This window comes from Streptomyces brasiliensis, assembly GCF_014647875.1.
Classification (GTDB): Bacteria; Actinomycetota; Actinomycetes; order Streptomycetales; family Streptomycetaceae; genus Streptomyces; species Streptomyces brasiliensis.
The window spans coordinates 1-112,473 of the sequence record NZ_BMQA01000020.1; the positions used below are offsets into that span (position 1 = coordinate 1).

108 protein-coding genes, 1 tRNA gene and 1 pseudogene (1 of these 110 only partly in view) are annotated in these 112,473 nt (G+C 70.0%); 36 read left to right on the plus strand and 74 right to left on the minus strand.

The window, feature by feature from the left end:
• The 4 genes from IEZ19_RS26600 to glgB all read left to right on the plus strand — a co-directional run.
• Window positions 1-1,231, plus strand: a 1,231-nt coding sequence (locus IEZ19_RS26600) for an alpha-amylase family protein (protein ID WP_506005004.1), incomplete at its 5' end; no start/stop codon positions are given.
• On the plus strand, window positions 1,228-2,928 hold the full coding sequence (gene treS / locus IEZ19_RS26605) for a maltose alpha-D-glucosyltransferase (RefSeq protein ID WP_189313829.1): 1,701 nt from the start codon (window positions 1,228-1,230) through the stop codon (window positions 2,926-2,928). The genes IEZ19_RS26600 and treS, both read left to right, overlap by 4 nt.
• A gap of 92 nt (window positions 2,929-3,020) precedes the next feature.
• Window positions 3,021-4,460 (plus strand): maltokinase N-terminal cap-like domain-containing protein, encoded by a 1,440-nt coding sequence (locus IEZ19_RS26610; RefSeq protein ID WP_189313830.1) that lies wholly within the window; start codon window positions 3,021-3,023, stop codon window positions 4,458-4,460.
• Window positions 4,457-7,024 (plus strand): 1,4-alpha-glucan branching enzyme, encoded by a 2,568-nt coding sequence (glgB, locus tag IEZ19_RS26615; RefSeq protein WP_189313831.1) that lies wholly within the window; start codon window positions 4,457-4,459, stop codon window positions 7,022-7,024. The genes IEZ19_RS26610 and glgB overlap by 4 nt, the downstream gene beginning before the upstream one ends.
• Here glgB and IEZ19_RS26620 read toward each other — a convergent pair.
• From IEZ19_RS26620 to IEZ19_RS26645, 6 genes are all read right to left on the minus strand, one after another.
• Window positions 6,999-9,239, minus strand: coding sequence for a HelD family protein (locus IEZ19_RS26620; RefSeq protein WP_189313832.1), 2,241 nt, complete (start codon window positions 9,237-9,239; stop codon window positions 6,999-7,001). The genes glgB and IEZ19_RS26620 overlap by 26 nt on opposite strands.
• 168 nt (window positions 9,240-9,407) lie before the next feature.
• Window positions 9,408-9,740: a thioredoxin family protein gene (locus tag IEZ19_RS26625; protein ID WP_308429010.1), complete on the minus strand. Its 333-nt coding sequence runs from the start codon at window positions 9,738-9,740 to the stop codon at window positions 9,408-9,410.
• Window positions 9,737-10,165: a MerR family transcriptional regulator gene (locus tag IEZ19_RS26630; protein WP_189313833.1), complete on the minus strand. Its 429-nt coding sequence runs from the start codon at window positions 10,163-10,165 to the stop codon at window positions 9,737-9,739. Before IEZ19_RS26630 ends, IEZ19_RS26625 begins: the two co-directional genes overlap by 4 nt.
• A gap of 163 nt (window positions 10,166-10,328) precedes the next feature.
• On the minus strand, window positions 10,329-11,093 hold the full coding sequence (locus IEZ19_RS26635; RefSeq protein WP_189313834.1) for a DUF2127 domain-containing protein: 765 nt from the start codon (window positions 11,091-11,093) through the stop codon (window positions 10,329-10,331).
• A gap of 104 nt (window positions 11,094-11,197) precedes the next feature.
• On the minus strand, window positions 11,198-11,371 hold the full coding sequence (locus tag IEZ19_RS26640; protein ID WP_189313835.1) for a hypothetical protein: 174 nt from the start codon (window positions 11,369-11,371) through the stop codon (window positions 11,198-11,200).
• A gap of 291 nt (window positions 11,372-11,662) precedes the next feature.
• Complete coding sequence (locus tag IEZ19_RS26645) at window positions 11,663-13,063, minus strand: cation:dicarboxylate symporter family transporter (RefSeq protein ID WP_189313943.1); 1,401 nt, start codon at window positions 13,061-13,063, stop codon at window positions 11,663-11,665.
• 121 nt (window positions 13,064-13,184) lie between these two features.
• Here IEZ19_RS26645 and IEZ19_RS26650 point away from each other — a divergent pair, with 121 nt between their 5' ends.
• Both IEZ19_RS26650 and IEZ19_RS26655 read left to right on the plus strand, forming a co-directional pair.
• Window positions 13,185-14,849, plus strand: a complete 1,665-nt coding sequence (locus IEZ19_RS26650; protein WP_189313836.1) for a sensor histidine kinase — start codon at window positions 13,185-13,187, stop codon at window positions 14,847-14,849.
• Window positions 14,846-15,538, plus strand: a complete 693-nt coding sequence (locus tag IEZ19_RS26655; protein WP_189313837.1) for a response regulator — start codon at window positions 14,846-14,848, stop codon at window positions 15,536-15,538. Before IEZ19_RS26650 ends, IEZ19_RS26655 begins: the two co-directional genes overlap by 4 nt.
• Before the next feature lie 13 nt (window positions 15,539-15,551).
• On the opposite strand, the gene IEZ19_RS26660 is transcribed toward IEZ19_RS26655, so the two are convergent.
• Window positions 15,552-16,118, minus strand: coding sequence for a hypothetical protein (locus tag IEZ19_RS26660; RefSeq protein ID WP_189313838.1), 567 nt, complete (start codon window positions 16,116-16,118; stop codon window positions 15,552-15,554).
• A 143-nt stretch (window positions 16,119-16,261) separates the two neighbouring features.
• Between IEZ19_RS26660 and IEZ19_RS26665 the strand changes: the two genes are divergently transcribed.
• From IEZ19_RS26665 to IEZ19_RS26675, 3 genes are read left to right on the plus strand one after another with little or no spacing between them, the layout of a single operon-like run.
• Window positions 16,262-17,635, plus strand: a complete 1,374-nt coding sequence (locus IEZ19_RS26665) for an extracellular solute-binding protein (RefSeq protein ID WP_189313839.1) — start codon at window positions 16,262-16,264, stop codon at window positions 17,633-17,635.
• 16 nt (window positions 17,636-17,651) lie between these two features.
• On the plus strand, window positions 17,652-18,602 hold the full coding sequence (locus tag IEZ19_RS26670) for a carbohydrate ABC transporter permease (RefSeq protein ID WP_189313840.1): 951 nt from the start codon (window positions 17,652-17,654) through the stop codon (window positions 18,600-18,602).
• A gap of 4 nt (window positions 18,603-18,606) precedes the next feature.
• The gene (locus IEZ19_RS26675; RefSeq protein ID WP_189313841.1) at window positions 18,607-19,446 is read left to right on the plus strand and encodes a carbohydrate ABC transporter permease; all 840 of its coding nucleotides are present in this window, start codon (window positions 18,607-18,609) and stop codon (window positions 19,444-19,446) included.
• 347 nt (window positions 19,447-19,793) lie between these two features.
• Here the strand turns inward: IEZ19_RS26675 and IEZ19_RS26680 are convergent, their stop codons facing one another.
• Window positions 19,794-20,819 (minus strand): ATP-dependent 6-phosphofructokinase, encoded by a 1,026-nt coding sequence (locus IEZ19_RS26680; RefSeq protein ID WP_189313842.1) that lies wholly within the window; start codon window positions 20,817-20,819, stop codon window positions 19,794-19,796.
• Window positions 20,820-21,075: 256 nt separating this feature from the next.
• Between IEZ19_RS26680 and pta the strand changes: the two genes are divergently transcribed.
• The 3 genes from pta to pyk all read left to right on the plus strand — a co-directional run bounded on the left by pta (window position 21,076) and on the right by pyk (window position 25,875).
• Window positions 21,076-23,166 carry a phosphate acetyltransferase gene (gene pta, locus IEZ19_RS26685; protein WP_189313843.1) on the plus strand — a complete coding sequence of 697 codons (2,091 nt, stop codon included), beginning with the start codon at window positions 21,076-21,078 and terminating at the stop codon, window positions 23,164-23,166.
• Window positions 23,163-24,371, plus strand: a complete 1,209-nt coding sequence (locus IEZ19_RS26690) for an acetate kinase (RefSeq protein ID WP_189313844.1) — start codon at window positions 23,163-23,165, stop codon at window positions 24,369-24,371. Before pta ends, IEZ19_RS26690 begins: the two co-directional genes overlap by 4 nt.
• Before the next feature lie 73 nt (window positions 24,372-24,444).
• On the plus strand, window positions 24,445-25,875 hold the full coding sequence (pyk, locus tag IEZ19_RS26695; RefSeq protein WP_189313845.1) for a pyruvate kinase: 1,431 nt from the start codon (window positions 24,445-24,447) through the stop codon (window positions 25,873-25,875).
• Window positions 25,876-25,976: 101 nt separating this feature from the next.
• Here pyk and IEZ19_RS26700 read toward each other — a convergent pair whose 3' ends face one another.
• The 4 genes from IEZ19_RS26700 to IEZ19_RS26715 form a co-directional block, all read right to left on the minus strand.
• On the minus strand, window positions 25,977-27,284 hold the full coding sequence (locus tag IEZ19_RS26700; protein WP_189313846.1) for a hypothetical protein: 1,308 nt from the start codon (window positions 27,282-27,284) through the stop codon (window positions 25,977-25,979).
• The gene (locus IEZ19_RS26705; protein ID WP_189313847.1) at window positions 27,274-27,798 is read right to left on the minus strand and encodes a DUF6114 domain-containing protein; all 525 of its coding nucleotides are present in this window, start codon (window positions 27,796-27,798) and stop codon (window positions 27,274-27,276) included. Before IEZ19_RS26705 ends, IEZ19_RS26700 begins: the two co-directional genes overlap by 11 nt.
• Window positions 27,799-27,913: 115 nt before the next feature.
• Window positions 27,914-28,555 carry a DUF6230 family protein gene (locus tag IEZ19_RS26710; protein ID WP_189313848.1) on the minus strand — a complete coding sequence of 214 codons (642 nt, stop codon included), beginning with the start codon at window positions 28,553-28,555 and terminating at the stop codon, window positions 27,914-27,916.
• A 656-nt stretch (window positions 28,556-29,211) separates the two neighbouring features.
• A complete protein-coding gene (locus IEZ19_RS26715) occupies window positions 29,212-30,183 on the minus strand; it encodes a tetratricopeptide repeat protein (protein ID WP_189313849.1) in 972 nt (323 codons plus the stop codon).
• Window positions 30,184-30,421: 238 nt separating this feature from the next.
• Between IEZ19_RS26715 and IEZ19_RS26720 the strand changes: the two genes are divergently transcribed.
• Together IEZ19_RS26720 and IEZ19_RS26725 are read left to right on the plus strand one after the other, a co-directional pair.
• Window positions 30,422-31,042, plus strand: a complete 621-nt coding sequence (locus IEZ19_RS26720) for a TetR/AcrR family transcriptional regulator (RefSeq protein ID WP_189313850.1) — start codon at window positions 30,422-30,424, stop codon at window positions 31,040-31,042.
• Window positions 31,043-31,270: 228 nt separating this feature from the next.
• Window positions 31,271-32,449: a DUF3103 family protein gene (locus tag IEZ19_RS26725; RefSeq protein ID WP_189313851.1), complete on the plus strand. Its 1,179-nt coding sequence runs from the start codon at window positions 31,271-31,273 to the stop codon at window positions 32,447-32,449.
• Between the two features lie 82 nt (window positions 32,450-32,531).
• Here IEZ19_RS26725 and icmA read toward each other — a convergent pair whose 3' ends face one another.
• From icmA to IEZ19_RS53585, 4 genes are all read right to left on the minus strand, one after another.
• Entirely contained in the window at window positions 32,532-34,268 is a 1,737-nt protein-coding gene (gene icmA, locus IEZ19_RS26730; protein ID WP_189313852.1) for a coenzyme B12-dependent isobutyryl-CoA mutase large subunit, read from the minus strand.
• Window positions 34,269-34,343: 75 nt separating this feature from the next.
• Window positions 34,344-34,682, minus strand: coding sequence for a DUF3817 domain-containing protein (locus tag IEZ19_RS26735; RefSeq protein WP_189313853.1), 339 nt, complete (start codon window positions 34,680-34,682; stop codon window positions 34,344-34,346).
• Between the two features lie 65 nt (window positions 34,683-34,747).
• Entirely contained in the window at window positions 34,748-35,257 is a 510-nt protein-coding gene (locus tag IEZ19_RS26740; RefSeq protein ID WP_189313854.1) for a MarR family winged helix-turn-helix transcriptional regulator, read from the minus strand.
• A 21-nt stretch (window positions 35,258-35,278) separates the two neighbouring features.
• Window positions 35,279-35,638, minus strand: a complete 360-nt coding sequence (locus IEZ19_RS53585) for a hypothetical protein (protein ID WP_373297052.1) — start codon at window positions 35,636-35,638, stop codon at window positions 35,279-35,281.
• A 105-nt stretch (window positions 35,639-35,743) separates the two neighbouring features.
• Between IEZ19_RS53585 and IEZ19_RS53590 the strand changes: the two genes are divergently transcribed.
• Window positions 35,744-35,935, plus strand: a complete 192-nt coding sequence (locus tag IEZ19_RS53590) for a hypothetical protein (RefSeq protein WP_373297054.1) — start codon at window positions 35,744-35,746, stop codon at window positions 35,933-35,935.
• Between the two features lie 5 nt (window positions 35,936-35,940).
• Here IEZ19_RS53590 and IEZ19_RS26750 read toward each other — a convergent pair whose 3' ends face one another.
• Window positions 35,941-36,234: an MTH1187 family thiamine-binding protein gene (locus IEZ19_RS26750; RefSeq protein ID WP_189313855.1), complete on the minus strand. Its 294-nt coding sequence runs from the start codon at window positions 36,232-36,234 to the stop codon at window positions 35,941-35,943.
• Window positions 36,231-36,575: a DUF3817 domain-containing protein gene (locus IEZ19_RS26755; protein ID WP_189313856.1), complete on the minus strand. Its 345-nt coding sequence runs from the start codon at window positions 36,573-36,575 to the stop codon at window positions 36,231-36,233. The genes IEZ19_RS26750 and IEZ19_RS26755 overlap by 4 nt, the downstream gene beginning before the upstream one ends.
• A 149-nt stretch (window positions 36,576-36,724) precedes the next feature.
• Here IEZ19_RS26755 and IEZ19_RS26760 point away from each other — a divergent pair, with 149 nt between their 5' ends.
• From IEZ19_RS26760 to IEZ19_RS26775, 4 genes are all read left to right on the plus strand, one after another.
• Window positions 36,725-37,357 (plus strand): AIM24 family protein, encoded by a 633-nt coding sequence (locus IEZ19_RS26760; protein ID WP_189313944.1) that lies wholly within the window; start codon window positions 36,725-36,727, stop codon window positions 37,355-37,357.
• Complete coding sequence (locus tag IEZ19_RS26765; RefSeq protein WP_189313857.1) at window positions 37,357-38,007, plus strand: AIM24 family protein; 651 nt, start codon at window positions 37,357-37,359, stop codon at window positions 38,005-38,007. The genes IEZ19_RS26760 and IEZ19_RS26765 overlap by 1 nt, the downstream gene beginning before the upstream one ends.
• Window positions 38,004-38,807 (plus strand): AIM24 family protein, encoded by an 804-nt coding sequence (locus IEZ19_RS26770; protein ID WP_189313858.1) that lies wholly within the window; start codon window positions 38,004-38,006, stop codon window positions 38,805-38,807. Before IEZ19_RS26765 ends, IEZ19_RS26770 begins: the two co-directional genes overlap by 4 nt.
• 92 nt (window positions 38,808-38,899) lie before the next feature.
• On the plus strand, window positions 38,900-39,376 hold the full coding sequence (locus tag IEZ19_RS26775) for a MarR family winged helix-turn-helix transcriptional regulator (protein ID WP_189313859.1): 477 nt from the start codon (window positions 38,900-38,902) through the stop codon (window positions 39,374-39,376).
• A gap of 30 nt (window positions 39,377-39,406) precedes the next feature.
• Here the strand turns inward: IEZ19_RS26775 and IEZ19_RS26780 are convergent, their stop codons facing one another.
• The 4 genes from IEZ19_RS26780 to IEZ19_RS26795 all read right to left on the minus strand — a co-directional run bounded on the left by IEZ19_RS26780 (window position 39,407) and on the right by IEZ19_RS26795 (window position 42,422).
• Complete coding sequence (locus IEZ19_RS26780; RefSeq protein ID WP_189313860.1) at window positions 39,407-39,832, minus strand: MFS transporter; 426 nt, start codon at window positions 39,830-39,832, stop codon at window positions 39,407-39,409.
• Window positions 39,784-40,149 carry a hypothetical protein gene (locus IEZ19_RS26785; protein WP_189313861.1) on the minus strand — a complete coding sequence of 122 codons (366 nt, stop codon included), beginning with the start codon at window positions 40,147-40,149 and terminating at the stop codon, window positions 39,784-39,786. The genes IEZ19_RS26780 and IEZ19_RS26785 overlap by 49 nt, the downstream gene beginning before the upstream one ends.
• A gap of 82 nt (window positions 40,150-40,231) precedes the next feature.
• On the minus strand, window positions 40,232-41,188 hold the full coding sequence (gene meaB, locus IEZ19_RS26790; protein WP_189313862.1) for a methylmalonyl Co-A mutase-associated GTPase MeaB: 957 nt from the start codon (window positions 41,186-41,188) through the stop codon (window positions 40,232-40,234).
• 31 nt (window positions 41,189-41,219) lie between these two features.
• Complete coding sequence (locus IEZ19_RS26795; protein ID WP_189313863.1) at window positions 41,220-42,422, minus strand: acetyl-CoA C-acetyltransferase; 1,203 nt, start codon at window positions 42,420-42,422, stop codon at window positions 41,220-41,222.
• 149 nt (window positions 42,423-42,571) lie between these two features.
• On the opposite strand from IEZ19_RS26795, the gene mce reads away from it, so the two are divergent.
• From mce to IEZ19_RS26830, 7 genes are all read left to right on the plus strand, one after another.
• On the plus strand, window positions 42,572-43,012 hold the full coding sequence (mce, locus tag IEZ19_RS26800; RefSeq protein ID WP_189313864.1) for a methylmalonyl-CoA epimerase: 441 nt from the start codon (window positions 42,572-42,574) through the stop codon (window positions 43,010-43,012).
• Window positions 43,013-43,244: 232 nt separating this feature from the next.
• Window positions 43,245-47,093: a polarized growth protein Scy gene (gene scy / locus IEZ19_RS26805; RefSeq protein WP_189313865.1), complete on the plus strand. Its 3,849-nt coding sequence runs from the start codon at window positions 43,245-43,247 to the stop codon at window positions 47,091-47,093.
• Between the two features lie 183 nt (window positions 47,094-47,276).
• Window positions 47,277-48,212, plus strand: a complete 936-nt coding sequence (locus IEZ19_RS26810; protein WP_189313866.1) for a coiled-coil domain-containing protein — start codon at window positions 47,277-47,279, stop codon at window positions 48,210-48,212.
• A gap of 84 nt (window positions 48,213-48,296) precedes the next feature.
• On the plus strand, window positions 48,297-49,250 hold the full coding sequence (locus tag IEZ19_RS26815; protein ID WP_189313867.1) for an ATP-binding cassette domain-containing protein: 954 nt from the start codon (window positions 48,297-48,299) through the stop codon (window positions 49,248-49,250).
• A gap of 3 nt (window positions 49,251-49,253) precedes the next feature.
• A complete protein-coding gene (locus IEZ19_RS26820; protein WP_189313868.1) occupies window positions 49,254-50,024 on the plus strand; it encodes an ABC transporter permease in 771 nt (256 codons plus the stop codon).
• A gap of 112 nt (window positions 50,025-50,136) precedes the next feature.
• Window positions 50,137-51,600 (plus strand): ABC transporter ATP-binding protein, encoded by a 1,464-nt coding sequence (locus IEZ19_RS26825; RefSeq protein ID WP_189313869.1) that lies wholly within the window; start codon window positions 50,137-50,139, stop codon window positions 51,598-51,600.
• The gene (locus tag IEZ19_RS26830; protein WP_189313870.1) at window positions 51,597-52,478 is read left to right on the plus strand and encodes an ABC transporter permease; all 882 of its coding nucleotides are present in this window, start codon (window positions 51,597-51,599) and stop codon (window positions 52,476-52,478) included. The genes IEZ19_RS26825 and IEZ19_RS26830 overlap by 4 nt, the downstream gene beginning before the upstream one ends.
• Before the next feature lie 4 nt (window positions 52,479-52,482).
• Here the strand turns inward: IEZ19_RS26830 and IEZ19_RS26835 are convergent, their stop codons facing one another.
• Window positions 52,483-52,824 carry an Rv1322 family protein gene (locus IEZ19_RS26835; RefSeq protein ID WP_189313871.1) on the minus strand — a complete coding sequence of 114 codons (342 nt, stop codon included), beginning with the start codon at window positions 52,822-52,824 and terminating at the stop codon, window positions 52,483-52,485.
• A 222-nt stretch (window positions 52,825-53,046) separates the two neighbouring features.
• Here IEZ19_RS26835 and IEZ19_RS26840 point away from each other — a divergent pair, with 222 nt between their 5' ends.
• Window positions 53,047-54,075 (plus strand): LLM class flavin-dependent oxidoreductase, encoded by a 1,029-nt coding sequence (locus IEZ19_RS26840; RefSeq protein WP_189313872.1) that lies wholly within the window; start codon window positions 53,047-53,049, stop codon window positions 54,073-54,075.
• A gap of 93 nt (window positions 54,076-54,168) precedes the next feature.
• Here the strand turns inward: IEZ19_RS26840 and IEZ19_RS26845 are convergent, their stop codons facing one another.
• The gene (locus tag IEZ19_RS26845) at window positions 54,169-54,561 is read right to left on the minus strand and encodes an SCO5389 family protein (RefSeq protein ID WP_093499046.1); all 393 of its coding nucleotides are present in this window, start codon (window positions 54,559-54,561) and stop codon (window positions 54,169-54,171) included.
• Window positions 54,562-54,815: 254 nt separating this feature from the next.
• Here IEZ19_RS26845 and nucS point away from each other — a divergent pair, with 254 nt between their 5' ends.
• Window positions 54,816-55,487: an endonuclease NucS gene (nucS, locus tag IEZ19_RS26850; RefSeq protein ID WP_189313873.1), complete on the plus strand. Its 672-nt coding sequence runs from the start codon at window positions 54,816-54,818 to the stop codon at window positions 55,485-55,487.
• Window positions 55,488-55,554: 67 nt separating this feature from the next.
• Here the strand turns inward: nucS and IEZ19_RS26855 are convergent, their stop codons facing one another.
• The 5 genes from IEZ19_RS26855 to IEZ19_RS26875 all read right to left on the minus strand — a co-directional run bounded on the left by IEZ19_RS26855 (window position 55,555) and on the right by IEZ19_RS26875 (window position 61,329).
• A complete protein-coding gene (locus tag IEZ19_RS26855) occupies window positions 55,555-58,044 on the minus strand; it encodes an ATP-binding protein (RefSeq protein ID WP_189313874.1) in 2,490 nt (829 codons plus the stop codon).
• A gap of 269 nt (window positions 58,045-58,313) precedes the next feature.
• Window positions 58,314-58,637 (minus strand): STAS domain-containing protein, encoded by a 324-nt coding sequence (locus IEZ19_RS26860; RefSeq protein ID WP_189313875.1) that lies wholly within the window; start codon window positions 58,635-58,637, stop codon window positions 58,314-58,316.
• 193 nt (window positions 58,638-58,830) lie between these two features.
• Window positions 58,831-59,679, minus strand: a complete 849-nt coding sequence (locus IEZ19_RS26865) for a 3-hydroxyacyl-CoA dehydrogenase family protein (RefSeq protein ID WP_189313876.1) — start codon at window positions 59,677-59,679, stop codon at window positions 58,831-58,833.
• Between the two features lie 182 nt (window positions 59,680-59,861).
• A complete protein-coding gene (locus IEZ19_RS26870; protein WP_189313877.1) occupies window positions 59,862-60,299 on the minus strand; it encodes a hypothetical protein in 438 nt (145 codons plus the stop codon).
• Between the two features lie 169 nt (window positions 60,300-60,468).
• Window positions 60,469-61,329, minus strand: a complete 861-nt coding sequence (locus IEZ19_RS26875; RefSeq protein ID WP_189313878.1) for a DUF6612 family protein — start codon at window positions 61,327-61,329, stop codon at window positions 60,469-60,471.
• A 191-nt stretch (window positions 61,330-61,520) separates the two neighbouring features.
• On the opposite strand from IEZ19_RS26875, the gene IEZ19_RS26880 reads away from it, so the two are divergent.
• The gene (locus IEZ19_RS26880; protein WP_189313879.1) at window positions 61,521-62,093 is read left to right on the plus strand and encodes a cob(I)yrinic acid a,c-diamide adenosyltransferase; all 573 of its coding nucleotides are present in this window, start codon (window positions 61,521-61,523) and stop codon (window positions 62,091-62,093) included.
• A gap of 126 nt (window positions 62,094-62,219) precedes the next feature.
• On the opposite strand, the gene IEZ19_RS26885 is transcribed toward IEZ19_RS26880, so the two are convergent.
• Entirely contained in the window at window positions 62,220-62,777 is a 558-nt protein-coding gene (locus tag IEZ19_RS26885; RefSeq protein ID WP_189313880.1) for a hypothetical protein, read from the minus strand.
• Between the two features lie 151 nt (window positions 62,778-62,928).
• Here IEZ19_RS26885 and IEZ19_RS26890 point away from each other — a divergent pair, with 151 nt between their 5' ends.
• From IEZ19_RS26890 to IEZ19_RS26900, 3 genes are all read left to right on the plus strand, one after another.
• On the plus strand, window positions 62,929-64,101 hold the full coding sequence (locus IEZ19_RS26890) for a sensor histidine kinase (RefSeq protein WP_189313881.1): 1,173 nt from the start codon (window positions 62,929-62,931) through the stop codon (window positions 64,099-64,101).
• Window positions 64,098-64,739: a response regulator gene (locus IEZ19_RS26895; protein WP_189313882.1), complete on the plus strand. Its 642-nt coding sequence runs from the start codon at window positions 64,098-64,100 to the stop codon at window positions 64,737-64,739. Before IEZ19_RS26890 ends, IEZ19_RS26895 begins: the two co-directional genes overlap by 4 nt.
• Before the next feature lie 124 nt (window positions 64,740-64,863).
• A complete protein-coding gene (locus IEZ19_RS26900) occupies window positions 64,864-66,690 on the plus strand; it encodes a glycoside hydrolase family 18 chitinase (RefSeq protein ID WP_189313883.1) in 1,827 nt (608 codons plus the stop codon).
• Window positions 66,691-66,706: 16 nt separating this feature from the next.
• On the opposite strand, the gene IEZ19_RS26905 is transcribed toward IEZ19_RS26900, so the two are convergent.
• From IEZ19_RS26905 to IEZ19_RS27030, 26 genes and pseudogenes are all read right to left on the minus strand, one after another.
• Window positions 66,707-67,153 (minus strand): DUF2550 domain-containing protein, encoded by a 447-nt coding sequence (locus IEZ19_RS26905; RefSeq protein WP_189313884.1) that lies wholly within the window; start codon window positions 67,151-67,153, stop codon window positions 66,707-66,709.
• A 160-nt stretch (window positions 67,154-67,313) separates the two neighbouring features.
• A complete protein-coding gene (locus IEZ19_RS26910) occupies window positions 67,314-67,688 on the minus strand; it encodes a F0F1 ATP synthase subunit epsilon (RefSeq protein ID WP_189313885.1) in 375 nt (124 codons plus the stop codon).
• 111 nt (window positions 67,689-67,799) lie between these two features.
• A complete protein-coding gene (gene atpD / locus IEZ19_RS26915) occupies window positions 67,800-69,236 on the minus strand; it encodes a F0F1 ATP synthase subunit beta (RefSeq protein WP_189313886.1) in 1,437 nt (478 codons plus the stop codon).
• Entirely contained in the window at window positions 69,237-70,151 is a 915-nt protein-coding gene (locus tag IEZ19_RS26920) for a F0F1 ATP synthase subunit gamma (protein ID WP_189313887.1), read from the minus strand. It lies immediately after the preceding gene.
• Window positions 70,152-70,172: 21 nt separating this feature from the next.
• Window positions 70,173-71,765 carry a F0F1 ATP synthase subunit alpha gene (gene atpA / locus IEZ19_RS26925; RefSeq protein WP_189313888.1) on the minus strand — a complete coding sequence of 531 codons (1,593 nt, stop codon included), beginning with the start codon at window positions 71,763-71,765 and terminating at the stop codon, window positions 70,173-70,175.
• 143 nt (window positions 71,766-71,908) lie between these two features.
• Entirely contained in the window at window positions 71,909-72,724 is an 816-nt protein-coding gene (locus IEZ19_RS26930) for a F0F1 ATP synthase subunit delta (RefSeq protein WP_189313889.1), read from the minus strand.
• A complete protein-coding gene (locus IEZ19_RS26935) occupies window positions 72,721-73,266 on the minus strand; it encodes a F0F1 ATP synthase subunit B (protein WP_189313890.1) in 546 nt (181 codons plus the stop codon). The genes IEZ19_RS26930 and IEZ19_RS26935 overlap by 4 nt, the downstream gene beginning before the upstream one ends.
• Window positions 73,267-73,307: 41 nt before the next feature.
• Window positions 73,308-73,538, minus strand: coding sequence for an ATP synthase F0 subunit C (atpE, locus tag IEZ19_RS26940; RefSeq protein WP_028804225.1), 231 nt, complete (start codon window positions 73,536-73,538; stop codon window positions 73,308-73,310).
• Between the two features lie 71 nt (window positions 73,539-73,609).
• Window positions 73,610-74,431: a F0F1 ATP synthase subunit A gene (gene atpB, locus IEZ19_RS26945; RefSeq protein ID WP_189313891.1), complete on the minus strand. Its 822-nt coding sequence runs from the start codon at window positions 74,429-74,431 to the stop codon at window positions 73,610-73,612.
• Between the two features lie 225 nt (window positions 74,432-74,656).
• On the minus strand, window positions 74,657-75,103 hold the full coding sequence (locus IEZ19_RS26950; RefSeq protein WP_189313892.1) for a Cg1360 family ATP-synthase-associated protein: 447 nt from the start codon (window positions 75,101-75,103) through the stop codon (window positions 74,657-74,659).
• Between the two features lie 287 nt (window positions 75,104-75,390).
• The gene (locus IEZ19_RS26955) at window positions 75,391-76,737 is read right to left on the minus strand and encodes an MraY family glycosyltransferase (RefSeq protein ID WP_189313893.1); all 1,347 of its coding nucleotides are present in this window, start codon (window positions 76,735-76,737) and stop codon (window positions 75,391-75,393) included.
• A gap of 138 nt (window positions 76,738-76,875) precedes the next feature.
• Entirely contained in the window at window positions 76,876-78,114 is a 1,239-nt protein-coding gene (gene glyA, locus IEZ19_RS26960; protein WP_189313894.1) for a serine hydroxymethyltransferase, read from the minus strand.
• Between the two features lie 142 nt (window positions 78,115-78,256).
• A complete protein-coding gene (locus IEZ19_RS26965; RefSeq protein WP_189313895.1) occupies window positions 78,257-78,937 on the minus strand; it encodes an arsenate reductase/protein-tyrosine-phosphatase family protein in 681 nt (226 codons plus the stop codon).
• On the minus strand, window positions 78,934-79,581 hold the full coding sequence (locus tag IEZ19_RS26970; protein WP_189313896.1) for an L-threonylcarbamoyladenylate synthase: 648 nt from the start codon (window positions 79,579-79,581) through the stop codon (window positions 78,934-78,936). The genes IEZ19_RS26965 and IEZ19_RS26970 overlap by 4 nt, the downstream gene beginning before the upstream one ends.
• A 52-nt stretch (window positions 79,582-79,633) precedes the next feature.
• Window positions 79,634-80,479: a peptide chain release factor N(5)-glutamine methyltransferase gene (prmC, locus tag IEZ19_RS26975; RefSeq protein WP_189313897.1), complete on the minus strand. Its 846-nt coding sequence runs from the start codon at window positions 80,477-80,479 to the stop codon at window positions 79,634-79,636.
• 36 nt (window positions 80,480-80,515) lie between these two features.
• On the minus strand, window positions 80,516-81,589 hold the full coding sequence (gene prfA, locus IEZ19_RS26980; RefSeq protein ID WP_189313898.1) for a peptide chain release factor 1: 1,074 nt from the start codon (window positions 81,587-81,589) through the stop codon (window positions 80,516-80,518).
• Window positions 81,590-81,694: 105 nt separating this feature from the next.
• The gene (gene rpmE / locus IEZ19_RS26985) at window positions 81,695-81,919 is read right to left on the minus strand and encodes a 50S ribosomal protein L31 (protein WP_014675000.1); all 225 of its coding nucleotides are present in this window, start codon (window positions 81,917-81,919) and stop codon (window positions 81,695-81,697) included.
• 250 nt (window positions 81,920-82,169) lie between these two features.
• On the minus strand, window positions 82,170-83,288 hold the full coding sequence (locus IEZ19_RS26990; protein ID WP_189313899.1) for an LCP family protein: 1,119 nt from the start codon (window positions 83,286-83,288) through the stop codon (window positions 82,170-82,172).
• A 196-nt stretch (window positions 83,289-83,484) separates the two neighbouring features.
• Window positions 83,485-85,215: a trypsin-like serine protease gene (locus IEZ19_RS26995; protein WP_189313945.1), complete on the minus strand. Its 1,731-nt coding sequence runs from the start codon at window positions 85,213-85,215 to the stop codon at window positions 83,485-83,487.
• A gap of 316 nt (window positions 85,216-85,531) precedes the next feature.
• Window positions 85,532-87,532 carry a transcription termination factor Rho gene (gene rho, locus IEZ19_RS27000; RefSeq protein WP_189313900.1) on the minus strand — a complete coding sequence of 667 codons (2,001 nt, stop codon included), beginning with the start codon at window positions 87,530-87,532 and terminating at the stop codon, window positions 85,532-85,534.
• A 403-nt stretch (window positions 87,533-87,935) separates the two neighbouring features.
• Window positions 87,936-88,853: a homoserine kinase gene (gene thrB, locus IEZ19_RS27005; protein ID WP_189313901.1), complete on the minus strand. Its 918-nt coding sequence runs from the start codon at window positions 88,851-88,853 to the stop codon at window positions 87,936-87,938.
• 298 nt (window positions 88,854-89,151) lie between these two features.
• Window positions 89,152-90,210 carry a threonine synthase gene (gene thrC, locus IEZ19_RS27010; protein ID WP_189313902.1) on the minus strand — a complete coding sequence of 353 codons (1,059 nt, stop codon included), beginning with the start codon at window positions 90,208-90,210 and terminating at the stop codon, window positions 89,152-89,154.
• A 6-nt stretch (window positions 90,211-90,216) separates the two neighbouring features.
• Window positions 90,217-91,515, minus strand: a complete 1,299-nt coding sequence (locus IEZ19_RS27015; RefSeq protein WP_189313946.1) for a homoserine dehydrogenase — start codon at window positions 91,513-91,515, stop codon at window positions 90,217-90,219.
• A 176-nt stretch (window positions 91,516-91,691) separates the two neighbouring features.
• Entirely contained in the window at window positions 91,692-93,083 is a 1,392-nt protein-coding gene (lysA, locus tag IEZ19_RS27020) for a diaminopimelate decarboxylase (RefSeq protein ID WP_189313903.1), read from the minus strand.
• A 70-nt stretch (window positions 93,084-93,153) separates the two neighbouring features.
• Complete coding sequence (gene nrtL / locus IEZ19_RS27025; RefSeq protein ID WP_189313904.1) at window positions 93,154-94,419, minus strand: ArgS-related anticodon-binding protein NrtL; 1,266 nt, start codon at window positions 94,417-94,419, stop codon at window positions 93,154-93,156.
• 449 nt (window positions 94,420-94,868) lie between these two features.
• Window positions 94,869-95,381: pseudogene (locus tag IEZ19_RS27030) on the minus strand (response regulator); the annotation flags it as partial.
• Between the two features lie 116 nt (window positions 95,382-95,497).
• Between IEZ19_RS27030 and IEZ19_RS27035 the strand changes: the two are divergent.
• Window positions 95,498-95,569 (plus strand) — tRNA-Arg (locus IEZ19_RS27035).
• 317 nt (window positions 95,570-95,886) lie between these two features.
• Here IEZ19_RS27035 and IEZ19_RS27040 read toward each other — a convergent pair.
• Window positions 95,887-96,642 (minus strand): SDR family NAD(P)-dependent oxidoreductase, encoded by a 756-nt coding sequence (locus IEZ19_RS27040; RefSeq protein ID WP_189313905.1) that lies wholly within the window; start codon window positions 96,640-96,642, stop codon window positions 95,887-95,889.
• Between the two features lie 127 nt (window positions 96,643-96,769).
• On the opposite strand from IEZ19_RS27040, the gene IEZ19_RS27045 reads away from it, so the two are divergent.
• The gene (locus IEZ19_RS27045) at window positions 96,770-97,204 is read left to right on the plus strand and encodes an Rrf2 family transcriptional regulator (RefSeq protein ID WP_189313906.1); all 435 of its coding nucleotides are present in this window, start codon (window positions 96,770-96,772) and stop codon (window positions 97,202-97,204) included.
• Between the two features lie 536 nt (window positions 97,205-97,740).
• On the plus strand, window positions 97,741-98,265 hold the full coding sequence (locus IEZ19_RS27050) for a hypothetical protein (RefSeq protein WP_189313907.1): 525 nt from the start codon (window positions 97,741-97,743) through the stop codon (window positions 98,263-98,265).
• A gap of 75 nt (window positions 98,266-98,340) precedes the next feature.
• Here the strand turns inward: IEZ19_RS27050 and IEZ19_RS27055 are convergent, their stop codons facing one another.
• The 16 genes from IEZ19_RS27055 to IEZ19_RS27130 form a co-directional block, all read right to left on the minus strand.
• Window positions 98,341-99,810, minus strand: coding sequence for a tyrosine-type recombinase/integrase (locus IEZ19_RS27055; protein ID WP_229840830.1), 1,470 nt, complete (start codon window positions 99,808-99,810; stop codon window positions 98,341-98,343).
• Window positions 99,807-99,977, minus strand: coding sequence for a helix-turn-helix transcriptional regulator (locus IEZ19_RS27060; RefSeq protein WP_037740571.1), 171 nt, complete (start codon window positions 99,975-99,977; stop codon window positions 99,807-99,809). The genes IEZ19_RS27055 and IEZ19_RS27060 overlap by 4 nt, the downstream gene beginning before the upstream one ends.
• A 4-nt stretch (window positions 99,978-99,981) precedes the next feature.
• A complete protein-coding gene (locus IEZ19_RS27065; RefSeq protein ID WP_189313908.1) occupies window positions 99,982-101,199 on the minus strand; it encodes an AAA family ATPase in 1,218 nt (405 codons plus the stop codon).
• Window positions 101,196-102,095: a bifunctional DNA primase/polymerase gene (locus IEZ19_RS27070; RefSeq protein WP_189313909.1), complete on the minus strand. Its 900-nt coding sequence runs from the start codon at window positions 102,093-102,095 to the stop codon at window positions 101,196-101,198. Before IEZ19_RS27070 ends, IEZ19_RS27065 begins: the two co-directional genes overlap by 4 nt.
• An 86-nt stretch (window positions 102,096-102,181) precedes the next feature.
• Window positions 102,182-102,661, minus strand: a complete 480-nt coding sequence (ssb, locus tag IEZ19_RS27075) for a single-stranded DNA-binding protein (RefSeq protein ID WP_141313238.1) — start codon at window positions 102,659-102,661, stop codon at window positions 102,182-102,184.
• Between the two features lie 27 nt (window positions 102,662-102,688).
• Window positions 102,689-103,483, minus strand: a complete 795-nt coding sequence (locus IEZ19_RS27080) for a deazapurine DNA modification protein DpdA family protein (RefSeq protein WP_189313910.1) — start codon at window positions 103,481-103,483, stop codon at window positions 102,689-102,691.
• Complete coding sequence (locus IEZ19_RS27085) at window positions 103,480-104,082, minus strand: hypothetical protein (RefSeq protein ID WP_189313911.1); 603 nt, start codon at window positions 104,080-104,082, stop codon at window positions 103,480-103,482. The genes IEZ19_RS27080 and IEZ19_RS27085 overlap by 4 nt, the downstream gene beginning before the upstream one ends.
• A gap of 11 nt (window positions 104,083-104,093) precedes the next feature.
• The gene (locus tag IEZ19_RS27090; RefSeq protein WP_189313912.1) at window positions 104,094-104,282 is read right to left on the minus strand and encodes a hypothetical protein; all 189 of its coding nucleotides are present in this window, start codon (window positions 104,280-104,282) and stop codon (window positions 104,094-104,096) included.
• 19 nt (window positions 104,283-104,301) lie between these two features.
• Entirely contained in the window at window positions 104,302-104,553 is a 252-nt protein-coding gene (locus IEZ19_RS27095) for a hypothetical protein (protein WP_189313913.1), read from the minus strand.
• 141 nt (window positions 104,554-104,694) lie between these two features.
• On the minus strand, window positions 104,695-106,914 hold the full coding sequence (locus IEZ19_RS27100; protein ID WP_189313914.1) for a P-loop NTPase family protein: 2,220 nt from the start codon (window positions 106,912-106,914) through the stop codon (window positions 104,695-104,697).
• Between the two features lie 73 nt (window positions 106,915-106,987).
• Complete coding sequence (locus tag IEZ19_RS27105) at window positions 106,988-107,323, minus strand: hypothetical protein (RefSeq protein WP_189313915.1); 336 nt, start codon at window positions 107,321-107,323, stop codon at window positions 106,988-106,990.
• Entirely contained in the window at window positions 107,320-107,970 is a 651-nt protein-coding gene (locus IEZ19_RS27110; RefSeq protein WP_189313916.1) for a GGDEF domain-containing protein, read from the minus strand. Before IEZ19_RS27110 ends, IEZ19_RS27105 begins: the two co-directional genes overlap by 4 nt.
• Window positions 107,967-108,983: a DUF2637 domain-containing protein gene (locus IEZ19_RS27115; protein ID WP_229840833.1), complete on the minus strand. Its 1,017-nt coding sequence runs from the start codon at window positions 108,981-108,983 to the stop codon at window positions 107,967-107,969. Before IEZ19_RS27115 ends, IEZ19_RS27110 begins: the two co-directional genes overlap by 4 nt.
• Window positions 108,980-109,306, minus strand: a complete 327-nt coding sequence (locus IEZ19_RS27120) for a DUF6303 family protein (RefSeq protein ID WP_189313917.1) — start codon at window positions 109,304-109,306, stop codon at window positions 108,980-108,982. The genes IEZ19_RS27115 and IEZ19_RS27120 overlap by 4 nt, the downstream gene beginning before the upstream one ends.
• The gene (locus tag IEZ19_RS27125) at window positions 109,303-109,497 is read right to left on the minus strand and encodes a hypothetical protein (protein ID WP_189313918.1); all 195 of its coding nucleotides are present in this window, start codon (window positions 109,495-109,497) and stop codon (window positions 109,303-109,305) included. The genes IEZ19_RS27120 and IEZ19_RS27125 overlap by 4 nt, the downstream gene beginning before the upstream one ends.
• Complete coding sequence (locus IEZ19_RS27130; RefSeq protein ID WP_189313919.1) at window positions 109,494-109,787, minus strand: hypothetical protein; 294 nt, start codon at window positions 109,785-109,787, stop codon at window positions 109,494-109,496. Before IEZ19_RS27130 ends, IEZ19_RS27125 begins: the two co-directional genes overlap by 4 nt.
• A 629-nt stretch (window positions 109,788-110,416) precedes the next feature.
• On the opposite strand from IEZ19_RS27130, the gene IEZ19_RS27135 reads away from it, so the two are divergent.
• A complete protein-coding gene (locus IEZ19_RS27135) occupies window positions 110,417-111,799 on the plus strand; it encodes an NsdA family TPR-like regulatory protein (protein WP_189313920.1) in 1,383 nt (460 codons plus the stop codon).
• On the opposite strand, the gene IEZ19_RS27140 is transcribed toward IEZ19_RS27135, so the two are convergent.
• Window positions 111,796-112,473, minus strand: partial view of a phosphotransferase enzyme family protein gene (locus IEZ19_RS27140; protein ID WP_189313921.1) — the 3' portion only. It continues 225 nt past the right edge of the window; 678 of the gene's 903 nt are visible here — the last part of the coding sequence; the start codon falls outside the window, past its right edge — the gene reads right to left on this strand; the stop codon is at window positions 111,796-111,798. The two genes, IEZ19_RS27135 and IEZ19_RS27140, sit on opposite strands and share 4 nt — an antisense overlap.

Genomic DNA, 112,473 nt, shown 5'->3' on the forward strand with positions numbered 1-112,473 from the left:
CAACAACACCCTGGACCCCCGCCCCGACGACGTCGGCGTCCCCTGGGCCATCGGCTCCCCCGAAGGCGGCCACGACACCATCCACCCCGCCCTCGGCACCCTCGACGACTTCGACCACTTCGTGGGCCGGGCACGGGAATCGGGCCTGGAGGTGGCCCTCGACCTCGCCCTGCAGTGCTCCCCGGACCACCCCTGGGTGCACAAGCACCCCGAGTGGTTCCACCACCGCCCCGACGGCACCATCGCCTACGCCGAGAACCCGCCGAAGAAGTACCAGGACATCTACCCCATCGCCTTCGACGCCGACATGGACGGCCTCATCACCGAGACGGTGCGGGTGCTGCGGCACTGGATGGCCCACGGCGTGCGGATCTTCCGCGTCGACAACCCCCACACCAAACCGGTCGTCTTCTGGGAACGGGTGATCGGCGAGATCAACCACACCGACCCCGACGTGATCTTCCTCGCCGAGGCGTTCACCCGGCCGGCGATGATGCACACCCTGGCCCAGATCGGCTTCCAGCAGTCGTACACGTACTTCACCTGGCGCACCACCAAGCAGGAACTCACCGATTACCTGACCGAGCTGTCCGGCGACGCGGCCGCCTACATGCGGCCCAACTTCTTCGCCAACACCCCCGACATCCTGCACGCCTACCTCCAGCACGGCGGCCGCCCGGCCTTCGAGGTGCGTGCCGTGCTGGCCGCCACCCTCTCGCCGGCCTGGGGCATCTACAGCGGCTACGAGCTGTGCGAGAACACCCCGCTGAAGGAGGGCAGCGAGGAGTACCTGGACTCGGAGAAGTACCAGCTCAAACCCCGCGACTGGGACGCCGCCGCCCGCGACGGACACACCATCGCCCCCCTCATCACCCGCCTCAACACCATCCGACGGGGCAGCCCGGCCCTCCGGCAGCTGCGCGATCTCCACTTCCACCACGCCGACAAGGAAGAGGTGATCGTCTACAGCAAGCGGAGTGGATCGAACACGGTTCTGGTGGTCGCCAACCTCGACCCTCACCACACCCAGGAGGCCACGGTCTCGTTGGACATGCCGCAACTCGGCCTGAGCTGGCACGAGTCGGTGCCGGTGCGCGACGAGCTCACCGGCGAGACCTATCACTGGGGCAGGGCCAACTATGTGCGACTCGAACCGGGGCACCGCCCTGCGCACATCCTCACCGTCCTGCGACCGTCCACCCCGCAGATCGGAGGGTCACCCATACAATGATCGTCAACGAGCCCGTCCCAGACACCTTCGAGGACACTCCCGCCAAGGACCGCGACCCGGAGTGGTTCAAACGCGCCGTCTTCTACGAGGTCCTGGTCCGCTCCTTCCAGGACAGCAACGGTGACGGCATCGGCGACCTCAAGGGTCTGACCGCCAAGCTGGACTATCTCCAGTGGCTCGGCGTCGACTGCCTCTGGCTGCCACCGTTCTTCAAGTCGCCCCTTCGGGACGGCGGTTACGACGTCTCCGATTACACCGCCGTGCTGCCCGACTTCGGCGACCTGGCCGACTTCGTCGAGTTCGTCGACGCCGCCCACCAGCGGGGCATGCGCGTCATCATCGACTTCGTCATGAACCACACCAGCGACCAGCACCCGTGGTTCCAGGAATCGCGCCGTGACCCCGAGGGGCCGTACGGCGACTACTACGTCTGGGCCGACGACGACAAGCAGTTCCAGGACGCCCGGATCATCTTCGTGGACACCGAGGCGTCGAACTGGACGTACGACCCGGTCCGCAAGCAGTACTACTGGCACCGCTTCTTCTCGCACCAGCCGGACCTCAACTACGAGAACCCGGCCGTTCAGGAGGAGATGATCTCCGCGCTGCGGTTCTGGCTCGACCTGGGCATCGACGGCTTCCGCCTCGACGCGGTGCCGTACCTGTACCAGCAGGAGGGCACCAACTGCGAGAACCTGCCCGCGACCCACGAGTTCCTGAAGCGGGTGCGGAAGGAGATCGACGCGCAGTACCCGGACACCGTGCTGCTCGCCGAGGCGAACCAGTGGCCGGAGGACGTCGTCGACTACTTCGGCGACTACCGGTCCGGCGGCGACGAATGCCACATGGCGTTCCACTTCCCCGTCATGCCGCGCATCTTCATGGCCGTACGACGGGAGTCCCGCTACCCGGTCTCCGAGATCCTCGCCAAGACCCCCGCCATCCCCACCAACTGCCAGTGGGGCATCTTCCTGCGCAACCACGACGAGCTGACCCTCGAGATGGTCACCGACGAGGAACGCGACTACATGTGGGCCGAATACGCCAAGGACCCGCGTATGCGCGCCAACATCGGCATCCGCCGCCGGCTCGCACCCCTCCTCGACAACGACCGCAACCAGATCGAACTGTTCACCGCCCTCCTGCTGTCCCTGCCCGGCTCGCCGATCCTCTACTACGGCGACGAGATCGGCATGGGCGACAACATCTGGCTCGGCGACCGCGACGCCGTCCGCACCCCCATGCAGTGGACACCCGACCGCAACGCGGGCTTCTCGTCCTGTGACCCCGGACGCCTCTACCTGCCGACCATCATGGACCCGGTCTACGGCTACCAGGTCACCAACGTCGAAGCCTCCATGTCCTCCCCGTCCTCCCTGCTCCACTGGACCCGCCGCATGATCGAGATCCGCAAGCAGAACCCTGCCTTCGGACTGGGGTCCTACGACGAGCTGCAGTCCTCGAACCCGGCGGTGATCGCCTTCCTGCGCGAGTACCAGGACGACCTGGTGCTGTGCGTCCACAACTTCTCCCGGTTCGCACAGCCGACGGAGCTGGACCTGCGGTCGTTCCACGGCCGGCACCCGGTGGAGCTGTTCGGCGGGGTGCGCTTCCCGGCGATCGGCGAGCTGCCGTACCTGCTGACGCTGGCCGGCCACGGCTTCTACTGGTTCAGGCTCCGCAAGGAAGTCGCCTAGCAGTACCCCGAGTCCCGGGGGGGCGGTTTCCCCCGCCCCACCCGGGGCACCCATCAGTCACACCCCGAGGACCGGGGAAAGGACGTGGCGCCATGGCGGAAACGGTCACACCTTCCGGCACGACTACTCCCGGCTCCCTCCTCGCCTCCCTCGATCCGCTGCTGCGCGAGTGGCTGCCGAGGCAGCGCTGGTTCGCCGGCAAGGGGCGTCCGGTGACCGGGTTCTCGCCGGTCGCGGCCACCGAGCTGCTGCCCTCCGACGGCAAACTGGGCCTGCACCATCTGCTGGTCCGCGCCCATCAGCCGCCCGTCCTGGGCGCACCGGCCCAGCCGGGCGACTGCTACCAGCTCCTCATAGGCGTGCGTGAGGCGCTGCCGCCCCGGCTCGCGCCCGCGCTGATCGGCCATGTGACCGGTGGCCCGCTCGCCGGACACACCGTCTACGACGCCCTGTACGACCCCCGGCCCGCCGAGGTGATCCTGGAGGCGCTGCGCGCCCGGGCCCGCATCGGCGGGCTGCGCTTCGAACGGGACCCCGGCCAGGAGATCGGGGACGGTCTCGTCGCCCGCCTGCTGACCGCCGAGCAGTCCAACTCCTCGGTCGTCTACGGAGATACATTCATCCTGAAGCTGCTCCGCCGGGTCGTGCCCGGCGTCAATCCCGACCTGGAGCTTCCGCTGGCCCTGGCCCGCGAGGGCTGCGCCCGGGTGCCGGCGCCGACGGCCTGGCTGCGGGCCGACGTCGCCGGTGACGCCTATGTGCTGGCCGTCCTGCAACCCTTCGTGCAGGGCGCGTCGGACGGCTGGGAGCTGGCGCTGCGGGAGCTGGCCAAGGGCGAGGACTTCGCCGCCGAGGCACGGGCGCTGGGCCGGGCCACGGCCGAGGTCCATCTGGCCCTCGCCCGCGCGCTGCCCACGGTCACCCTGGGCCACGGCCCGCTGCGGAACCTGGTCGACGGCATGGTCGAGCGGCTGACGGCGGCGGCGCAGGCGGTGCCCGCGCTGCGCCCGTACGAGGCCGGGCTGCGCTCCGCCTACCGGGCACTGGACGAGCTGGCCGCCGAGGGCCGCACCTGGACCGCGCAGCGCGTCCACGGCGATCTGCACCTCGGCCAGTGCCTGCGCTCGCCGTCCGGGGGTACCGCCCACGCGTCCAGCAGTGGAGGAGCCTGGTCGTTGATCGACTTCGAGGGCGAACCGGCACGTCCGCTGTCCGAGCGGCGCATGCCGCAGCCACCGGTCCGGGACATCGCCGGAATGCTGCGCTCCTTCGACTACGCCGCGCACTCGGTGACGCCGCCGGCGCCGGGCTGGGCGGCCGCGTGCCGGGACGCGTACTGCTCCGGGTACGCCGAGGCCGCCGGGAGCGATCCGCGGACCGACCCCGTGCTGCTGCGGGCCTACGAGACCGACAAGGCGGTCTACGAGGTCGTCTACGAGGCCCGCCACCGCCCCGACTGGCTCCCGGTCCCCCTGTCCGCCGTACGCCGTCTCGCCACCACCTCACCCTCGCCGAGGAGGCCCCGCCCGTGACCCCCCGCCCCCCGTCCCACGGTCCGGATCCGAAGCAGCCGGAAACGGAAGTGGAGAACAGCGCCACCGAGAAGAGCGCCACCGAGAAGAGCGAGAAGAAGGCTCCGGCGAAGAAGAAGGCCGCGAAGAAGGCGACTGCCGTGCCGAAGCAGGCCGCAGCGAAGAAGACGGCGGCCAAGAAGGCGGCCGTGCCGAAGCAGGCCGCCACCTCACGGAAGTCCGCGGCGAAGAAGACCACGGCCAGGAAGACCGCCGCGAAGACGACGACACCGAGGACCACCGCCTCCAGGACCGCGACGCCGAAGGTCGCCGCTCCACGGAAGTCCGCGGCGAAGAAGGCATCCCCGGTGAAGGCCGCGGCCCCCCTGGAGGTCGCCGTCTCCCCCGCCCTGGATGCCGGTGACCGTGAGCGGTTCCTCGGCGGTACGCATCACGATCCGCACGCGGTGCTGGGCGCGCACCTGGTGCCCGGCGGCGTCGCCTTCCGGACCTTCCGGCCGTACGCGCGGTCGGTCACCGTGGTGTCGGGCGCCCTGCGCGCCGAACTGCACGACGACGGCGACGGTTTCTTCTCCGGGCTGCTGCCGCTGCGCGAGGTCCCCGGGTACCGGCTGCTGGTGGCGTACGACGAGACGGTCCTGGAGACCGAGGACGCGTACCGCTTCCTGCCCACGCTCGGCGAGCTCGACCTGCATCTGATCGGCGAGGGCCGGCACGAGCAGCTGTGGGAGGCGCTCGGCGCGCATCCCACGACGCACCAGGGTGTGACCGGCACCCGCTTCGCCGTGTGGGCGCCGAACGCGCGGGGCGTGCGGCTCGCCGGCGGCTTCAACTTCTGGGACGGCACGGGCCATCCGCTGCGCTCGCTCGGCTCGTCCGGTGTCTGGGAGCTGTTCGTGCCCGGACTCGGCGAGGGCGAGCTGTACAAGTTCGAGATCACCCGCCCGGACGGCTCCCGCACGCTGCGTGCCGACCCGCTGGCCCGCCGTACGGAGGTCCCGCCGAACACGTCCTCGATCGTGACCGCGTCGCACTACGAGTGGGGCGACGCGGAGTGGCTGGCGCACCGCGCGGACACGCCGGTGCACGAGGCGCCGTTCTCGGTGTACGAGGTCCATCTCCCCTCCTGGCGCAATGGGCTGACGTACCATCGGCTGGCGGAGCAGCTTCCCGCGTACGTCAAGGACCTCGGCTTCACGCACGTCGAGCTGATGCCGGTCGCCGAGCACCCGTTCGGCGGCTCCTGGGGCTACCAGGTCACCGGCTTCTACGCGCCGACGGCCCGCCTCGGCACCCCGGACGACTTCAGGTACCTGGTCGATGCCCTGCACCGGGCCGGGATCGGTGTGCTGATGGACTGGGTGCCGGCCCATTTCCCGCGTGACGACTGGGCGTTGGCCGAGTTCGACGGGCGCCCGCTGTACGAGCACGAGGACCCGCTGCGGGCGGCGCACCCCGACTGGGGCACCCTCGAGTTCGACTTCGGGCGGCGCGAGGTGCGCAACTTCCTCGTGGCGAACGCCGTGTACTGGTGCGAGGAGTTCCACATCGACGGCCTGCGGGTCGACGCGGTCGCCTCCATGCTCTACCTCGACTACTCGCGCGAACCGGGCCAGTGGACCCCGAACGAGCACGGCGGGCGGGCGAACCTGGACGCGGTGGCCTTCCTCCAGGAGATGAACGCGACGGTCTACCGGCGGGCACCGGGCGTGGTGACCATCGCCGAGGAGTCGACCGCCTGGGACGGTGTCACACGCCCGACGCACCACCGGGGCCCGAGCGGCTTCGGCGGCCTCGGCTTCGGGCTGAAGTGGAACATGGGCTGGATGCACGACTCGCTGGAGTACATGCAGCACGAGCCGGTGCACCGCAAGTACCACCACCACGAGATGACGTTCTCGATGGTGTACGCGTACAGCGAGAACTACGTCCTGCCGATCTCGCACGACGAGGTCGTGCACGGCAAGCGGTCGCTGGTGTCCAAGATGCCCGGCGACTGGTGGCAGCGGCGCGCGAACCACCGTGCCTACCTGGGCTTCATGTGGGCGCACCCGGGCAAGCAGCTCCTTTTCATGGGCCAGGAGTTCGCCCAGGGCGCGGAGTGGTCGGAGGTGCACGGCCCCGACTGGTGGCTGCTCGACCCGGCGTACGGTGCCGAGGCCGACCACCGGGGCGTGCGCGACCTGGTCCGCGACCTGAACGCGGTGTACCGCGCCGCCCCGGCGCTCTGGCAGCGCGACACCGACCCGTCGGGCTTCCAGTGGATCGTGGGCGACGCGGCCGACGACAACGTCCTCGCGTTCCTGCGCTTCGACGCCGAGGGCAACCCGCTGCTCGCGGTCTCCCACTTCTCCCCGGTGGTCCGTCACGACTACCGCCTGGGCGTCCCCGACGACATTCCGGCCTGGCACGAGACCCTGAACACGGACGCGTCCCGCTACGGAGGCAGCGACGTCACGAACCCCGACCCGATCAAACCGGAACCGGCGGCATGGCACGGCCGCCCGGCGAGCATCAGGCTGACGCTGCCACCGCTGGCTACGGTGTGGCTGCGGCCCGCTTGAGTCCCTCGGGCAGCTCACCCGTGTACAGCACCCCGAGCCGCTGCGTGGCCCGGGTCAGGGCGACGTACAGGTCGCTGGTGCCGTAGGCGCCCGGTTCCACCACCAGCACCGAGTCGAATTCGAGCCCCTTGGCCTGCCGTGGATCGAGCAGGACCACGGTCCGCGTCAGGTCGGGTTCGGCACCCGCCGTCACCCCGTCGAGCCGCGCGGCCAGCGCCCGGTGCAGGTCGCGTGGGGCGATCACCGCGAGCCGGCCCTCGGCGGGGGTGAGTTCGGCGACGGCCTTGCCGACCGCGCCGGGCAGGTCGTCGGCCGCCTGCCGCACCCAGGGCCGTACCCCTGTCGAACGGACCGAACTCGGCGGTTCGAAGCCGGGGTTCTCGGCGCGGACCACGGCCGCGGCGAGGTCCATGATCTCGGACGGGGTGCGGTAGTTGACGCCGAGGCGGGTGTGCTCCCAGCGGTCCTCGACGTACGGCTCGAGGATGCCGGACCAGGAGCCGACGCCGGCCGCCTCCGCCGTCTGCGCGGGGTCGCCGACCAGGGTCATGGACCGGGTGGGGCTGCGCCGCATGAGCAGCCGCCAGGCCATCGGCGACAACTCCTGCGCCTCGTCGACGATGATGTGCCCGAACGCCCAGGTCCGGTCGGCCGCCGCGCGCTCGGCGGCGCTGCGGAAGTCCTCCTCCTCGTGCCGCTCGGCGAACCGCTCGGCGTCGATGATGTGGTGCGCGGACAGCACCTCGGAGGCCTCCGGGTCGTCTTCCTCCTTGTCGTCGAACTCGAAGGTCCGGGAGGCGTACGACACGTCGAGGACGCCCTGTGCGTAGGCGATCTGTGTCTCCCGCTCGCGATCCGCGCGCGCCCGCGCCACCCGTTCGTCCACGCCGAGCAGTTCGGCCGCCTCGTCGAGGAGCGGCACGTCCGCCACGGTCCACCGGCGGGTCACCGGGCGCCGGATCGCGGCCGCGTCCTCGTCGCTGACGTACCCCTCGGGGTCGGCGAGGAAGTCCGCGACCAGCCGCTGCGGGGTCAGCCGCGGCCACAACTCGTCGATCGCCGACCAGACTTCGTGGTTCTCGGCGAGTTCGTCGCGGATCTGTGTGATGTCACTGGCGTCGAGCAGGTTGGAGCCGTCGTAGGGGTCGGTGCCGATGCGTTCGGCGACCATGTCGGTGAGCGTGTTGAGGATGTGGCCCTCGAAGTGCTCGCGGGCCACGTTGTGCGGCAGCTGTGCCGCGCGGGTGCGCTCGCGGGCGACGTTCACCAGGTCGTCGTCGAGCATCAGGACCTCGCGGTCGTGCTCGATGGCGATGACGGGGTCGGGCAGCGACTGCCGGTCGCGTACGACCTCGGCGAGCACGTCGGCCATGTCGGCGCGGCCCTTGACGGCGGACGCCTCGCGGGTGTCGGCCGCGGTGGCCTTCACGCCGGGGAACAGTTCCCCGACCGTCGCCAGGAGCACGCCCGTCTCGCCGAGCGAGGGCAGCACCTCGCCGATGTAGCCGAGGAAGGCGGGGTTGGGGCCGACGATGAGGACGGCGCGCTTGGCGAGCAGTTCACGGTGTTCGTAGAGGAGGTAGGCGGCCCGGTGCAGGGCGACCGCCGTCTTGCCGGTGCCGGGGCCGCCCTCGACCACCAGCACGCCGCGGTACGGGGCCCGGATGATCTCGTCCTGCTCGGCCTGGATGGTCTGCACGATGTCGCTCATGCGACCGGTGCGCGCGGTGTTGAGGGCGGCGAGCAGCACGGCGTCCCCGGAGGGGTCCTCGTGGCCGGTGCGGGTGGCGTCGCCGAGGTCGAGGATCTCGTCGTGCAGGGAGGTGACCCGACGTCCCTCGGTGGCGATGTGCCGCCGGCGTCTGAGCCCCATCGGGGTGTGGCCGGTGGCCAGATAGAAGGGGCGGGCGACGTCGGCGCGCCAGTCGATGAGGACCGGGGTGCGCTCGGCGTCGTCGCCGCGCAGCCCGATGCGGCCGATGTGGTGCCTGTTTCCGGACGCCAGGTCGATGCGGCCGAAGCAGAGCGAGCCGTCCACGGTGTTCAGCGCGGCAAGCAGACCCGAGCGCTCGGCGACCAGGATGTCGCGTTCGAGGCGGGCCTGCATGGGCTTGTCACCCTGCGCGAGCGCGTCCGCCACGGACGTCTCGGTGTCGCCGCGCAGCGCGTCAACGCGCGCATACAGCCCGTCGATGAATTCCTGTTCGTGGTGCAATTCATCGTCTGGAAAGGGGTGGTTTGACAATTCCGCTCCCGCCCGGATATACTCTGCTCATTGAACTTCTTCGTGACCACGTCGACTTGAAGTCGCGAAACAACAAATATACGCAAAGAAATCCCCCGGGCGCAATTGCCCGGGGGATTTCTTTCGTAGCGGCGGGGATTACAGCACGTCGGAGAGTTCCTCCAGCAGCCGCCGCTTGGGCCGCGCCCCGACCATCGCCTTCACCGGCTCACCCGCGCGGAACACCATGAACGTCGGCATCGACAGCACCTTGTACGCATTGGTGGTCAGTGGATTGGTGTCCACGTCCAGCTGTACGACCTTCAGCCGGTCGCCCTCCTCCGCGGCGAGGGCGCTGAGCACCGGTCCCATCTGCCGGCACGGCGGGCACCAGTCGGCGGTGAACTCCACCAGGACGGGCAGAGCGGAGTCGATCACCTCCGTCGCGAAGTCCCCGTCGGTCACCTCGGTCACTCCGGCCGCCTTGATCATCGTTCGTGCCCTCCCAGTTCGCACGTGGGCTCCGGGCCCCCCGGAACCTGCGCCTCGGCGGCCAGCTCGTCCCGGGCCCGCTCGGCCCGCTCCAGCTGACCGGCGACCTTGGCGCGCACGTCCCGCAGCTCGCCGATCAGCGCGTCGAGCTCGTCGAGCTTGCGCCTGTAGACCGCGAGCGAGGCGGGGCACGCGTCGCCCTCCGGGTGCCCGGCGCGCAGGCACTCCACGAAGGGCCGCGTCTCCTCCAGGTCGAACCCGAAGTCCTGCAGCGTCCTGATCTGCCGCAGCAGCTTCAGGTCCCGCTCGTCGTACGCACGGTGCCCGTGCGTGTCCCGCCGTGCGGGCAGCAGTCCCCGCGTCTCGTAGTAGCGCAGCGTGCGCGTCGTGGTCCCGGCCCGTGCGGCCAGCTCGCCGATTCGCATGGACACGACGGTAGGCGTTGACGTCGGCGTCAAGGCAAGGCGCGTCAGCGGGCCGGGCAGGCCGGGGTTGTGGGTTCCATGGTCCGTAACGGCCTCGGCGCCCCCGGCATCCGCCACACCCTCCACGCGGCCGAACCTCGCCCGGAGACCCCGGGCGAGTCGATCAGACCTTCACTCCGGCCGACTCCTCGACTTCCAGCAACGAGGCGCTGTGGCGCTCCTCGTCGAAGGCCCTCCGTCCGCCGCGCAGGCCGAACAGGCGCTTGGCGAGGGCGATGTAGAGGACGGCGAGGATGTTGAGGACGAGCGTGGCGATCTTCAGCCAGCTGACGTGCTCGGTGAGTTCGTAGATCTCCAGCGGCAGGAAGGCGGCGGTGGCGACCACCGTCAGATACTCGGCCCAGCGCTTGGCGTACCAGAGGCCCACCGCCTCGACCAGTTCGACCAGCGCGTACGCCAGCAGCACGGCCGCCACCAGCAGCAGCGTGGAGTGCTTGTAGCCGAAGGCCTTCTGGATGGAGCCGACGACCGGCGAGTGGTCGAGGTCGTAGTGGAAGTGGCGGAAGACCGGGCGGAAGACGTCCAGGTTCTCGTTGAAGAGGCGGCGCACCGCGTCCTGGCTGTTGCTGAACTTCCACACCGCCACCGCGACCAGCACGATGAACACCCCGCGCACGGCCCGCTCGATCGCCAGGAACCGCAGGATGAACAGGTCCCGCAGCACCTTTCCGCGCGGCACCAGCGGCGCGTCGGCGGCCGGCCCCGAGCCGTGCGGCTCGCCGAGCACGAAGTCGCCGCAGCGCAGACACCGCCAGACCTCCCCCAGCGCGGTCTCGGCGTGCAGCCGCACCCGCAGCCGCGGGTCGTCGGGCGCGTACGTCACATGACCCTTGCGCGCGCAGGTGCGCCGGTCCCAGTCGATCTTCATCCCCCGTGCCTCCACGCAAGAACAGACGACACACACGAACGTGCCGTTCCGGTCGGTCCGGCACGGGCACGCTAGTGGATGCGGGTGAGAGTCCGTCGAGAAGGTCAGCGCACCCCGCCGGCCACGGGCTCCTTCTCCTCGGCCGGCTTCTCCGCGGCGGCGGCCTCGCGACGCGGCAGCAGCAGCGCCACCAGGGCCACGGCGCCGGAGAGGGCGGAGCCGACCGCGTCGGCCGTCTGCCGGGCCCCGGAGGCGAGCCGACCGGCCTGCTCCGTCAACCGCGCTGCCCGCTGCGGATCGCTCGCCTGCGCCGCCTGCCCCGCGACCGTCCTGCCCTTGTCGCCGATGCCCTGCGCAGCAGCGAGCCGAGGAGGCGGGCGTACCCGTCCCCCCAGGCCACCGAGCTGGAGGCGAAACTCGGCAACCGAACCGGCCGTCCGTCCCCGGTTCAGGCGGGACGGACGGCCGGTTCCATTGCGAGGGTTGAGGAGGCGCAGCCCCCTCAGGGGCGGGCGGCTGTGTCGATATGCGGCTCCACGGCCGCCGGACGACACAGCTCCCCACTGTGACTAGGCCTTGGCCAACTCCCCGCGCTGCTCGGGAACCTCGGCCCCGGCACCCTCGTCGAGCAACGTGGTCTCGTCGAACGGCATTTCACCCGCGAGCACCTGCTTGACCCGCTCGGAGTCAATTTCCTTGGTCCACGTCCCGATCAGCACCGTGGCAACGGCGTTACCCGCGAAGTTGGTCAGAGCGCGCGCCTCACTCATGAACCGGTCGATACCCACGATCAGCCCGACGCCGTCGACCAGCGCCGGCTTGTGCGACTGGAGACCGCCGGCCAGGGTGGCGAGACCCGCCCCGCTGACACCCGCCGCACCCTTCGACGCCAGCAGCAGGAACAGCAGCAGCGGAATCTGCTCACCGATCGACATCGGCGTACCCAGCGCGTCCGCGATGTACAGCGACGCCATGGTCATGTAGATCATCGTGCCGTCGAGGTTGAAGGAGTACCCCGTCGGCACCGTGATGCCGACCACCGGCTTGCTGACACCCAGGTGCTCCATCTTCGCGATGAGCCGCGGCAGCGCGGACTCGGAGGAGGAGGTGGACAGGATCAGCAGGAACTCCCGCGCCAGGTACTTGAACAGCGAGAACACGTTGACACCGGAGATCACCCGCAGCAGCGCGCCCAGCACGATGAAGACGAACAGCACACAGGTGATGTAGAAGCCGAGCATCAGCACGGCGAGGCTCTTGAGCGCGTCCAGGCCGGCCGAACCGACCACCGCGGCGATGGCGCCGAACGCACCGATCGGTGCCGCCCACATCACCATGCTCAGGATGCGGAAGACGAGCCGCTGGATGTGCTCGATGCCGCGCAGCACCGGCTGACCGGCGGAACCCATCGCCTGCAGCGCGAACCCGGCAAGCAGCGCGATCAGCAGCGTCTGCAGGACCTGGCCCTCGGTGAAGGCGGAGACAAAGGTCACAGGGATGATCGAGAGCACGAACTCGACCGGCGGCAGCGCGTCGCTGGACACCTGGGCGTGTCCGGTCTCCTTGAGCGCGTCGGTGAGGTGAAGGCCGTCACCGGGGTGCAGGACGTTGCCGACGACCAGGCCGATGGCGAGCGCGACGAGGGACATCACCAGGAAGTAGCCGAGGGCGATACCGCCGACGGCGCCGACCTTGGCGGCCTTCCGCACCGAGCCGATGCCGAGGACGATCGTGCAGAAGATGATCGGCGAGATCATCATCTTGATCAGGTTCACGAAACCCGTGCCGAGCGGCTTGAGCTCGACTCCCGCGTCGGGCCAGATGAGGCCCACGGCGATGCCGAGCGCGACCGCGGCGATGACCGCAATGTAGAGATAGTGGGTGCGGTCCCGCTTCACAGCGGGTGCGGCAGGTGCCGTATCGGGGGAACTGGCGGCCACGGCTGCCCTCCTTGACGTCTTTGTCGGCATCACCGGCGTGCGGCTCACGTCCGGGGGTTATGAGGAATGCCGTGACTATCTCCCTAACCGTGACAGCGGTCACCCTTCCGTTCATTTAGTTCACGCGCGAAGGGAGAGGCACACTGACGGGATGCGCCTCCCCTCTCTCCCCCGGCCCCGCAGCCTGGCCGGGCAGCTGTTCGCCATGCAGGCCGTGCTGATAGCGGTCGTCGTGGCGGGGTACGCGCTGTTCACGATTCTCAGCGACCGCAACCAGGCCGAGGACGCGGCGGTCCGCCAGGCCACGGCGGTGGCGCGCTCGGTCGCGGACGCGCCCTCCGTGCGGGAGGCGATCGGCACCCCGGACCCGACGGCCCGGCTGGAGGCGTACGCCCTCCAGGTCCAGCGGGACACCGGCGTCGACTTCATCACGATCATGAGTCCGCAGGGCATCCGATGGACGCACCCGGACCGCGCCCAGATCGGCAAACGCTTCCTCGGCCACATCGGCCCCGCCCAGCAGGGCCACACCTTCACCGAGACGTACACCGGCACGCTCGGCGCCTCCGTCCGCGCGGTCACGCCGGTGTGGAACGGCAACCGGGTCATCGGCCTGGTGAGCGCCGGCATCCGGGTCGAAGCCATCAGCCAGCGGGCGCAGGAGCAGGTCACCGCCCTGATCGGCGTCGCCGGCGGCGCTCTGCTGCTGGGCGCGGTCGGCACGTACGTCGTCAACGCCCGGCTGCGCCGCCACACCCACAACATGAACGCGGCCGAGCTGAGCCGAATGCACGACTACCACCAGGCCGCCCTGCACGCGGTGCGCGAGGGCCTGCTGATGCTGGACGGCCGGTATCGCGTGGCCCTCATCAACGACGGCGGCCGTGAGCTGCTCGGCGTCGGCGCGGAGGCGGACGTGGTCGGGAGGTCGGTGGCGGACCTCGGTCTGCCGGCCCCGCTGACCGGGGCACTGCTGGCGTCGGAGCTCCGGGTGGACGAGGTGCATCTGACGGCCGACCGCGTGCTGGTGGTCAACACGTCCCCGGTGTCGGGCGGTGAGCGCCGCGGCACCGTCGTCACGCTCCGGGACGTCACCGAACTCCAGTCCCTGATGGGCGAACTGGACTCCGAGCGCGGCTTCACCCAGGCGCTGCGCTCGCAGGCCCACGAGGCGGCGAGCCGGCTGCACACGGTCGTCTCGCTGATCGAACTGGGCCGCGCCGGGGAGGCCGTGGACTTCGCGACGGCCGAACTGGAGCTGGCCCAGGCCCTCACCGACCAGGTGGTGGCAGCCGTCAGCGAACCGGTGCTCGCGGCCCTGCTGCTGGGCAAGACGGCCCAGGCCAACGAGCGGGGCGTGGAACTCGTCGTGTCCCAGGACGGCCGCCTGGACGACGGGGTGCTGCCGCCGAGTCTGCCGGCCCGGGACCTGGTGACCATCCTCGGCAACCTGATCGACAACGCGGTGGACGCGGCCCAGGGCAGTGCGGGCGCGCGCGTGACGGTGACGGCCTTCTCCGACGGTGCCGCCGGCGCCGAGCTGGTGATGCGGGTCGCGGACACGGGCACGGGGGTGGATCCCGCCCATGCCGAGCTGGTATTCCAGCGGGGGTTCTCGACGAAGCCGGCCGGGCCCACGGGACGCGGGCTCGGACTGGCACTGGTGCGACAGGCGGTCACCCGGCACGAGGGCACATTGACCGTGACGGAGGGTGAGGAGGGCGGAGCCGTGTTCGAGGTGCGGCTGCCGTTGGGGACGGCGGGTACGGCCAGAGAGACGAGGCACGCGGCCGCGGTGGCCAGGAGCGACGCATGACGAGCCGAGGCAGGGACGCCATCCGGGTCCTCGTCGTGGAGGACGACCCGGTCGCCGCGGACGCGCATGTGCTGTACGTCGGCCGGGTGCCGGGCTTCGTCGCGGTCGGGAAGGCGCACAGCGGGGCGGAGGCCCGGCGCCTCATGGACCGTACGCCGGTGGACCTGCTGCTCCTGGACCTGCATCTGCCGGACGTGCACGGGCTGCAGTTCGCCCGCTCCCTGCGCGCGGCCGGGCACCACGCGGACGTCATAGCGGTGACGTCGGCGCGGGACCTCACGGTCGTGCGCGAAGGGGTGTCGCTGGGGGTCGTGCAGTACGTCCTGAAGCCGTTCACCTTCGCGACGCTGCGGGACCGGCTGCTGCGCTACGCCGAGTTCCACGCGGCGGCGGGCGAGGCGAGCGGGCAGGACGAGGTCGACCGCGCGCTCGCCACGCTGCGCGCCCCGAGCCCGGCGGCCCTGCCGAAGGGTCTGAGCGCACCCACCCTGGAGCGGGTCACGGTCGCTCTCCGGGACTGCGCCGAGGGCCTCACCGCCACGGGCGTCGCGGAGGCGGCCGGCATCTCCCGCATCACGGCCCGCCGCTATCTGGAACACCTGGTGGACGCCGGCCGCGCGGCCCGCAGCCCGCAGTACGGGACGGTCGGGCGGCCGGAGTTGCAGTACCGGTGGGTCACGGGGCCCTGAGCCGGTACGAGGGTCACCCGGAGCCGCCCGGGGCCGGGCCGCCGGCGCCCCCGAAGTACCCGGCGTACGCCACGATCTGCACCCCGAGCCCGGTCACCGCGAGCGCCTCCGCCACCGACACGGCGAGGAGCCCGCTCACGACCTCGCCGGCGACCCAGTAGACGAGGAGCGCCGCGAGGGGGACGAGGCAGAAGGCGAGCAGGTCGATGAAGCACTGGACTGCCTTGCGGAAGCGGCGGCGGGCGTCGGTGCGGTGGGCGGTCTCCCAGTCGAAGACCTTGTCCGTCCCGGCGAGTCGGGCCAGCCGGGGTCCGAGGTCGTCCCGTATGTAGGTGCCGATCGCGGAGATCTTGTGGTCGTTGACGAGATAGGTCCAGCCGAGGACCACGCACACCGGCGGCAGGGCGAGCAGCATCGCGGGCTGCTTGGCCTGGGCCGCCGCGGCGATGACGGCGGCGACGACGGTGAGGGTGACGTAGAGCAGGTTGTCGCGGAAGCCGATCCGGGTCTTCTGTTCGTCCTTGACGGTCTGGTACTCGGTCAGCAGCAACTGCCCGATGCTGACGTCTCGTTCCGGCACTCTGGTCCCCTTCCCCGGCCAACCACCCAGTACTGCCAGGCATATTGCCATCCTGCGCACACTCATTGACCTGACTAGACCACTCGACTTACCTTCACACGGGCAACCACCCAGGCCACAGCGACGTGTGCCCGTAGGAGGTCATGCCCGTGCGCCCCAACGCCTTCTCTCTCCCCCTCGTTGCCCTCGCCCTCGCCGCGACCACGCTCACCGCCTGCGGCGGCGGATCCGGCAGCAGCCCCGACACCGTCAAGATCTCCTTCAAGCAGTCGACGGACAACTCCATCAAGGTGATGGACACCTATCTCGCCGGCATCAAGAAGGACTTCGAGAAGAAGTACCCGGGCAAGAAGGTCCAGCTCGTCCCCATCAAGGCCCCGGACTCGGAGTACTACACCAAGCTCCAGCAGATGCTCCGCTCCCCCAAGACCGCCCCGGACCTGGTCTACGAGGACACCTTCCTCATCAACTCGGACATCACCAGCGGGTACTTGAAGCCCCTCGATCCCTACCTCGCCGAGTGGCCGGACTGGAACCAGTTCATCGACACCGCGAAGTCCGCCGCCAGAGGCGAGGACGGGAAGACGTACGGCGTTCCGGACGGCACCGACACCCGGGGACTCTGGTTCGACAAGGGGGTGTTCAAGAAGGCGGGGCTCCCGGAGGACTGGCAGCCGAAGAACTGGGACGACATCCTCACCGCCGCCCGCACCATCAAGGAGAAGGTGCCCGGCGTCACCCCGATGAACGTCTACACCGGGAAGCCGGCCGGTGAGGCCGCCACCATGCAGGGCTTCGAGATGCTCCTCTACGGGACGAACGACGGAACCTCGGACCCCCTGTACGACAGCACCTCCAAGAAGTGGATCACGGCGGGACAGGGCTTCAAGGACGCCCTCTCGTTCGTCGAGACCGTCTACAAGGAGAAGCTCGGGCCCGATGTCTCCGACGCGCTCGACCCCAACTTCAGTACCCGCGTGCGCGGTGAGCTGCTTCCCGGGGGCAAGCTCGGCATCAACCTCGACGGCTCCTGGCTCCCGCAGGACTGGCTGACCGGGAGCGGTCACGAGTGGCCCGAGTGGTCGCAGAAGCTCGGTCTCGCCTACATGCCGACCCAGCACGGCCAGGCCCCCGGCAAGGTGAGCATGTCCGGCGGCTGGACCTGGGCGATCCCGGCCAAGGCGGGCAACCCCGATCTCGCCTTCGACTTCATCAAGACGATGCAGACGAAGGCGAACGCGCAGAAGTGGTACATCGCCAACTCCGGCATCGCCGTCCGCAAGGACGTCGCCGCCGACCCGGCGTACGTACAGGCCCAGCCCGGCATCAAGTTCTTCACCGACCTGGTCGCCAGCACCCACTACCGGCCCGCCTATCCGGCGTACCCGAAGGTCTCGACCGCGATCCAGGAGGCGATGGAGGGCGTGACGACCGGGGACACGTCGGTGGACAAAGCGGCGAGCGGGTACGACGACGAGCTGAAGTCCGCGACCGACAACCAGGTCATCGAGAAGTGACCGGCGGCGAACGGACATGACCACCGCACCGCACGCGGACCCGGGCGTCGTGAAGACGGCGCCGGGCCCCGCGCCCCACGCCCCCGCACTCCGACCGGGCCACCATCCGGTGCTCCGCGCCCTCGCCCGGGCCCTGCCCGTCTCTCCCGCTCTGGTCCTGTTGCTGCTGTTCCTGGCGGGACCGATCGCCTACTGCGCCTACATCGCCTTCACCGACCTCCAGCTCACCGGCCAGGCGCACTCGTCGTTCGTCGGACTCGACAACTTCCGTACCGCCTTCAAGGACGAGAAGTTCCTCAACGCCGTATGGCTGACACTGGTGTTCACCGTGCTGTCGTCACTGGTCGGCCAGAACACCCTGGGGCTCGCGCTCGCGTCGCTGATGCAGCGGGCCTCGAAGCCGGTCCGCACGCTGACCGGTGCCGTGGTGATCACGGCATGGGTGCTGCCCGAGGTCGTGGCCGGCTTCCTGCTGTACGCCTTCTTCCGCCGCGAGGGCACCCTGAACGCCATCCTGGACTGGCTCCATCTCCCGGCCCAGAACTGGCTGTTCACCCTGCCGATCCTCGCCGTGTCCTTCGCGAACGTGTGGCGCGGCACCGCCTTCTCGATGCTCGTCTACTCCGCCGCCCTGAACGAGATCCCGAAGGAGATCACGGAGGCGGCCGAGGTCGACGGCGCGGGCGGCTGGCGCCGTATGTGGCACATCACGCTCCCGATGATCCGCCGCTCCATCGGCACGAACCTGATGCTCAACACCCTGCAGACGCTCTCGGTGTTCGGGCTGATCTGGGTGATGACCCGGGGCGGACCGGGTGACAGGAGCCAGACGCTCCCCCTGTTCATGTACGAACAGGCCTTCCAGAACAGCATGATCGGCTACGGCACCGCGGTGGCCCTGCTGCTGCTCCTGGTGGGCTCGCTGTTCTCCCTCGTGTACCTGCGCCTGCTGCGGACGGAGGTCTGACACCGTGGCCCTCACCCTCGCCTCCCGCCGGACGACCCGAAAGCTGGCCGCCGACGTGGGACTCCTCGTGGTGGCCGTCGCGTTCGCGCTGCCGCTCGCCTGGGTCGTCCTGTCCTCCCTCGACCCGCACGCGGACCTCAGGGTGAAGGCCCCCGACGGCCTCACCCTGGACAACTTCGACGCCATCATGAACTCCGACGTGACCTTCACGCCGCTGCTCAACAGCCTGATCCTGTGCGGGGGCGCGACCCTGCTGACGGTGGTGTGCGCGGCGCTCGCCGCCTACCCGCTGTCCCGGTTCCGGTCCCGGCTGAACCGCCCGTTCCTGCTGACGATCCTCTTCGCGACCAGTTTGCCCATCACCGCGATCATGGTCCCGGTGTACGCGCTGTTCGTGCAGGTCGACCTCATCGACACCGTGCAGGGCACGATCCTGTTCTTCGCCGCGTCCCAACTCCCCTTCGCCATCTGGCTGATGAAGAACTTCATGGACGGCGTGCCGAAGGAGCTGGAGGAGGCCGCGTGGACGGACGGCGCCTCGTCGCTGCAGTCGCTGGTCCGCGTCGTACTGCCGCTGATGGGTCCCGGCGTCGCCGTGGTGACCGTCTTCTCGTTCGTGATGATGTGGGGCAACTTCTTCGTCCCGTTCATGCTCCTGCTCACCCCGGACCAGATGCCGGCCTCGGTCAGCATCAACGAGTTCTTCGGCAACCGCGGCACGGTGGTGTACGGGCAGCTCGCCGCGTTCTCGGTGATCTACTCGACGCCGGTGATCCTGCTGTACGTGCTGGTCGCGCGGCGGCTGGGGGGCGGGTTCGCGCTGGGCGGGGCGGTGAAGGGGTGAGGCCGCCCCGGTGCGCCGGTACGTTCCTGCGATCCGTGGTTGCGGCGGAACAGACCGTGGTCGCCGGGGTCCCGCGCCCCCACGGTGTGGTGCGTACGCCGACCCCGGTTCCAGCCGGGTGAACCCATCGCCCGGCCGCGGACGCCGTGCGAGCACCGCCTCCCCCGGGGTCTCGCGGCCGAGGGCGTCGCCCTGCGGGGCGGGCTCGAACTCCGGACGTGTCTGCGCAGGGAGGAGACCGGGGACCGGCAGGGCGCCGAGCGGCAGGCAGCCGTCCTCGCCGGGCCGCCTCCAGGAGTATCAGGGGGTCCGGTCCGAGGACGGCGGGTCCCCGGACCGGATCCGGCCTAGAAGACCGACTCGGCCTCGTCCATGCGGTCCTTGGGCACCGTCTTCAGCTCGGTCACGGCCTCAGCGAGCGGCACCATGACGATGTCGGTGCCGCGCAGCGCGGTCATCCGGCCGAACTCGCCTTGGTGCGCAGCCTCCACCGCGTGCCAGCCGAAGCGGGTGGCGAGCACCCGGTCGTAGGCGGTCGGAGTGCCGCCGCGCTGGACGTGGCCGAGGATGACCGGCTTGGCCTCCTTGCCGAGGCGCCGCTCCAGCTCGTACGCCAGGGCCGTGCCGATGCCCTGGAAGCGCTCGTGGCCGTACTGGTCGATCTCGCCGTGGCCGTAGTCCATGGTGCCCTCGGCGGGGTGGGCCCCCTCGGCGACGCAGATGACGGCGAACTTCTTGCCGCGGTCGAAGCGCTCCTCGACCATCTTGACCAGATGGGCGGGGTCGAAGGGACGCTCGGGCAGGCAGATGCCGTGGGCGCCGCCGGCCATGCCGGACTCCAGGGCGATCCAGCCGGCGTGCCGGCCCATGACCTCGACGACCATCACACGCTGGTGGGACTCGGCGGTGGTCTTGAGGCGGTCCATGGCCTCGGTGGCCACGCCGACGGCGGTGTCGAAGCCGAAGGTGCGGTCGGTGGAGGAGATGTCGTTGTCGATGGTCTTCGGGACGCCGACCACCGGCAGGCCCGCGTCGGACAGCATGCGCGCGGCCGTCAGCGTGCCCTCGCCGCCGATCGGGATGAGCGCGTCGATGCCGAAGGAGCGCATGATGTCGGCGCCGCTGTCGCAGGCCTCGCGCAGCCGGTCGCGCTCGAGGCGGGAGGACCCCAGGATGGTGCCGCCGCGGGCCAGGATGCCGCTCACCGCGTCGAGGTCGAGGGTGCGGTAGTGGCCGTCGAGCAGTCCGCGGTAGCCGTCCTCGAAGCCGATCACCTCGTCGCCGTACGTGGTGACCGCCCGGTGCACGACCGACCGGATCACTGCGTTCAGGCCGGGGCAGTCGCCGCCTGCGGTGAGAACTCCGATACGCATCGTGCTGTGTCTCCTGCTCGCTTTGATACCGGTGAGCCAGTCCGATTGTTTCATGCCGCGGAGGCTGTTGCGGCTGCCCTCTTGACGGGCGCCTTAACCGCGTACGGGGGTATTGTCAAGAGGGTTCTGCTCACCTCGGTGGGCGATTTTTATGCACGCATGACGAATCCGACCCGCCTCGGACCCGGACGAAAACGGCCGAGGACGCAAACGGCCCAGGTCGGAAACGACGTCGAAGACGAAACGGAGAGCACGCGTGACGCGCAGCGTGTACGTGACCGGGATCGACCGCGGCGACGGCCGCCAGGTCGTCGAGCTGGGAGTCATGGAGCTCCTGACCCGGCAGGTCGACCGGGTCGGGGTGTTCCGTCCGCTCGTCCATCACAAGCCCGACCGCCTCTTCGAGCTGCTGCGGGGCCGCTACCGGCTCTCCCAGGACCCGGCGACCGTGTACGGGACGGACTACCACGAGGCGTCCGCGCTCCAGGCCGAGCGGGGCACCGACGAGCTGGTGTCCACGCTCGTCGACCGTTTCCACCTGATCGCCCGTGACTACGACGTGGTCCTGGTCCTCGGTACCGACTTCGCCGACACCCAGCTGCCGGACGAACTGTCCCTCAACGCACGCCTCGCCAACGAGTTCGGCGCCTCGGTGATCCCGGTCGTGGGCGGCCGCAAGCAGGACGCCGAGTCGGTGCGCGCGGAGATCCGCAACGCCTACCGGGCCTACGACGGCCTGGGCTGCGACGTGCTCGCGATGATCGCCAACCGGGTGGCCCGCGAGGACCGCGACGAGATCGCCGAGCGGCTCGCGGGCCGGCTGCCGGTGCCCTGCTACGTGGTGCCCGACGAACCCGCCCTGTCCGCACCGACAGTGGCACAGATCAGCCAGACCCTCGACGCCAAGGTGCTGCTCGGCGACGACTCGGGGCTGGCCAGGGACGCGCTCGACTTCGTCTTCGGTGGCGCCATGCTGCCCAACCTGCTCGCCGCGCTGACCCCGGGCTGCCTGGTCGTGACCCCGGGCGACCGCGCCGACCTGGTCGTCGGCTCGCTCGCCGCGCACAGCGCCGGCACCCCGCCGATAGCCGGTGTGCTGCTCACCCTGGACGAGGTGCCGAGCGACGAGATCCTCACCCTCGCCGCCCGTCTGGCCCCCGGCACCCCGGTCCTGTCCGTGCCGGGCAACAGCTTCCCGACCGCGGAGCGGCTGTTCTCGCTGGAGGGCAAGCTGAACGCGGCCACCCCGCGCAAGGCGGAGACCGCGCTCGGCCTGTTCGAGCGGTACGTCGAGACCGGTGACCTGCTCAAGCGGGTGAGCGCGCCGAGCACCGACCGGGTCACCCCGATGATGTTCGAGCACAAGCTGCTGGAGCAGGCCCGCGCGGACCGGCGCCGGGTCGTGCTGCCGGAGGGCACCGAGGAGCGCGTGCTGCGCGCGGCGGAGGTGCTGCTGCGCCGGGACGTGTGCGACCTGACCCTGCTCGGCCCGGTCGACCAGGTCCGCAAGAAGGCCGCCGACCTCGGCATCGACCTCGGCGACACCCAGGTGATCGACCCGGCCGCCTCCGAGCTGCGCGACTCCTTCGCCCAGATCTACGCCCGGCTGCGCGCCCACAGGGGGGCGACGGTGGAGCTGGCGTACGACGTCGTCTCGGACGTCAACTACTTCGGCACCCTGATGGTCCAGGAGGGCCTGGCCGACGGCATGGTGTCTGGCTCGGTGCACTCCACGGCCGCCACCATCCGGCCCGCGTTCGAGATCATCAAGACGAAACCCGACTCGTCGATCGTCTCGTCGGTCTTCTTCATGTGCCTCGCCGACAAGGTGCTCGTCTACGGCGACTGCGCGGTCAACCCGGACCCGGACGCCGAGCAGCTGGCGGACATCGCGATCCAGTCCGCGGGCACGGCCGCGGCGTTCGGCGTGGAGCCGCGGATCGCGATGCTCTCGTACTCCACCGGTACGTCCGGTTCGGGCGCCGACGTCGACAAGGTACGCACGGCCACCGAGCTGGCGCGCTCGCGGCGGCCCGACCTGAAGATCGAGGGGCCGATCCAGTACGACGCCGCGGTGGAGCCCTCGGTCGCGGCGACCAAGCTGCCGGGCTCCGAGGTGGCGGGGCAGGCAACGGTTCTGATCTTCCCGGACCTCAATACGGGCAACAACACGTACAAGGCCGTGCAGCGCTCGGCCGGCGCGATCGCCGTCGGCCCGGTCCTGCAGGGTCTGCGCAAACCCGTCAACGACCTGTCCCGGGGCGCGCTCGTCCAGGACATCGTCAACACGGTCGCCATCACGGCGATCCAGGCCCAGATCCCCGACCAGAAGGCGACCGAGCAGTGAGCCGCACCCGCGTCCTCGTCCTCAACTCCGGTTCGTCGTCGCTGAAGTACCAGCTGCTGGACATGCGCGACAGCCGCCGCCTCGCGGTGGGCCTGGTGGAGCGGATCGGCGAGCAGACCCCCCGGCTGAAGCACACGTGCGTGACGTCGGGCGACACCCGTGAGCAGAACGGCCCGATCGCCGACCACGACGCCGCCCTCAAGGCGGTCGCCGAGGAGCTGGCCAGGGACGGCGTCGGCCTGGACTCGCCGAAGCTGGCCGCGATCGGGCACCGCGTGGTGCACGGCGGCCTGTTCTTCACCGAGCCGACGGTCGTCGACGACGACGTGCTCACCGAGATCGAGCGGCTGGTCCCGGTCGCGCCGCTGCACAACCCGGCCAACCTCACGGGGATCCGTACGGCCATGGCGCTGCGCCCGGACCTGCCCCAGGTCGCCGTCTTCGACACGGCGTTCCACACGACGATGCCGGAGTCGGCGGCCCGTTACGCGATCGACCCGAAGCTCGCGGATCGTTTCCGCATCCGCCGCTACGGCTTCCACGGCACGTCGCACGCGTACGTCTCCCGGGAGACGGCGAAGCTGCTCGGCAGGACGCCGGAGGACGTGAACGTGATCGTGCTGCACCTGGGCAACGGGGCGTCGGCCTCGGCGGTGCGGGGCGGGAAGTGCGTGGACACGTCCATGGGGCTCACGCCGCTCGAGGGGCTCGTGATGGGGACGCGCTCCGGTGATCTGGATCCGGCCGTCATCTTCCATTTGCAGCGGGTTGGCGGAATGTCCATGGACGAGATCGACACTCTTCTCAACAAGGGAAGCGGACTGTTCGGTCTGTGCGGCGACAATGACATGCGCGAGATCCGGCGCCGGATCGACGAGGGCGACGCGCAGGCCGAGCTCGCCTTCGACATCTACATTCACCGCCTGAAGAAGTACATCGGTGCCTATTACGCGGTACTCGGGTGGGTGGACGCGGTCGTCTTCACAGCGGGAGTCGGGGAAAACGCGAGTGCCGTGCGGGAGGCTGCGGTCGCGGGCCTGGAGGGACTGGGCCTGGCCGTGGACGGCGAGCTGAACGCCGTGCGCTGCGATCGGCCGCGGCTGGTGTCACCGGCCGACGCGCGGGTGGCCGTCGCCGTGGTGCCGACCGACGAGGAACTGGAGATCGCGACACAGACTTACGCACTGGTGGGAAAGAACGGCTGAGCATAAAGACGCTCACTTGTATCTTCCGCCAGACGGAATATTCCGTAGCGAAACAAACCGATAGGATCGCCCCATGCGCCGTTCGAAAATCGTCTGTACTCTCGGCCCCGCGGTCGACTCCCACGAGATGCTCGTCTCCATGATCGAGGCGGGCATGAATGTGGCCCGGTTCAATTTCAGCCACGGCACCCACGCCGAGCACCAGGTGCGGTACGACCGCGTCCGTGCCGCGGCCAAGGAGACCGGCCGTGCCATCGGCGTCCTCGCCGACCTCCAGGGCCCGAAGATCCGTCTGGAGACCTTCGCCGAGGGTCCGGTCGAGCTGGAGCGGGGTGACGAGTTCGTCATCACGACGGAAGACGTCCCGGGCGACAAGCACATCTGCGGCACGACGTACAAGGGCCTGCCCGGCGACGTCTCGCGCGGCGACCAGATCCTGATCAACGACGGCAACGTCGAGTTGAAGGTCCTGGACGTCGAGGGTCCGCGGGTGAAGTCGATCGTCATCGAGGGCGGCGTCGTCTCCGACCACAAGGGCATCAACCTGCCCGGCGCGGCCGTCAACGTGCCCGCGCTGAGCGAGAAGGACGTCGAGGACCTGCGCTTCGCGCTGCGCATGGGCTGCGACATGGTCGCCCTGTCGTTCGTCCGGGACGCCAAGGACATCCAGGACGTCCACCGGGTGATGGACGAGGAGGGCCGCCGCGTCCCGGTCGTCGCCAAGGTGGAGAAGCCGCAGGCGGTCGACAACATGGAGGACGTCGTGATGGCGTTCGACAGCGTGATGGTCGCGCGTGGCGACCTCGCCGTCGAGTACCCGCTGGAGCGGGTCCCCATGGTGCAGAAGCGTCTGATCGAGCTGTGCCGGCGCAACGCCAAGCCGGTGATCGTGGCGACCCAGATGATGGAGTCGATGATCACCAACTCCCGCCCGACCCGCGCCGAGGCCTCCGATGTCGCCAACGCGATCCTGGACGGCGCCGACGCGGTCATGCTGTCGGCCGAGTCGAGCGTGGGCGCGTACCCGGTGGAGACCGTCAAGACGATGTCGAAGATCGTCCAGGCGGCCGAGCAGGAGCTGCTCTCCAAGGGCCTGCAGCCCCTCGTCCCCGGCAAGAAGCCGCGCACACAGGGCGGTTCGGTCGCCCGCGCCGCCTGTGAGATCGCGGACTTCCTCGGCGGCAAGGGGCTGATCGCCTTCACCAAGTCCGGTGACACCGCCCGCCGGCTGTCCCGCTACCGCGCGATCCAGCCGATCATCGCCTTCACCACCGACGAGTCGACCCGTAACCAGCTGACGCTCAGCTGGGGCGTGGAGTCGCACGTCGTGCCGTTCGTGAACAGCACCGACGAGATGGTCGACCTGGTGGACCAGGAGGTCACCAAGCTCAACCGCTTCAACGCGGGCGACACCATGATCATCACGGCCGGCTCGCCCCCCGGCGTCCCCGGCACCACCAACATGGTCCGCGTCCACCACCTGGGCGGCGGCGAGGCCGGCTGACGCCCCGCTGAAGCCTCCGGAACGCCGCTGAGGGCGCCCCCTGCGACAGGGGGCGCCCTCACACAGTGTGCTGCGGCTCCCGAACGGCCTCGTGCGGACGCTCAGTCGGTCGTGTACACGTGCATGCCGGGCACGTGCAGCGAACCGCCGAACTGGGCGGCCTGAGTCACCTTCACGTCGGTGAAGTAGATCAGCGGGATGTTCAGCGGCGGCGGGCTGTCGGGGCTGAACGTGATGGGGACCAGACCGAACAGGTTGCCCGAGATGCTCTCGGTGTACATCACGGTGTCGCCGTCGCGGATCGTCGACGTCGAGCCCTTGGACGCCTGCACGTGGTAGGTCTTGCCGGACTGCTTGTCGTCGACCGTCTGGTGCAGGTCGCCGATGTCGGTGCCCTCGGAGATGACGTACTTCAGCACCTTCTTGGTGGTGCCGTTGGCCGTCTTCACCTCGACGACGCCCTGGTAGTCGGCGCCCTTGAGCAGCAGCGAACTGGCGTTCAGGTACCACGGGTCGTCCGCCACCGGCACCTCGTTGTCGACGCCGCCGGTCTCGTCCGTGGCCACCGGGCAGTCGTCGGCGTTCGTGCCGCTCGCCGACGGGGAGGGCAGCGCGGAGGCGACCGAATCGGTCGTCTTCTGCAGCTCCTCGGTGGTGTCCTGGACGGTCTTCGTGGTGTCCTCGACCGCCTTGGACGCCGTGTCGGTGGTGTCCTTCACGGTGTCCCCGACCGTCTTGGTGGTCTTGTCGACCGTGTCCTTGACGGTGTCGGTGAGGCTGCCGGAGCCCGCCGAAGCGGACGCCGACGGAGAGGGGCTCGCGCTCGCGGTGGAGCCCGAGTCGCCGCCCCCGAGAATGCCGCCCAGCGTGTCCCCGACGGCGCCGAGCAGGCCGCCGCCGGTGGACGCGGACGGTGCCGGGGTGGCGGTGCCGCCGGAACCCGACGTGCCCGAACCCGTCGACGTCGACTTGGACGGGGACGGCGTCGCCTTCTCGTCGGAACCTGAATCCGAGGAGGAGCCGTCCGCCGAGTCCTTGGCACCGGAGGTCGCCGTGGGGGACGGCGTCGCCGTGTCCGCGGACTTGCTCGCGCTCGCCGAGGCGGAGGGCGACGGCGAGGCCGACGCGTCCTTCGAGCCGTCCAGCGCGGTGACGCAGTCCTTGTACTCGTCGGCCGTCAGGCTCTTCGACGCCGACGGCGAAGAGTCGTTGCCGGCGGCGAGTGCGAGCGTGGACGTGAAGCCCATGCCCACGATGACCGCGGTCGGCATCGCGATCGAGGCGATCGTCTTGCCGGCAGGCATGTGGAACCTGGTGAACAGCGGCTTCTTGGGTGCCGCGTGGCGCGGCCCGGTTCTCACACGGGACTCGTCCACATCAGTCCCGTGGGTCACCTCGTCAGCCGGCACTGTGCCTCCCGTTCGCCCCGTTCGCCGGGTTCGTTCCTGACAGGTCGTTCGCTCCGTCGGCGCCGTCCGGGTCCGCGAAGTGACCAGCCTCGCCGGAGGTGTCCTTCCCGGCCGCGGAATCACCCGGCGCCCAGGCCACGGCCATCGCTCCGCCGATCAGTGCCATCAGGAAGCCCACGAGGAAGCCACCGAAGTTGGACACCGGAAGGGACACCAGCGCCAGCAGGATCGCAGCGACTCCCGCGAAGGTCCGTACGTGCTGCTGAAACCAGAGACTGATGCCCAGGACGACGAGCAACACACCGATGATCAGGGATCCGGCGCCTGCGGTGGTCGCCATCGCCAGCGTGAGATGGCCGACCTGGAGGTGCGCGTACGGGAAGTACATGATCGGGAAACCACTGAGCAAGACAAACAGACCGGCCCAGAACGGACGGGTTCCCCGCCAGTCACGGAACCGCAGCCTCCGGCGGGTGAACGTGCCGGGTGCGGCGGCAGGGGTCTCGGCGCTCATCGAAAACAGCTCCCTGGTGCGGTGTTGCCGTGGTGGTGATGTGTACCGCGCGTGAAGTACGCCCGGAGTGTGGACGGGCGGGGGTCCGAGAGGCCCCCGCCCGTTCATCGAGCGCTCAGTAGCACTCGTGCGTTCCGGTCGACACCGACATGTGCAGACCGCTGAGCTTGAAGGTTCCGGCAGTGGTGGCCCACGCCGTCTGCTTCACACCGGTCAGCGTGACCGAGTCGGCCTGCTGGGCGAAGCCGTACGGGTTGGTCTGCTTGTTGGCCACCTCGTCCGACTTGATGCCCGGACCCTTGTTGGCGTCCTTGGCGGCCACACCGATGTCGAGACCCCGGAAGGTCGCGTCGGCGCTCAGGTCCTCGACGTCGATGTAGAGGTTCGACGCCTCGACCGGCTTGTCCGCGCCGGCCTTCAGCGTGAGGCTGACCGAGCCCAGCACCGGGATGTTCGGCGTGACGACGGACTGGCACATGTTCTTGATCTTCGCGGTGTTGAACGCGGAGACCGCGACAGGGTGAAGTGCCTTCTCACCACTGAGCGTGTAACCCGAGTCCATGGCTCCGTACTGCTCGAAGCCCTTGCCGTCCAGCTGGTCGGCAGTCACCTTGAAGGACTGGCCGGACACGCTGAACGACGCCGCGAGAGCGCCCTGCGCGAGGGCGACACCTATACACGCCGTGGCGGCGACGCTGGGCACCATGACCACAGCGAACCGCTTCCATCTGGTCCCGCCACGCACCTGGGACTCCATATTTCCTCCTTCTCGGACGTACATCTCCTGACCGGACCGGCCATCGGCGGCTCAGCCGGGCAGAGATGGGAGAAGTGCTACGTCCTCGGGAAGGAGAGCGCCCGTATCCGGAGGCGCTGTCCGCGCACCGATCACTGGCGATCACCCCCGAGCGACAACCACTGGTCGCGCCTGACACGCATCACGCACAACCCTGCCGGACAGGCTTCGCCTGGTCGGGCGAAGACCCCCCTGTCCTAGAGCCGGCGCCACTGCCGCCGGCTCTGCTCGGTGGGGACCCAGATGGACCCGCCACCCGACCGGCTGCCGGGAGTACGGGAATGGACCGAGCGTCGCCGATCGTGGTGCATTCTCGCCGCCCGCACAAGGGGGTTCGTTACTGGCTAGTAACGGCCGGATAACCGCGCGCCGACCCGCTGGTCCCGGAACGCAACACTGGGTGGCATTCAGGGGCAGAGCAAAGTGGTGGAGATCCGGACGGAATCGGGCAGACCAAGGGCCCTGACTTACTGCCAGTAACAGCGGCCGCGATTACCAAGATTTGGTAAAGCGCGGCCGCCCTGACGACTCGTCGGCAGAACTTTCACTCGGGCAACACATGCCCTTGCGTTTAGCAACTGGTCAGAACGAGGCCTCTGCCCGGTTCGTGCACTTGCTCAGAACAACGCGCGCGCAAGAGCGCGGCGCGCCCCGATCACCCGCGGGTCCTCGGCCCCGACGACCTCGAACAGCTCCAGCAACCGGCGCCGTACGGCCTCCCGGTCGTCCCCCGCCGTGCGCTGCACCGTCTCGATGAGCCGCCCGAAGGCGTCCTCGACGTGCCCGCCGACCAGGTCCAGGTCCGCCGCGGCGATCTGCGCCTGCACATCACCCGGCTTCTCGGCCGCGTCCCGGCGCACCTGCTGCGGGTCCAGACCCTGTACCCGCTGGAGCAACTCGGCCTGCACCAGGCCGAGTTTGGCCTCGGGGTTGCCCGGGTCTTCGCTCAGCACGTTCTTGTACGCCTGGACGGCCCCGCCCAGATCACCGGCGTCCAGCGCCTGGACGGCGGCCTCGAGGAGCGCGTCGTACGGCCCGGCCGGCACTTCGGTGTCCGGCGCCGCGCCCGGCTCGGCGTCCGGATCGACGGTCAGGCCGGTCAGCCCGAAGCGCTGCTCGGCGACCTGCACCAACTGGTCGAGGGTCTGGCGGATCTGCTGTTCGCCCGCGGCTCCCTGAAAGAGCGGCAGGGCCTGGCCGGCGACGACGGCGAAGACCGCCGGGATCCCCTGGATCCCGAACTGCTGCATCAGCATCTGGTTGGCGTCGACGTCGATCTTGGCGAGCAGGAAGCGGCCGTTGTACTCGACGGCCAGTCGCTCCAGGACCGGGCTCAGCTGCTTGCAGGGCTGACACCACTCGGCCCAGAAGTCGATGACGACCGGCACCTCCGCGGAGCGCTGGAGGACCTCGCGCTCGAATCCCGCCTCATCGACGTCGATGACGAGGTCGGCCGGGGAGACGGCCCCCGTCCCGCCCTGCCGGGCGGCCTCGGCGCGCGCCTGCTCCGCCTTGGCCTTGGCCTCCTGGGCCGCCTTCACCGCGGCGAGGTCGACGACGCCGCTCATGGACATGTTCCGTGGCTGCATGCGTCTATCCTCCCCCGTTCCCGCGCGTGTGTGAAAAGCGTTGTGGAAGCGCGTGCCGGGTCCCCACCCCCCACGCACCTTCGGTCGTCGTTCGCGTGCACGTCCGCGTCGGCCCGCGCACGTCCAGCGCGAGCTTTCGCTACGACTCGTAGCGTAATGCCATGGGGTCCCGCGGCGACACCACTCCTCGGTGATCTCCCTCACGGCCGCGGATAAAACGCCGGTTAAGGTCGTCGGTATGCAGAGCCGCACCACCGCCCCCCGTTCGGGCCGCCCCCGCAGCGCCGCCGCGGACACCGCGATCCTGGCCGCGACCCGGGAGGCACTGGTCGAGCTGGGCTGGTCGAAGCTCACGCTGGGGGACGTGGCGACGCGGGCCGGGGTGGCCAAGACGACGCTCTACCGCCGCTGGGCGGGCAAGAACGAACTCGTCGTCGACGCGGTGGCCGTGCTGTTCGACGAGCTGGAACTCCCCGACTGCGGCACCCTCGCCGCCGACGTCGAGGGCGTGGTCCTCCAGTTCGCGGCGATCCTCGCCCGGCCCGAGGCCAGGAGCGGGCTGATGGCGGTCGTCGCGGAGTCGATCAGGGACGAGGCGCTGCGCGAGCGCATCCACTGCTCCATCGTCGAGCGGCAGAAGCGGCTGGTCCTGGAGGGCAGGGCGCGGGCGCAGCGGCGCGGCGAGCTGCCGCCGGAAACGCACCCCGGGCAGGCCTCCCGCACAGTGGACCTCATCTTCGACATGGTCGCGGGAGCGGTGATCCACCGCACCCTGGTGAGCGCCCAGCCCGTGGACGAGGAGTGGGTGCAGCGCTTCACGGCGGTGCTGCTGGGCGGCCTCGCGGCGGCCGAGGGCTGACGGCCGGCTGGCCCCCGACTCCCGTCGCCGTACGCAAAGTTCATCTGCGCGCACCGTGAAGACCTTGCATTGATGGCATGTCCCCGTCACCATGGCGGCCACGGAATCTACTCGCATAGATCGCACACGGATCTCGTTCCAGGCTCGTTCCAGGTTCGACCAGTTCCACCCGGCACCACCCCCTGACGGTGCGTCACCGACCACTCGAATCCGGGAGGATCGATCCTCGTGAGACCTCGTCACCCCCGTCGGCGCGGCACCCTCACCGCCACCGCGGCCACCCTGGTCGCCCTCTGCGCGGCCCAGACCCTGACCGCCGCGCCCTCGGCCACCGCGGCCCCGGCCCCCGACCCCGCGGCCGTCTCCGCGGCCCACTCCCGCTCCGCCACCGCGACCGCCGTCACGCGCGCTCAGGACCGGGCCGCGCGGGCCGTCGCGCGCTCGCTCGGCGACACCGCGTGGCGCACGCGGCTGCGGTCGGCCGCCCTGAAGTCGGCCGAGGTGTCCGTCACCGACCGGGCGAGCGGCCTGCTGAGGTCGCAACTCGCCGCGGCCGACCGGGAGATCGCCGCGGCCAAGGGCCTGGACGCGAAGACCGGACCACTGCTGCGGCTGCGCCTCGGGGACCGCTCCATGCGTGCCGCGCTGAAGGCCGGTACGGCCCCCTGGGTCGCCGCGGCCGTCGCAGACGACGACGCCGGCACCGTCACGGCGTACGACAGTCAGGGCCGCGCCCACCGCCTGGACGCCCACAAGGCACCCACGCGCCCGGTGTACGTCGTCGACGTCGACAGCTCCAAGGCACTGGCGGCCGGACTGGATGTCCTGCGCGAGGAGTTGGTCAAGGACGGCGTGCCCTCCTCGGCGCCCGGGACCATGAACACCCCGGCCACGCCGAAGGCCACGGCCGCCACCGCCGGCTTCTGGACCACGAAGATCACGGCGGTCGAGCTCTCCGACGACGAGGAGCCCTGGATCAAGGGCGACGCCGAGATCTACACCCTGGTCACCGGCTTCGGCCTGGACGGCAAGGTCCGCGTCGACCCCGTGGACATGCCGTACCTCGACAACGACGGCACGGTCTACCGGCCCAACCAGATCCTGGTCAACTGGTCGTCCTACAAGTACAACCTGGCCGACGCCGTGATGATGGAGGAGGACGGCAGCACCAACTACCGCGACCTCGCCAAGGCGATCGCCACGGCCCTGCTCACCATCACCGACCAGGGCGTCTACATCCCGCTGGTGAACGCGGTCCTGGACGCCATGCCGGACGACTGGTGGACCGACGACCCCGACTACGTCGACTCCTGGTACACCCTGGCCCAGAGCAACAACGGCACGTACTACGGCGCCCGGGGCAACGGCTGGATGACCGTCGAGCCGTACTCCGTGGAGCAGTTCTGACGCATGACGACCGAACAGGGCCCGCGGGCACGGAAGTCCGTGTCCCGCGGGCCCGTCCCGTGCGGATCGTCCCGTGCGGCCGTCAGAAGCCCGCGGGCTCCGTGTAGACGCCCCACTCGTCGCGCAGCACCCCGCAGATCTCGCCCAGCGTGGCCTCGGCGCGCACCGCGTCCAGCATCGGCTCGATCATGTTCGCGCCCGACCTGGCGGCCGCGAGCATGGCGTCCAGGGCCGTGCGCACCGCCGCGTCGTCCCGGGTGCCCCGGCGTGCGCCGAGCACTCGCACCTGCTCCCGCTCGACCTCGTGGCTGACCCGCAGGATCTCCAGGTCGCCGGTCACGGAGCCGGTGTTGACGTTGACGCCCACCACCCGCTTGTCACCCTTCTCGAGGGCCTGCTGGTAGCGGAACGCGGACTCGGCGATCTCACCGGTGAACCAGCCGTCCTCGATCCCGCGCAGGATCCCGGAGGTGATCGGGCCGATCGGGTGCTGCCCGTCGGGGTGCGCCCGCAGACCGCGCTCCTTGATCTGGTCGAAGATCTTCTCCGCGTCGGCCTCGATCCGGTCCGTGAGCTGCTCGACGTACCACGAACCGCCCAGCGGATCGGCCACATTGGCGACCCCGGTCTCCTCCATGAGCACCTGCTGAGTGCGCAGAGCGATCTCGGCGGCCTGCTCGCTGGGCAGGGCGAGGGTCTCGTCCAGGGCGTTGGTGTGCAGCGAGTTGGTGCCGCCCAGCACCGCCGCGAGCGCCTCCACGGCCGTACGGACCACGTTGTTGTACGGCTGCTGGGCGGTCAGCGAGACGCCGGCGGTCTGCGTGTGGAAGCGCAGCCACTGCGCCTTCTCGCTCTTCGCGCCGTACACGTCCCGCATCCAGCGGGCCCAGATGCGGCGCGCGGCGCGGAACTTGGCGATCTCCTCGAAGAAATCGACATGGGCGTCGAAGAAGAAGGAGAGGCCCGGTGCGAAGACGTCGACGTCGAGGCCCCGGCTGAGCCCCAGCTCCACGTACCCGAACCCGTCCGCCAGCGTGTAGGCCAGTTCCTGCGCGGCCGTCGAGCCGGCCTCGCGGATGTGGTAGCCGGAGACGGACAGCGGCTTGTACGCGGGGATGCCGGCCGCGCAGTACTCCATCAGGTCGCCGATCAGCCGCAGATGGGGCTCGGGCTGGAACAGCCACTCCTTCTGGGCGATGTACTCCTTGAAGATGTCGGTCTGCAGCGTGCCGTTGAGCACGGACGGGTCCACGCCCTGCCGCTCGGCGGCGACGAGGTACATGCAGAAGACGGGGACGGCGGGCCCGCTGATGGTCATGGAGGTCGTGACGTCACCGAGCGGGATGTCCTTGAACAGCACCTCCATGTCGGCGGCCGAGTCGATGGCGACCCCGCAGTGGCCGACCTCGCCGAGCGAGCGCGGGTCGTCGGAGTCACGGCCCATGAGCGTCGGCATGTCGAAGGCGACGGACAGCCCGCCGCCGCCCGCGGCCAGGATCATCTTGTACCGCTCGTTGGTCTGCTCGGCGTTGCCGAACCCCGCGAACTGCCGGATGGTCCAGGTGCGGCCCCGGTAGCCGGTCGGATACAGCCCGCGCGTGAAGGGGTACTCCCCGGGCCAGCCGATCCGCTCGAAACCCTCGTACGTGTCCCCGGGCCGCGGCCCGTACACAGGCTCCACGGGATCGCCGGAGAGCGTAGTGCGTGTCCAGTTCCCTGGAGGCTTCGCCCCCAGGGCCCCGGCGGCATCGCGCTTGCGCGCGGCGTCGTAGCGGGCCTGCCAGCGGCGGCGGCCGTCCTCGATGGCGTGAGCGTCCATACCATCAAATTTACTAGGACGTCCAAGTAAATGTCGATGGCAGACCACCGCGCGTCACTCGCGCGGCGGTGGAACCTAGGCCTTGGCGGCGGCCGGAGCCGGGTCCGCGACCCTGGCCTCCAGCTCGTGGCTGATCCTGCGCTCGACGAAGAACGCGGCCGTCGGGATCGTCCCGGCCAGCAGCACCCACAGCTGCTTGCCGACCGGCCACTTCGCCTTGGAGCCCAGGTCGAAGGCGAAGACCAGGTAGACCACGTACAGCCAGCCGTGCGCGATGGCCACGACGCGGGTGAAGCTGTCGGCGCCGTTTACGTCGAGGCCGTACTTGGCGATCATGCTGAGGCACAGCAGGACCAGCAGCACGCCGGTGACGTAGGCCATGACGCGGTAGCGGGTCAGCACGCTTTTCTTCATGCGCACGAGCGTAACCACCCGTTCCGGGAGATCTTGCCCCGGGTCGCTCCTCGCGGAGGTCCCGGTCACTCCTCGTCGAAATCGTGCGCCGCCACCCGCAGGGGGCGCAGCATCGCGAAGATCTCGCCGCACTCCTCCGCGTCGTACACACCGAGGCCGAAGTCCATCGCCATCAGGTCGCGGGTGGCCGCCTCGACGACCTCGCGGCCCTTGTCGGTGATGACGGCGAGCGTGCCGCGGCCGTCGTTGGGGTTGGGGCGCTTGGCCACCAGGCCCGACTTCACCAGGCGGTCCACGGTGTTCGTCACGGACGTGGGGTGCACCATGAGCCGCTCGCCGATCTTGGACATCGGCAGCTCGCCGGCCTTGGAGAAGGTCAGCAGCACCAGCGCCTCGTACCGCGCGAACGTCAGCCCGTACGGTTTGACCGCCGCGTCGACCTCGGCCAGCAGAATCTGCTGCGCCCGCATGATCGAGGTGATCGCCGCCATCGACGGCACGTTTCCCCAGCGCTGCTTCCACAGATCGTCGGCACGGGCGATGGGGTCGAAGGGGAGACTGAGAGGCTTCGGCACGCCACCGACCCTACCGGCCGGTCATATGCCGGTCAGCCCCGTCTCGGCTTTCGGTCGCCAGGACCGGGAGGCCGGTGCCGCCGAGGCACAGCAGCACGCCGTGCCCAGCACTCCGGCCCCCGCGACGGCCGCCCGGGTACCGACCACCTCGGCCGCCACGCCCGCCAGCGCCATGCCCGCGCCCTGGGTGGTCATCAGCCCCGCAGTGAGCACGGTCATGGCCCGTCCGCGCAGCTCGTCCGGCACGGCCCGGACGAACCACTGGTCCAGACCCAGCGTGTACGCCACGCCCGCGCCGGAGACCGGCAGGAGCAGCAGCGAGACCACGAGCCCCGGGCGCATGGCGTAGCCGACGTACGGCAGCAGCGTGAGGCACACCACGGCAGCGCGATCCGCTCCCGGGCCACCGGCCGCAGCCACGCGCCCTCGAACAGCTCGCCGGCGACGGTCCCGACCGGCAGCGCGCACATCAGCAGCCCGAGGCCGGTGGATCCGGCACCGAGCGCGTCGGCGTACGGGGCGGCGAGCGCCTCCGGCACGACGGAGAACATCGGCGGCACCCAGAACAGCAGGATGACGCTCCTGCGCGACGCCGGCCTCCTGACCACCCGCCACTACGGCCACCAGGCCCTGTACGGACGCACACCCCTGGGCATCGCTTTGGCGGCGGGGGCTTGAGCGGGTTACCGGGCCAGGTGCCGCTCGACCGTCTCCACCTTGGAGGTCAGGCCGTCGGTGACGCCCGGCCGGATGTCGGCCTTGAGGACGAGCGAGACGCGGGGCGCCCGCGCCTCCACGGCGGCCACGGCCCGCTTCACGACGTCCATGACCTGGTCCCACTCACCTTCGATCGAGGTGAACATGGCGTCGGTGCGGTTGGGCAGTCCGGACTCCCGTACGACGCGGACGGCGTCGGCGACGTACTCCCCCACGTCCTCGCCGACGCCCAGCGGCGTCACGGAGAAGGCGACGATCATGCGTTCACGATTCCTTCCTTGCGGGCGCGGGCGGCGATGACCGCGCTCTCGGCCTCGCGGCGCAGCTTGCGCTCGGCGAAGAAGCCGCCGGTGGGCAGGACCGAGAAGACGAAGTAGAGCGCGGCGGTGCCGAGGCTCCACTTGGCGCGGTTCCAGGCGTCGGCCCAGAAGACGACGTACAGGATGAACAGGACACCGTGGATCGCGCCCATCACCGGCACCGCGTTGAAGTCCGTGGTCCGCTTCAGCACGGAGCAGAGCAGCAGGACGAGGAAGGACACGGCCTCGGGCGCGGAGACCAGGCGGAGGCGGCGGAGGGCGGAGGCTGTCTTGAGGTCCACGGGTCACCTTCGATGGGAGATGCGCCGGCGGCGCGTTCGCTTTGTGAACGGAAGCACAAACGTCCGCCCATTGTGACAAACGGTCGTACGGCACCCGCGGGAGGGGTCTGTCCGCCGACCCCGCGCGCCGCTACCTTCGCACCGTGGCGATGTTCCGACTCCAAGGGAGCAAGGTTCTCGCCGTCGACATGACCGGGGACGCCGTGAAGGCGAAGAACGGCTCGATGGTCGCGTACGACGGGCAGATGGCCTTCAAGAAGCTGAGCGGCGGCGGCGAGGGCCTGCGGGGGATGGTGACCCGGCGGCTCACCGGTGAGCAGATGACCGTGATGGAGGTGAGGGGGCAGGGGACGTGCTGGTTCGCCGACCGTGCCTCCGAGATCAACCTCGTGAATCTCCAGGGGGACAAGCTGTACGTGGAGTCGAGCAATCTGCTCGCGACGGACGCGGGACTGAGGACGGGGACGACCTTCACCGGGCTGCGCGGCGCCTCGCAGGGCAACGGCCTGTTCACGACGACCGTCGAGGGGCACGGGCAGGCCGCGATCATGTCGGACGGTCCGGCCGTCGTGCTGCGGGTCAGCCCGCAGTACCCGCTGATCGTCGACCCGGGCGCGTACATCGCGCACCAGGGCGACGTACGGCAGTCCTTCCAGTCCGGTGTGACCTTCCGCACGTTCTTCGGTGAGGGCGGGGGCGAGGCCTTCCAGATCCGCTTCGAGGGGGACGGGCTGGTGTACGTGCAGCCGAGCGAGCGGAACACGATCGCGGGGGACGTCTGATGGCCTTGCGGGAGATCAACTCGAAGATGGTCGAGGCGACGGTCGTGCCGGGACAGCGGCTGTTCAGCCAGCGCGGCGCCATGCTCGCGTACAAGGGCGACGTCTCCTTCACGCCCAACATCCAGGGCGGACAGGGCGGGATCATGTCGATGCTCGGGCGCCGGGTGGCGGGCGAGGCGACGCCGCTGATGACCGTGGAGGGCAGCGGCACCGTCTTCTTCGGGCACGGCGGCCACCATGTCCAGGTCATCACCCTCTCCGGCGACACCCTGTACGTCGAGGCGGACCGGCTGCTGGCCTTCGAAGGCACGCTGCAGCAGGGGACGATGTTCATGGGCTCGCAGGGCGGCGTCATGGGAATGGTCCGGGGCCAGGTCACCGGGCAGGGACTGTTCACCACCACACTCAAGGGCCACGGCTCGGTGGCCGTCATGGCGCACGGCGGGGTGTTCGAGATCCCCATCACCCCGCAGCGGCCGGTGCACGTCGACCCGCAGGCCTATGTCGCCCACCACGGCGACGTGCGCAACAAGCTCTCCACCGCCCTGGGCTGGCGCGACATGGTGGGACGCGGCTCCGGCGAGGCGTTCCAGCTGGAGCTGAGCGGCAGCGGTGCGGTGTACGTCCAGGCGTCGGAGGAGAAGCTGTGAGCGCGTACGGACCCCCCGGCGGCGCCGGGCCCGTGGTCTACGACCCGATGACCCTGCCCGTCGACGACAACGTGAACAAGTACACGTTCTGCGTGGAGCTCAAGAGCGGGCAGTGGTTCCTGCAGAAGGGGAAGATGATCGCCTACTACGGGGCGATCGAGTTCAACGGGATCGGGCACGGGCGACTCGACCGGCTCGTCCGTACGTCGTTCCATTCACCTCTGCACGCGATCGACTGGGTCGTGGCGGACGGCTCGGGCAAGATGCTGCTCGCCGACCGGGCCTTCGACGTGAACTCGTACGACCTGGACAATGGCAATTTGACCATTCGCTCGGGCAACCTGCTCGCTTTTCAGCCAAGTCTTACGCTCAAGCAGTCGATCGTGCCGGGTTTTCTGACCCTGATCGGAACCGGGAAGTTCGTGGCCGCCTCCAACGGTCCGGTGGTGTTCATGGAACCCCCGATCCGGGTGGACCCGCAGGCGCTGGTCGGGTGGGCCGACTGCCCGTCGCCGTGCCATCACTACGACCACGGCTACATGACGGGCGTAATGGGCGGTCTACGTGCGATGACGGGCCTCGGCGGAGCCTCCGGCGAGGAGCACCAGTTCGAGTTCGTGGGAGCCGGTACGGTCCTGCTGCAGTCGACCGAGACACTCATGGCCGAGCAGGCCACGGGAGCGGTCCCGAGCGAGCCGGGCGTGCCCGGCGGCGGGGTACCGGGAGGTCACGGACAGCCTCCGGGCGCACCGCGCCTTCCCGGACAGCTGGGGGACCTCCAGCGTCGCTTCGGGCTGTGAGCGGTAGTCTGCGGAGTGTGACGTCGAACGCGTGCGCACTGTCACATCACCCTCACTAGTTCGCCTTTCAACTTCTTAGGTAGACTTCATTCATGGAGACCGAGACGGCCACGCGCTGGCTGACCCATGCGGAGCAGTGCGCCTGGCGCACCCACCTGGAGGTCAACAGGCTGTTGACGTACCAACTGGAAAAAGATCTCCAGCCGTTCGGCCTGACGATGAACGACTACGAGATCCTCGTGAACCTGTCCGAGTCCGAGGACGTACGCATGCGGATGAGCGACCTCGCCTCCGCCACGATGCAGTCCAAGAGCCGGCTCTCGCACCAGATCACGCGCATGGAGAACGCGGACCTGGTGCGCCGTGAGAACTGCGAGTCCGACCGCCGGGGTCTGTTCGCGGTGCTCACGGACCACGGCATGGAAACGATGAAGAAGGTCGCACCCCACCATGTGGCCTCGGTGCGCCGCCACTTCATCGACCTGCTCCCACCGGACTCCCTCGGGGAACTGGACACGGCGCTGAAGCCGATCGCGGAACACCTCCGCGGACAGCGGGGACGCCCCTGAGCCGAGCGGGACTTCGGCAGGCGGGTCGGTTCAGGCCCCGCCTGCCTTTTTGGCGCCCGCCGCCGCCCCGGCCACGAGTGCCGACGCTCCCGACAGCGCGAAGCACACCGTGAGCGGCAGGTGGCCAGCCATGGCTCCGGCCACCGCCGCACCACCCGAACTCCCGGCGTTCGCCGCCGCGTTCACCCACGCCCCCGCCCGCGTCCGGGCGTCCTCTGGTGCCGTCTCCTCCGCCAGGAGGTACGCCGTCGTCAGGGCGGGGGCCACGAAGGCGCCGGCGCAGGCCATGACCGCCGCGAGCGTCCACGGTCCCGGGGCCGTACCGGCCAGGGCCAGGGGCACGGCCAACCCCGCCGTCAGCCACGGCAGGCGTACGCGGGCCGGGCGGCGCCAGTCGAGCGCGCCGTTCAGCAGACCGCCCACCGCGCTGCCCGCCGACAGCGCGCCAGGATCCACGGGACCACGGCGGTGTCGTACGACCGCTGTGCCACGAACGCCGTCACGAGCAGCTCGGTCCCGCTCAGGGCGAGGCCCAGGCCCGCCGCCGCGACGACCGGCTGGAGCAGGCCCGCCGGGACGCGAGGGCCGTGGCGGGCGGGCCGGCCGGGCCCAGGGCGCCGTGTGGCCTCGCTCAGCGCCGGTGACGTCACGAACGCGCACGTCCCCGTCTCCATCAGCAGCGCGCTCAGCAGCACCCCGGCCGACGGCGGTGCGCAGCGCAGCAGGACGCCGACCAGCAGCGGGCCGGAGACGAACAGCAGCTCCTCCGCCACGCATTGGCCACCACCGACCAACCGACGCCGACGAACCCCGCCCGACTACCCCGGCCACCCAGGCGGACCGGATGACTTCCGGTCAGGCCTGGGTCAGGCCCGCCACCAGTTCGTCCGCCGCGCGGTACGGGTCCAGTTCGCCGGCGACGATCCGGTCCGCCAGCGCGTCCAGGTGGCGGTCGCCGTGCAGGTCGCCGATGCGTTCGCGCAGGGCCGTGACGGCGATCGTCTCGACCTCGCGGGAGGCGCGGGCGCGGCGGCGTTCGGCCAGGACGCCGTGCTCCTCCATCCACGCACGGTGCTTCTCCAGCGCCTCGACGACCTCGTCGATGCCCTCCGCCCGGGCCGCGACCGTCTTGACGATGGGCGGACGCCAGTCGCCGGGGCCGCGGGCCTCGCCGAGACCGAGCATGTGGTTCAGCTCGCGGGCCGTGGCGTCGGCGCCGTCCCGGTCGGCCTTGTTGACGACGTACACGTCACCGATCTCGAGGATGCCGGCCTTGGCGGCCTGGATGCCGTCGCCCATGCCCGGGGCGAGCAGGACCACGGAGGTGTCGGCCTGGGAGGCGATCTCGACCTCCGACTGGCCGACGCCGACCGTCTCGACGAGGATCACGTCGCAGCCCGCGGCGTCGAGCACGCGGATCGCCTGTGGCGCGGCCCAGGCCAGGCCGCCGAGGTGGCCCCGGGTGGCCATCGAGCGGATGTAGACGCCGGGGTCGGAGGCGTGCTCCGACATCCGGACGCGGTCGCCCAGCAGGGCGCCCCCGGAGAACGGGGAGGACGGGTCGACGGCCAGGACGCCGACCCGCTTGCCCTGCTTGCGGTACGCGGTCACCAGCGCGGACGTCGAGGTCGACTTGCCCACGCCCGGTGAGCCGGTCAGGCCGACCACGTACGCGTTGCCGGTCAGCGGCGCGAGGGCCGCCATGACCTCCCTGAGCTGTGGGGACGCCCCCTCCACGAGGGAGATCAGCCGGGCCACGGCCCGCGGTCGGCCTTCCCTGGCCTGGGCCACCAGAGAGGAGACGTCCTGCATCACAGCTCCGTTCGCCGGGAGATCGCCTGGATCAGCTCTTCGCCACGCGCACGATCAGCGCGTCGCCCTGGCCACCGCCACCGCACAGCGCCGCCGCGCCGATGCCGCCGCCCCGGCGCTTCAGCTCCAGCGCGAGGGACAGCACGAGGCGGGCGCCGGACATGCCGATCGGGTGTCCGAGGGCGATGGCGCCACCGTTGACGTTCACCTTTTCGGTGGAAACTCCCAGGTCCTTCATTGACTGGACCGCGACGGCGGCAAAGGCCTCGTTGATCTCGATCAGATCGAGGTCGGAGACCTCCAGGCCCTCCTTCTTGAGGGCGTGCAGGATCGCGTTGGAGGGCTGGGACTGCAGGCTGTTGTCCGGGCCCGCCACATTGCCGTGGGCGCCGATCTCGGCGATCCACTCCAGGCCCAGCTCCTCGGCCTTGGCCTTGCTCATCACGACCACGGCCGCGGCACCGTCGGAGATCTGCGAGGACGTGCCCGCGGTGATCGTGCCGTCCTTGGTGAAGGCAGGACGCAGCCTGCCGAGGGACTCCACGGTGGTGTCGCCGCGGATGCCCTCGTCCTTGCTGAAGACGACGGGCTCGCCCTTGCGCTGCGGGATCTCGACCGGTGTGATCTCGGCCTCGAAGATGCCGTTCTTCTGCGCGGCGGCGGCCCGCTGGTGGGACAGGGCGGCGATCTCGTCCTGCTCGGCGCGGCCGATGCCCAGACGGGTGTTGTGCTTCTCGGTCGACTCGCCCATGGGGATCTGTTCCCACGGGTCGGTCAGGCCGTCGTAGGCCATCGCGTCGAGCAGCTCGACGGCGCCGTACTTGTAGCCCTCACGGGACTTCGGCAGCAGGTGCGGGGCGTTGGTCATGGACTCCTGGCCGCCCGCCACGACGATCTCGAACTCGCCCGCACGGATCAGCTGGTCGGCCAGCGCGATCGCGTCGAGGCCGGAGAGGCACACCTTGTTGACGGTGAGCGCCGGGACGTTCATCGGGATGCCGGCCTTGACCGCGGCCTGGCGCGCCGGGATCTGCCCCGCCCCGGCCTGCAGCACCTGACCCATGATCACGTACTGCACCTGGTCGCCGCCGATCCCCGCACGGTCGAGGGCGGCCTTGATCGCGAAGCCGCCCAGATCGGCCCCGGAGAAGGACTTGAGCGAGCCGAGCAGCCGTCCCATCGGAGTGCGGGCACCCGCGACGATGACGGATGTCGTGGTGTTCGTTCCTGACATGAGATGCGATCCCCTTCCAGCTGCACAAAGCTGAGGAGTGAACGAGGGTTTACTTCGAATGTACTGAGCGGTAGTCCACCCCGTCATCGGGCCGTCAGTGTGATCGCGCGCACGTTGCGTAACCACCGCGTGCGCGCTGCACTGAATCCATGCTGACTCGAATCGACCACATTGGGATTGCCTGCCACGACCTCGACGCCACCGTCGAGTTCTACCGGGCCACGTACGGCTTCGAGGTCTTCCACTCCGAGGTCAACGAGGAGCAGGGCGTACGCGAGGCCATGCTCAAGATCAACGATACGTCCGACGGCGGAGCCTCGTACCTCCAGCTGCTCGAACCGATCCGCGAGGACTCCACGGTCGCGAAGTGGCTGGCGAAGAACGGCGAGGGCGTCCACCACATCGCCTTCGGCACGGCGGACGTCGACAAGGACGCGGCGGACATCAGGGACAAGGGCGTACGCGTTCTGTACGACGAGCCGCGGCGCGGTTCCATGGGGTCGCGGATCACCTTCCTGCACCCCAAGGACTGCCACGGCGTACTCACGGAACTGGTCACTTCGGCGCCCGTTGAGTCACCTGAGCACTGACCCTCGTACATAGAGGCCGGTAGGGTTGGGGTCGGTCGCCCGTGAAGGACGGGGTGACCTGGTCCTGCCCTCGACGGCAGGACCGCCGGGGTCCGGGTTTCGGGGGGCGAGCGTCGGGGCAGCAGCCCTTGCTCCGCCGTTGATCTGACACCATTCCCCGGGGGCCCCGTTCGGCGGATGGACGGAGCTCGTTCGGAGAAGCTTGCGACCAGGGGACGGATGGGACCGCGCAGTGCGGGGCTACGAGAGCCAGGAGCGAGAGCCGGCGGCTGACGTCGACCACCTCTCTCGGTTCGAGGCCGAGATGAAGCGGCTGAAGACCGAGCGGGAAAAGGCGATCCAGCACGCCGAGGACCTCGGTTACCAGGTCGAGGTGCTGCGCGCCAAGCTGCACGAGGCGCGCCGCACCATCATGTCCCGGCCGGCGTACGAAGGCGGCGACATCGGCTATCAGGCCGAGCAGTTGCTGCGCAACGCCCAGATGCAGGCCGACCAGCTGCGGCAGGACGCCGAGCGGGAGCTGAGCCAGGTCAGGGCGCAGACCCAGCGCATCCTCCAGGAGCACGCCGAGCAGGCCGCCCGGCTCCAGGCGGAGCTGCACCAGGAGGCGGTCACCCGTCGCCAGCAGCTGGACCAGGAGCTGGCCGAGCGCCGGCAGACCGTCGAGTCGCACGTCAACGAGAACGTGGCGTGGGCGGAGCAGCTGCGCGCCCGCACCGAGTCCCAGGCCCGCCGCCTGCTCGACGAGTCCCGTACCGAGGCCGAGCAGGCCATGGCCGCCGCCCGCGCCGAGGCCGAACGGGTGACCGCCGAGGCCAGGCAGCGCCTGCAGAGCGATGCCGAGGCGGCCCGCGCGGAGGCCGAGCAGCTGCTGCGCCGGGCCCGCACCGACGCCGAACGCCTGCTGAACGCCGCCTCCACCCAGGCCCAGGAGGCCACCGACCACGCCGAGCAGCTGCGCAGCTCCACGGCGACCGAATCGGACGCGGCCCGCCGTCAGGCGAGCGAGCTGAGCCGGGCCGCCGAGCAGCGCATGGCCGAGGCCGAGACGGCGCTGCGCGAGGCCCGCAGCGAGGCCGAGAAGCTCCTCGCCGAGGCCAAGGAGGCCGCCGCCAAGGCGCTCTCCGGCGCCGAGGTGGCCAACGAGCAGCGCACGCGGACGGCGAAGGAGCAGGTCGCCCGGCTGGTCAGCGAGGCGACCAAGGACGCGGAGGCCACCAAGGCCGAGGCCGAGCAGATCGTCGCGGACGCCCGCGCCGAGGCCGAGAAGGTCCTCGCGGAGGCTGGCGAGAAGGCCCGCAGCGTCACCGCCGAGGAGGCGGCCTCCCAGCTGTCGAAGGCGGCGAAGACCGCCGAGGACGTCCTGAACAAGGCGTCGGAGGACGCCAAGCAGACCACGAAGGCGGCCGCCGAGGAGGCCGAGCGGATCCGCTCGGAGGCCGAGGCCGAGGCGGACCGGCTGCGCGCCGAGGCGCACGACATCTCCGAGCAGCTCAAGGGCGCGGCGAAGGACGACACCAAGGAGTACCGCGCCAAGACGGTCGAGCTGCAGGAGGAGGCCCGCCGGCTGCGCGGCGAGGCCGAGCAGCTGCGCGCCGACGCGGTCGCCGAGGGCGAGAGCATCCGCGCCGAGGCGCGGCGCGAGGCCGTCCAGCAGATCGAGGAGGCGGCCAGGTCCGCCGAGGAGCTGCTGGCCAAGGCGAAGGCGGACGCGGACGAGCTGCGCCAGTCCGCCGCGTCGGACAGCGAGAAGGTCCGTACGGAGGCCATCGAGCGTGCGACGACGCTGCGCCGGCAGGCCGAGGAGACCCTGGAACGCACTCGCGCGGAGGCCGAGCGGCACCGCGCGGAGGTCCTGGAGCAGTCGGAGGCGCTTAAGGCCGACGCCGAGCGGGCCGCGCGCGAGCTGCGCGAGGAGACCGAGCGGGCGGTCGAGGCGCGGCGTGTCGAGGCGGCCGGGGAGCTGACCCGGCTGCACACCGAGGCCGAGGAGCGGCTGGCGGCCGCCGAGCAGGCCCTGTCGGACGCCCGGGAGGCGGCCGCCCGGATCCGCCGGGAGGCCGCCGAGGAGACGGAGCGGCTGCGGGCCGAGTCCGCCGACCGGATCCGTACGCTCCAGCAGCAGGCGGAGGCGGAGGCCGAGCGGCTGCGCGACGAGGCTGCGGCTGACGCGTCGGCGTCCCGCGCCGAGGGCGAGGCCGTCGCCGTACGGCTGCGGTCGGAGGCCGCGGCCGAGGCGGAGCGGCTGAAGTCGGAGGCGCAGGACACCGCGGACCGGGTGCGTGCCGAGGCGCAGGCAGCGGCCGAACGGCTCGCCGCCGAGGCGTCCGAGACGCTGGCCGCCGCCCAGGAGGAGGCCGCCCGGCGCCGCCGCGAGGCCGAGGAACTGCTCGGCTCCGCACGCCAGGAGGCCGACCAGGAGCGCGAGCGGGCCCGCGAGCAGAGCGAGGAACTGCTGGCCTCGGCCCGCAACCGGGTCGAGGAGGCGCAGGCCGAGGCGGTCCGGCTGGTCGAGGACGCCGACCGGCGCGCCGCGGAGATGGTGTCGGCGGCCGAGCAGCACGCCCAGCAGGTGCGGGACTCGGTCGTCGGGCTGCACGAGCAGGCGCAGGAGGAGATCACCGGCCTGCGGTCCGCCGCCGAGCACGCGGCGGACCGTACGCGCCGGGAGGCCGAGGAGGAGGCGGACCGGGTCCGCGCCGACGCCTATGCGGAGCGGGAGCGGGCCGGCGAGGACGCGAGCCGTCTGCGGCGCGAGGTGCAGGAGGAGTCGGAGGCGGCCAGGGCGCTCGCCGAGCGGACGACGGCGGAGGCGATCGCCGAGTCCGAGCGGCTGCGCACAGAGACGGCCGCGCACGCCCAGCGGGTGCGCACCGAGGCCTCCGACACCATCGCGCAGGCCGAGCAGAACGCCACGCGCACGCGCGCCGAGGCCCGCGAGGACGCCAACCGCATCCGCTCGGACGCGGCGACGCAGGCGGACACCCTCATCACGGAGGCCCGCAACGAGGCCGAGCGGCTGCAGTCGGAGACGATCACCGAGGCCGACCGGGTGCGCACCGAGTCCGTCGCCAAGGCCGAGAAGCTGATCTCGGACGCGAGCGGCGACGCGGAGCGGCTGCGGGCCGAGGCCGCCGAGACGGTCGGCTCCGCGCAGCAGCACGCCGAGCGGATCCGCGGCGAGTCCGAGCGGGTGCGGGCCGAGGCCGCCGCCGAGGCGGAGCGGGTGCTGACCTCCGCGCGCGAGGAGGCCGAACGGACGCTGGACGAGGCCCGCAAGGACGCCAACAAGCGGCGTTCCGAGGCGGCCGAGCAGGTCGACACGCTCATCAACGAGACCGCCGCCGAGGCCGACAAGCTGCTCACCCAGGCCCAGCAGCAGGCGCACAAGACGACGGCGGACGCCGAGTCGCAGGCCGACTCGATGGTGGGCGCGGCGCGCAGCGAGGCCGGGCGGCTGGTGTCCGAGGCGACGGTCGAGGGCAACTCGCTGGTGGAGAAGGCCCGGACGGACGCGGACGAGCTGCTCGTGGGCGCCCGCCGGGACGCCACCCAGATCCGCGAGCGCGCGGAGGAGCTGCGCGACCGCATCACGAACGAGATCGAGGAGCTGCACGAGCGGGCCCGCCGGGAGGCCGCCGAGACGATGAAGTCGACCGGCGACCGCTGCGACGCGCTCATCAAGGCCGCCGAGGAGCAACTGGCCAAGGCGCAGGCGAAGGCGAAGGACATCGTCTCGGAGGCCGGCTCCGAGGCGGGCAAGGTGCGCATCGCCGCGGTCAAGAAGGCCGAGGGGCTGCTCAAGGAGGCCGAGCAGAAGAAGGCCACGCTCGTCAAGGAGGCCGAGGAGCTCAAGGCCGAGGCGATCCGCGAGGCCCGGCGCACGGTCGAGGAGGGCAGGCGCGAACTGGAGATCCTGGTGCGCCGCCGCGAGGACATCAACACCGAGATCTCCCGGGTCCAGGACGTCCTGGAGGCGCTGGAGTCCTTCGAGGCGCCGACCGCCGGCAAGGACGGCGGCGTCAAGGCCGGTGCGACGGTGGGAGCCCCCCGATCGGGTGGCAAGTCGTCGGACAGCTAGCGCGCGGAGCCCGTTCGGGTGTCTTCTGGGGCCTTTGCCCAAGATTTTGGCAAGCCGTCCGACAGTTCGCCACCCAAAAGGGGTGTCATTCTCCAGATCAAACACGTATCCGCTCGATGACACACCGCTTCGGCCCCTAGGATTCCACCTATCACCTCACCGGTCTCATTTGACAGGAACCCCATGAGCGACACTTCCCCCTACGGCTTCGAGCTTGTGCGGCGTGGGTACGACCGCGCTCAGGTGGACGAACGGATCTCCAAACTCGTCTCCGACCGTGACAGCGCTCTCACCCGCATCACCGCTCTGGAAAAGCGCATCGAGGAGCTCCACCTCGAGACGCAGAACGCCCAGGCCCAGGTAACCGACGCCGAGCCGTCGTACGCCGGTCTGGGCGCGCGTGTCGAGAAGATCCTCCGCCTCGCCGAGGAAGAGGCCAAGGATCTGCGTGAGGAGGCCCGACGCGCGGCGGAGCAGCACCGCGAGCTCGCCGAGTCGGCGGCCCAGCAGGTCCGCAACGACGCAGAATCGTTCGCTGTGGAGCGCAAGGCCAAGGCGGAGGACGAGGGCGTCCGCATCGTCGAGAAGGCGAAGGGTGAAGCCTCCCAACTGCGCGCCGACGCCCAGAAGGACGCGCAGTCCAAGCGCGAGGAGGCCGACGCACTCTTCGAGGAGACCCGCGCCAAGGCCGCGCAGGCCGCCGCGGACTTCGAGACCAACCTGGCCAAGCGCCGCGAGCAGTCCGAGCGCGACCTGGCCTCGCGTCAGCAGAAGGCCGAGAAGCGTCTCGCCGAGATCGAGCACCGCGCCGAGCAGCTGCGCCTCGAGGCCGAGAAGCTGCGCACCGACGCCGAGCGCCGTGCCCGTCAGACGGTCGAGACCGCCCAGCGCCAGGCCGAGGACATCGTCGCCGACGCCAACGCCAAGGCCGACCGGATCCGTTCGGAATCCGAGCGCGAGCTGGCCGCCCTCACCAACCGCCGCGACAGCATCAACGCCCAGCTGACGAACGTGCGCGAGATGCTCGCGACGCTCACGGGCGCCGCGGTGGCCGCGGCCGGTTCCCCGGCCGAGGACGAGCCGATCTCCCGGGGTGTCCCCGCCCAGCAGTCCCGGTAACACCCGGCATCGGCTGATTGAACATCGGTGAAGCCCTCTGTCACTGCGGTGGCAGGGGGCTTCGTTGCGCTTTAGCGTGTCCGCATGATCGAGCTGGTGGGGCTGACCAAACGGTACGGCGAGAAGGTCGCGGTGAACGACCTCACGTTCACCGTGCGGCCGGGCATAGTCACGGGGTTCCTCGGGCCCAACGGGGCCGGCAAGTCGACGACCATGCGGATGATCCTCGGCCTCGACCATCCCACCTCGGGCGACGTCCGGATCGACGGCAAGCACTACGACCAGGTGAAGGACCCGCTGACGTACATCGGGGCGCTGCTCGACGCGAAGGCGACGCACGGCGGGCGCAGCGCCTTCAACCATCTGCTGTGTCTGGCGCAGAGCAACGGCATCCCCACGAGCCGGGTGCACGAGGTGCTGGACACCGTCGGACTGACGGCGGTGGCGCGGAAGAAGGCCAAGGGTTTCTCGCTGGGCATGGGCCAGCGGCTCGGGATCGCCGGGGCGCTGCTCGGCGATCCGCGGATCCTGATGTTCGACGAGCCGGTCAACGGGCTCGACCCCGAAGGCATCCACTGGATCCGGAACCTGATGAAGACGCTCGCGGCGCAGGGCCGTACCGTCTTCGTCTCCTCGCACCTGATGAGCGAGATGGCCCTGACCGCCGACCACCTCGTCGTCATCGGTCAGGGGCGACTGCTCGCCGACACGACCATGGCCGACTTCATCCGGCAGAACTCCCGGGCGTACGTCCGCATCCGCACCCCGCAGCGCGAGCGGCTGCTCGACGTGCTGCACCAGGCCGGCATCACCGTCGTCGAGGCCGGCGGCGGGGCGCTGGAGGTGGAGGGCGGCAAGGCCGAGAAGATCGGTGAACTCGCGGCGCAGCACGGGATCGTGCTGCACGAGCTGAGTCCCCAGCAGGCCTCCCTCGAGGAGGCGTTCATGCAGCTGACGGCGGAGTCTGTGGAGTACCACGCGCACGCCGACACCACCCCGGTCCAGCAGGCCTGGGGTGCCGACTGGAAGGGAGCCTGAGCCATGGCGGCCGCCCAGGTCATCCGGTCCGAGTGGACGAAGATCCGCTCCGTCGCGTCGACGGTGTGGACGCTGTCCCTCGCCGTGTTCGTCACGATCGCGCTCGGAATGCTGATCTCCGCGCTGTCGAAGAGCCAGTTCGACACCATGCCGGAGCGTGAGCGGCTCACCTTCGACCCCACGTTCGTCAGCTTCGCGGGGATGAGTCTCGGCCAGCTCGCGATGATCGTGTTCGGGGTGCTGGTCGTCTCGAACGAATACAGCACCGGCATGATCCGCACCTCGCTGGCCGCCGTGCCGCGCCGGGCCACCTTCCTGTTCAGCAAGATCGCGGTGGCGACCGGGCTCGCGCTGGCCGTCGGCATGGCGACCAGCTTCGCCGCGTTCTTCCTCGGGCAGGCGATGCTCGGTTCGCACCGGGCGCAGATCGGCGACGAGGGTGTGCTGCGGGCGGTGATCGGCGGCGGGCTGTACATGACCCTCATCGCGATGTTCTCGATGGGCGTCGCGGCGATGCTGCGCTCGCCGATGCTGTCGCTCGGCATCCTGATGCCGTTCTTCTTCCTGATCTCCAACATCCTCGGCAACGTGGACGCGACCAAGAAGATCGGCCAGTACCTGCCCGACCAGGCCGGCAGCCGCATCATGCGGGTGGTCCCCCGGCTCGACGACGGCACTCCCTACGGTCCGTGGGGCGGCCTCGGCATCATGGCGCTGTGGGTGATCGCGGCGATGGCGGGCGGTTACCTGGTGCTGAAGAAGCGTGACGCGTAGTGAACCTCGGTCTTTGCTTTCTTTTGAGCGGAACCGTCAGCGCCCGGATATCCTCCTAACCCTTACGGGGGCGTGTGCCCCGCTGTCCTGAACCTTTCGATGGGTGCGGAGCATGATCGAGGCTGTCGGCCTGACCAAGCGCTACGGCGACAAGACCGCCGTCTACAACCTTTCCTTCCAGGTACGCCCCGGAGCCGTCACCGGCTTCCTCGGGCCGAACGGCTCGGGCAAGTCGACGACCATGCGGATGATCCTGGGCCTGGACAACCCCACCTCGGGCTCGGTGACGATCGGCGGCTACCCGTACCGCAAACTGCCGAACGCCCCGCGTCAGGTGGGCGCGCTGCTCGACGCCAAGGCCGTGCACGGCGGCCGGGCCGCCCGCAACCATCTGCTGAGCCTGGCCCAGCTGTCGGGGATCCCGGCCCGGCGCGTGGACGAGGTGCTCGGGGTCGTCGGCCTCCAGGACGTGGCCCGCAGGCGCTCCAAGGGCTTCTCGCTCGGCATGGGCCAGCGGCTCGGCATCGCGGCGGCACTGCTCGGCGACCCGCAGGTGCTGCTCTTCGACGAGCCGGTCAACGGGCTCGACCCCGAAGGCATCCTGTGGGTGCGGAACCTGATGAAGGCGCTCGCGGCGGAGGGCCGTACGGTCTTCGTCTCCTCGCACCTGATGAGCGAGATGGCGCTGACCGCCGACCACCTCATCGTGATCGGGCGCGGACAGCTCCTCGCCGACATGAGCATCGGGGACTTCATTTCGGCCAACTCGGCGGACTTCGCGCGCGTGCGCACCCCCGACACCGAGCCGCAGCTGCGCGAGAAGCTGACGTCCGCGCTGACGGAGGCGGGCGGTCACGTGCTGCCGGAGCAGGACGGCGCGCTGCGCGTCACCGGGCTGCCGCTCCCCCGCATCAGCGACCTGGCCCACGAGGCCGACGTACGGCTGTGGGAGCTGTCGCCGCACCAGGCCTCGCTGGAGGAGGCGTACATGCGGATGACACAGGGCGCGGTCGACTACCGCTCGACGATCGACCAGAAGGCGGGCCTCCAGCAGCCCCTCCCCCCGGGCGCCCAGGCCCCCATGCCGGTCCCCGGCCAGGGCCAGCCGGGCTGGTACGCCCCACCGCCGCCCCAGCAGGGGGGCCGGCCCTTCGCGATGCCGCAGGCCGGGACACCGGGCCCGTACGGGGACCGGACGGCTCCCGCGGGCGGGTACGGCAACCCGGTTCCCACGCCGAACCCGTACGGCGCTCCCGCCGCCCCGGCGGGCGCCCCCGGCGTGGGACAGCCCAATCCGTACGCCCAGCCGGCCCCGCAGCCCACCCAGCCCCCGGCCCAGCCGCCCGCCGCACCGAGCCCGGCCGCGGAGCAGGCGCCCGCGACCGGTGACGCGCAGCCGCAGGGGACGGTTCAGCTCGCCGCGCAGGCGCCGCAGAATCCGGCCCCGCCGGCCTCGGCCCAGCCGCCCGCCGCGCAGGCCCCCGTGACCGCCCCGGTCCAGCCCGCCACGCCCGGCGCCGAAGCCGCGCAGCCCTCCGCCGACGCCCACCCGACCGAGCCCGAGGACGCCCGATGAGCACCCACCAGCCCCCGATGCCGCAGGCAGGAGCAGCCGCGCCCGACTGGCAGGCGGCGCCCGGCGGGTCGTACTCCGGATACACCTCGCCGATCCCGGTGGTGCGCACGCACCTCGGGCACGCGGTCGCCTCCGAGTGGACGAAGATCAGGTCGGTGCGCTCGACGATGTGGACGCTCGGCGTGTTCGTGGTCCTCGTCGTCGGCATCGGCCTGCTGGTCGGCGCGGTGGTGGGCAACTCCGGGTCCGACCTGTCCGGCGACGAGAATCCGCTGGCCCTCGGCTTCTTCGGGCTCCTGCTCGGCAGCATCTCCATCATCACGCTCGGCGTGCTGACGACCGCCTCCGAGTACGGCACCGGCATGATCCGTACGACGATGACCGCCTGCCCCTCCCGGGGGCGCGTGCTCGCGGCCAAGGCGATCGTGTTCTTCCTGGTCGCCTTCGTGGTGACCCTGGCGGCCTCGTCCTTCGTGGCCATGGCCCAGATGTCGCTGCTGGACGGCACCGGTGCCCGCAACCCGACCGGCGCGGAATGGCTGAAGGGCACCGTGGGCGTCAGCTTCTACATCGCCCTGCTCGGACTGCTCTCGCTCCTGATCGGCTCGATGATCCGGCACTCGGCGGGCGCCATCACCCTCATGATCGGCGCCGTGCTCGCCCCGCTCGTGATCGCGCTGTTCATGTTCTCGTCGTCGCTGGACAAGGTGCGCGAGTCGCTGTTCGAGTACTCGATCCCGAACCAGATGAGCGTCTTCTACTCCAACTCCCTCACCCACTCCGGTCCGTCGGGCTGGGATCCGCTGTGGATCATCGTGGGCGTGACGGCGGCCGCCTTCGTCGGAGCCGTCGTACTGCTGGAGAAGCGGGACGTGTGAGGCGCTAGAACTTCGGCGCGTTACGGGACCGCTGCACCCGCGTGGTGCGGCGGTCCTTCGCGTTCCAGCAGGCCTTGTGCCAGTGCCGGCGGTCGTCGACGCCCGCGTGCGCGGGCCAGGCCACCACGTGCGGGACGCCCGAGGGGATCAGCTGGTCGCAGCCCGGGCAGCGGTACGTCTTGCCCTCCGCGCTCGCGCCCGCGACATGGCGCACGCTCCACTCCTCGCCCTGCCAGCTCTCGGTCGACTGCCAGCCGCCGTAGCGGCCCGCCTGGTCGTCCTCGGCGCCCCTTCCGGACGCGGCCGAACCGTTCTGGCCCTTGGGTCGGTTGCGACGCGGGGACACGGGACACCTCACGGGGCTATACAGGATGCATGGGCTGACTCCAGCCTACGCGGCGCGTGTGGGGGTACGCGCAGAGCACCAATGCCCACAAGTCCCCCTCTGGTGCGACTCATTCTGCAGACAATCCGCAAATCCCGTCACCAGGCCGTGTCCTCGGCACGTGTCGGACGGTTATGCCCGGTGGGGGAGCTCCGTGTCGGAGCCAAGGAAGCAGGAAATGCAATGCACGTAGGAAGCTTTGTGCTGGCGGCCCAGTTCCCGGGGCAGGGTCAGGGGGAGGCGTTGCACCGCGCGGTCCGCTGCACGGAAGTGGCCGAGGAGGCCGGCCTTGACACGGTCTGGCTGGCGGAGCACCACTTCGTGCCGTACGGCACGTGCCCGTCCGCGGTCACCCTGGCCGCGCTGCTGCTGGGCCGCACCCAGCGCATCCGGGTGGGCACGGCGGTCAGTGTGCTGCCCACCGCCCACCCGGTCGCCCTCGGCGAGCAGGCAGCACTGCTGCACGTGACGAGCGGCGGACGCTTCACGCTGGGTGTGGGGCGCGGCGGACCCTGGGTGGACCTGGAGGTGTTCGGCGCGGGCCTGGACGCGTACGAACGCGGGTTCCCGGAATCACTCGATCTGCTGCTGCGCTGGCTGCGCGAACCGGCCGTGTCGGCCTCGGGAGACCGGTTCTCCTTCCGTGAGGTCCCCGTCGTACCGCGCCCGTCGGAGGCGCTCACGGAGGCCCCGGGTCCCGAGGTCGTCGTGGCCTGCACCTCGCCGGCAAGCGTGCGGCTGGCCGCCGAACGCGGGCTGCCGATGCTGCTGGGGATGCACGTCGGGGACGAGGAGAAGGCCGAAATGATCGCCGTGTGGCGGCAGTTCGCGCGAGCGGCCGGGCGATCCCCGGACGAGATCCGGGGGGCGGCGCATGTCTCGGCGGGCGTCTGCCAGATCGCGGACCGGCGCACGCAAGCGGTGGAGACCCTGACGAAGGCGATGCCGGGCTGGCTCAAGTACGGCCTGGACGCCCATGTGACGGTCGACAACCGCCCGCGCGCGATGCGCGACCCGCTCGCGTACACCGAACTGCTCTGCGGACTGCACCCGGTGGGCACGCCCCGGCTGTGTGCCGACCGGCTCGCAGCCACCTCGGAGCGGACCGGCATCTCGCGCTTCGCGCTGCTCGTCGAGGGTTCGGGCGACCTGGCGGCGACGGAGGAGAACGTACGGCGGCTGGGCGCCGAGGTACTCCCCCACCTCCGCTGATGCCGGTCGACTCCCGTACCGCACGGGGAGCTTGCCGCCCCGGTACTGATCGCACCTCCCGCGTACGGAGCGGCAAGCATGCGGCTCACTGCGTCAGCAGTCCCTGAGCTCGGGCGACTGGTTCAGCAGCTGATTGCGCACCGAGGTGAAGCGCGCCAGCGTCTCGTCGACCGAGGCGTCCAGCGGGAACACCGCCACCCGGTGGCAGTTCTGGAAGGCCAGGCGCACACCGAAGTGCCGCTGCAGAGCGCCGCGTATGGCGTCACTGGCGAGCGCGCGCAGCAGCTGGCCCCGTGCCTGCTCGTCCGGCGGGGGCGTCTGGTTGTCGGCGAACTCTCCGCCGTCCACCTTCAGCTGGGCCACCAGGGAGCTGATCATCTCCCATGCGTAGGGCAGGGAGGTCCGGACGCAGTCGACGAAGTCTGCTTCGTCGACCTCGCCTCGCTCGGCCTGTTCGAGTAGGGCCGGTGAGACGTCGAGCGACATGGGTACTCCTCTCGCACCCCCGTACAGCAGGGGTTGGCGGACAGGTAAGGGAGTTCGCGGTGCCGGACACGCTGAGTACATATGTGGCGACCTCCCGTTTACTACCGTAGGCAACGGACCGTGACGGCACCAGGAGAATGCGTACATGCGCCGGACCCATTGGGCACACAATCGGCCAGGGATGAACAAGAGTTTCCAGGCGATACAGGACGCGAATCGCCTCCGGTGCGGCGCGTCGAGTAGCGTTGCCGACCATGCGTCTCGTCATTGCCCGGTGCTCCGTCGACTACGCCGGCCGGCTCACCGCCCATCTCCCCTCGGCCCCCCGTCTGATCCTGGTCAAGGCGGACGGAAGCGTCTCGATCCACGCGGACGACCGGGCCTACAAGCCTCTCAACTGGATGTCCCCTCCGTGCACGCTCAAGGAGGGGACGGGTGAGGAGCAGGGCGTCTGGACCGTCGTGAACAAGGCGGGCGAGAAGCTCATCATCACGATGGAGGAGGTCCTGCACGACTCCTCGCACGAACTCGGGGTGGACCCCGGCCTGATCAAGGACGGCGTGGAAGCGCACCTGCAGGAATTGCTGGCCGATCGCATCGAGACGCTCGGCGAGGGCTACACCCTGATCCGCCGCGAGTACATGACGGCCATCGGCCCGGTCGACATCCTGTGCCGGGACGCGGACGGCGGGACGGTCGCGGTCGAGATCAAGCGACGGGGCGAGATCGACGGCGTGGAGCAACTCACGCGCTACCTCGAGCTGTTGAACCGCGACCCGCACCTCGCCCCGGTCCGCGGCATCTTCGCGGCGCAGGAGATCAAGCCCCAGGCCCGAGTCCTCGCCACGGACCGCGGCATCGGCTGCGCGGTCCTGGACTACGACGCCCTACGAGGCATCGAGGACGACAAGCTCCGCTTGTTCTGAGCCGGTTCCGGGGCCCGTTCCGGCGGTGCCGAACCGGCCTCAAGCCAGTCCGGCAACGCCGTTCCACTCAGATCACGTCCCCGCCGGGCGAACCCGCGTCGGCGCTCTCCGGGGCGCTCGCGGAGGCGCTGGAGGCGGGGCCGCCGGCCGTGTCGGAGGTGGCCGGTTCCGTCGGTGGTTCCGAGGTCGGCGGCTCGGAGGTGGGCGGTTGCGAGGTCGGCGGCTGTGAGGTGGGCGGCTTGGACGTCGGGGGCCTGCTCGTCGGCGGCTTCGACGTGGGCGGCTTGGTCGTGGGCGACGTCGGCGGCTTGCTCGTCGGCTGCTTCGTCCCGCTCGGCGCATCCGACGGCTCGTTCCCGGTCGCCGGCGGTGTCGGATCGTCCGACGTGCCGAGCGTGCCGTCCGGGCCCGGGTCCGTCGGGCGGCTCGTCGCCGTACCCGTGTCGCCCTTGTCGTCCTTCTTCGGCGTGTCCGCCCCCAGGCTGCCGTCGTCGGCGCCCTGGCTCGCGGACGGGTTGGTGTTCACGTTGTCCGACGGGGTGTCGGTGCTGTCGTGGGACGTCATGCCGAGCGTGACCACGGTACCGAGCACCGCCGCGAGCAGCGCACCGGAGCCCGCCGCCACGAGGTTGCGTCGGGCCAGGCGCCGTACGCCGCCGCCCCGGGGCTTCTGCGGCCCGGGCTCGGACGCCGGGACCCGATGGGTCACCAGGGTGTCGAGCGGCGGCCGTACGGGCGGGAAGGCCGCCGGGATGCCGCCGGGCGGCGAGGCCGACTCGTCGTGGCGCGCGTCGGGCACCTCCTCGCCCGCGGTTGCGCCGATGCCGGGCACGCCGCCCGTCCGGTCGGAGACCAGCGCGAGGGCGCGGCGGCCGGCGGTCGTGCCGCGCTTGTCGGCGAGGGCGCCGCGCAGGCCGATGGAGGCCTCCAGTTCGGCGCGGGCCCGGTCGAGCAGTCCCTCGCAGACCGCGAGGATCCCCAACTCGTGGTGGAAGTAGGCCTGTTCGGACACGTCCCCGGCGAGCCGGGCGGCCTCGGTGCCGGAGCGCAGCGCCCGTTCCCAGGCGCTCCAGTGCAGTCCCGCGGCGAAGGCCGGCGCTGCCGCGCGGGCCAGCTGTACGGCCGTGCTCTCCTCGTCCTCGGCGGGCGGCTCGGTGACCGGCACCAGGACGGCCAGCGCGGCGAGCACGGCGAGCACGGCGTCCGCCTCGGCGCAGACCCGCTCGGGGGTGACGGAGGGGTGTCCGGCCCACCAGGTGTAGTGCTGGGCGGCGGTGCGGGCGCGGTCGGTGATGTCGTCGGCGTATCCGGCGGCCTCCAACTGCGTGAGCACACCGGCGGCGAGGCGGTAGCGCGAGCCGACCGGCGAGACGAGTCCGCAGGCGGCCAGTTCGCCCAGCGCGGCGTCCGCGTGGGTGTCGCCGACCAGGGCGGGCAGATGCGCCTGGTGCGGCACCTCGCCGCCGAGAGCGACGGCGAACCGCAGCGTGGCGCGCGCGGACGCGCTCAGCCGGGCGGCGAGCAGCGGCGCCGGCGCGGCGGCCTCGCCGAGGGACGGCAGGGGTACGTCCTCACCCTCGACGGCGTCGAAGGGCGCGTCGACGGGCAGCTCGTCCTCGAAGACGCCGTACTCGTCCACGGCGCCCCGGTTGGCCCGGAGTTGGTCGCGCTGCCGTAGCAGGGCCCCGGCCTGGACGAACCGCAGAGGCAGTCCCTCGGACTCGAACCAGAGGTCGCCGGCCCAGTTGGCCTCCTCCTCGGTGAGGACACGGCCGGCGGCACGCTCGAGCAGGTCGATGCCCGCCGCTCGCTCCAGGCCGCCCAGCAGGACCTCCTCGACGGCGGAGTCGGCGGACGGCGCCTGCACGTCCGGGGTGGCGCCGAACAGGAAGGCGCACTCGGGTGTGGCCTCGATCAGCTCGTCGAGGGCGGCGCCGCCGAACTCGATGTCGTCGAGGACGACGACCGCGCCGATCTCCCGGACCAGCTCGAGGAGTTCGTCTCGTTCGGGCCGGTGCAGGGGCGCGTCGTGGACGGCGTAGAGGAGGTCGTACAGGACGTCGGCCGACGTGCGGTGGAAACCGGTGAGGCGGACCACGCCGTCGGGCGCGAGGTCGGAGCAGTCCTCGGCGACGAGGTCGAGGAGGGCGGTGCGGCCCGACCCGGCCGGGCCGGTGAGGCGTACGGAGCGGCCGCGGGCGAGCAGGCGTACCAGGCGCTCGCGTTCGTCCTGGCGTTCCAGCAGTGGCAGCGCCGGCTGCGCGGGACCGGGTGGTACGGGCGGCCGGGCCGCACGGGCGGCCTCGGCGCGTTCGGCGGCGCCGAACTTCTCGGGCCTGCCCGGCCGCTCGCCGGGCGGGCAGGGCTCGATCTCGCTGCCGTCTACAGGATTGACGGTCAGCAGGAGGTCGCCGGAGACGAGCTGTACCGTGCGGGCGAGCGCGGGCGTGCTCTGGGCGAAGTCGGATGCGAGCGGATCCCGGGGTGGGCGCTGGCGCGGCATGGTGCCGTCGCCTTCCTGGCCGTACTCCCCGGTTCCCCCGTTGATCGGGTCCATAGGTTCAAGCCCCCCAAAAGCGTCGTGTGTGCCTGGCACCGGCCCCTCCCGGCCTGTTGCACACCGCGCTGTCGCTTCTGGTCCGGTCCCGCTCGAGGGTTCGCAAGGCAGCGGGCGACCGAACCCTAAACCTTCGCACAGTATCTACGACAGCCCGGGGTACCGCGCCGCCCGACACGTCACAGTCTCGTGAGGATTGCCTGCGACGTGCGCTTCGGCGACGTGCGCCCAGGTCTCCCCCGTCGCCCGGTTCACAGTTGGTCGCGCCGTCACACCCGGGGCAGGGACTCCACCCCGATGCCCCCCTCGATCGCCAGGATCCGGTGCAGCCGGGTGGCCACGAGCAGGCGCTGCATCTGCGGCGGCACGCCGCGCAGCACCAGGCGGCGGCCGCAGCGGCCGGCCCGGCGATGGGCGCCCATGATCACCCCGAGTCCGGTGGCGTCCCAGGAGTCGAGTGCGGACAGATCGAGCACGAGGTCGCCGACGCCGTCGTCGACAGCCGAGTGCAGGACCGTACGGGCGTCCGCCGCGCTGCGGACGTCGAGGCGGCCCCCGACGACCAGCTCGGCGTGGTCGCCCCTGATGTACATATGCGCTCCCCGTGAGTGCGGATGCGTACTCCGTGATGTCCGTTGATGCCACCTCTGACTGCGTGAAGCACCAAGAGGTTGCCGTCTGTAAGCGAACCGATACCGAATTCACCCCCGGGAGTGAAACTCCCGGGGCCTGTGCGACTTCGGTGGCAGGAAGTGACTGAAAATCAGGCCCGGACGTGGCTGAAGATCAGTACGAGTAGAAGCCCTGCCCGCTCTTGCGGCCGATGTCACCGGCGTCAACCATCCGGCGCATCAGCTCCGGCGGAGCGAACTTCTCGTCCTGCGACTCGGTGTAGATGTTGCTGGTGGCGTGCAGCAGGATGTCGACGCCGGTGAGGTCCGCCGTGGCGAGCGGGCCCATGGCGTGGCCGAAGCCCAGCTTGCAGGCGAGGTCGATGTCCTCGGCGGTCGCCACGCCCGACTCGTAGAGCTTGGTCGCCTCGACGACGAGCGCCGAGATGAGCCGGGTGGTGACGAAGCCGGCCACGTCGCGGTTCACGACGATGCAGGTCTTGCCGACGGACTCGGCGAACTCCCGCGCGGTGGCGAGGGTTTCGTCGCTGGTCTTGTAGCCGCGGACGAGTTCGACGAGTTGCATCATCGGCACCGGCGAGAAGAAGTGCACGCCCACGACGCGCTCGGGTCGCTCCGTGGCCGCCGCGATCTTGGTGATCGGGATGGCGGAGGTGTTGGAGGCGAGCACGGTGTCCTCGCGCACGAGCTTGTCAAGGGTGCGGAAGATCTCGTGCTTGACCTCGAGCTTCTCGAAGACGGCCTCGACGACGACATCGGCGTCCGCCGCGGCGTCCAGGTCCGTGGTCGCGGTGATGCGGCCGAGGGCGGCGTCGGCGTCGTGCGCCGCCAGCTTGCCCTTGCTCACGAACTTGTCGTACGACGCCTTGATGCCGTCGGTGCCACGCGCCAGCGCCTCGTCGGTGACGTCGCGCAGGACGACTTCCCAGCCCGCCTGGGCGGAGACCTGGGCGATGCCGGAACCCATGAGACCGGCGCCGATGACGGCGAGCTTCCGTGCCACTGTGCGACTCCCCTTTGAAACGCTGACAGGCTGTTCCTGTATGTCACTCGCGGACACTAGCGTTCGTGAGGCGTCGTGTAAGGGGTTAGTAACGCGTGTCACGTCTCACGGGGTGAGACGCCCGTCACGCCCTCGACTCCTTGCGGCGCGGCGCAGGTTGGCCGGTCGCTTGCGACCACCGGTCAGTGGGTGTCCGGCCGGGTGCGGGCCCTTCCGTGCAGCAGGAGGTAGAAGGTGTACAGCGACTCCTGCGGGCCGCCCGCCTCGAAGCGGTTGACCACCTTGCCGAGGGGGTTCCAGACCCGCCCGTCCGGCATGCGCACCCCGACGGGCCGGCCGAAATAGGCGCGCTGACCGGCGTCGAAGTCGACCCACACGGCGCCCGCGCGGCGCACGAGGACCTCACCTACGTAGGTACCGAGCCCGAAGAGCGTCTCGCGCGCCCGCTCGGGCCGGGCGCCACCCTTGCGCAGGCCGTCGATCAGGAAGTCCACGACGCGCAGACTCGCCACGGAGTAGTCGAGCGGCAGCCTGTTGCGTGCGGTGACTCGTGCCACGAACGCAGCGGCGTACGACCGCATCTCCCGTGCACACGGCTCCCGTTGCTCCACCTCGGCCATGGGCCCCCACCCCTGTCGCGCGGTTGCGGGGCCCCGGCGGAACCCCCTGAGAACCAGCGGGCCGGGCCTCAGGAACAACACGGGTAACGGGCGAGCCTAATCTCACACAGTGAAGTCTCAGCTGTCGTGCAACCTTTTGACGTGTCGCTTGTCGGGGAGGTCGACAGGGTCACCGCGCGCCCTCGGGCAGGGCCACGGCGCCGGTGAACACGCCGCGGTTGTCGGCGCGCACCTCCTGGCTCATCGTGATGTCGCCGCCCTGGAACGGGACGAGGAACGTGAAGGCGTACCGGTGCGAGGTGAGCCGGTATCCGTGGGCCGCGTCCAGGTCCCAGGTCTCGGTGAAGCTCTGAAGAGTGATCCGGCCGTCGGTGGCCGTCACACCGGCCTTCCGCAGCTGATCGAGCGTGGGCTCCACCTCCCGGACCGCCCGCTCGAGCGCGGGGCGCGTCCGGGCGGCGGACAACTGCCAGCCGGAGGCGGTGACTTGAAGCCGTACGGTGCCGCCCGTACGACTCACCTCGGCGCTCTTGGCGTACGCCGCGAAGGCGTCCAGCTCGGCGACGGGATCCTCCACGTCGTCGGCGATGGCGGTGTCGGACAACGGCCCCTTCTTCCAGGCCCCGGCGCCCTGCTTCACGTACCCGGTCCCGCCGACGACGTACACCAGCTCCTGCTCGCGCTCGCCCTTGCTGCTGGTGATCGTGCCGGTCTGCTCGAGCGCCATGGGGGCGGTGGTGCGGTGGACGGTGCCGCTGTACGTGGCGGCGGTGGGCGCCTGCCCGCGCATGGCGACGGACTCGCTGCCGCGCATGGCGAAGGTCCACCCCTTCTCGCCGCGCATGCCCTGCCGGGCCCGGGCGACGAACTGCGCGGCGGTCCTCGGCTGCGGGGCGGGCCTGGCCTTCGCGTCGGAGTGCGGCGTACGGCCGTCGGTCGCGCTCTGCGCCGATTCGTGCGGCCGGGTCGGCTTCTCCTTCCCGGCGTGCGAGGAACATCCGGACAGGGCCACGGCGGCGGCGACGGACACGGCCACCACGGTGTGGGGCCTGCTCGGGCGGAGACGAATTCCGGACGACAAGGAACAACCCTTCGGGTCGGGCAGGGGCACGATCGCGGCGGTTATACCTCAGCCGCGAAGGCGGCGGCGAGCGAGCGGACAATCCAGACGAACGGGTCGCCGACCGACCCGGTGAGCGAGGCTGCTCTTAGGCTGGTGACATGGTCAATCTGACGCGCATCTACACCAGGACCGGCGACAAGGGCACGACCGCCCTCGGCGACATGAGCCGGGTCGCCAAAACCGATCTGCGAATCTCGGCGTACGCCGACGCCAACGAGGCGAACGCGGTGATCGGTACGGCGATCGCGCTGGGCGCACTGGACGAGGAGGTCGTCAAGGTCCTCACCCGGGTGCAGAACGACCTTTTCGACGTGGGGGCGGACCTGTCGACGCCGGTGGTGGAGAACCCGGAGTTCCCGCCGCTGCGCGTGGAGCAGTTCTACATCGACCGGCTGGAGGCGGACTGCGACCGCTTCAACGAGAAGCTGGAGAAGCTGCGCTCCTTCATCCTCCCCGGCGGCACACCCGGCGCGGCCCTGCTCCACCAGGCCTGCACGGTCGTCCGCCGCGCCGAACGCTCGACCTGGGCGGCCCTCGAGGCCCACGGCGACATCATGAACCCCCTCACGGCGACCTACCTCAACCGCCTCTCGGACCTCCTCTTCATCCTGGCCCGCACGGCGAACCAGGCAACGGGGGACGTCCTGTGGGTGCCCGGCGGCGAACGCTGACCGCACCCCCTCCGGCCGGGGGTCAGGAGGTTGCCCCGGAGGGTGCGGCATCCTGGCCCGCACGGCGAACAAGGCGACCGGCGACGTGCTGCGGGTACCGGGCGGGGTGCGCCGACGGCGCCGGTGTCACGGGCGTAGTGTGCCGCGCGCCTGTGCCGGGTCCTTCTTCGGCCAGATCAGGTACGTCAGCGCGATCAGCCCGTGGACGACCGTGACCCGCAGTGCCGTCCACTGGAAGGACCGGAGCGACGACGTGTCGCCGTCGCCCACGTACCAGACCGCGCCCTGGAGCAGCGCACCTGAAACCGCCGCCGCGAGGGCCGTGCGCAGCCACAGCCGGCCCTCGTGGCGGGCACGGGGCAGGCCGTGACGGGGCGGCTTCGGCGGGGGCGGACCGCCCGCGAGGCGGTGCTCGGCGTGGCCGTCCAGCCAGCGGACGGTGTGGGGGCCGTAGGCGACCGTGAAGCCGATGTAGAGCGCCGCCAGGCCGTGTTCCCAGCCCGGTTCGGCGCCGTTCCCGAGATCGACGGTCGTCACCGCGAACAGCACCAGTTCCAGGAGTGGTTCGCACAGCAGCAGGACGACACTCGTACGGCGCCGGTTCAGCAGATAACGGACGGCCAGGCCGAGTGCCAGCAGCACCCAGAAGCCGGCCTCGCAGGCGACGATCAGCGCGACGATCACGACTCGCTCCCTTCGGTCGTCCCCCAGCCTCCGCTCGGGATCCGCCGGTTTCGTCGTCACCGGTGACGACCCGGCGGTACATCGAACGATGCAGTCAGGGACCCTTCCTCGGGAGCACGCGCACGGCACGTGTGCCGTGTTGGATGGGGTCATGGCCGCTCCACTGCCCCGCCCGCACCACGACGACGTACGCATCGCCGTGGGCGGACTGCTCGGCGGGCTGCTGCTGATGGCCGTCGGCCTGCACGACCGGACCCCCCACGACCCGGTGTCCGTCCTCGACCAGGACTGGGCGGTCGCCATTCCGCTGGTCGTGACGGCCGGCTGCGAACTGCTGCGCCGTACACGTCCGCGCACCGCCCTGCTCGTCGGGACGGGCGCGATCACCGCGGACCTGTTCACCCGGGGCAACCTGGCCACCCTGGTCATGTTCACCGACCTCGTCTACGCGTCCGTGCTGTACGGCTCCCCCGCCGCGGCCCGTCGCATCCCCTGGATCACGGGCCTGCTCACCGTGACCGGCACCGTCGTCCCGGTCGTGGCCTGGCGCACACCGCAGGCACTGCTGATCGGAGCGTCCGTCGGACTGGTCGCCCTGGTCCCCGCGGCCACCGGCTGGGTGGTGCGCAACCACCGTGACACCGCCGTCGCCGAGCGCCTGCGCGCCGAACAGACCGCGCTGCTCGCCGAGATGGACCGCACCCAGGCGGTCACCGCCGAACGTGCGCGCATGGCACGGGAGCTGCACGACATGGTCGCGGGCCACATGTCCGCCATCGCGCTGCACGCCACGGCAGCGCTGGCCATCGACGACCCGAAGACCTCCCGCGAGGCGCTCACCGTGGTCCGCGAGAACAGCGTGGCGGGACTCGCGGAGATGCGGCGGCTGATCGGCATCCTACGCGACAGCGGCGGCGAGCACGAACCGGCGCCCGTGCCCACCCTCGACGGACTGGGCTCGCTGGTCGAGAGCGCCCGCGCGGGCGGCCTGGACGTCACCCTCGACGCCGACCACGGCCCGGTCCCCGCGCCGGTCGAGCTCGCGGCCTACCGGATCGTGCAGGAGTCCTTGACCAACGCCCTCAAGCACGCCCGGCCGGGCCGCGTCACCGTCACCCTGGCCCGGCGGGACGGTGTCCTCGACGTGCGCGTGACCAGCCCGTTCGGCCACCGGGACGGCCCCCGTGCCCCCGGTCTGGGCGCGGGCCTCGTCGGCATGCAGGAGCGGGCCGCCCTGCTCGCCGGAACCTTCGACGCCGGGCCTGCGGGCGATCTGTGGACCGTGCGCGCCGCACTCCCCCTGCCCGAAGGAGATCCCGGATGATCCGCGTCCTGGTGGCCGAGGACCAGTCAGCCGTGCGTGCCGGGCTGGTGCTCATCCTGGACAGCGCGCCCGACGTCGAGGTCGTCGGTGAGGCGGCGGACGGCGAGCGGGCGGTGGCGCTCGCCCGTGAACTGCGGCCCGACCTGGTGCTGATGGACGTTCAGATGCCGCGCCTGGACGGGGTGTCGGCGACCCGGCAGGTGGTCGCGGAAGAGCTGTCGGACGTCCTCGTGCTGACCACGTTCGACCTGGACGAGTACGTCTTCGGGGCGCTGCGCGCCGGGGCCGCCGGGTTCCTGCTGAAGAACACGGAGGCGAAGGACCTGCTGGAGGCGGTCCGCACCGTGGCCCGCGGGGAGGGCATCGTCGCTCCGGCCGTCACCCGGCGGCTGATCGCCGAGTTCGCCGCCGGGCCGGTGCGGGGTGTGAGCGCCGCCCCCGCCGCCCTCGAGGCACTGACACGACGTGAGCGCGAGGTCCTGTCCTGCCTGGGCGAGGGGCTGTCCAACGCGGGCATCGCCGAGCGGCTCGACATGGCGGAGGGCACGGTGAAGACACACGTCAGCCGTCTGCTGGGCAAGCTCGGACTGCGCAGCCGCGTCCAAGCAGCCGTACTGGCACAGGAGTTGGGGATCTAGCAGGGCACAAAGGCACTGGTCCAGACCTATTGACCTATGGTCCAGACCTTTCTATTCTCGCCGCACTGCGGGCGTGAAGGCTCAGTCATGCCCCGATACCCCCGATCGAAGAGGGAGGCGCACCATGCGCTTCAGACACAGAGCCGCGGCAGGGTTCGCGACGCTGTTGCTCCCCCTGGCCGGACTGGTCGGTCTCGCGAGTCCGGCACACGCCGCGGCCAACGCGACCGCCACCTACGCCAAGACCCAGGACTGGGGCACCGGCTTCGAGGGCAAGTGGACGGTGAAGAACACCGGCACCACGGCCATCAGCTCCTGGACCGTCGAGTGGGACTTCCCCTCGGGCACGTCGGTGACCTCCGCCTGGGACGCCGACGTCACGTCCTCCGGCACCCGCTGGACGGCCAAGAACAAGTCCTACAACGGCTCCATCGCCCCCGGCGCGTCCGTGTCCTTCGGCTTCAACGGCGCGGGATCCGGCTCCCCGTCCAACTGCAAGCTGAACGGCGACAGTTGCGACGGCACGACGGTCCCCGGCGACGCGGCACCCTCCGCGCCGGGCACCCCGACCGCCTCGGACATCACCGACACCTCGGTGAAGCTCAGCTGGAGCGCGGCCACCGACGACAAGGGCATCAAGAACTACGACGTCCTGCGCGGCGGCACCAAGGTCGCGACGGTGACGACGACGTCGTACACGGACACCGGTCTGACCGCCGGCACCGACTACTCCTACACCGTGCAGGCCCGTGACACCGCCGACCAGACAGGGCCGGTCAGCGGCGCGGTCGCCGTCCACACCACCGGCGGCGGCACCACTCCCCCGCCCACCGGCGGCGACAAGGTCAAGCTCGGGTACTTCACCGAGTGGGGCATCTACGGCCGCAACTACAACGTCAAGAACCTGGTGACGTCCGGCTCGGCCGCGAAGATCACGCACATCAACTACGCGTTCGGCAACGTCACCAACGGCCAGTGCGCGATCGGCGACTCCTACGCCGACTACGACAAGGCGTTCACCGCCGACCAGTCGGTGAACGGCGCGGCCGACACCTGGGACCAGCCGTTGCGCGGCAACTTCAACCAGCTCCGCCAGCTGAAGGCCAAGTACCCGAACATCAAGGTGCTGTGGTCGTTCGGCGGCTGGACCTGGTCCGGCGGCTTCGCGCAGGCCGCGGCCAACCCGGCCGCGTTCGCCCAGTCCTGCTACAACCTGGTCGAGGATCCGCGCTGGGCCGATGTCTTCGACGGCATCGACATCGACTGGGAGTACCCGAACGCCTGCGGTCTGTCCTGCGACACCAGCGGAACGGCCGCCTTCAAGAACCTGATGTCCGCGCTGCGCGCCAAGTTCGGCTCCGGCAACCTGGTCACCGCCGCGGTCACGGCCGACGGTTCCTCCGGCGGCAAGATCGACGCCGCTGACTACGCGGGCGCGGCCCAGTACGTCGACTGGTACAACGTGATGACGTACGACTTCTTCGGCGCCTGGGACGCACAGGGCCCGACCGCCCCGCACTCCCCGCTCAACTCCTACAGCGGCATCCCGCGGGCCGGCTTCACCACGGCCGACGCGATCGCCAAGTACAAGTCGAAGGGCGTGCCCGCGAGCAAGCTGCTCGTCGGCATCGGCTTCTACGGCCGCGGCTGGACCGGCGTCACCCAGGACGCCCCGGGCGGCACGGCCACGGGCCCGGCGGCCGGCACCTACGAGCAGGGCATCGAGGACTACAAGGTGCTCAAGACGTCCTGCCCGGCCACCGGCACCGTCGCCGGCACGGCGTACGCGCACTGCGGCAGCAACTGGTGGTCGTACGACACCCCGGCCACCATCGGCACGAAGATGGCGTGGGCCAAGACCCAGGGTCTGGGCGGCGCGTTCTTCTGGGAGTTCAGCGGTGACACCAGCAACGGCGAGCTGGTGAGCGCCATCAACAGCGGGCTGTCGTAGGAGAGTTCGCCAGGCGTTAAGCCACATTGACGCGCTGACCGGGCGGGGCTGCCTCCAGCCACGCGAGAAATCCGGTCAGCGCGTCTTCGCTCATGGCCAGTTCGAGGCGCGTGCCCCGGTGGGTGCAGGCGAGGATGACGGCGTCGGAGAGCAGTGCCAGCTCCTCCTCGCCGTCGGGGACACGGCGGCCGGTCACCTCGATCGCCGCACGCTCCAGGACCCGACGCGGGCGGGGAGCGTACGAGAAGACGCGGTACCACTCGATGCGGTCGCCGTTGTAGCGGGCGACACCGTAGCTCCAGCCCTTGCCGCCGGTGTCCGGTTTCTCGGGCACGTCCCAGCGCAGCGAACAGTCGAAGGTGCCGCCGGAGCGCTGGATGAGTCTGCGGCGCAGGCCGAACAGGAACAGTCCCACCACCACGACCGCGACCACGAGTCCGGACACAGTCAGAGCGAGGACCATCGGCACCGACCTCCTCGTCTCCTAGGTAATGGAACGGAAAAAACACCCACATCTGCCTCAGCCGCGGCCGGGTACCGGATTGCTCCGGTCCCGGCCGCGGCTGAGTGACGTCATCACACGGCGCTCCCCAGAGCCTAGAGGGCCCGGGAGGTGCCTCCGGTCAGCGCACCGACACAGCGCGCAGCCGGACCTCGGCGCGGCGCTGGGCGTGGGCGTCCGCCTCCGCCTCCGCGCGCTCGAGCGCCCGCTCCGCGCGCTGGACATCGATCTCGTCCGACAACTCGGCGATCTCGGCCAGCAGCGACAGCTTGTCGTCCGCGAACGAGATGAAACCGCCGTGCACCGCGGCGACGACCGTTCCACCATCACTCGTACGGATGGTCACCGGGCCCGACTCCAGCACACCGAGCAGCGGCTGATGACCGGGCATGACGCCGATGTCGCCGGACGTGGTGCGCGCGACGACCAGGGTGGCCTCGCCGGACCAGACCTGGCGGTCGGCGGCGACCAGCTCGACGTGCAGCTCAGCAGCCAAGGTTGGCTCCTCGGGTCACCACCCGGCGGTTCTGCCGGGTGTTGGGGTCAATTCTAGAGGGCGTGCATGAGGGGGCGGGACGTGCCCGCCCCCTCATGCAGAGCGCGTGGCTCAGGAGACGCCCAGCTCCTTGGCGTTGGCCTTGAGGTCCTCGAGGCCACCGCACATGAAGAACGCCTGCTCCGGGAAGTGGTCGTACTCACCGTCGATGATCGCGTTGAAGGCCGCGATCGACTCGTCCAGCGGGACGTCCGACCCGTCGACGCCGGTGAACTGCTTGGCGACGTGGGTGTTCTGGGACAGGAAGCGCTCCACGCGACGGGCACGGTGGACGACGAGCTTGTCCTCCTCGCCCAGCTCGTCGATACCGAGGATCGCGATGATGTCCTGGAGGTCCTTGTACTTCTGGAGGACCGTCTTCACGCGCATGGCCGCGTTGTAGTGGTCCGCCGAGATGTAGCGCGGGTCCAGGATCCGGGACGTGGAGTCCAGCGGGTCCACGGCCGGGTAGATGCCCTTCTCGGAGATCGGACGGGACAGAACCGTCGTCGCGTCGAGGTGGGCGAACGTGGTGGCCGGGGCCGGGTCGGTCAGGTCGTCCGCGGGGACGTAGATCGCCTGCATCGAGGTGATCGAGTGACCGCGGGTCGAGGTGATGCGCTCCTGGAGGAGACCCATCTCGTCGGCCAGGTTCGGCTGGTAACCCACCGCGGACGGCATACGGCCGAGCAGCGTGGAGACCTCGGAACCGGCCTGCGTGAAGCGGAAGATGTTGTCGATGAAGAACAGCACGTCCTGCTTCTGGACGTCACGGAAGTACTCGGCCATGGTGAGGCCGGCCAGCGCGACGCGCAGACGGGTGCCCGGGGGCTCGTCCATCTGACCGAAGACCAGAGCGGTCTTGTCGATGACGCCCGAGTCGGACATCTCCTCGATGAGGTCGTTGCCCTCACGGGTGCGCTCACCGACACCGGCGAACACGGAGACACCGTCGTGGTTGTTGGCGACTCGGTAGATCATCTCCTGGATGAGCACCGTCTTGCCGACGCCGGCACCGCCGAACAGGCCGATCTTTCCGCCCTTGACGTACGGGGTGAGCAGGTCGATGACCTTGACGCCCGTCTCGAACATCTCGGTCTTCGACTCGAGCTCGTCGAAGTTCGGGGCCTTGCGGTGGATCGGCCAGCGCTCACCGTCGTAGGTCTCGTCGACGTTCAGCACCTCGCCGAGGGTGTTGAACACCTTGCCCTTGGTGAAGTCGCCGACCGGCACCGAGATCGCGGCGCCCGTGTCGGTCACCGGGGCCTGGCGGACCAGACCGTCGGTGGGCTGCATGGAGATGGTGCGGACCAGGCCGTCACCCAGGTGCTGGGCGACCTCCAGGGTCAGCGTCTTCTTCTCGCCCTGGTTCGCCGGGTCGGAGACCTCGACATGCAGAGCGTTGTAGATGTCCGGCATCGCGTCGACGGGGAACTCCACGTCGACGACCGGGCCGATGACCCGGGCGACGCGGCCCGTAGCCGTCGCGGTCTCAACAGTGGTGGTCATTTATCGGTCACTCCCCGCGGTCGCGTCGGCCAGGGCGCTCGCGCCACCGACGATCTCGCTGATTTCCTGGGTGATTTCGGCCTGGCGGGCCGCGTTGGCAAGCCGGGAGAGGCTCTCGATGAGCTCACCCGCGTTGTCGGTGGCCGACTTCATCGCGCGCCGCGTGGCGGCGTGCTTGGAAGCGGCCGACTGGAGCAGCGCGTTGTAGACACGGCTCTCCACATAGCGCGGCAGCAGGGCGTCGAGGACGTCCTCCGCCGACGGCTCGAAGTCGTACAGCGGGAGGATCTCGCCCGCGGGCTTCTCCTCCGCCACTTCCTCGAGGCGCAGCGGCAGCAGCCGGGCGTCGAGCGCCGTCTGCGTCATCATCGACACGAACTCGGTGTAGACGATGTGGAGTTCGTCCACGCCGCCGTCCGCCGCGTCCTTCTCGATGGCCTCGATCAGGGGCGCGGCGACCTGCTTGGCGTCCGCGTACGTGGGCTCGTCGGTGAAGCCGGTCCACTGCTCCGCGATCTTGCGCTCACGGAAGTTGTAGTGGGCCACACCGCGGCGGCCGACGATGTACATGTCGACCTCCTTGCCCTCGCGCTCCAGGCGCTCGGTCAGCTGCTCCGCCGCCTTGATGGAGTTGGAGTTGAAGGCGCCGGCCAGACCGCGGTCGCTCGTGAGGAGCAGGACCGCGGCACGGGTCGGGTTCTCCGTCTCCGTGGTGAGCGGGTGCTTGATGTTCGAACCCGTACCGACCGCCGTGACCGCGCGGGTGAGCTCGGTCGCGTACGGCGTGGAGGCCGCCACCTTGCGCTGCGCCTTGACGACGCGCGAGGCGGCGATCATCTCCATCGCCTTGGTGATCTTCTTGGTCGCGCTGACGGATCGGATGCGACGCTTGTAGACCCGGAGCTGGGCTCCCATGAGTCAGGTCCCTTCCTTACGTCACTTGGCGGCAGCGGCAGGAGTGTCCTCGCCGAGCAGCTTGCCGTCCGAGGTCTCGAACTGCTTCTTGAAGTCCGCGATGGCGTCGGCGGCGGCCGTGAGCGTGTCGTCCGACATCTTGCCACCCTCCTTGATGGAGGTCATGAGGCCCTGCTCCTTGCGGTGCAGGTACTCCAGCAGCTCCTTCTCGAAGCGGCGGATGTCGGCGACCGGGACGTCGTCCATGCGGCCGGTGGTGCCGGCCCACACGGAGACGACCTGGTCCTCGGTGGCCATCGGCTGGTACTGGTCCTGCTTCAGCAGCTCGACCATGCGCTGACCGCGCTCCAGCTGGGACTTGGAGGCGGAGTCCAGGTCGGAACCGAAGGCGGCGAACGCCTCCAGCTCACGGAACTGGGCCAGGTCGACGCGGAGACGGCCGGAGACCTGCTTCATCGCCTTGTGCTGCGCGGAACCACCGACTCGGGAGACGGAGATACCGACGTTCAGCGCGGGGCGCTGACCGGCGTTGAACAGGTCCGACTCCAGGAAGCACTGGCCGTCGGTGATCGAGATGACGTTGGTCGGGATGAACGCCGAGACGTCGTTGGCCTTGGTCTCGACGATCGGCAGACCGGTCATCGAGCCCTTGCCCATGTCGTCGGAGAGCTTCGCGCAACGCTCCAGCAGACGGGAGTGCAGGTAGAAGACGTCACCGGGGTAGGCCTCGCGGCCCGGCGGGCGGCGCAGCAGCAGGGACACGGCGCGGTAGGCGTCGGCCTGCTTCGAGAGGTCGTCGAAGATGATGAGGACGTGCTTGCCCTCGTACATCCAGTGCTGGCCGATGGCCGAACCGGTGTAGGGCGCCAGGTACTTGAAGCCGGCCGGGTCGGACGCCGGGGCGGCGACGATGGTCGTGTACTCCAGCGCGCCGGCCTCTTCCAGGGCACCGCGCACGGACGCGATGGTGGAGCCCTTCTGGCCGATGGCGACGTAGATGCAGCGGACCTGCTTGTTCACGTCGCCCGAGCGCCAGTTGTCGCGCTGGTTGATGATCGTGTCGACGGCCAGGGCGGTCTTGCCGGTCTGGCGGTCGCCGATGATCAGCTGACGCTGGCCGCGGCCGACCGGGGTCATGGCGTCGACGGCCTTGTAGCCGGTCTCCATCGGCTCGTGCACCGACTTGCGCTGCATGACCGTGGGGGCCTGCAGCTCGAGGGCGCGGCGGCCGGTGGTCTCGATCTCGCCGAGACCGTCGATCGGGTTACCGAGCGGGTCGACGACGCGGCCGAGGTAGCCCTCGCCGACCGCGACGGAGAGGACCTCGCCGGTACGCGTGACCGGCTGGCCCTCCTCGATGCCGCTGAACTCGCCGAGGACGATGGCGCCGATCTCGCGCTCTTCCAGGTTGAGCGCGAGGCCGAGGGTGCCGTCCTCGAACTTCAGCAGTTCGTTGGCCATGGCCGAGGGCAGACCCTCGACCTTCGCGATGCCGTCGCCGGCAAGGGTGACCGTACCGACCTCCTCGCGCGAGGCCGCGTCCGGCTTGTACGACTGGACGAAGTTCTCCAGCGCGTCCCGGATCTCCTCCGGCCGGATCGTGAGCTCCGCCATCTGGGTTCCCTGCTCTCCTTGTTGGGCCCGAAGTTTCACTTGGGGGGTATTCCACGAGTCGGGGACTCCCCCCAATAAGAGGTGAATCCTCTGCACGGCCCAACCAGGGCCGTAATCAGTTCGTACTGCTTGTTGAGTTGCTGCTAGCTCGCCATGCGGCGGGCGGCGTCCTCGAGCCGGTCCGCGAGGGAGCCGTTGATGACCTCGTCACCGACCTGCACCCGGATCCCGCCGACGACATCGGGGTCGACGTCGAGGTTGAGGTGCATCGTGCGGCCGTAGAGCTTCGCCAGGGCGGCGCCCAGGCGTCGCTTCTGCGTGTCGCTCAGCGGCACCGCCGAGGTGACGACGGCGACCACCCGGTTCTGCCGGTCCGCAGCAAGCTTGGACAGGGACTCGAGTCCAGCTTCCAGGCTACGTCCCCGCGGCGCGGTCACAAGGCGCGTCACCAGACGCTCGGTGGTCACGTCGGCCCGGCCGCCGAGCAGCCGGTGCAGCAGCTCGACCTTGGCCGACGGGGTGGCCCCCCGGTCGGTCAGCGCGGCGCGCAGCTCGGTGTTCGAGGAGATGATCCGGCCGAACCGGAACAGCTCGTCCTCGACGCTGTCGAGCCGGTCCGCCCGCTGAGCGGCCGTGAGGTCGGCGACGTTCGCGAGCTCCTCCAGCGAGTCCACCAGGTCGCGGGGCTGCGACCAGCGGGAGCGGACCAGGCCCGACACCAGGTCGACGGTGTTGCCGCCGACCTGTCCGCCGAGCAGGCGTCCGACGAGCTCGGCCTTGGCCTCACCGGGCTGCGCCGGGTCGGTGAGGACCCGACGCAGCGACACCTCGCGGTCGAGCAGCGCGGTGACGGCCGCCAGCTCGTCGGCGAGCTGCGCCGCGTCCACGGACGTGTTGTCCGTCAGCGCGTCGAGCCGCTCACGTGCGGCTGCCAGTGCCTCGCGGCTCGCTCCGTTCATCGCGTGGCCTCGGCCTTCTCCTCGAGCTCGTCGAGGAAGCGGTCGATCACACGGCTCTGGCGGGCGTGGTCCTCAAGGGACTCACCGACGAGCTTGCCGGCCAGTTCGGTGGCGAGCTTGCCGACGTCCTGGCGCAGCGCGGACGCGGCGGCCTTGCGGTCGGCCTCGATCTGCGCGTGACCTGCGGTGACGATCTCCTCACGCTGCCGCTGGCCTTCCGCGCGCATCTCGGCGATGAGCGTGGCGCCCTGCTCCTGCGCCTCCTGGCGCAGGCGTGCGGCCTCGTGCCGGGCCTCGGCGAGCTGAGCCTTGTACTGCTCGAGCACGCTCTGGGCCTCGGTCTGCGCGGCCTCGGCCTTCTCGATACCGCCCTCGATGGCCTCGCGCCGCTGCTCCAGAACCTTGTTGATGTTCGGGAGGAGCTTCCAGGCGAGGAAGCCGAAGACGATGACGAAGGCGAGCAGGCCGATGACGAGCTCGGGGATCGGCGGGACGAGAGGGTTCTCCTTCCCCTCGGCCGCCAGAATGAGCAGCTGGCTCATGTCAGTGCCTTTCGTCTAGGGGGCTGTCGCTGATCGGTCGATCAGGTGCCGTAGACGAACGGCATGACCAGGCCGATGAGGGCGAGCGCCTCACAGAAGGCGAAGCCGAGGATCTGGTTGGCGCGGATCAGGCCGGCCGCCTCGGGCTGGCGGGCCAGGGCCTGGGTGCCGTTGCCGAAGATGATGCCGACGCCGACGCCGGGGCCGATGGCGGCAAGGCCGTAACCGATGGAACCGAGCGAGCCGGAGACGGCGGCAAGGGTCTGGGACATGCCAGTTCTTCCTTCTTCTTTACGGACCGGTGGGGGTTGGCCACCGGACGATCAGGGGGTGTGCGGGGCGCTCAGTGGTGCTCGGCGAGCGCGCCCTGGATGTAGGTGCACGTCAGCAGGACGAAGACGTACGCCTGCAGTGCCTGGATGAAGAGCTCGAAGGCCGTCATCACGATCGTCATGAGGAAGCTGACGCCGGCGTAGGCGATACCCACGCCATTCAGCAGGTACCAGCTGGCGATCGTGAAGAGCAGCAGCAGGGTGTGACCGGCGAACATGTTCGCGAAGAGTCGCACCGCGTGCGTGAACGGCCGCACCAGCAGGTTCGAGAAGAACTCGATGAGCATCGCGAGCGGCAGCACCGCACCGAGCGACTTGTCGTAGCCGGTGACGTTCTTGAAGAACCCGACGAACCCGTGCCGCTTGAAGGTCAGGGAGACCCACAGGACGTAGACGATCAGGGCCAGGACGAGCGGGTAGGCGATGATCGACGTCACCGGGAACTGGGCGACCGGGACGATCGACCAGAGGTTCATCATCCAGATGAAGAAGAACAGCGAGACGACCAGCGGGACGTACTTCTCGCCCTCCTTCTTGCCGATGGTCTCGTACACGACTCCGCGCCGGATGAAGTCGTAACCCGACTCCGCGACCATCTGCAGCTTGCCGGGGACGACCTTCGGCTTGCGGAAGGCGGCCCAGAAGAAGCCGATGACGATGATCGATCCGAGCAGAGCCAGCAGCATCGGCTTGTTGAAGTACACGTTGCTGTCCGCGTCGCCCCAGAGGGGCTTGAACAGGAACGAGTGCAGGCCGGGAGCGGGGAAGCCACAGCCGTCGAAGATGTGGCAGTCGGTCTCGAAGGCGAGCACCTGCGTCGGGTCAGCACTCACCGCGGGCTCCTTCAGCGTGGCGCATGGGTACGGCAACCTCGTTGTGTCGGCGCGGCGCGTGGCCGCGGGTCGGCACCGGACTGGTGTTACGGATGTGGGGGCGGCTGTGGGGCATCTCGCCTCGCGATTGAGCAGGCGTCAGCTCGGATGCCCGCGCCCGCGATGCCGCAGTTGGCACCGGACGATAGCAGGATCTCTCAGCCGTCCTTATCCCGGGCCTACCTCTCACGACGAGTGCCCCGACTTTTCGGGCTTGTCGCCCGTCGAGGAGGAGGTCGGTTCGGGCTCGACGTAGAGGATCTTGGACTTCATGTGCGCACGCGTCTGCGCCGCGATCCACGTGAGGGTGGCGGCGACGAGCGTGAGCGCGAAGGCCTTGGGGTTGAACAGCGTGGTGTTCTTGAACGCCGCGACGAAAACGAACAGCAGCAGGATCTGAGCCGCGTAGAGCATCAGACCCATGGCCTGGAACAGATGCGGAAGCGATTTAGCAGTGCGCTGCAGGGCGTAGAGACCGAGCCCCATGAAGAGGAGCACGACCAACGTCGCGACGACAGCCCCGATCGCCCCCTTGCCGCCCGCGACCACGGCGCTGACGACGGCGGCGAGCGCGCCGACGGCAGCCGTGGGCACGGCGGCCTGGGCCAGGATCCGGGCGTCATTGGACGGCATGGCGGCAACTCCGCTTTCACAGGGGGCAGGTGTCGTCATGGACGAGCGTAGTCCCAGGTCGAGTGGTGGAGACCTCTGGCCAAGGAACCTGTGCGTCACGGTCCTTCGGCCCTGCCCGGGGTTCTCGTGAACCGTATCACAAACTATTTGATGAGGTCTTTACCCGATGAGTGTGCTCGCTGTCACACATGAGACTGGGAGTGCGCGTCTGTGCAAAAATACGGCCAAGATGTCTGGTATTGGGGAGCTTTATTCCCCCACGACTTGGCAATGCTCTAGTCAGATTCTTACCTTGCGGCGTCGGCGCGATGTTCCGGCTTTCCGCCCGCCAGGAAGCGCGAACGGGGGCCGATCGCGGTCGCGCCGTTGACCCCGGTCACACCGGCGGCGACCGGAGTGCGCGGTTCGTCCTCGGCCGGCGTCGAGGCGTCACAGGCCGCTTCCGCGGCCGCGAGCGCGGCCGCCCTGCGGCGCCGGTAGCGGGGCGGCAGGAAGCCCTCCGCCCAGCGCGGGGCGCGCGGCGTGAACCGCGGCAGCAGGAGCAGCGCCAGGCCGATCGCGCTCAGGAAGACCACGCCGAGCACGATCCACATGGACGCCGAGTTCACCGAGTAGGCGAGCGCGCCGAAGGCGATCAGCGCCGACCAGAAGTACATGATCAGCACCGCCCTGCTGTGCGAGTGGCCGATCTCCAGGAGCCGGTGGTGCAGGTGCCCGCGGTCGGCGGCGAACGGCGACTGGCCGCGCCAGGTGCGGCGCACGATGGCCAGCACCAGGTCGGCGGCCGGCACCGCGATGATCGTCAGCGGCAGCAGCAGCGGGATGTAGACCGGCACCGTCTGGTGCACGGCCGCCTTCTCGGAACCGGTGAACAGCGCGAGCGCGTCCGGGTCGACCTGCCCTGTGATGGAGATCGCACCCGCCGCCAGCACGAGCCCGATCAGCATCGAGCCGGAGTCGCCCATGAAGATCCGCGCCGGGTGCATGTTGTGCGGCAGGAAGCCCAGGCACATGCCCATCAGGATCGCCGCGAACAGGGTGGCCGGAGCGGCGGCCTCGATGCCGTACGAGTACCAGATGCGGTAGGCGTACAGGAAGAACGCGCAGGCCGCGATGCACACCATGCCGGAGGCGAGACCGTCGAGGCCGTCCACGAAGTTCACGGCGTTGATGGTGATGACGACGAGCGCGACCGTCAGCAGGGTGCCCTGCCACTGGGTCAGCGCCACGTTGCCGACACCCGGGACGGGCAGCCACAGGATCGTCAGACCCTGCATGACCATGACGCCCGCGGCGATCATCTGGCCGCCCAGCTTGATCAGGGCGTCGATCTCGAACTTGTCGTCCAGGACGCCGATCAGCCAGATCAGGGCAGCGCCGGAGAGCAGCGCCCGCGGCTCGTTCGACTTGGCGAAGACCTCGTTCAGATTGGTCAGATGGTCCGCTACCAGCAGGCCGGCGCACAGGCCGAAGAACATGGCGATACCGCCGAGGCGCGGAGTCGGCTCCCGGTGCACGTCACGTGCCCGGATCTCCGGCATGGCTCCCGCCACGATCGCGAACTTCCGTACCGGCCCTGTCAGCAGGTACGTCACCGCGGCCGTGACACAGAGCGTCAGCAGGTATTCACGCACGGGCTTCCCCACAGGTCTCGCTGGCCATCACAGCCCCACACCCTAGCGATGCACGCATATCCATGGGGACTGCCGGGTAGCGACGATGGTTGCACCCAAGGCTGTGAAGGCGGCGTATGGAGGTGCGTCTACCCCCGCTCAGCGGGGGTACGGCGGAAATCTACCGGCCAGCTCGCGCACCTCGTCACGGGCCCCCGCGGTGTCGATGTCCCCGCGCAGCACGCCCGCCATGAGCACGCCGATCCGGGCCAGCTCCGGCTCCCCCATGCCCTGGGTGGTCAGCGCGGCCGTGCCCAGGCGCAGGCCGCGGGCGTCGCCGTACGGCAGGGCGCAGCAGTCGAGGACCATCCCGGCGGCGGCGAGCCGGCCGCGGGCGGCACGGCCCTCGACGCCCAGGGGCGCCGGGTCGACGGTGATGAGGTGGGTGTCCGTACCGCCGGTGGTGACGGCCAGCCCCTCGGCGGCCAGTTCGGACGCCAGGACCCGGGCGTTGGCGACCACCTGATGGGCGTACGCGGTGAACGCCGGTGTCGCCGCCTCGCCGAACGCGACCGCCTTCGCGGCGATGGCGTTCATCTGGGCGCCGCCCTGGGTGAAGGGGAACACCGCACGGTCGACGCGCTCGGCCAGCTCGGCGCCGCACAGCAGCATCCCGCCGCGCGGCCCCCGCAGCACCTTGTGCGTGGTCGCGCACACGATGTCGGCGTACGGCACCGGGTTGGGCGCCGCTCCTCCCGCCACCAGGCCGATCGGGTGGGCGGCGTCCGCGATGAGGTAGGCGCCCACCTCGTCGGCGACCTCGCGGAAGAACGCGTAGTCGATGTGCCGGGGATAGGCGATCGAGCCGCACACGATCGCCTTCGGCCGGTGCGTGTGGGCCAGCGTCCGCACCTGGTCGTGGTCGATGAGCCCGGTCTCCGCGTCCACCCCGTACCCGACGAAGTCGAACCAGCGGCCGGAGAAGTTCGCGGGCGAGCCGTGGGTGAGGTGTCCGCCGTAGGGCAGCCCGAGGGCCAGGACTGTGTCTCCGGGGCGCAGAAGGGCTGCGTAGGCGGCCAGGACGGCGGAGGACCCGGAGTGCGACTGCACGTTGGCGTGGGCGGCGCCGAACAGCGCTCTGGCGCGCTCCACGGCGACCTGCTCGGCGACGTCGACGATCTCGCAGCCGCCGTGGTAGCGGGCGCCGGAATAGCCCTCGGCGTACTTGTTGGCCAGGGGTGAGCCGAGCGCGGCCAGGACGGCCGGTGACGTGAAGTTCTCGGCGGCGATCAGCTGCAAGGTGGTCGACTGCCGGTCCAGCTCGGCAAGGAGGATCTCGGCCAGCTCGGGATCCTGGCGCCGCAGGACATCGGTCTCGAGGGTAGGGGTGACCGACATGGCGGGCTCCCGGGGCGGTCGACGGTGACGTACGTCCAATGTAGGCCCGGGACCAGTGGGGTGCGCGGTCGTTGGTCCGTCCGATGACACCCGTGGGCACCGCGGTATCGGCCGCTCGGCCCAAGGCGGCCGCCGGCCGGCGTCACATGCGCGCGGGAACCCCGGTGAGCGCTGTGACCACGGGATCCAGCGCGTCGTGTATCTCGTCCCCGATCGACCGGAAGAACGTCAGGGGCGCCCCGTACGGGTCGTAGACCTCGTCGGCCTCCGCCGTCGGGGCCAGGAGCCACCCGCGTAGAGCGGCGGCCGCACGGACCAGGGCACGGGCGCGCTTGACCACGCCGTCCTCCAGGGGCGGCAGGGTCGCCGGGTCGATCGCCCGCACCAGGCGGGTGAACTCCTTCAGTGTGAAGGTGCGCAGGCCCGCCGAGTGGCCCATGGAGATCACCTGGGCGCGGTGGTCGCGGGTCGCCGTCAGCACCAGATCGGCCATGATCACGTGCTCGTCGAGCAGTTCCCGCCCGGTGAAGCCGGAGGCGTCCGCGCCGAACTCGCCCAGCACGGTGGCCGCGTTGGCCTCCATCGGCGCGCCCTCGTGGCCCCAGGTGCCCGCGCTCTCCACGATCAGCCCGCCGCCCAGCACGCCGAGCCGCTCCGTCACGAAATGGCGGGTCAGCCGCTCGGTGATGGGCGAGCGGCACACATTGCCGGTGCTGACGTGGAGGATGCGGAAACAGTCGCGCGGAAGCCCGACGAACGTCGTCGTGATCTCCGCGGCACTCTCCCCGTTGCCTATGCCACGCCCCGCGTCAGGGGCCGTCAATTCGCCACCTCGAGGTCGGGTACGACCTTCCGCAGCTCGTCCGGCGAGATCGCGCCCTCGCGCAGCAGCACCGGCACCTCGCGGGTGACGTCGACGATGGACGACGGCACGTTGCCCGAGGTCGGGCCGCCGTCGAGGTAGACGGAGACGGAGTCGCCGAGCATCTGCTGGGCGGCGTCGCAGTCCTCCGGCGCCGGGTGGCCGGTGAGGTTGGCGGAGGAGACGGCCATCGGGCCGACCTCGGTGAGCAGCTCGATGGCGACGGGGTGCAGCGGCATGCGCACGGCGACGGTGCCACGGGTGTCCCCCAGGTCCCACTGGAGGGACGGCTGGTGCCGGGCGACGAGCGTGAGGGCGCCCGGCCAGAACGCGTCGACCAGTTCCCAGGCCATCTCGGAGAAGTCCGTGACGAGGCCGTGCAGCGTGTTCGGGGAGCCGATGAGCACGGGGGTGGGCATGTTGCGGCCCCGGCCCTTGGCGTCCAGCAGGTCCGCCACGGCCTCCGAGGAGAACGCGTCGGCGCCGATGCCGTACACCGTGTCGGTCGGCAGGACCACGAGTTCGCCCCGGCGGACGGCCGACGCGGCTTCACGCAGACCCGTCGCGCGGTCGGTCGCGTCGTTGGTGTCGTATCGCCGTGCCATGTCTAGCTGGCCTCCTCGTACAGGTACTGCTGGGCTGAAGTCTGCGGGGTGCTCACGGCAGCGCCTTGCGGGCGGTCGCGAACCGGGGGCGGTTGTTGAGGTCGGGATGGTCGGCCGCGTCGGCCCAGCCCCGCTCCTCGGTGAAGATCCACGGCACCTGGCCGCCCTGGGTGTCGGCGTGCTCGATCACGACGACGCCGCCGGGGCGCAGCAGGCGGTGCGCGGTGCGTTCCAGGCCCCGGATGAAGTCGAGGCCGTCCTCGCCCGAGAACAGGGCGAGTTCGGGGTCGTAGTCCCGGGCCTCCGGGGCGACGTACTCCCACTCGGTGAGCGGGATGTACGGCGGGTTGCAGATGACGAGGTCGACCTGGCCGTCGAGGTCCGGGAAGGCGTCCAGGGCGTTGCCCTGGCGCAGGTCGACCCTGGAGCCCTCCATGTTCTTACGGGTCCACTGGAGGGCTTCCTCGGACAGCTCCACGGCGTGCACGCGCGAGCGCGGGACCTCCTGGGCGAGGGCGAGCGCGATGGCGCCGGAGCCGGTGCACAGGTCGACGATGAGCGGCTCGACCACGTCCATGGCGCGTACGGCGTCTATGGCCCAGCCGACCACCGACTCGGTCTCCGGGCGCGGCACGAACACGCCCGGGCCGACCTGGAGTTCCAGGTACCGGAAGTAGGCCCGCCCGGTGATGTGCTGCAGCGGCTCGCGCTGCTCGCGCCGGGCGATGACCTCCCAGTAGCGGGCGTCGAAGTCCGCGTCCTTCACGGAGTGCAGCGCGCCCCGCTTCACGCCGTGCACGAACGCGGCGAGCTCCTCCGCGTCGTTGCGCGGCGAGGGCACGCCGGCGTCGGCCAGCCGCTGGGTGGCTTGGGCCACCTCCGCGAGCAGCAGGTTCACGCTGGTCCTCCGTGTGTCAGTACGTCGTCACGCGCCTTACGCGGCTGCGAGCTTGGCGGCCGAGTCCGCGTCGACACAGGCCTGGATCACCGCGTCGAGATCGCCGTCCAGTACCTGGTCGAGGTTGTACGCCTTGAATCCGACGCGGTGGTCCGAGATGCGGTTCTCCGGGAAGTTGTACGTACGGATCTTCTCGGAGCGGTCGACCGTGCGGACCTGGCTGCGGCGGGCGTCGGCGGCCTCCCTCTCCGCCTCCTCCTGCGCCATGGCGAGCAGCCTGGAGCGCAGGATACGCAGTGCCTGCTCCTTGTTCTGCAGCTGGCTCTTCTCGTTCTGGCAGGAGGCGACGACTCCGGTCGGAATGTGCGTGATGCGCACCGCGGAGTCGGTCGTGTTGACGGACTGGCCGCCGGGACCGGAGGACCGGTAGACGTCGATGCGGAGGTCATTGGGGTTGATCTCCACGTCCACCTCCTCCGCCTCGGGGGTCACCAGAACACCGGCCGCCGAGGTGTGGATACGGCCCTGCGACTCGGTCGCCGGCACGCGCTGCACGCGGTGCACGCCGCCCTCGTACTTCAGGCGGGCCCACACGCCCTGGCCGGGCTCGGGGGTCTGGTTGCCCTTGGTCTTCACCGCGACCTGGACGTCCTTGTAGCCGCCCAGCTCGGACTCGGTGGCGTCGATGATCTCGGTCTTCCAGCCGACGCGCTCCGCGTAGCGCAGGTACATGCGCAGCAGGTCGCCGGCGAACAGCGCCGACTCGTCGCCGCCCGCGCCCGCCTTGATCTCCAGGATGACGTCCTTGTCGTCGCTGGGGTCGCGCGGGACGAGCAGCAGGCGCAGCTTCTCGGTCAGCTCCTCGCGCTGCTTCTCCAGCTCCTTGACCTCGGCGGCGAACTCCGGGTCGTCGGCGGCGAGTTCGCGCGCGGTCTCGATGTCGTCGCCGGTCTGCTTCCAGGAGCGGTACGTGGCGACGATCGGGGTGAGCTCGGCGTAGCGCTTGTTCAGCCTGCGCGCGTTGGCCTGGTCGGCGTGGACCGACGGGTCGGCGAGCTTCTTCTCCAGGTCGGCGTGCTCACCGACGAGTTCCTCGACGGCCTCGAACATGTTCGGCTCCTGTACTGCTGTGGAAAGGGAAGACGGGCGACCAAAAACGCCGGTCCCGGCACGCCCGTGACGGGACGCGGCCGTGGACCGGCGAAAAGGGGCTCGCTACTTCTTGGAGCCGGCAGCAGCCTTGCCGAAGCGGGCCTCGAAGCGGGCCACACGGCCACCGGTGTCGAGGATCTTCTGCTTGCCCGTGTAGAACGGGTGGCACTCGGAGCAGACCTCGGCCCGGATGGTGCCGGACTCGATGGTGCTACGGGTGGTGAACGACGCGCCGCAGGTGCAGCTGACCTGCGTCTCGACGTACGCGGGGTGGATGTCGCGCTTCAAGGTGTCTCCTAGGTTTCGGGAGGGCGCCGGGTCGCCGCCGCGGGGTGCGGATGCGTGAACCGGAGCCGACGTACCAGTCTGCCAGGACTGGCGCCATCCCCCAAAACCGGGGGTTGCCGTGATCTATTCCCCTGGGCCGGGGACGGGTCCGCCCATGGAGGTGCCTGGTCTTCGCCGTGGGCGGGTGCGGGCCTCCTGCGGCTTGTCGCGCCCACGCGGCGGAGCCGCGGATCGATCCAGCCGCGTGCCCCTAAGAGGCGCTCACCACGCCCTTGGCTTCACCGGTGGCCGTTCCCTTGGTGGCCGCCGCCGGTATCGGCCGGTCGTTCTTCAGGGCCTTCCAGATCAGGTCGGCCTTGGACTCGGACAGCAGGACGCGGTTGGGGTTCGCGGGGTCGTAGCGGACCGGCATCGTGACCATCTTCATGTGGGACGAGCTGACGCCCTTGAGGCCGTTCGCGAAGTCCGCCAGGGCGTTGACCGAGCCGAGGTCCGAGTCGGTGGTGACCGCCTTGGTGGCGGCGTCGGCGAGGTCGTACAGCTTCTTGGGGTTGCTGAGCACGCCGACGTGCTTGACCTGGTCGAGCAGCGCCTTGACGAACGCCTGCTGGAGCTGGATACGGCCCAGGTCGGAGCCGTCGCCGACGCCGTGCCGGGTACGGACCAGGCCGAGGGCCTGCCGGCCGTTCAGGGTGTGGGTGCCCGCCTCGAGGCTGAGGTGGCTCTGCGGGTCGTCGATGTTCTTGGTCGTGGTGACCGGGACGCCGCCGAGGTCGTCGATCAGCTTCTGGAAGCCGGTGAAGTCGACCTCGAGATAGTGGTCCATGCGCATGCCGGTGATGGACTCGACGGTCTTCACCGCGCAGGCCGCACCGCCCGTGGAGTAGGCGGAGTTGAACATCACGCCGGTCGCGGCCGGGTACGTGGTGCCCTTGGCGTCGGTGCACGAGGGGCGGTCGATCAGGGTGTCGCGCGGGACGGAGACCACACTGGCCCGCTCGTGACCCTTGTAGACGTGGACGATCATCGCCGTGTCGGAGCGGGCGCTGCCGTCGTCGGCGCCGCCGCCGAGCGACTTGTTGGCACCGGCGCGGGTGTCCGAACCGAGGACCAGGATGTTCTCGGAGCCGTTGTCGGCCTTCGTCGGCCGGTCGGCGCCGAGGGCCTGGTTGATGTCGATGCTCTTGATGTTGCCGTTGAGCTTGAAGTACACGTACCCCACGCCCGTCCCTCCCAGGACGACGATGCCGGCGGCCGTCCAGGCCGCGATCACCAGACCCTTGCGGCGCTTGCCGCCGGACCTGCGGTGACGCTGGCCGTCCGTGCCGGGCTCGGGTATGCCGGACTCCGGCGTGCTCTGGGCAGACATGGGCTCCTCGGTTCTGTTCCGGTCGGTTACCCCCTGCTGTCAGGGTCAGGCACGGTCGTCACCGCACCATCGTCACTCCGCCTGGTCAGACGGCGAAACTCGGGAAAGGGTTGCACAACGCACTGTGCCCGCCCGGTGAACGGGCGGGCACAGAATGTCAGGATCGGTTCCGGATGATCCGGGCTCACCTGGGATTTCAGCCCCAGATGTCGTACGCCTGGTAGCCGGTGCCGAGATTGACCCTTGTGCTGAAGATCTCACTGGTGGCCTTGCCGCTGCCCTTGTAGAGGTACAGCGTGCCGCTCTTCGTGCGGGCGAAGTAGTCGGCCTTGCCGTCACCGTTGAAGTCACCGACAGCGGCGAAGGCGTCGAAGCCGGTCCAGCCGGTGCGGACCTTCACCCGGGCCGAGAACGCGCCGGTGCCCGACTTGCCGGTGCCCTTGTAGAGGTACAGCGTGCCGCTCTTCGTGCGGGCGAGCATGTCGGCCTTGCCGTCACCGTTGAAGTCGCCGTGACCGCGCAGGGAGTTGTACTGGTTCCAGCCGGTGCCGACCTTCACACGGGCGGCGAAGGTGCCGTTGCCCTTGCCCGGGTAGATCCACAGCGTGCCGCCGGAGTCGACGGACAGGAGATCGGGCAGGTAGTCGCCGGTGACGTCACCGGGGACGACGATGCGGGTACGGGTCTTCCAGTCGCTGAAGACCTTGGTCTGGGACCAGGAGCCGCTGGAGATCACGTAGTGCATCCAGTAGACGTTGCCGGTGCTGCTGTCACGGACGACGAGGTCCTGGATGCCGTCCCGGTTGAGGTCGGTCTGCAGGACGAGGTTGACGCCGTTCCAGTTGCCCCAGGAGATGCGGGCGGCGAACGAGGTCGCCTTGGAGTCCTTCTCCCAGCCGGTCTTCGTCTTGGCGTCGCGCACCCACAGGTCCGCCTTGCCGTCGGTGTAGCTCAGGTTCGCGTCGTCGATCTGTGCGTAGGCGGCGCCGACGTACGTGGTGACCTTCGTGAAGACGCTGTACGCGCCCTTGGCGACGCAGTCCTCGACGCCCCAGGACACGACACCCACGATCCGGCCGCCGACCACGAGCGGGCCACCGGAGTCGCCGTTGCAGGCGGAGGTGGTGCCGGTGTCGGAGCCGGTGGCGGGCTTGCCAGCGCAGACCATGTGGCCCTTGACGAAGTCGGCACCGTAGGCGTTGGTGCAGGCGGTGTCCGAGTTGATCGGCAGCGTGGCCGTCTTCAGCGTCTCGGAGATGTCCTGGCTGGTGGAGCTGGTACGGCCCCAGCCGTACACCTTGGCGCTGGTGCCGGCGGCGTACGAGGCGGTGTTGCCGGACGTCGTCATCCGGATCGGCGTGGCCCTGACCGGGGCGCCCAGGGTCAGGACGGCGATGTCGTTGTTGATCGCCGTCGGGCTGTACGACGGGTGGTTCCACTGCCGCAGGACACCGGTGACGGTGCCGCCGTGCAGGTCCGTGTTGCCGGCGCTGTCGCTGGTCGGCAGCTGCGCGGTGCCGGTGACGATCGCGCCGTTGGCCTTCCAGTTGTAGGCCTTGTTGTGCTCGTCCCGGACGCAGTGCGCGGCGGTGAGGATCTTCGTCGGCGTGACGACCGAACCCCCGCAGAAGAAGCCGATGTCGTCGCTCTCGTCGGCGGTGCCCCTGTCGTCGTAGTACCAGAGCTGGGCCATCCACGGCGCCGACGTGATGGTGGTCTCACTGCCACCGATGATCTTCGGGTCGACGGTGGTGGCGGTGTTGGTGCTCGCGCTCAGCGACGTCTTCCGGGTCGTCCGCCCCGCGGTGTCGTCACCGGCGAGGGCCCCCGCGACCCGCTTCTCCAGCGTGGCGAGAGAGGGCTGCGCGACGACGGGCTTGACCGCCGGCGTCGGCAGCGCGGTCGCGGCGCCCGCGGAGGTGGTCATCAGCGCGGCGGTGACGGCCGCGGCCACGGAGGCAGCGGCGAGCGGCAGAACAAAACGTATCCGGCGTCTGTGACGACCGCTGCCGGACGGAGGCGTGGTCAACGAAGTCCCCCCATAGAGACAGGTATTGGACGGGGCGCACACTGCACCCGTACCTATCTGCGCCAAAGGGTCGGCCCCCGTCACACTTCTGACGAGGGCCGACCCTGACGCGCCCCGAGGGGGCGCGGGGGTATTCGATTTTCGACTCCGCCGCGCGGGCGCGATCAGTCACGAATCACCCGCAGCCGACGAACAAGACCAAGCTCAACGGCGATCAGTCACCGTTGCCCGGCGTCGGGGTGGTCTTCTGGATCTGCATCAGGAACTCGATGTTCGACTTGGTCTGCTTCATCTTGTCCAGCAGCAGCTCGATGGCCTGCTGCTGGTCGAGCGCGTGCAGCACCCGCCGCAGCTTCCAGACGATCGCGAGTTCCTCGTTGCCGAGGAGGATCTCTTCCTTACGCGTACCGGACGCGTCCACGTCGACCGCGGGGAAGATGCGCTTGTCCGCGAGCTTCCGGTCGAGCTTGAGCTCCATGTTGCCGGTGCCCTTGAACTCCTCGAAGATCACCTCGTCCATGCGGGACCCGGTGTCCACCAGGGCGGTGGCGAGGATGGTCAGCGAACCGCCGTCCTCGATGTTCCGCGCCGCGCCGAAGAACCGCTTCGGCGGGTACAGCGCGGTCGAGTCGACACCACCGGACAGGATGCGGCCTGAGGCCGGCGCCGCCAGGTTGTACGCACGGCCCAGACGCGTGATCGAGTCGAGCAGTACGACGACGTCGTGGCCCAGCTCCACCAGGCGCTTGGCGCGCTCGATGGCGAGCTCGGCGACCGTGGTGTGGTCCTCGGCCGGGCGGTCGAAGGTCGAGGAGATGACCTCGCCCTTGACCGACCGCTGCATGTCGGTGACCTCTTCCGGACGCTCGTCGACGAGGACGACCATCAGGTGGCACTCGGGGTTGTTGTGCGTGATCGCGTTGGCGACCGCCTGCATGATCATGGTCTTGCCGGTCTTCGGCGGGGCCACGATCAGACCGCGCTGGCCCTTACCGATCGGCGACACGAGGTCGATGATGCGGGTGGTCAGCACGCCCGGGTCGGTCTCCAGACGGAGCCGGTCCTGCGGGTACAGCGGCGTCAGCTTGTTGAACTCCGGGCGGCCGCGGCCGTGTTCGGGCGCCATGCCGTTGACGGAGTCGAGACGGACCAGCGCGTTGAACTTCTCACGCCGCTCGCCTTCCTTGGGCTGACGGACCGCGCCGGTGACGTGGTCACCCTTGCGCAGGCCGTTCTTGCGGACCTGGGCGAGGGAGACGTACACGTCGTTCGGACCCGGCAGGTAGCCGGAGGTCCGGATGAAGGCGTAGTTGTCCAGGATGTCCAGGATGCCCGCGACGGGGATCAGGACATCGTCCTCGGCCAGCTGCGGCTCGGCGATCTCGTCGCGGCCACGACGGCCCCGGCGGTCCCGGTAACGGCCCCGACGGCCGCGACGGCCGCCATCGAAGTCGTCCCCGTCCTCGTCGGCCCGCTGGGCGCGATCCTGGCGGCCGCCACTCTGCTGGCTCTGCTGCTGGCGCTGACCGCCCTGGCCCTGCTGCTGGTCGTCGCCCTTGCCGCGGCGGTCCCGGTCACGGTCCCGCCCGCGCTCACGGCGGTCGCGGCGGCCGCGGCCCTCGCCGTCACCGGCGTCGGCCTTGGCCTCGCCCTGCTGCTGCGCGGGCGCCTGGGCGCCGGCCTCGCTCTTCGCATCGGCGGTGACCGTCTCGGGGCTGCCCGCCTCGGCGGTGGCGCGGCGACGGCGGCGCTCGCCCTGGGCTTCCTCGCCGGTGCCCTGCTGCTCGGCCGGAGCCGCGAGCTTGGGGGACGGCTGGCCCGGGATCTCGATCTGCTGCTGGGCCACGGCCTGCTCGGCGGCGGCCTCGCTCTTCGCCTCGGCCTTCTTCTCCGCCTCGTCACCGGTGCGCGACCGGGAGGTGGCCCGGCGCTTCGGCTTGGTCTCGGCGGCGGTCTCGGCCTTGGCCGGGGCGGCGCCCCCTCCGGCCTGCGCCTCCTTGATGACCTCGATCAGCTGGCTCTTGCGCATCCGCGCGGTGCCCCTGATGCCGAGGCTGGATGCGACCTGCTGCAGCTCGGCCAGCACCATGCCCTCGAGGCCGGTACCGCGGCGCCGCCGGGAGCCGGCACCGGTGGCAGGCGCGGAGGCGTCCGTGGCGGGCGCGGCAGCGGTCTCCTCGACACGTGCGCCCATCAGATCGGTGGTGTCGCTCACGAAGGGTCCTTCCCTGGAGCGGACGTCGGCCTGTCTGGCTCGGCGACCGGTTGTGCTGTCCGGCTTCGGTCCCATCCTTGTGGACCGTGCCGGGGCGGTGGTCCGCCAAAGCGGCGGAAGAAATATCTGGTGATGGCGCTACCAGTGAGCCGTGGCACCCGGTGTCACGTGGCGTGGTCGCACCGATTCCGGAGCGTGCCCAGCGGCCTGCTCATTGCCCGCGTACGGCGTACTGCCCAGGTACGACATACGGAACATCGAGTGGCTTGGGAGACTCCCGGAAGAATGTCTGTCCCGGACGGGGACACGAGGCACCTCGCCATGGTGGGGTCGGGTGCAGACTTGAGGTTAACACTATCGGATCCAACAAACATTCCCCCTCTCCAAATCCGGCAACCGTGTGTCAGGTCGCAAGCGGCAGCACGCTCGCTCCCTGCATGTCGAGGCTCAGCCGGTTCGCGGCCCAGTCCGCGCCGGCCAGCGCCTCGACCTTGTCCGCGGTGCCGGCGTCGGCCAGCGCCATGACGGTGGGTCCGGCGCCGGAGATGACGGCCGGGATCCCGTCCCCGCGCAGCCGCTCCACCAGCGCGGCGCTCTCCGGCATGGCGGGCGCGCGGTATTCCTGGTGGAGACGGTCCTCGGTGGCGGGCAGCAGCAGCTCGGGGCGCCGGGTGAGGGCCTCGACGAGCAGGGCGGCACGGCCCGCGTTGACGGCGGCGTCGACGTGCGGCACGGTGCGCGGGAGCAGGCCGCGCGCGGTCTCAGTGAGGACCGGCTTTCCGGGCACGAAAACCACCGGAACGATGGAATCGGCGGGCTCCATCCTGATGGCGCGGGCGGCGCCGGCCTCCGTCCAGGAGAGGGTGAAGCCGCCGAGCAGACAGGCGGCGACGTTGTCGGGGTGGCCCTCGATCTCGGTGGCCAGCTCGAGCAGGGCCGCGTCGTCGAGCCTGACCTCGCCGCCTATGGTCACCGCCCGCGCGGCGACGATGCCGGCGCAGATGGCTGCGGAGGAGGAGCCCAGGCCACGACCGTGCGGAATGCGGTTGGCGCAGACGATCTCGAGGCCGCGCGGCTGCCCGCCCAGCAGGTCGAAGGCAGTGCGCAGGGACCGTACGAGAAGGTGGTTCTCGTCACGCGGGAGCGTCTCGCTGCCCTCACCCGCGATGTCGATGTGCAGCCCGGAGTCGGCCACCCGGACGACCACGTCGTCGTAGAGCCCCAGCGCGAGGCCGAGGGCGTCGAAGCCCGGACCGAGATTGGCGCTGGTGGCGGGGACGCGCACCCGGACGGCGGCGGCGCGGAAGGCTGGACCGGCCATCGCTCGATGACTCTCCTTGAGCTGCGTGATTGTCGAATGACATTCGATGACGTACATGAGGCCCTCGGGCCGCGGAGACGACGCGGCGCCCTGCCACCTGCGAAGGCATATGCGGAGGGCGGGTTCAGTACAGCCTATCGAAGGAAGGTTCTGTGGCGACATAGGGCGCACAGGAGGCGCACGATGCGTGTCGCAAGCCCCCTGTGCACCCCTGGTAGGGAGTCCCCGTGTCAAGACGCCACGGGGAGCCCACGGGTTGCGTGCTCGAGGGGCTTGCGAACGGCGCTCGAGCGGGCGCTCAGACCAGCCCGAGGCGCTCGGCCGCCGTCGCCGCGTCCACCGGTACGGTGACCGGCTGCGGGGCGCCGGCCACGGCCCAGTCGGGGTCCTTGAGGCCGTTGCCGGTGACAGTGCACACGATGCGCTGGCCGGGGTCGACCTTGCCCTGCTCCGCCGCCTTCAGCAGACCGGCCACGGACGCGGCCGAGGCGGGCTCCACGAAGACGCCCTCCTGCGCGGCCAACAGCCGGTAGGCGCGCAGGATTTCACGGTCCGTCACCTCGTCGATGAGGCCGCCCGACTCGTCCCGAGCGGCCAGCGCGTACTGCCAGGACGCGGGGTTGCCGATACGGATGGCGGTGGCGATGGTCGACGGGTCCTTGACGACCTCGCCCCGCACGATCGGGGCACTGCCGGAGGCCTGGAAACCCCACATTCGGGGGGTCTTGGTGGACACGCCGTCGGCGGCGTACTCCCGGTACCCCCGCCAGTACGCCGTGATGTTGCCCGCGTTGCCCACCGGCAGCACATGGATGTCGGGGGCGTCACCGAGCATGTCGACGATCTCGAAGGAGGCCGTCTTCTGCCCCTCGATACGCACCGGGTTGACCGAATTGACCAGCGCCACCGGGTAGTTGTCGCTGAGGTTGCGCGCGAGGGTGAGGCAGTCGTCGAAGTTGCCGTCCACCTGGAGGATCTTCGCGCCGTGCACCAGGGCCTGGCCCATCTTGCCGAGCGCGATCTTCCCCTGCGGGACGAGGACGGCCGAGACCATGCCGGCGCGCACCGCGTAAGCGGCGGCGGAGGCCGACGTGTTGCCGGTGGACGCGCAGATGACCGCCTTCGCGCCCTCCTCCTTGGCCTTGGAGATGGCCATGGTCATACCACGGTCCTTGAAGGAGCCCGTCGGGTTCGCGCCCTCCACCTTCAGGTGGACCTCGCAGCCCGTGCGCTCGGAGAGCACCTGCGCGGGCACGAGGGGCGTGCCGCCCTCGCGGAGCGTCACGACCGGCGTGGTGTCGGATACCGGCAGCCGGTCCCGGTACTCCTCGATGATTCCGCGCCACTGGTGGGTCATTGCTGCTTACTCTCCTTCAACCCGCATGATGCTGGCGACACCCCGCACGGTGTCGAGCTTGCGCAGCGCCTCGACGGTCCCGGACAGGGACGCGTCGGACGCGCGGTGGGTGACGACGACGAGGGAGGCCTCGCCGTCCCCGTCCTGCCGTCCTTGCTGCCGCACCGTATCGATCGAGACACCGTGCTCGGCGAACACCGTCGCCACCTGGGCGAGTACGCCCGGTTTGTCGGCGACGTCGAGGCTGATGTGGTAGCGCGTGACGACGTCGCCCATGGGCGAGACGGTCAGGGCGGCATACGCCGACTCACCGGGGCCCGTGGCGCCGTTGAGCCGGTTACGGCACACGGCGACGAGGTCGCCGAGCACGGCGGAGGCGGTCGGAGCGCCGCCCGCGCCGGGGCCGTAGAACATGAGCTGCCCGGCGGCGTCCGACTCGACGAACACGGCGTTGTACGCGCCGCGCACGGAGGCGAGCGGGTGGGACAGCGGAATCATCGCGGGATGCACGCGCGCGGTGACCGACGCGCCGTCCGCGGAGCGCTCGCAGATGGCGAGCAGCTTGATGGTGCAGCCCATCTCCTTGGCGGAGGCGAAGTCGGCGGCGGTGACCTCGGTCATGCCCTCGCGGTGGACGTCGTCGAGGCGCACGCGCGTGTGGAAGGCGATACCGGCGAGGATCGCGGCCTTGGCGGCGGCGTCGAAGCCCTCGACGTCGGCGGTCGGGTCGGCCTCGGCGTACCCGAGTGCGGTGGCCTCGTCGAGGGCCTCCTGGTACCCGGCGCCCGTCGAGTCCATCTTGTCGAGGATGAAGTTGGTGGTGCCGTTGACGATGCCGAGCACCCGGTTGACCTTGTCGCCGGCGAGGGACTCGCGCAGCGGCCGGATCAGCGGGATGGCACCGGCGACGGCGGCCTCGTAGTAGAGGTCCTTGTCGTTCTCGTCGGCGGCGGCGTGCAGGGCGGCGCCGTCCTGGGCGAGGAGCGCCTTGTTGGCGGAGACGACGGAGGCGCCGTGCTCGAAGGCGGTGGTGATGAGCGTACGGGCGGGCTCGATCCCGCCGATGACCTCCACGACCACATCGATGTCGCCGCGTTTGACGAGGGCGGTGGCGTCGGTGGTGATCAGCTCGGCCGGAATGCCCTCACGGACCTTGGAGGGCCGCCGTACGGCCACGCCCGCGAGCTCGATCGGGGCGCCGATCCGGGCGGCGAGGTCGTCGGCGTGCGTCGTCATGATGCGCGCCACCTCTGAGCCGACAACCCCACAGCCCAGCAGCGCCACCTTCAGCGGACGCGTACGCATCATCCGACCTCGTTTCCTCATACCGTCGACGGTTGGACCAGTCTCACTCACCGGACGGGAGTTTCTACCATTCGTCCGGATCGTGAGACGTCTATTTCATTTCGTCGGGACCGGAAGACCGGAGATCTTCCGGTCCCATTTTCATTGTCGTGCCGTTGGTTCTCGTGCCGCTGCGGTCACCCGACGTCGAGCCGCAGGAGGTCCTCCTCGGTCTCGCGGCGGACGATCACCCGGGCTCCCTCGTCGTTCACCGCGACGACGGGCGGCCGGAGCACGTGGTTGTAGTTGCTGGCCATGGACCGGCAGTACGCCCCCGTGGCCGGCACCGCGATGAGGTCACCCGGTGCCAGGTCGGCGGGCAGGAAGGCGTCCTTGACCACGATGTCCCCGCTCTCGCAGTGCTTGCCGACGACACGGGCGAGCATCGGCTCGGCGTCGGAGGCACGGGAGACGAGCGCGACGGTGTACTCGGCGTCGTACAGCGCGGTGCGGATGTTGTCCGACATGCCGCCGTCGACGGAGACGTACGTGCGCAGCCCGTCGAGGGGCTTGATCGTGCCGACCTCGTAGAGCGTGAAGGCGGTGGGCCCGACGATGGCCCGCCCGGGCTCGACGGAGATCCGGGGCGTGCGCAGCCGCGCCGCCTCGCACTCGCGCGAGACGATCTCGGTGAGCGCCTTGGCGATCTCGTGCGGCTCGCGCGGGTCGTCGTCGCTGGTGTAGGCGATGCCGAGCCCGCCACCGAGGTCGATCTCCGGCAGCTCGACCCCGTGCTCGTCACGGATGTCCCTGAGCAGCCCTACGACACGATGCGCGGCGACCTCGAACCCGGACATGTCGAAGATCTGCGACCCGATGTGGCTGTGAATGCCGATGACGTCCAGCCCGTCGAGCTGCAGTGCACGCTGTACGGCCTCGGCGGCCTGCCCGCCGGCGAGCGGGATCCCGAACTTCTGGTCCTCGTGGGCGGTGGCGATGAACTCGTGCGTGTGGGCTTCCACGCCGACGGTGATACGGATCTGCACCTTCTGCCGCTTGCCCAGGGACTGGGCGATGTGCGCGACCCGGACGATCTCCTGGAACGAGTCGAGAACGATGCGCCCGACGCCGGCCTCGACCGCGCGGCGGATCTCGTCGGCGGACTTGTTGTTGCCGTGGAAGGCGATGCGCTCGGCGGGCATGCCGCCGGACAGGGCGGTGGCCAGCTCGCCGCCGGAGCAGACGTCGAGGTTGAGCCCTTCCTCGTTCAGCCAGCGCACGACGGCACGGGAGAGGAAGGCCTTACCGGCATAGAAGACATCGGCGTCGGGCCCGAAGGCGGTACGCCAGGCACGGGCCCGGGCGCGGAAGTCGGCCTCGTCGAGCACATAGGTGGGCGTGCCGAACTCCTCGGCGATCCGCTTGACGTCGATCCCGCCGACGGTGACGACGCCCTCGTCGTCCCGGGTGACGGTCTGGGCCCACACCTTGGGGTCGAGGGTGTTGAGATCGGCGGGCGGTGCGGAGTAGTGCCCCTCGGGCAGGACGTCGGCGTGCCGGGGCCCGGCGGGGTGTGCTGAACGACTCATGTCGGTGGCTCTCTGACTCTCAGTCTCGTTCTCTGGGCTCTCGGGGGCTCATCTGTGCTCTCCGTGGCTCTCAGAGGTGATCGGGTGCGTCGATGCCGAGCAGGGACAGGCCGCCGGCCAGCACCGTCCCGACGGCTTCGGCGAGCGCGAGCCGGGCACGGTGGGCGGCCGAGGGTTTCTCCTCGCCGTGCGGCAGAACGGTGAGGAGAAAGGGCAGAGCGGCATCGGCGACGGTGACGAGATGCCGGGCAAGCCGATCCGGGGCACGGTGGGTGGCGGCCGCGGTGAGGATGCGGGGGTGGTCGGCGAGGGCGGTGAGGAGGGTGCGGGGCGTGGGGGTGGGGTACGCGGGTCCGGCGGGGGTGGCGAATGCGTGGGCGGAGGGGGTGGGGATGACGCCGGGGTGGGCGGGGGCGAGGCCGGCTCTTCCCGGGCCGACATGCGGCTTCATCGGGTCGCGGAGGTCGCCGGGGTCGCCGGGGCCGCCGGGACGGGAGGGCTCGCCGAGTTCGCCGGGGCCGCCGGGGCCGCCGGGGCCGCCGGGCCGAGAGGACTCGATGGTCTCGACGTACTCGATGGGTTCGACGTACTCGATGGGTTCGATGGGCTTGACGAGTTCGACGGGCTCGCCGAGTTCGCCGGGTTCGGCGGTGAAGCCGAGGCGGGCGGCGCCGCGGCTGAGGGCCCGGGTGCGGGCGTGGGCGTACCGGACCCGGAAGAGGGGGTTGCCCTCGCGCTGGACGAGATGGTCGGCGGTGATCCGGGGACGGTCGTGCGAGGCAGGATGGAGCAGCGCCCACCGGGCGGCGTCGGGACCGAGCGGGGCGGGGTCCTCGGGGGCCGGCACGGGCCGCAGGTTGACGGGCTCACGGTGGTCGATCTCGACGCGCCCGCCCTGGGTGGCGACGATCCGCACGAGCGCGTCGGCGACGACCTCGGCCCGGGCCTCGTACGGCACACGCAGCTCGACCACGTGCCCGGCGAGGACGTCACTGTGTCCGTACGCCGCGCCACGCTCACGGATCTCCCGGACGAGCGCGGTCGTGTCGAGCCCCTGGCGGAGGCTGATGTTGAGGAACCCGGGCGGGGTGACGACGACGTCCTCGACGCCGTCGGCCTCGACGAGGTGGGCCCTGAGGATCTCGGCGACGCGCAGGGGAGGGTGCCCGGCCGCCCGGGCCAGCCGCAGGGCGATGTTGCTGGCGTAGTCCCCACACCCCCCGGGCCCCGGCACGGTGACCACGGTCCGCTCAGGCACGGTGACGCTCAGCTCCCCCTCATCGACAGCACGCCGCACCGCGGACAGCACGGTACGGGAGAGCTCGACGGGGGTCACGGGACAAGCGTATGGGAGGAGGGGGGTGGGTATGCGACCCGGTTTGAGGTCGGTCCGGGAATGCGGACGGCGTGGGGTCGGGGCCGACGGATGACGGCACGCGCCGAGGACCCACGGGAGGCACGGAAGGCACGGACACGGACACGGACTGGAGGAAGACACACGGACCGGGAGGAAGCCGAGGATCGAGGATCGCCGAGGATCAGCGACGGATCTCAGAGACGAGTCGGACCGGCACGCTCGGCGGACACATCGGCACCACCGATACGGTCATCGCCGAGGGGGTGAGGGAGGTCACGACCGAGATCACCGCGCAGCTCACCCTCGAGCTCCGGACTCAGCCCACCGCCGAGATCGGACCCGAGGGAGTGCGGAAAACCACCACCGAGATCGGACCGAAGGGGACCCCGAAGGTCACCGATGAGACCACGACGGCCCTCATCACCCGCGCCAGCACGGTCACCGGCACCACGACCATCACCCGCACCACCATCGCCGGAGTCCCCGAACTCCCCCCGACGCCCCCTCCCCCGCCCTTGCCCTCGCTCGATCAACTGCCGTACGAGGCGTACGAGTTCGGCAGGCTCGAAGGGCTTGGCGAGGAAGGCGTCGACACCGGCGTCGAGTCCGCTCTCCACTTCGTACTGCGTACAGGCGCTGACGATGGCGAGAGGGAGATCACGGGTCCGAGGGTCGGCACGCAACCTGGCGGCCGTCCGCAACCCGTCGAGCCGGGGCATCACGACGTCCAGGGTCACGACATCGGGCCGCACCTGATGAACCACATCAAGACACTCGGCACCATCTGCCGCGGTCACGACCTCGAGACCCTCAAGCTCGAGATTGACCCTGATCAACTGCCGGATGACCTTGTTGTCGTCCACAACAAGCACCCGACCCGACGCGCCTGGCACAACTCGAGAGTAGGTCCGCACCAGCCACCGCGTACGCGTTTTCCCCACTTCCACCCACGCGAGCGACGCTCCCGCCCCGCTCCCCGGAAACCAGTTCCTGATCACACCAGCAGAGCTGGTAGTGTTCTACCCGTCGCCGCGAGCAAGCACTACGCGTCGGACACGCCCCCGTAGCTCAGGGGATAGAGCAACGGCCTCCGGAGCCGTGTGCGCAGGTTCGAATCCTGCCGGGGGCACTCGCCGGTCAGAGACCCAAAATCCTCGTCTGACCAGGGCGGATGCCGACAGAAAAGGGCGGGAGTCAGTCTCACTGACTCCCGCCCTTTCTCACTCTCTCTCACGGTTCGCGTGTGAGGGGCGTGTGAGCCACACGCAGGCTCACACGCCGTCTGACTCCGTGCCCCGTCGTCTTTCGATCTTCTGTCGCCCCCTTAGAGCTCGTAACACGATCACGATCCGGGCTCTTGAGGCGTGTCCACGCACGCGCGGGTCGTTGGCGGTGCGCGCCCCGAAGACGGGATTTCCTTCGGGGCGCGCGGCAGGGGTGTCCGGTTCAGGCGTTGTAGCCACCGTGGGCGTCCAGCACCGCGCCCGTCACGTACGACGCGGCGGGGCTCGCCAGAAAGGCGATCGCCGCGGCGATTTCTTCGGGGTGACCCAGGCGTTGCAGGGACAGGTTGCTGAGCAGGACCTTGAGGGTCTCCGGGGGCGTCGCAGTTGCCATGCCGCCGTCCACCATCAGTCCGGCCTCCACGACGTTGGCCGTGATGTCCCGGGGCCCGAGGTCCCGTGCGGCCCCCAGGGTGTACCTCGTGACCCCTGCCTTGGTCGCCGCGTAGTCGGCAGCCCCCGGGGTACCGACCCGGGAGCCCAGTCCGGAACTCACCGTGATGATGCGGCCGCCCGCGCGCAGCACTCGGGAGGCGGCCCGGATGATGGCGATCACGCCGAGGTAGTTGGTGGCGTGCATCCGGTCCAGTGCGGCGGTGTCGGCGTCCGGGTCGTCCACTGTGCCAGCCGCGGAGATCGCCGCGTTGTTGACGAGGATGTCCAGGCCGCCGAAGTGCGCCACCACGTCGTCAATCAGCGCCGGCGCCTGACTCGTGTCCGCCTGGTCGGACTTGAAGGCGACGGCCTTCGCTCCCTTGCCGCGCACCTCGTCGACGACAGCCTGCGCCTGCTTCTCGGAGCTGACATAAGTGAAGGCGACGTCGGCGCCCTGCTCGGCCAGCAGTCGTACGGTCGCGGCTCCCAGTCCGCGCGACCCCCCGGTGACCAGGGCGACCTTGCCCGTGAGTGCCTTGCTCATTCTTCTCACCTCGTTGATTGACCCTTCAGGCAGTCGCAACGCTAATTGTTACGACAGCTTGTTGCAACCTTCGTTGTTACGACTGCGCTGTCGTAACATGAAGCGTTGCGGCCGAGAGGAGGGATTCATGAGTGCCAACAGCAGGTTGACCATTGCCGCCCACGCGCTGGCCTGGATCGGTCTCTACCAGCGCCAGGGCCATGAGGTCGCCACCTCCGAGCAGATCGCGACCAGCGCGAACACCAACCCGGTGGTGATCAGGCGGCTGCTCGGCGAGCTGCGCAGGGCCGGGCTCGTGGAGTCCCGGCGGGGTGTGGGCGCGGGCTGGTCGCTGGCGCGCGAGCTGGGGTCGATGACCCTGCTCGACGTGTACGAGGCAGTGGAACCCGGCCCGCTGTTCGCAATGCACCGCACCACCCCGGACCAGGGATGCGTGGTGGGTTACGGCATCCAGCCGGCGATGCAGGGCGTCTACGAGGGCATCGAGGAGACCCTGAGACACGAGCTGGCCCGCGTCACGCTCGAGAACGTACTCCGGGACGTACTCGCGGCACCTCGCTAGCCTCCCCGTTACGCCCGGACATCACCAAGATCCCCATCCATGCCCAGGTCGGCGAACAGCCTGGCAGCCAGTCACGCCAAAGACGGTTGCAGTATTAGACCGTGTCCTACGAGCTCGTGACTTGATCTTGTTGAAGTGCCCTGGCCCGGCGTGACCGATGTGACGATTCCGCCGTTCGGGAGGATGTGAGCACCCGGCCGTGGATCGTGGACGACGACTTGTGTGCGCTGATCGAGCCGCTGCTGCCGCCCTGGCCGGAGAAGTCGCCGGGTCCGCGGCCAATGGCGGACCGGCTGTGTCTGCAGTCTCATCTGCTGGAGACGCCTCAAGAAGGCCCGCCCATGATCGTGTTACGAGCTCTTACCCTGCCGTCCATGACACCCTCGTAGCGACGGTGGACGACCTCCGGCGATCCGCCGGCACGCCGGGCTATGGCTCAGCTGACCGTCCCGTCGACCGCGTCGGCAGGCAGCTGGAGTGGATGCGGTTCGGATATTCGATGCCGTGAGGCACTGGAGTAGGCCAAACTCCCCTCCATGGCAGAACGCAAGGACATTGAGGCACATCGCCGCCAGTGGCAAGTGAGGCCGGAACAGCGGGAGCTTGATCTTGCGCTTGGCTTCATGGTCCGCCAAGCGGCGACCCTGGAGTTCTTTCTGCACCAGGCGGTTCGTCGGCTGGTTGGGGGACAGCACGCGATACTGGTGACGGCAGGCATGCAGGCTTCAAGCCTGCTTGACGCCATCAAGCGGATCATCGACGTCGGCGCAGTGTCTGACGAAGCCGCTCAAGAGATGACTGAGATCTCCGGTAAGTGCCGCATTGCGTTCAAAGAGCGAAACAGATTCGTTCACGGCATCCGCGTCATCGGAGCAGAGAACAGCGAGGCGTGGACGAACAACCGGCGGAACGGCAGTATCGATCAGCATCCGATAGAGGCAGAGCAACTAATGGAACTGGGGTCGGACTTCGCCCGGTTGAGTTCACAGCTTTCAGACTGGTATCGGCACTACCTCGATGGGCACCCAAGGAGAGCCAGCCGACCACCATCGTCACCGTGACATAGAGAAGGGCGGGAGTCCGTGACTCCCGCCCTTCTCACGCACGGTTGTGGCGCGTGTGAGCTACACGCAGGCTCACGCGCTGCCTGGCTCCCACCCCATGGTCTTTTCGATCTTCTTGTTGTTCTCTTCGTCGCTGTCATCGATGACGCCCGCGTAGCGGCGGTGGATGACCTCCGGCGAGTTGCCGGCGCGCCGGGCCACCTCGGCTACGGGGAGGCCTGCGCGGAGCCAGTTCGTGATGCACGTGGCCCGGAGGTGGTAGGGCTTCCGGGCCAAGGGCGAGTCCACCTTGTCCGGCGGAAGCGCCAGCGGTCTGGCTTCCTGCCAGACCCGCCAGTAACTGGAGGTGCCGAGCAAGTCCCCCCGTTCGTTGGGGAAGAGCCGCCCGTCTTTGGCGGTGCCGAACTCCTTCAAGTGCGCACGGAGCATCGCCACCAGCACGGGCGGAATCGGCACCGGCCTGTCCGTGCCTGGCTCGCGTGACTTCAGTCCCCGCTTATCGTGCCGCTCACCCGAGTCAGTCCACTTCTTTCCGGAGATAGGACGCGTCTCCCAGAGAGTGAGGGTTCCCCATCCCTTTTCAGGGAGATGGCAGTCAGACAGCCTGAGCCCGACTACTTCCGCCGGACGCATCGCTGCGTACAGGATGCAGGCGAAGAACGCCACAAGGCGCCGCCCCCTGTTCCGATGCACCGAGCCGACATACGAGACGGCCGTGAGGAGTTGCCGCCCCTGCACCTCGTTGACCAGTACTCGCGGGTCCACGGCATCGCTCCCATTGGAGGTAGGCCGTTTCAACCCAGCGAGCGGATTTCCGTCTAGGTATCCCTCCTCAATCGCATAGTCCATGGCCGTGTTGAATCCACGACGACGGCGCTTGTACGTATCCGCTGCCGCCGGTTTGCCGTCCATCCTGAACGACAGCCGATAGTGGACGTCTCGCACGACCTTGGAGTCTCTGAGAGCCGACAGGGGAAGGGAATGGCTCGCCAGCCACGCACAGGCCTTCTCCAGGTCCGGCGGGGGCTCTTCGCCCTTGTGAGCCGGAACGACGGCCCACCGTACGGCGCGCCGCACGTCTTCCAGGTCCGGCACCCCAGGGCTCTCCCCCAACATGCCGAGTGCTGCGGTAGCGAGGCTGTCCGCCAGCCCCTCACGCGTCTTTGCCGCGGCCGTGCGCCAGCGCACGGCCATGTACTCGCGCGAGAAATCCCACCACGAGGGGTCAGGCTTGACGTTTTTCTTCTCTGCCGCTGCCCGAAGTTCCGACTCGGGAAGCCCAGTTTCCACGTCGAAGGCTTCGCCCTTACGCATGGCTTGCCAAAGCTCCGAACGACGACTGTCGGCAAGGGCCGACGTCGTGAAAGTCGCGTGACGGACTTTCCCAGCGACCACCCAACGGAGTTGGTAAGGCGCCGTCTTGCTGGAAATCTTGCTGACTTTCCACACACGGACATCCGTGGAAAGCGTGGGCTCTTCAGGCGCGGCCGGGCGCTCGCCTTCACGAGCGCCCGGAATTGCGCTGGTCTTGCGGTCGTTCACGCGGCTTCCTCCAGAGCTGCAATCCAGCGCTCCAACTCCGAACGGCGAATGCGTACAGCACCGTTCGGAAGCTTGATTGCCTTCGGGCCCTTCCTCAACTGTCGCCAGCGATAGAAGGTCGAAACGGGTACGCCGATTTCCTCGACAACTTCAGAGATCGTGAGCATTTCGTCACGCGCCACGGTCGGCCTCCCCCGGGTTCTCGTCAGCAGGATGGGAGTCGGACAGGTGGGACAGTCCCGATTCCGGCTGTCCCACCTGTTCGTGCAGGTCAGGTGATGGATTGGGACAGTCGGACAGCTGGGACACCCCCGGCGTGCCCTGTGTCCGGGTCTCGGTGTCCGAGTAGTAGCGGCCAGCGCCGTCCTTGGTGAGCTGTCCATCCGCAGCCATGCGCGAGCAGGTGCGGCGGACGTTCTCGGCATCGAGCTGCGGCAGCGCGGCGACGATGTCCTTGGGCCGGGCGCCGGGGTTGGCCCGGACGTGGCGCAGGATCGCGGCGCGGGTGTCGCCGATGGTGTGGTCGGTTACCGGGCCATCGAGCATCTGCCAGGCGCCGGAGGCAGCTTGGAACTGAAGCGCGTACTCGGCTTCGTCGACGTCGCGTCCGGTGACGTGCAAGATGCCGTCCGCCTGCCCGCGCGCCCGCTTGAGCACGAGCGTGGCGTCTGCGGCTCCGGCGATGCCGTTGGTGCCGGACACCTCGGTCAGGAAGTCGTCCGAGCCTGCCTTGCGGACGTGGTGGACGAGCACCACGGCGATGCCGTAGTGGTCGGCGATCCGCTTGGCGTAGCCGACAGCCACGTAATCCGCGTCGTACGCGGACACGCCCTGTGGGGCGGGGCCACGCATCTTGGCGAACACGTCGATCACGACCATGCGGGCGTCCGGGTTGCGGTCCAACCATCCGGCGATGGCGTCGCTGCCGCCCTGAGGGAAGGGCGGGCATTCGGTGACCAGGGTCAGCCCGGCCGGGGCCGCCTGCCCACCCAGCATCTTGCCCATGCGGGTCTGGAGACGGCGCGGGGTGTCCTCCAAAGCGAGGTAGAGCACCGGGCCGCCATCGACAGGCAGCGAGTCGAACGCGTGGCCCCCGGAAGCGACCGCAAGGGCCAGACCGAGCGACAGCCAGGACTTCCCCACCTTCGGCGGACCGGCGAGCAGATTGACGCCCTCGGCGAGGATGCCAGGCACGGCCCACTTCGGCTCCGGGAAGTCCGCCGCCATGAGCTGATCCGCGGTCCATGCCGTGCGCGGGCGCTCTCTCTTCGGCAGCTCTAGCGGGGCCGCCTCGGGGTCGCTGGGCACGGAGTACAGGTGCAGTGGAGGGATGGGGTTGCAGCCCTTGTCGTGCTCGTCAGGGGGCGGGGGAATGGGGTTGCTGTTCATGCCGCGACCGTCCGAGGGCGATTGGCTCCGGCCCGCAGTCCGGAGGCGATGGTGCGCCGTGCCTCGCGCTCGCCCTGGCCGACGCTGCGCGCCGCCTCGACAAGCTTCTCGGTCACCTCGTACGCGTCCAGCTCTCCCCCAGCGACCAACTGACCGAGAGCGACGGAGGCGATGTAGAGCGCGGTGTTGTGCTGGTGCTCGCCAGAGCCGGTGACGCGCACCAACTCGCCGTTGACCGCGGCGTTCAGGAACTTGCCGCGCCGGTCACGGGCCGTCAGTGGGACCGTGACCGGCCGCTGCGGAGGCAGCGGCGCCGGACGCAGCAGTTCGGCGAGCCAGCCGGGCAGCGGCGCCACGGGAGCGTTGCGAGCCACCGTGTACGGCTCCCCGGCGAAGGTGCTGCCCGCACCGACGACAAGCCCGCCAACGGCGCGGGTGTCGACCTTCCAGCCGAGCCCGCGCACGCTGTCCCCGGCCGTGTTACGCAGGGACTCGCCCTCGGGTGCGGCGAAGTACAGGTGCGTGCCGCCACTCCAAGTGCGGACCGTGTACGTGTCGGCGGGGAAGCGCTGGCCTCGGCGCTCGCAGAGCAGGGCGAGCACATCGGCGCCGTCGGTGACACCGTGCGCGACCCATTCGGCCGGCGGGGTGTCCTCCGGGCCCTTGGGAGTGTCGAGGTCGACGACGACGAGCCCGGAGGGGCCGGTAGCGATGCCGACGTTGTAGGGGGCGTGCGTCCAGCACCGGGTGATGCGCTCGCGGTCGGTGGTGGCGCGGGTCTCCCAGTCACGGACGGCGGGGCGCTTGGCGCCGGGGATGAGGGGGAAGACGTGCCAGCCGCGCGACGCAGCGTCAAGCGCGGCGCTGAGCTGGGCAGGGCCGTCCAGTTGAGGCATGCTGGAAGTTCTCCTGTTCTGTCGAAGGGACAAGGGAGCCGGGGCGGGCGCGGTCTTGTGGTGAGAGGCGCCCGCCCCGGGCGTGTCTAGAACGGCGGTTCGTCGCTGAAGCCCGATCCGGAGCCCTTAGCGGCTCCGGCCGCGGCGGGGGCGGCAGTGCTCCATGCGTCGGTGGCGGGACCGGAGGCGGCGCCGTTGCGCTGGACGCGTTCGACCTTGGCCGTGGCGAAGCGCAGCGAGGGGCCGATGTCGTCGACTTCCAGCGCGAGCATGGAACGGTTCTCGCCCTGCTCGTTCTGCCAGTTGTGCTGACGCAGACGGCCGGTGACGACCACGCGCGTGCCCTTGGTCAGGCTCTCGGCGACGTGGTTGGCCAGGTCGCGCCATGCGGTGCAGCGCAGGAACATCGCGGTGCCGTCGCGCCACTGGCCGGTGGCCTTGTCGTAGGTGCGCGGGGTGGAGGCTACGGAGAACCGAGCGATGGCGTCGCCTCCGGCCGTGAAGCGCAGTTCGGGGTCTGCGGCGAGGTTGCCGACGATGGTGATGGGGGTCTCTCCCACGGACATGGGATCACTCACTTTCTGAGCGGGCCGTCAGGCCACATCGAGGGTGGGTTGCTGCCAGGTAGGCAGCGCGCTGAGGACGCGAGTACGCCAGCGCAGCGCGTAGGGCAGGCAGTTGGCGCAGTTCTTGTGCGTGTGACCGGGCAAGGGCGGGCGGCGGCGGGCGTGGGAGCTCCACGCGGCGGAGTCCGCGGATGCCAGCAGATGCCCGACCCGTTCCAGACCGAGGGTCTTGAAGCCGAAGCCGTGCAGCTTGAAGCCGTGCGCGGCCATCGCGGTGACAATCGCGGCGCCTTGACGTGTGGACTGCAACCGGCACACCGACCCCAAGCCGACGATCGGTTCAGCCCGCAACTCGACACCCGCCTTCTCGTACAGCTCCACACACTGCTCGTAGGCGGGCACGGTGTTGCCCTGGATAACGGGGGCGATGCGCAAATCGGGCGCGAGGGAGCGCAGTTCGAGGAAGTTGTTCACCGTGCGGCGTTGGTGTTCTTCCACGCTGAGGTGGGTGCCGACGAAGTACTGTCCGCCGAACCAGCCGCCGTTGATGATGGCGTCCTCGCACATCCAGTCTTGCGGCGCGGCCCAGTCGTAGGGGCCGACGTGTTCCCAGATGCGGCGCAGGTCCTGCACGTACTGGCGGGGCGGCCGGGTCCAGGTGCCGTTGTCCTTCAGCTCCATGAAGCCGCCGGAGTCGATGGCGTACGGGCCGCGGGCTTCGTCCCACTTGACGGCCCGCTCGAAGTGCTCGGACTTCAAGAACAGCGGCACGTTGGTCCAGCGCAGCCAGTGCCGCTTGTGGGTGGTCAGGTAGAACCTCACCGATCCCCCCGCACGGCCGGGAGCTCCGGCAGGCCCGCGGCTTCGAGGGCCGTGGGGTCGAAGCCAGGCAGCGCGGCGCGGGTGACAAGTGCTTGCGCGAGCTGTTCGGCGTAGGCGGCGCCGGTGCGCGCCACTTCGATCTGTGTCGTGCCGCGGATGGTCTCGACACGCTCGATGTGGGCGCGTTCCTCGCGCCGGTCGCTCACGTGCCGCTCGTAGGCGACGCGCTCGCGCCGGTCGGTGCGCCAGTAGCGCGCGGCGAGCCCGTAGGCGACGGCGGTTGCCAGCGCCCACAGCAGCAGCGGCAGGGACCACCCGTCGGCGTATCCGGCGACACCGGCGAGGGCGAGCCCTCCGGAGGCGGCGAACGCGGTCCCGGCAAGCACGGGGTCTCCGGCACGGCCGACGCTCGCGCACGCGCCGGCCGCGGCGGCGGCCAGAGACAGGGCGGTCATGAGCACGGCGTTGCCGACGGAGTGTTCGGCGCCGTTGGCGTTCCAGATCCGGGCCAGCGCGAGCACGGTCGTGGTGGCGATGGCGGGCGCGGCCTTGGGTGCGGCGATGGCGAGCCAGTGCCGGGCGACGATGGGTTCGTTCACGGCCGTACTCCTCACAGGTTCGGGAGCGCGTTGACGACGGCGCTCGTGAGCTGGTTGACGGTGTCGGCGGCTCCGGTGGAGGCGAGGTAGAAGCCGAACATCACGGCCACGAACGCGCTGCCGGGGCCGAGGGTCTTGGAGCGCAGCAGCATGAAGAGCACGAAGCCGAAGAGCAGGGCGAGGGAGATGGTCACGGCCATGCCGCAACCTCCTTTCGGGTCAGCGGGTGCCTGCGCGATAGGTGCGGGAGGCGCGGTTGTAGAGCCAGCGGCCGACGCGTATCCGCTTGCCGTGGCCCTTGCAGCGGCGGCAGTTCTTGCCGCGCTTGGGCCGTCCCTTGCGGTCGGTGGTCATGGCGAAGCCAAAGCCGTTGCACTTGCGGCAGGTGCCGAACGGGCTCGCCGCACACACCGAGGCGTAACCGAACGTGACGAAGAGCAGGAGTGCGATAGCGAGCAGGATCGGGGTCACGAGAGCCCTCCCAGGGCGGTTTTCAGGGGTTTCCGCAGGTGGGGCCCTATCGGCTAGCTTGCTGATCAGGGCCCGTATGGGGCGCTAGCGGGACCTCTAGCGCTAGAGGGTCTGACCCCTAGCGCTAGAGGCTCCCGAGAGTCAGCCCGCGTCCCGGTTTCGGTCACGCTCCGCAATCGCCGTGACGATGTGGGCGCGCTCGAAGCCGGTCCGGTTGACGGTCTTGCCGTTGATCCGCCGGGCCACCTGGCCCGTGGTCACGCCGTACGGCTTGAGCGCGGTGGTGAGCTGCCGCGCCTTGTCCGCCGGGGCCATCTCGCCCCACGGCCCGTACTTCTCCGGCCGCAGCTCGGCGAGCCGGTCGACGGTGACGTCGTTCCACGGCTTGGCCTCATCCGCCGGGACGACGGCGAGGATGTCCTCAAGCAGCGGATCGACCGCCTCGCGCCGCTCCGGCGTCTCGCCTGCGGCGATGCCGCGCAGCGTGCCCGCGTCGATGCGCGCCTTGCGGGCGCGCTCGCAGATGGCATCCGCGGCCGGGTTGTCGAGGTAGTAGCCGCGCACGATCTGCGGGTCGTCGGCGGCGCCCACCAGGTAACCGATGCCCTTGTCGGACTTGGTGAACGACGTGGCACGGATGCCGTTGCGGTACATCGACGTGCCCAGGATCATGTCGTTCTCGATCTGGCCCATGACCCGCAGGCAGAACCGCGTGCCCACGTTCGCGCTGATGGCGGGCGGGAGCGAGTCCTTGTCCGGGCGCTGCGTGGCCAGCAGCAGGATCACCCCGAGCGCCCGGCCGCGCTTGATGATGGCCGTGCACAGCGCCCCAGCTTCCTTGCCGTACTTGTCGTGGCTGAACAGCTCCTGGCACTCGTCAATCGCGAGAATGAGCGGGTGCAGGCCCAGGGAGCGGTTCGCGGCCAGGGACGGGATGACCTTGTTCTCCGGGCACTTGTCCTTGGGCAGGGAGCTGATGACCTTGGCCCGGCGCTCCAAGTCCTTGTAGACGTAGCGGATCGAATCCAGCGTGGCCGCGCACGTGTCGTCGTCCGGGCCAGAGCCGTAGTCGGCCGCCACCTTCTTCAGCGGGTCCAGGTCGCCGGTGCCCTTCAACTCCCAGATCAGCAGCTCAGCCGTCACGTCCAGCGCCGCGGCGAGCAGCGGCGTACGCAGGCTGAACGTCTTGCCCATGCCGGGCATGGCGCCGATCAGGACGTTGTCGTACATCAGCGTCAGGTCGACGTTCCGGCCGCGCTGGTCGGTGCCGAACGGCAGCGGCTTGAACAGCGACGCCGCACCCGACTTCGCGAGCGGCCACGGCGGGGCGGGGACCTTGTTCAGGGCACGGTCGCCGACCCACAGCATCATGCGGCCGGCGTGTTCGTCGGCGACCGGCTCGGGCCACACGCACCCCAGCGGGCGACGCAGGCCGGAGGCGAGCTTTTCGCGCCGGTCGAGGATGTCCGGCACGGTCACGCCGTACGGCAGGTCCACATCCGCGCGCCAGCCGGGGCCGTCGCGGGTGATCGGGGCGGGGAACTTGATGCCCTCCCCGCCCTTGGCGAGCGCCTTGTTGATCTCGGCAATGCCGAGCGCCCCCAGCGCCCGTTCGACGATGCCGGAGGTGAGCCGCTCGACTTCGGTCGTGACGACCGCGCGGGAGATGACGGGCTTGTCGGACGGCGCCCCCAGGAAACCGAACCCGGCCGTCAGCAGCGCCAGCGTCAGCACTTCCAGCCAGGTGGGGGCGAGCACGAACAGCACCAGGGCGAGCGGCAGGCCGACGACCAGGGCGAGCAGCATGAGGATGCTGCGCAGCTTGACGCGGTTGTCGCGCTGCCGGGACAGCTTCAGGTACTCCTCGACGTTCTCGCGCCGCGCGGCGACCTGCCGCAGCGGCTCGCCCTCGGTGTCGGCGACCCAGCGCATCGCGCCGCCGATGAACTTCGCGGCCCCGGAAGGGGCCTGGAAGGCGAGCCGCAGCGAGTACCAGGGCAGGCGCACGGCGTGGAAGGTGGTGGTGTGCCAGGCGTAGCCACCGAGCCAGCCGAGCGCGGTGACAAACTCCGGCTTGGACTTCGCCCACGCCGGGATCACCTCGCGCCGCTGCCCCGACCGGAGTCGGTCCATCAGGCCCGGACCGGCCGGGGCCGGACCGTCGACCATCACGGTCGACCGGCCGTCGGGGTCGTCGTCGACCGAGTCGGCCGACTCGGTCGGCTGCGAGTCGGGGACGGAGTCGGCCGACTCGCCGCGTGCCGATCGGGCCTTGTTGAGGTCGACTACTTCGGCGCCGGAGTCGGCGGCCATCTCGGCTTCGAGTCGGTGGAACAGTTCGTTGTCGTCGGGGTGGTTCACTGAGATTCCTTCTCTCGGGGAGGGGTGACGGGGCCCGGCCGCTGTCTTGGCGGGCAAGGCCGGGCCCTGTCGGCTACAGGTCGAACAGGCCGCACTGATCCGTAGAAGCCGCGGGCAGCCGCTTGCGGGCGAGCCGGGCGGCGGCGCCGTGGCAGTCGGAGCACCACGCGCGCAGCTCACTCGCCGTCAGGCGGGCGGCGGTGACGTCGGTGGCGAGCGGGTCGGCGGGTGCGGCCATCAGCCGTACCCGGCGCCCGTGCTTGCTGGTGTAGTGGTCGTGCTCGTGCGGGCACCGGCCGCCGCCCTTGGCGTGCGGGTTGCCGCACTCGCCCTCGCACTGGCAGCGGAACCCGGCTGCCTCCATCACGGCGGTGAACACGGCGGCGCCGACGATGGGCTGTGACTTCACGCCGCCACCCCCACCACGGGCACATCGGTGCGGGCGCCGGTTCGGCCGGCACGGCGACCGGTGACCGTAGCGAACAGCCAGCCCAGCCCGGCGCGAACGGTTCCGGCACGTGCCTGCTTGGCCGCGTACATCGCCTCATCCGCCCTGCGCAGCAGGCCGGACAGGTCGTCGCCGGGGAAGTCCGCGGCGCGCACCCAGCCCAGCGAGACCGTGGTGCGCACGTCCGGGTTCTGGCCGTCGACCGGCCGGGCGAGGACGCCGTGCAGCACGGCGAGCAGGTCCCCGGCGGTGCCGTGGTCGTCGATGAGGACGGCAGCGAACTCATCGCCCCCGAGCCGCCCGGCAACGCCGGACCGGCCGACGTGGTGGGCGAGGCGGTCCGCGGTCGCCTTCAACAGCGCGTCCCCGGCCGCGTGCCCGTGGGTGTCGTTGATGTGCTTGAACTTGTCGACGTCGGCCAGCACCACGACCGCGCGCGGGTCCTTGAGCAGGGCCGTGGCGCGGCGGGTGAAGCCGTCGCGGGTGCGTAACCCGGTGAGCGGGTCTCGCCGGGCGGTGTTGAGGCAGCCTCGCAGCCACCACACGTGAACCGCCCAACCCGCGGCGAGCGGCAGTGCGGACAGCAGGACCGTGGCCAGGGTGTTCACGCTGCCACCCCCTCGGCGCCGTCGCCGGACGCGGTGGCGTCGGGCGCGTCCACGGGGCGCAGAGCGCGCCCGTCGGCTCGCTCGGCGAGCAGGGCGTCACGCACCTGCCGGGCGGGGCCGGAGCCGCAGTGCAGTTCCTTGCGCAGCGCCTCGGCGTTGATCTGGCCGTCCTTCCAGTCCGCCGTGATCGTGCGCGCCTCGGCGAGCAGTTCGGCCGTCGTGCGCTGCGCCGTCTTGCCCTTGCCCGTCGTCGGCCGCTTGCGCGGCGGCTTCGGCGCCTCGCTCTTCGGCTTCTCGGGTGCCTGCTCCGGCCTCGGCTCCGGGTTGACCGGTTCGCCGTCGGCGGGGGCCAGCTCGCCCGTGCGCAGCAGCACGCGCTCACGCCGCGGCGTCTTCCAACGCCACTTCCAGCCGTACCGCTCGTGCAGGTCGGCACGGGCCAACAGCCGCTCACGCTCGCAGGCGAGCGCCAGGCGGTAGGAGGTGACCTCCCACAGCGTCATGCGCCGCCACAGTGCGAACGTGGACAGCGGGGCCAACAGCCAGCGAGAGAACCGGATCTTTTCCATGCGGCGTCCGGTGGCGGCGCCGATGCGGACGGCGTAGATGTGCGCGCCGATCTCGGAGAACACCACCCACAGCAGCGGCATCGTGCCGTGCGCGACCTTGGCCCACACGTCGTGTCCGGCGGCGATGTTGAGTCCGCAGGTGATCAGGGTGAGCACCCAGGGGACGAACCGCACCCAGGCAAGGGCCATGTCCATCCGGATCAGCAGCAGGTTGGCCACGGTGAACACCGGAATGGCCACGTCGATGCCGACCGGCAGCATCCACGGCTCACCGAACCCCCAACGGGCGGCAGCGGCTGACACGGCATCGAACGAAGAGATGAGACCGAGCGCGCCGACTCCAGCGGCGGCGAGCGCGCCGATTCCAGCAAGGCCCATCTCCGGCCTGGTCAGCGGCGGTACCGCCGGACGTTCGGCGGTCTGTGTCGTCTCGGTGGCGGTCATGCCGCACCCCCGTTCAGCGGCCGGATCTGGGCCGCGGCCATCAGTTCCACCTGCACCGGGTGCGGGTGGTACTCCGGGGTGGTGCTCTCGCACCACTCCCACTCGGCGTCCTCGGCTAGCGCGAAGCCGAGCGAGGCGAGCGCCGCCGCGCGCTCTTCGACCGTCGGGGCCTGCGGCGACGTGGGCCACGTGAAGGTGGGCCAGTCACTGACCAGGCCGGTCATCACGATGAAGAGCTGCCAGCACGGGCCGGCGGTCCGCTCCGGAACCGTCGTGCCGCAGCAGCGCACGGTGATCTGAGCCCGCAGTACCTGCCTGCTCATCGCGCACCGCCGTTCCGGCGCCCGTTGCGCACCCATCCGGCGAACTGCATGGCGAACCCGACGGCGGCGATGCCCATCAGCTGCCGGTCCCCGGTCACCAGAGCGGCGATGGAACCGGTGAGCGCGATAGCCACGCCCGGGAGGACCAGGACCAGGGCGAAGCCCTTCGGGGTCGGGGTCTGGGAGGTCATGCCGCCGCTCCCTTCCGGGACGGCCGACGGCGCCCGGCCGGGCGGGCCAGCGGGACGACGTTGAACAGCTCCGGGGCGTGTGCCTCGATCACCTCGGCGGCGATGCGGGCCACGTCGTCCGGGAGCTCCGGGTTGTCGGCGAGGATGTCGCGCGCCGCGTCCAGCCGGGCCGCGCGCTCTTCGCTGGTCTCGCCCTCCTCCCCGAGCCACAGCTCAACCGGGGTGCCCAGGGCCAGTTCGATGAAGTCCTTGACGGAGACGGCCTGATGACCGCCGATGTACGTGCGCATGCAGCGCTCCTGAATCCGAAGGGACAGGGAGATGCCGAGCGGTCGTGGCCTGGTGGTGAGAGGCGACCACTCGGGATGTGCAGCCCCAAGCCGCATCGGCGGGAGGGGCAGCGCCCCGGAGGCAGATTCGATCTGCCGCCATCACGGCTATCCGGGGCCGCAGCGCCAGAGCGCTGCGAGAGGTTGGGTTGCGCTGTACCTCACGCGGGACGGAGCCCGCGTGGCCGCCTACTTGGCCGAGGAGAGGCGGCGTGATCCCCATTCAGTTGTCAAGGAACGAACGCTTCCGACGAGCGCGGTAGCCCCCTGGAAGGGACTCCCGTAGCCGCAAAGCCACAGGACCCGCCGGACGTACATCGGTGCTGCATACCCCTGATGCATGGTGTGTATTACCTACCACTCAAGCTGTCAGATCGATCCCGGGTCGTCAAGCGCTCTGGCTTTTTCGATCTCGGAACCGCCTGCCTTCGCGGCGATGACTCAACTGTCGTCAAGTGGAGGGAACTTCGGGAGCGTGCACTTGGGGGTGCACTCGTGCACTCCGACGTGCAAACCCCCTGCCCCCCCGGACTGACCTGCGTAGAGTGACGTTGAGTCAAGCTGGGACTTCGGCCGCTCATGGGGGTTCGATGGCAGACCGGAACGCCAGGCTGGCCGCGCTGATGGTTGAAGGCGACTTCTCGAACAAGTCGCTGGCCCGTGCGGTAGTCGTCGCCGGTACGCGCGCAGGTCAGGACGTCACCTGTGATCACACCTACGTCAGTCGGTGGCTCAAGGGGACCATCCCGCGAGGCGACATGCCGCGCTTCATCGCAGACGCCATCGGGCGCAAATTGGGACGTCAACTCACGATCGACGACATCGGGATGGGTGACGCGGCGGTCTCAGCCATTCAGCCCAACCTCGGTCTCGACTTCGCGGACCATCCCGAGACGGCGACCACCACCGTGGCCGACCTCTGGCGCGCCGACCTTGCCGACGCTGAGCCGCTGGTTCGCGCGCTGCCGGACTCCGCAGCTTGGAACGAGGCTTCCGTGAGGTGGCTCGTATCCCCGCCCGACGGTGAACTCACACGGTCCGGAAACCGGTCCGTCGGCGCCGTAGACGTGGAGATGATTCGCTCGACCGCCGATGCGTTCAGCATGCTTGACGGCAAGTTCGGTGGTGGCCACGCCCGGCGGGCGCTGATTCAGTACCTGCACACCGACGTTCGGCCCATGCTCGATGGCAAGTACTCCGACGCCGTCGGGAGGGAGCTCCACTCAGCGGTGGCCGAAGCGCTCTTGCTCGCGGGGTGGATGTCGTACGACAGCGGCTTGCATGGCATCGCGCAGCGGTACTTCATCCAAGCTCTTCGCATGACGCAGGCGGCCGGTGACCGGCTACTCGGCGGCAGCATCCTTTCCGCGATGAGCCATCAGGCCACGTTCGTAGGCCGGTACCGAGAAGCCGCGACCTTGGCCCGTGCCGCATTCACGGGCCCGGCCGGCAGCCTTACGCCGACGCTGGCCGCACAGTTCCGCGCGATGGAAGCGCGGGCGCTGGCACGCCTGGGAGACGAACGCGGGTGTGACTTCGCGCTGTCCGAGGCAGAACGACAGCTGAGCCGACGCACGGCCGACAGCGATCCGGCGTACATCGCGTACTTCGATGAGGTGGAGTTGGCAGCCGAGTTCGGGCATTGCTTCCGCGACTTGGGGCGCTCCGTGCAGGCGACGGAGCGGGGCGCGGGCTCCATCTTTGGGGACGGCCTGAACAACCGGAGCGACTTCTTCGCGACCATGGTGCAGGCAGAGTCATACCTCGGTCAGGGGGAGATCGGCCGTGGCTTCGAAATCGCGCTCAATGCGCTGCAACTCGGCGAGGGGCTGAAGTCTGCACGCTGCGTGCAGTATGTCCGAGAGTTCCAAGGCCGCATCACAGACGGCGTGAAACGAGCCGCGGAGTTCCGGGTATTCGCGGAACAGGCCCGCGGCTTCCGCCTCTGGCTACAGGTCGACGAACAGTCCTAGAACGGGGCCCAGTCGCGGCGCGAGCCACCCGAGCGCAGCGTCTCGACACGCTTCTCAACTTCCTCGGCAGCGCGCGGATTCGTGCCAGCGTTCTGGGAAAGCCAGGTGACCATCAGTAGTTCGCGCACGCTGCGGAGAACGGCGTACCCGGACCATTTCCGGACGTCGAAGCCGTAGCCGTCCACGAAGTCGGCGTATTCCGCCTCTGTATGCCACCCGAAGCTGTCGTAGTACATAGCCGTCTGCATAAGGTCCCACTCACGCGGACCGATCGCAAAGCCGTCCAGGTCGATAACCTTCGGGTGCCCCGAAGCGTCACGCAGGACGTTGCCGACGTTGAAATCTCCATGCAGGTGACCAGTCGGCAGGGGGAACGTTAGCCGGTCGTACTCCATTGCCAACTCATCTGCCAGAGAGGCGAGATAAGCGCGAGTGTCCGACGGGATCACGGCGCGCTGCAACCGCTGATTCACCTTGTCGAAGGGCCGGAGCGCAGGAAGCGAAAGACTCGGCGGCTCCAATTCGTGGAGCCGCCGAAGCAATTCGCCCATCTCTCGCGTACTCGCATACGTGTCACCGTCGGCCAACCCCTCCCAGAAGGTCACCGGATGGCCCTCGATGACGACGGGTTGTTCGGCTTCCGTGACAAGCCGGGCAGCCGGGTATCCCTCGGC

What these genes read in the sequence shown, in the direction of transcription:
- IEZ19_RS26900 (WP_189313883.1), top strand. Translation starts at nt 64,864, where the DNA reads ATGCGCTTCAGACACAGAGCCGCGGCAGGGTTCGCGACGCTGTTGCTC.
- IEZ19_RS26630 (WP_189313833.1), bottom strand. Translation starts at nt 10,165, where the DNA reads ATGCGAATCGGCGAGCTGGCCGCACGGGCCGGGACCACGACGCGCACG.
- IEZ19_RS27040 (WP_189313905.1), bottom strand. Translation starts at nt 96,642, where the DNA reads ATGAGCAAGGCACTCACGGGCAAGGTCGCCCTGGTCACCGGGGGGTCG.
- IEZ19_RS27120 (WP_189313917.1), bottom strand. Translation starts at nt 109,306, where the DNA reads ATGAGCAGGCAGGTACTGCGGGCTCAGATCACCGTGCGCTGCTGCGGC.
- nucS (WP_189313873.1), top strand. Translation starts at nt 54,816, where the DNA reads ATGCGTCTCGTCATTGCCCGGTGCTCCGTCGACTACGCCGGCCGGCTC.
- IEZ19_RS26625 (WP_308429010.1), bottom strand. Translation starts at nt 9,740, where the DNA reads ATGATCAAGGCGGCCGGAGTGACCGAGGTGACCGACGGGGACTTCGCG.
- glyA (WP_189313894.1), bottom strand. Translation starts at nt 78,114, where the DNA reads ATGTCGGTCACCCCTACCCTCGAGACCGATGTCCTGCGGCGCCAGGAT.
- IEZ19_RS26870 (WP_189313877.1), bottom strand. Translation starts at nt 60,299, where the DNA reads ATGGCCGAGGTGGAGCAACGGGAGCCGTGTGCACGGGAGATGCGGTCG.
- IEZ19_RS26930 (WP_189313889.1), bottom strand. Translation starts at nt 72,724, where the DNA reads ATGAACGGAGCGAGCCGCGAGGCACTGGCAGCCGCACGTGAGCGGCTC.
- IEZ19_RS27060 (WP_037740571.1), bottom strand. Translation starts at nt 99,977, where the DNA reads ATGCTCACGATCTCTGAAGTTGTCGAGGAAATCGGCGTACCCGTTTCG.
- IEZ19_RS26610 (WP_189313830.1), top strand. Translation starts at nt 3,021, where the DNA reads ATGGCGGAAACGGTCACACCTTCCGGCACGACTACTCCCGGCTCCCTC.
- IEZ19_RS26990 (WP_189313899.1), bottom strand. Translation starts at nt 83,288, where the DNA reads ATGTCTGCCCAGAGCACGCCGGAGTCCGGCATACCCGAGCCCGGCACG.
- prfA (WP_189313898.1), bottom strand. Translation starts at nt 81,589, where the DNA reads ATGTTCGAGGCCGTCGAGGAACTCGTCGGTGAGCACGCCGACCTGGAG.
- thrB (WP_189313901.1), bottom strand. Translation starts at nt 88,853, where the DNA reads ATGGCCGGTCCAGCCTTCCGCGCCGCCGCCGTCCGGGTGCGCGTCCCC.
- IEZ19_RS26680 (WP_189313842.1), bottom strand. Translation starts at nt 20,819, where the DNA reads ATGCGTATCGGAGTTCTCACCGCAGGCGGCGACTGCCCCGGCCTGAAC.
- thrC (WP_189313902.1), bottom strand. Translation starts at nt 90,210, where the DNA reads ATGACCCACCAGTGGCGCGGAATCATCGAGGAGTACCGGGACCGGCTG.
- IEZ19_RS27135 (WP_189313920.1), top strand. Translation starts at nt 110,417, where the DNA reads ATGGCAGACCGGAACGCCAGGCTGGCCGCGCTGATGGTTGAAGGCGAC.
- IEZ19_RS26890 (WP_189313881.1), top strand. Translation starts at nt 62,929, where the DNA reads ATGGCCGCTCCACTGCCCCGCCCGCACCACGACGACGTACGCATCGCC.
- IEZ19_RS26665 (WP_189313839.1), top strand. Translation starts at nt 16,262, where the DNA reads ATGCCCGTGCGCCCCAACGCCTTCTCTCTCCCCCTCGTTGCCCTCGCC.
- IEZ19_RS27045 (WP_189313906.1), top strand. Translation starts at nt 96,770, where the DNA reads ATGAGTGCCAACAGCAGGTTGACCATTGCCGCCCACGCGCTGGCCTGG.
- IEZ19_RS26655 (WP_189313837.1), top strand. Translation starts at nt 14,846, where the DNA reads ATGACGAGCCGAGGCAGGGACGCCATCCGGGTCCTCGTCGTGGAGGAC.
- IEZ19_RS27065 (WP_189313908.1), bottom strand. Translation starts at nt 101,199, where the DNA reads ATGAACAGCAACCCCATTCCCCCGCCCCCTGACGAGCACGACAAGGGC.
- IEZ19_RS26815 (WP_189313867.1), top strand. Translation starts at nt 48,297, where the DNA reads ATGATCGAGCTGGTGGGGCTGACCAAACGGTACGGCGAGAAGGTCGCG.
- IEZ19_RS26825 (WP_189313869.1), top strand. Translation starts at nt 50,137, where the DNA reads ATGATCGAGGCTGTCGGCCTGACCAAGCGCTACGGCGACAAGACCGCC.
- IEZ19_RS26840 (WP_189313872.1), top strand. Translation starts at nt 53,047, where the DNA reads ATGCACGTAGGAAGCTTTGTGCTGGCGGCCCAGTTCCCGGGGCAGGGT.
- IEZ19_RS26705 (WP_189313847.1), bottom strand. Translation starts at nt 27,798, where the DNA reads ATGAGCGCCGAGACCCCTGCCGCCGCACCCGGCACGTTCACCCGCCGG.
- IEZ19_RS27125 (WP_189313918.1), bottom strand. Translation starts at nt 109,497, where the DNA reads ATGACCTCCCAGACCCCGACCCCGAAGGGCTTCGCCCTGGTCCTGGTC.
- IEZ19_RS27130 (WP_189313919.1), bottom strand. Translation starts at nt 109,787, where the DNA reads ATGCGCACGTACATCGGCGGTCATCAGGCCGTCTCCGTCAAGGACTTC.
- IEZ19_RS26920 (WP_189313887.1), bottom strand. Translation starts at nt 70,151, where the DNA reads ATGGGAGCCCAGCTCCGGGTCTACAAGCGTCGCATCCGATCCGTCAGC.
- IEZ19_RS26710 (WP_189313848.1), bottom strand. Translation starts at nt 28,555, where the DNA reads ATGGAGTCCCAGGTGCGTGGCGGGACCAGATGGAAGCGGTTCGCTGTG.
- IEZ19_RS26735 (WP_189313853.1), bottom strand. Translation starts at nt 34,682, where the DNA reads ATGAAGAAAAGCGTGCTGACCCGCTACCGCGTCATGGCCTACGTCACC.
- IEZ19_RS26895 (WP_189313882.1), top strand. Translation starts at nt 64,098, where the DNA reads ATGATCCGCGTCCTGGTGGCCGAGGACCAGTCAGCCGTGCGTGCCGGG.
- IEZ19_RS26670 (WP_189313840.1), top strand. Translation starts at nt 17,652, where the DNA reads ATGACCACCGCACCGCACGCGGACCCGGGCGTCGTGAAGACGGCGCCG.
- IEZ19_RS26880 (WP_189313879.1), top strand. Translation starts at nt 61,521, where the DNA reads ATGGTCAATCTGACGCGCATCTACACCAGGACCGGCGACAAGGGCACG.
- IEZ19_RS27050 (WP_189313907.1), top strand. Translation starts at nt 97,741, where the DNA reads ATGGCAGAACGCAAGGACATTGAGGCACATCGCCGCCAGTGGCAAGTG.
- IEZ19_RS27015 (WP_189313946.1), bottom strand. Translation starts at nt 91,515, where the DNA reads ATGCGTACGCGTCCGCTGAAGGTGGCGCTGCTGGGCTGTGGGGTTGTC.
- IEZ19_RS26775 (WP_189313859.1), top strand. Translation starts at nt 38,900, where the DNA reads ATGGAGACCGAGACGGCCACGCGCTGGCTGACCCATGCGGAGCAGTGC.
- treS (WP_189313829.1), top strand. Translation starts at nt 1,228, where the DNA reads ATGATCGTCAACGAGCCCGTCCCAGACACCTTCGAGGACACTCCCGCC.
- IEZ19_RS26830 (WP_189313870.1), top strand. Translation starts at nt 51,597, where the DNA reads ATGAGCACCCACCAGCCCCCGATGCCGCAGGCAGGAGCAGCCGCGCCC.
- IEZ19_RS26765 (WP_189313857.1), top strand. Translation starts at nt 37,357, where the DNA reads ATGGCCTTGCGGGAGATCAACTCGAAGATGGTCGAGGCGACGGTCGTG.
- meaB (WP_189313862.1), bottom strand. Translation starts at nt 41,188, where the DNA reads ATGCAGGACGTCTCCTCTCTGGTGGCCCAGGCCAGGGAAGGCCGACCG.
- IEZ19_RS27115 (WP_229840833.1), bottom strand. Translation starts at nt 108,983, where the DNA reads ATGACCGCCACCGAGACGACACAGACCGCCGAACGTCCGGCGGTACCG.
- IEZ19_RS26995 (WP_189313945.1), bottom strand. Translation starts at nt 85,215, where the DNA reads ATGACCACCTCCGCGGGCGCCGCGACCGCGCTGCCGACGCCGGCGGTC.
- IEZ19_RS26720 (WP_189313850.1), top strand. Translation starts at nt 30,422, where the DNA reads ATGCAGAGCCGCACCACCGCCCCCCGTTCGGGCCGCCCCCGCAGCGCC.
- atpD (WP_189313886.1), bottom strand. Translation starts at nt 69,236, where the DNA reads ATGACCACCACTGTTGAGACCGCGACGGCTACGGGCCGCGTCGCCCGG.
- IEZ19_RS26950 (WP_189313892.1), bottom strand. Translation starts at nt 75,103, where the DNA reads ATGCCGTCCAATGACGCCCGGATCCTGGCCCAGGCCGCCGTGCCCACG.
- IEZ19_RS27070 (WP_189313909.1), bottom strand. Translation starts at nt 102,095, where the DNA reads ATGCCTCAACTGGACGGCCCTGCCCAGCTCAGCGCCGCGCTTGACGCT.
- IEZ19_RS26845 (WP_093499046.1), bottom strand. Translation starts at nt 54,561, where the DNA reads ATGTCGCTCGACGTCTCACCGGCCCTACTCGAACAGGCCGAGCGAGGC.
- icmA (WP_189313852.1), bottom strand. Translation starts at nt 34,268, where the DNA reads ATGGACGCTCACGCCATCGAGGACGGCCGCCGCCGCTGGCAGGCCCGC.
- IEZ19_RS26860 (WP_189313875.1), bottom strand. Translation starts at nt 58,637, where the DNA reads ATGTACATCAGGGGCGACCACGCCGAGCTGGTCGTCGGGGGCCGCCTC.
- IEZ19_RS26715 (WP_189313849.1), bottom strand. Translation starts at nt 30,183, where the DNA reads ATGCAGCCACGGAACATGTCCATGAGCGGCGTCGTCGACCTCGCCGCG.
- IEZ19_RS26820 (WP_189313868.1), top strand. Translation starts at nt 49,254, where the DNA reads ATGGCGGCCGCCCAGGTCATCCGGTCCGAGTGGACGAAGATCCGCTCC.
- IEZ19_RS26855 (WP_189313874.1), bottom strand. Translation starts at nt 58,044, where the DNA reads ATGGACCCGATCAACGGGGGAACCGGGGAGTACGGCCAGGAAGGCGAC.
- IEZ19_RS26905 (WP_189313884.1), bottom strand. Translation starts at nt 67,153, where the DNA reads ATGGTCCTCGCTCTGACTGTGTCCGGACTCGTGGTCGCGGTCGTGGTG.
- atpE (WP_028804225.1), bottom strand. Translation starts at nt 73,538, where the DNA reads ATGTCCCAGACCCTTGCCGCCGTCTCCGGCTCGCTCGGTTCCATCGGT.
- IEZ19_RS26760 (WP_189313944.1), top strand. Translation starts at nt 36,725, where the DNA reads ATGTTCCGACTCCAAGGGAGCAAGGTTCTCGCCGTCGACATGACCGGG.
- IEZ19_RS26795 (WP_189313863.1), bottom strand. Translation starts at nt 42,422, where the DNA reads ATGTCAGGAACGAACACCACGACATCCGTCATCGTCGCGGGTGCCCGC.
- IEZ19_RS26810 (WP_189313866.1), top strand. Translation starts at nt 47,277, where the DNA reads ATGAGCGACACTTCCCCCTACGGCTTCGAGCTTGTGCGGCGTGGGTAC.
- IEZ19_RS26970 (WP_189313896.1), bottom strand. Translation starts at nt 79,581, where the DNA reads ATGGCACGGCGATACGACACCAACGACGCGACCGACCGCGCGACGGGT.
- IEZ19_RS26635 (WP_189313834.1), bottom strand. Translation starts at nt 11,093, where the DNA reads ATGAAGATCGACTGGGACCGGCGCACCTGCGCGCGCAAGGGTCATGTG.
- IEZ19_RS27090 (WP_189313912.1), bottom strand. Translation starts at nt 104,282, where the DNA reads ATGGCCGTGACCATCTCCCTCGCCCTGCTCTTCGGCTTCGTGCTCTTC.
- pyk (WP_189313845.1), top strand. Translation starts at nt 24,445, where the DNA reads ATGCGCCGTTCGAAAATCGTCTGTACTCTCGGCCCCGCGGTCGACTCC.
- atpA (WP_189313888.1), bottom strand. Translation starts at nt 71,765, where the DNA reads ATGGCGGAGCTCACGATCCGGCCGGAGGAGATCCGGGACGCGCTGGAG.
- IEZ19_RS26935 (WP_189313890.1), bottom strand. Translation starts at nt 73,266, where the DNA reads ATGAGCCAGCTGCTCATTCTGGCGGCCGAGGGGAAGGAGAACCCTCTC.
- mce (WP_189313864.1), top strand. Translation starts at nt 42,572, where the DNA reads ATGCTGACTCGAATCGACCACATTGGGATTGCCTGCCACGACCTCGAC.
- IEZ19_RS26650 (WP_189313836.1), top strand. Translation starts at nt 13,185, where the DNA reads ATGCGCCTCCCCTCTCTCCCCCGGCCCCGCAGCCTGGCCGGGCAGCTG.
- ssb (WP_141313238.1), bottom strand. Translation starts at nt 102,661, where the DNA reads ATGTCCGTGGGAGAGACCCCCATCACCATCGTCGGCAACCTCGCCGCA.
- IEZ19_RS26750 (WP_189313855.1), bottom strand. Translation starts at nt 36,234, where the DNA reads ATGATCGTCGCCTTCTCCGTGACGCCGCTGGGCGTCGGCGAGGACGTG.
- IEZ19_RS26645 (WP_189313943.1), bottom strand. Translation starts at nt 13,063, where the DNA reads ATGCCGACAAAGACGTCAAGGAGGGCAGCCGTGGCCGCCAGTTCCCCC.
- lysA (WP_189313903.1), bottom strand. Translation starts at nt 93,083, where the DNA reads ATGAGTCGTTCAGCACACCCCGCCGGGCCCCGGCACGCCGACGTCCTG.